This window comes from Kineosporia mesophila, assembly GCF_021129235.1.
Classification (GTDB): Bacteria; Actinomycetota; Actinomycetes; order Actinomycetales; family Kineosporiaceae; genus Kineosporia; species Kineosporia mesophila.
The window spans coordinates 229,802-345,144 of sequence record NZ_JAJOMA010000003.1; the positions used below are offsets into that span (position 1 = coordinate 229,802).

Annotated in this window: 107 protein-coding genes, 1 pseudogene and 1 riboswitch (2 of these 109 running past the window's edge); of the genes and pseudogenes, 45 read left to right on the forward strand and 63 right to left on the reverse strand. The window is 70.7% G+C overall.

Going from position 1 to position 115,343, the window contains the following annotated elements; genetic code table 11:
* Window positions 1-468 carry the beginning of a glycogen synthase gene (gene glgA / locus LR393_RS05950; protein WP_231482170.1) on the reverse strand. 723 nt of this gene lie to the left of the window's left edge, so 468 of the gene's 1,191 nt are visible here — the first part of the coding sequence; the start codon lies at window positions 466-468; its stop codon lies off the left edge, out of view.
* A 47-nt stretch (window positions 469-515) separates the two neighbouring features.
* Here glgA and glgC point away from each other — a divergent pair, with 47 nt between their 5' ends.
* The 3 genes from glgC to LR393_RS05965 all read left to right on the forward strand — a co-directional run bounded on the left by glgC (window position 516) and on the right by LR393_RS05965 (window position 2,886).
* Window positions 516-1,757, forward strand: coding sequence for a glucose-1-phosphate adenylyltransferase (gene glgC / locus LR393_RS05955; RefSeq protein ID WP_231482171.1), 1,242 nt, complete (start codon window positions 516-518; stop codon window positions 1,755-1,757).
* 42 nt (window positions 1,758-1,799) lie between these two features.
* Window positions 1,800-2,570 carry an LLM class F420-dependent oxidoreductase gene (locus LR393_RS05960; RefSeq protein WP_231482172.1) on the forward strand — a complete coding sequence of 257 codons (771 nt, stop codon included), beginning with the start codon at window positions 1,800-1,802 and terminating at the stop codon, window positions 2,568-2,570.
* 151 nt (window positions 2,571-2,721) lie between these two features.
* Window positions 2,722-2,886 carry a hypothetical protein gene (locus LR393_RS05965; protein WP_231482173.1) on the forward strand — a complete coding sequence of 55 codons (165 nt, stop codon included), beginning with the start codon at window positions 2,722-2,724 and terminating at the stop codon, window positions 2,884-2,886.
* A gap of 369 nt (window positions 2,887-3,255) precedes the next feature.
* On the opposite strand, the gene LR393_RS05970 is transcribed toward LR393_RS05965, so the two are convergent.
* On the reverse strand, window positions 3,256-3,885 hold the full coding sequence (locus LR393_RS05970; protein WP_231482174.1) for a class I SAM-dependent methyltransferase: 630 nt from the start codon (window positions 3,883-3,885) through the stop codon (window positions 3,256-3,258).
* Window positions 3,882-4,832 (reverse strand): NAD(P)/FAD-dependent oxidoreductase, encoded by a 951-nt coding sequence (locus tag LR393_RS05975; protein WP_231482175.1) that lies wholly within the window; start codon window positions 4,830-4,832, stop codon window positions 3,882-3,884. Before LR393_RS05975 ends, LR393_RS05970 begins: the two co-directional genes overlap by 4 nt.
* A 123-nt stretch (window positions 4,833-4,955) precedes the next feature.
* Here LR393_RS05975 and LR393_RS05980 point away from each other — a divergent pair, with 123 nt between their 5' ends.
* From LR393_RS05980 to LR393_RS05990, 3 genes are all read left to right on the forward strand, one after another.
* Window positions 4,956-5,567, forward strand: coding sequence for a helix-turn-helix domain-containing protein (locus tag LR393_RS05980; protein WP_231482176.1), 612 nt, complete (start codon window positions 4,956-4,958; stop codon window positions 5,565-5,567).
* A 96-nt stretch (window positions 5,568-5,663) separates the two neighbouring features.
* Entirely contained in the window at window positions 5,664-6,947 is a 1,284-nt protein-coding gene (serB, locus tag LR393_RS05985) for a phosphoserine phosphatase SerB (protein WP_231482177.1), read from the forward strand.
* The gene (locus LR393_RS05990) at window positions 6,944-7,504 is read left to right on the forward strand and encodes a SixA phosphatase family protein (RefSeq protein WP_231482178.1); all 561 of its coding nucleotides are present in this window, start codon (window positions 6,944-6,946) and stop codon (window positions 7,502-7,504) included. Before serB ends, LR393_RS05990 begins: the two co-directional genes overlap by 4 nt.
* A gap of 68 nt (window positions 7,505-7,572) precedes the next feature.
* On the opposite strand, the gene fabI is transcribed toward LR393_RS05990, so the two are convergent.
* Window positions 7,573-8,346, reverse strand: a complete 774-nt coding sequence (gene fabI / locus LR393_RS05995; protein ID WP_231482179.1) for an enoyl-ACP reductase FabI — start codon at window positions 8,344-8,346, stop codon at window positions 7,573-7,575.
* A 72-nt stretch (window positions 8,347-8,418) separates the two neighbouring features.
* Window positions 8,419-9,123, reverse strand: a complete 705-nt coding sequence (gene fabG / locus LR393_RS06000; protein WP_231482180.1) for a 3-oxoacyl-[acyl-carrier-protein] reductase — start codon at window positions 9,121-9,123, stop codon at window positions 8,419-8,421.
* 259 nt (window positions 9,124-9,382) lie between these two features.
* Here fabG and LR393_RS06005 point away from each other — a divergent pair, with 259 nt between their 5' ends.
* From LR393_RS06005 to LR393_RS06015, 3 genes are read left to right on the forward strand one after another with little or no spacing between them, the layout of a single operon-like run.
* Window positions 9,383-10,393 (forward strand): quinone oxidoreductase family protein, encoded by a 1,011-nt coding sequence (locus LR393_RS06005; RefSeq protein ID WP_231482181.1) that lies wholly within the window; start codon window positions 9,383-9,385, stop codon window positions 10,391-10,393.
* Entirely contained in the window at window positions 10,394-11,905 is a 1,512-nt protein-coding gene (locus tag LR393_RS06010; RefSeq protein ID WP_231482182.1) for a TldD/PmbA family protein, read from the forward strand.
* Window positions 11,902-13,296: a metallopeptidase TldD-related protein gene (locus tag LR393_RS06015; RefSeq protein ID WP_231482183.1), complete on the forward strand. Its 1,395-nt coding sequence runs from the start codon at window positions 11,902-11,904 to the stop codon at window positions 13,294-13,296. Before LR393_RS06010 ends, LR393_RS06015 begins: the two co-directional genes overlap by 4 nt.
* A 2-nt stretch (window positions 13,297-13,298) precedes the next feature.
* On the opposite strand, the gene LR393_RS06020 is transcribed toward LR393_RS06015, so the two are convergent.
* A complete protein-coding gene (locus LR393_RS06020) occupies window positions 13,299-14,063 on the reverse strand; it encodes an SDR family NAD(P)-dependent oxidoreductase (protein WP_231482184.1) in 765 nt (254 codons plus the stop codon).
* Between the two features lie 156 nt (window positions 14,064-14,219).
* On the opposite strand from LR393_RS06020, the gene LR393_RS06025 reads away from it, so the two are divergent.
* The gene (locus LR393_RS06025; protein ID WP_231482185.1) at window positions 14,220-15,077 is read left to right on the forward strand and encodes a prephenate dehydratase; all 858 of its coding nucleotides are present in this window, start codon (window positions 14,220-14,222) and stop codon (window positions 15,075-15,077) included.
* A 10-nt stretch (window positions 15,078-15,087) separates the two neighbouring features.
* Here LR393_RS06025 and LR393_RS06030 read toward each other — a convergent pair whose 3' ends face one another.
* The 5 genes from LR393_RS06030 to abc-f form a co-directional block, all read right to left on the reverse strand.
* Window positions 15,088-16,020: an SURF1 family cytochrome oxidase biogenesis protein gene (locus LR393_RS06030; protein WP_231482186.1), complete on the reverse strand. Its 933-nt coding sequence runs from the start codon at window positions 16,018-16,020 to the stop codon at window positions 15,088-15,090.
* Window positions 16,017-16,202: a hypothetical protein gene (locus LR393_RS06035; protein ID WP_345718715.1), complete on the reverse strand. Its 186-nt coding sequence runs from the start codon at window positions 16,200-16,202 to the stop codon at window positions 16,017-16,019. Before LR393_RS06035 ends, LR393_RS06030 begins: the two co-directional genes overlap by 4 nt.
* Window positions 16,203-16,384: 182 nt before the next feature.
* Window positions 16,385-16,831: a DUF3099 domain-containing protein gene (locus tag LR393_RS06040; protein ID WP_231482188.1), complete on the reverse strand. Its 447-nt coding sequence runs from the start codon at window positions 16,829-16,831 to the stop codon at window positions 16,385-16,387.
* A gap of 206 nt (window positions 16,832-17,037) precedes the next feature.
* A complete protein-coding gene (locus tag LR393_RS06045; RefSeq protein WP_231482189.1) occupies window positions 17,038-17,256 on the reverse strand; it encodes a helix-turn-helix domain-containing protein in 219 nt (72 codons plus the stop codon).
* 230 nt (window positions 17,257-17,486) lie between these two features.
* Window positions 17,487-19,085, reverse strand: coding sequence for a ribosomal protection-like ABC-F family protein (abc-f, locus tag LR393_RS06050; RefSeq protein WP_231482190.1), 1,599 nt, complete (start codon window positions 19,083-19,085; stop codon window positions 17,487-17,489).
* A 150-nt stretch (window positions 19,086-19,235) separates the two neighbouring features.
* Between abc-f and ypfJ the strand changes: the two genes are divergently transcribed.
* On the forward strand, window positions 19,236-20,147 hold the full coding sequence (gene ypfJ, locus LR393_RS06055) for a KPN_02809 family neutral zinc metallopeptidase (RefSeq protein WP_425560014.1): 912 nt from the start codon (window positions 19,236-19,238) through the stop codon (window positions 20,145-20,147).
* Here ypfJ and LR393_RS36225 read toward each other — a convergent pair.
* The 10 genes from LR393_RS36225 to LR393_RS06105 form a co-directional block, all read right to left on the reverse strand.
* On the reverse strand, window positions 20,128-21,372 hold the full coding sequence (locus LR393_RS36225) for a GGDEF domain-containing protein (RefSeq protein ID WP_231482192.1): 1,245 nt from the start codon (window positions 21,370-21,372) through the stop codon (window positions 20,128-20,130). The genes ypfJ and LR393_RS36225 overlap by 20 nt on opposite strands.
* A 3-nt stretch (window positions 21,373-21,375) precedes the next feature.
* Window positions 21,376-22,617 (reverse strand): GGDEF domain-containing protein, encoded by a 1,242-nt coding sequence (locus tag LR393_RS36230; RefSeq protein WP_231482193.1) that lies wholly within the window; start codon window positions 22,615-22,617, stop codon window positions 21,376-21,378.
* A 71-nt stretch (window positions 22,618-22,688) separates the two neighbouring features.
* The gene (locus LR393_RS06070; RefSeq protein ID WP_231482194.1) at window positions 22,689-23,045 is read right to left on the reverse strand and encodes a metal-sulfur cluster assembly factor; all 357 of its coding nucleotides are present in this window, start codon (window positions 23,043-23,045) and stop codon (window positions 22,689-22,691) included.
* Window positions 23,042-23,527 carry a Fe-S cluster assembly sulfur transfer protein SufU gene (sufU, locus tag LR393_RS06075; protein ID WP_231482195.1) on the reverse strand — a complete coding sequence of 162 codons (486 nt, stop codon included), beginning with the start codon at window positions 23,525-23,527 and terminating at the stop codon, window positions 23,042-23,044. The genes LR393_RS06070 and sufU overlap by 4 nt, the downstream gene beginning before the upstream one ends.
* Before the next feature lie 3 nt (window positions 23,528-23,530).
* On the reverse strand, window positions 23,531-24,811 hold the full coding sequence (locus tag LR393_RS06080) for a SufS family cysteine desulfurase (protein ID WP_231482196.1): 1,281 nt from the start codon (window positions 24,809-24,811) through the stop codon (window positions 23,531-23,533).
* A gap of 85 nt (window positions 24,812-24,896) precedes the next feature.
* Window positions 24,897-25,658, reverse strand: a complete 762-nt coding sequence (gene sufC / locus LR393_RS06085) for a Fe-S cluster assembly ATPase SufC (protein ID WP_231482197.1) — start codon at window positions 25,656-25,658, stop codon at window positions 24,897-24,899.
* A 6-nt stretch (window positions 25,659-25,664) separates the two neighbouring features.
* Window positions 25,665-26,030: a non-heme iron oxygenase ferredoxin subunit gene (locus tag LR393_RS06090; protein WP_231482198.1), complete on the reverse strand. Its 366-nt coding sequence runs from the start codon at window positions 26,028-26,030 to the stop codon at window positions 25,665-25,667.
* Window positions 26,027-27,196, reverse strand: a complete 1,170-nt coding sequence (gene sufD, locus LR393_RS06095; protein ID WP_231482199.1) for a Fe-S cluster assembly protein SufD — start codon at window positions 27,194-27,196, stop codon at window positions 26,027-26,029. Before sufD ends, LR393_RS06090 begins: the two co-directional genes overlap by 4 nt.
* Before the next feature lie 49 nt (window positions 27,197-27,245).
* Entirely contained in the window at window positions 27,246-28,658 is a 1,413-nt protein-coding gene (gene sufB / locus LR393_RS06100) for a Fe-S cluster assembly protein SufB (protein WP_231482200.1), read from the reverse strand.
* A complete protein-coding gene (locus tag LR393_RS06105; RefSeq protein ID WP_269326781.1) occupies window positions 28,636-29,424 on the reverse strand; it encodes a helix-turn-helix transcriptional regulator in 789 nt (262 codons plus the stop codon). Before LR393_RS06105 ends, sufB begins: the two co-directional genes overlap by 23 nt.
* Before the next feature lie 258 nt (window positions 29,425-29,682).
* Here LR393_RS06105 and LR393_RS06110 point away from each other — a divergent pair, with 258 nt between their 5' ends.
* The 16 genes from LR393_RS06110 (at window position 29,683) to LR393_RS06185 (ending at window position 45,177) form a co-directional block, all read left to right on the forward strand.
* Window positions 29,683-30,660, forward strand: a complete 978-nt coding sequence (locus tag LR393_RS06110) for an ABC transporter ATP-binding protein (RefSeq protein ID WP_231482202.1) — start codon at window positions 29,683-29,685, stop codon at window positions 30,658-30,660.
* The gene (locus LR393_RS06115) at window positions 30,657-31,457 is read left to right on the forward strand and encodes an ABC transporter permease (protein WP_231482203.1); all 801 of its coding nucleotides are present in this window, start codon (window positions 30,657-30,659) and stop codon (window positions 31,455-31,457) included. The genes LR393_RS06110 and LR393_RS06115 overlap by 4 nt, the downstream gene beginning before the upstream one ends.
* 157 nt (window positions 31,458-31,614) lie before the next feature.
* Window positions 31,615-32,157: a flavoprotein gene (locus LR393_RS06120; protein WP_231482204.1), complete on the forward strand. Its 543-nt coding sequence runs from the start codon at window positions 31,615-31,617 to the stop codon at window positions 32,155-32,157.
* Window positions 32,158-32,310: 153 nt separating this feature from the next.
* Window positions 32,311-32,832, forward strand: coding sequence for a DoxX family protein (locus LR393_RS06125; protein ID WP_231482205.1), 522 nt, complete (start codon window positions 32,311-32,313; stop codon window positions 32,830-32,832).
* A 385-nt stretch (window positions 32,833-33,217) separates the two neighbouring features.
* Window positions 33,218-34,882, forward strand: a complete 1,665-nt coding sequence (locus LR393_RS06130) for an ABC transporter substrate-binding protein (protein WP_231482206.1) — start codon at window positions 33,218-33,220, stop codon at window positions 34,880-34,882.
* The gene (locus LR393_RS06135; protein WP_231482207.1) at window positions 34,875-35,711 is read left to right on the forward strand and encodes an ABC transporter permease; all 837 of its coding nucleotides are present in this window, start codon (window positions 34,875-34,877) and stop codon (window positions 35,709-35,711) included. Before LR393_RS06130 ends, LR393_RS06135 begins: the two co-directional genes overlap by 8 nt.
* A complete protein-coding gene (locus LR393_RS06140; RefSeq protein ID WP_231482208.1) occupies window positions 35,708-36,787 on the forward strand; it encodes an ABC transporter permease in 1,080 nt (359 codons plus the stop codon). Before LR393_RS06135 ends, LR393_RS06140 begins: the two co-directional genes overlap by 4 nt.
* A 1-nt stretch (window position 36,788) precedes the next feature.
* Window positions 36,789-37,469: an alpha/beta fold hydrolase gene (locus LR393_RS06145; protein WP_231482209.1), complete on the forward strand. Its 681-nt coding sequence runs from the start codon at window positions 36,789-36,791 to the stop codon at window positions 37,467-37,469.
* Window positions 37,466-38,473: an ABC transporter ATP-binding protein gene (locus LR393_RS06150; RefSeq protein ID WP_231482210.1), complete on the forward strand. Its 1,008-nt coding sequence runs from the start codon at window positions 37,466-37,468 to the stop codon at window positions 38,471-38,473. Before LR393_RS06145 ends, LR393_RS06150 begins: the two co-directional genes overlap by 4 nt.
* Window positions 38,470-39,471, forward strand: coding sequence for an ABC transporter ATP-binding protein (locus LR393_RS06155; protein WP_231482211.1), 1,002 nt, complete (start codon window positions 38,470-38,472; stop codon window positions 39,469-39,471). The genes LR393_RS06150 and LR393_RS06155 overlap by 4 nt, the downstream gene beginning before the upstream one ends.
* Window positions 39,461-40,219 carry an amidohydrolase family protein gene (locus LR393_RS06160; RefSeq protein WP_231482212.1) on the forward strand — a complete coding sequence of 253 codons (759 nt, stop codon included), beginning with the start codon at window positions 39,461-39,463 and terminating at the stop codon, window positions 40,217-40,219. Before LR393_RS06155 ends, LR393_RS06160 begins: the two co-directional genes overlap by 11 nt.
* Window positions 40,216-40,641, forward strand: coding sequence for a cytidine/deoxycytidylate deaminase family protein (locus LR393_RS06165; protein ID WP_231482213.1), 426 nt, complete (start codon window positions 40,216-40,218; stop codon window positions 40,639-40,641). The genes LR393_RS06160 and LR393_RS06165 overlap by 4 nt, the downstream gene beginning before the upstream one ends.
* A 17-nt stretch (window positions 40,642-40,658) precedes the next feature.
* Window positions 40,659-41,417, forward strand: coding sequence for a creatininase family protein (locus tag LR393_RS06170; RefSeq protein ID WP_231482214.1), 759 nt, complete (start codon window positions 40,659-40,661; stop codon window positions 41,415-41,417).
* 13 nt (window positions 41,418-41,430) lie between these two features.
* Window positions 41,431-42,063 (forward strand): cyclase family protein, encoded by a 633-nt coding sequence (locus LR393_RS06175; protein WP_231482215.1) that lies wholly within the window; start codon window positions 41,431-41,433, stop codon window positions 42,061-42,063.
* An 8-nt stretch (window positions 42,064-42,071) separates the two neighbouring features.
* A complete protein-coding gene (locus tag LR393_RS06180) occupies window positions 42,072-43,586 on the forward strand; it encodes a gamma-glutamyltransferase (RefSeq protein ID WP_231482216.1) in 1,515 nt (504 codons plus the stop codon).
* Window positions 43,579-45,177 carry an amidohydrolase gene (locus LR393_RS06185; protein ID WP_231482217.1) on the forward strand — a complete coding sequence of 533 codons (1,599 nt, stop codon included), beginning with the start codon at window positions 43,579-43,581 and terminating at the stop codon, window positions 45,175-45,177. Before LR393_RS06180 ends, LR393_RS06185 begins: the two co-directional genes overlap by 8 nt.
* 27 nt (window positions 45,178-45,204) lie before the next feature.
* Here LR393_RS06185 and LR393_RS06190 read toward each other — a convergent pair whose 3' ends face one another.
* The 6 genes from LR393_RS06190 to LR393_RS06215 all read right to left on the reverse strand — a co-directional run bounded on the left by LR393_RS06190 (window position 45,205) and on the right by LR393_RS06215 (window position 50,906).
* Window positions 45,205-45,945 carry a PilZ domain-containing protein gene (locus LR393_RS06190; protein WP_231482218.1) on the reverse strand — a complete coding sequence of 247 codons (741 nt, stop codon included), beginning with the start codon at window positions 45,943-45,945 and terminating at the stop codon, window positions 45,205-45,207.
* 125 nt (window positions 45,946-46,070) lie between these two features.
* The gene (locus LR393_RS06195) at window positions 46,071-46,706 is read right to left on the reverse strand and encodes a fasciclin domain-containing protein (protein WP_231482219.1); all 636 of its coding nucleotides are present in this window, start codon (window positions 46,704-46,706) and stop codon (window positions 46,071-46,073) included.
* 124 nt (window positions 46,707-46,830) lie between these two features.
* On the reverse strand, window positions 46,831-47,547 hold the full coding sequence (locus LR393_RS06200; protein ID WP_231482220.1) for an anti-sigma factor: 717 nt from the start codon (window positions 47,545-47,547) through the stop codon (window positions 46,831-46,833).
* Complete coding sequence (sigK, locus tag LR393_RS06205; RefSeq protein ID WP_231482221.1) at window positions 47,540-48,142, reverse strand: ECF RNA polymerase sigma factor SigK; 603 nt, start codon at window positions 48,140-48,142, stop codon at window positions 47,540-47,542. Before sigK ends, LR393_RS06200 begins: the two co-directional genes overlap by 8 nt.
* Before the next feature lie 67 nt (window positions 48,143-48,209).
* Entirely contained in the window at window positions 48,210-49,265 is a 1,056-nt protein-coding gene (locus tag LR393_RS06210; protein ID WP_231482222.1) for a magnesium and cobalt transport protein CorA, read from the reverse strand.
* A gap of 153 nt (window positions 49,266-49,418) precedes the next feature.
* Window positions 49,419-50,906: a glutamate--cysteine ligase gene (locus tag LR393_RS06215; RefSeq protein ID WP_345718714.1), complete on the reverse strand. Its 1,488-nt coding sequence runs from the start codon at window positions 50,904-50,906 to the stop codon at window positions 49,419-49,421.
* Between the two features lie 161 nt (window positions 50,907-51,067).
* Here LR393_RS06215 and LR393_RS06220 point away from each other — a divergent pair, with 161 nt between their 5' ends.
* The 3 genes from LR393_RS06220 to LR393_RS06230 all read left to right on the forward strand — a co-directional run bounded on the left by LR393_RS06220 (window position 51,068) and on the right by LR393_RS06230 (window position 56,250).
* Entirely contained in the window at window positions 51,068-52,333 is a 1,266-nt protein-coding gene (locus LR393_RS06220; protein ID WP_407937293.1) for an exonuclease SbcCD subunit D, read from the forward strand.
* Window positions 52,333-55,671 (forward strand): AAA family ATPase, encoded by a 3,339-nt coding sequence (locus LR393_RS06225; protein ID WP_231482225.1) that lies wholly within the window; start codon window positions 52,333-52,335, stop codon window positions 55,669-55,671. Before LR393_RS06220 ends, LR393_RS06225 begins: the two co-directional genes overlap by 1 nt.
* A 162-nt stretch (window positions 55,672-55,833) precedes the next feature.
* Window positions 55,834-56,250: a TIGR03668 family PPOX class F420-dependent oxidoreductase gene (locus tag LR393_RS06230; protein WP_231482226.1), complete on the forward strand. Its 417-nt coding sequence runs from the start codon at window positions 55,834-55,836 to the stop codon at window positions 56,248-56,250.
* Here LR393_RS06230 and LR393_RS06235 read toward each other — a convergent pair.
* Together LR393_RS06235 and gcvP are read right to left on the reverse strand one after the other, a co-directional pair.
* Window positions 56,210-56,590: a nuclear transport factor 2 family protein gene (locus LR393_RS06235; RefSeq protein WP_231482227.1), complete on the reverse strand. Its 381-nt coding sequence runs from the start codon at window positions 56,588-56,590 to the stop codon at window positions 56,210-56,212. The genes LR393_RS06230 and LR393_RS06235 overlap by 41 nt on opposite strands.
* A gap of 13 nt (window positions 56,591-56,603) precedes the next feature.
* Window positions 56,604-59,546 carry an aminomethyl-transferring glycine dehydrogenase gene (gene gcvP, locus LR393_RS06240; protein WP_231482228.1) on the reverse strand — a complete coding sequence of 981 codons (2,943 nt, stop codon included), beginning with the start codon at window positions 59,544-59,546 and terminating at the stop codon, window positions 56,604-56,606.
* A 91-nt stretch (window positions 59,547-59,637) separates the two neighbouring features.
* A riboswitch (glycine riboswitch) is annotated at window positions 59,638-59,727 on the reverse strand.
* A gap of 259 nt (window positions 59,728-59,986) precedes the next feature.
* Between gcvP and LR393_RS06245 the strand changes: the two genes are divergently transcribed.
* Complete coding sequence (locus tag LR393_RS06245; protein ID WP_331282911.1) at window positions 59,987-60,823, forward strand: ParA family protein; 837 nt, start codon at window positions 59,987-59,989, stop codon at window positions 60,821-60,823.
* A gap of 99 nt (window positions 60,824-60,922) precedes the next feature.
* Here LR393_RS06245 and LR393_RS06250 read toward each other — a convergent pair whose 3' ends face one another.
* The 9 genes from LR393_RS06250 to LR393_RS06290 all read right to left on the reverse strand — a co-directional run bounded on the left by LR393_RS06250 (window position 60,923) and on the right by LR393_RS06290 (window position 67,485).
* Window positions 60,923-61,447, reverse strand: a complete 525-nt coding sequence (locus LR393_RS06250; RefSeq protein ID WP_231482308.1) for a MerR family transcriptional regulator — start codon at window positions 61,445-61,447, stop codon at window positions 60,923-60,925.
* Window positions 61,448-61,786: 339 nt separating this feature from the next.
* Complete coding sequence (locus tag LR393_RS06255; protein ID WP_331282912.1) at window positions 61,787-62,275, reverse strand: bifunctional nuclease family protein; 489 nt, start codon at window positions 62,273-62,275, stop codon at window positions 61,787-61,789.
* 75 nt (window positions 62,276-62,350) lie between these two features.
* Entirely contained in the window at window positions 62,351-63,049 is a 699-nt protein-coding gene (ftsR, locus tag LR393_RS06260) for a transcriptional regulator FtsR (protein WP_231482230.1), read from the reverse strand.
* A 94-nt stretch (window positions 63,050-63,143) separates the two neighbouring features.
* Entirely contained in the window at window positions 63,144-63,632 is a 489-nt protein-coding gene (locus LR393_RS06265; RefSeq protein WP_231482231.1) for an FHA domain-containing protein, read from the reverse strand.
* Window positions 63,633-63,806: 174 nt separating this feature from the next.
* Window positions 63,807-64,193 carry a glycine cleavage system protein GcvH gene (gene gcvH / locus LR393_RS06270; protein WP_231482232.1) on the reverse strand — a complete coding sequence of 129 codons (387 nt, stop codon included), beginning with the start codon at window positions 64,191-64,193 and terminating at the stop codon, window positions 63,807-63,809.
* A gap of 20 nt (window positions 64,194-64,213) precedes the next feature.
* The gene (locus tag LR393_RS36235) at window positions 64,214-65,110 is read right to left on the reverse strand and encodes a DUF881 domain-containing protein (RefSeq protein WP_231482233.1); all 897 of its coding nucleotides are present in this window, start codon (window positions 65,108-65,110) and stop codon (window positions 64,214-64,216) included.
* A gap of 559 nt (window positions 65,111-65,669) precedes the next feature.
* Window positions 65,670-66,002 carry a small basic family protein gene (locus LR393_RS06280; protein ID WP_231482234.1) on the reverse strand — a complete coding sequence of 111 codons (333 nt, stop codon included), beginning with the start codon at window positions 66,000-66,002 and terminating at the stop codon, window positions 65,670-65,672.
* Entirely contained in the window at window positions 65,999-66,877 is an 879-nt protein-coding gene (locus tag LR393_RS06285; RefSeq protein WP_231482235.1) for a DUF881 domain-containing protein, read from the reverse strand. The genes LR393_RS06280 and LR393_RS06285 overlap by 4 nt, the downstream gene beginning before the upstream one ends.
* Entirely contained in the window at window positions 66,874-67,485 is a 612-nt protein-coding gene (locus LR393_RS06290) for a CDP-alcohol phosphatidyltransferase family protein (protein WP_231482236.1), read from the reverse strand. The genes LR393_RS06285 and LR393_RS06290 overlap by 4 nt, the downstream gene beginning before the upstream one ends.
* A gap of 338 nt (window positions 67,486-67,823) precedes the next feature.
* Between LR393_RS06290 and LR393_RS06295 the strand changes: the two genes are divergently transcribed.
* Window positions 67,824-70,748 (forward strand): putative bifunctional diguanylate cyclase/phosphodiesterase, encoded by a 2,925-nt coding sequence (locus LR393_RS06295; RefSeq protein ID WP_231482237.1) that lies wholly within the window; start codon window positions 67,824-67,826, stop codon window positions 70,746-70,748.
* Here LR393_RS06295 and LR393_RS06300 read toward each other — a convergent pair.
* Window positions 70,735-71,916, reverse strand: a complete 1,182-nt coding sequence (locus LR393_RS06300) for an RtcB family protein (RefSeq protein WP_345718713.1) — start codon at window positions 71,914-71,916, stop codon at window positions 70,735-70,737. The genes LR393_RS06295 and LR393_RS06300 overlap by 14 nt on opposite strands.
* A 223-nt stretch (window positions 71,917-72,139) precedes the next feature.
* Between LR393_RS06300 and LR393_RS06305 the strand changes: the two genes are divergently transcribed.
* Window positions 72,140-73,741, forward strand: coding sequence for an amino acid permease (locus LR393_RS06305; RefSeq protein WP_231482239.1), 1,602 nt, complete (start codon window positions 72,140-72,142; stop codon window positions 73,739-73,741).
* Window positions 73,742-73,759: 18 nt separating this feature from the next.
* Here the strand turns inward: LR393_RS06305 and LR393_RS06310 are convergent, their stop codons facing one another.
* Window positions 73,760-74,992: an MFS transporter gene (locus LR393_RS06310; protein WP_231482240.1), complete on the reverse strand. Its 1,233-nt coding sequence runs from the start codon at window positions 74,990-74,992 to the stop codon at window positions 73,760-73,762.
* A gap of 10 nt (window positions 74,993-75,002) precedes the next feature.
* Here LR393_RS06310 and LR393_RS06315 point away from each other — a divergent pair, with 10 nt between their 5' ends.
* Window positions 75,003-75,806, forward strand: coding sequence for a cyclase family protein (locus LR393_RS06315; protein WP_231482241.1), 804 nt, complete (start codon window positions 75,003-75,005; stop codon window positions 75,804-75,806).
* Between the two features lie 367 nt (window positions 75,807-76,173).
* On the opposite strand, the gene LR393_RS06320 is transcribed toward LR393_RS06315, so the two are convergent.
* Entirely contained in the window at window positions 76,174-78,468 is a 2,295-nt protein-coding gene (locus tag LR393_RS06320) for a putative bifunctional diguanylate cyclase/phosphodiesterase (RefSeq protein WP_231482242.1), read from the reverse strand.
* A 98-nt stretch (window positions 78,469-78,566) separates the two neighbouring features.
* Between LR393_RS06320 and LR393_RS06325 the strand changes: the two genes are divergently transcribed.
* Window positions 78,567-79,664 (forward strand): ABC transporter substrate-binding protein, encoded by a 1,098-nt coding sequence (locus LR393_RS06325; protein WP_231482243.1) that lies wholly within the window; start codon window positions 78,567-78,569, stop codon window positions 79,662-79,664.
* A 4-nt stretch (window positions 79,665-79,668) separates the two neighbouring features.
* Here the strand turns inward: LR393_RS06325 and LR393_RS06330 are convergent, their stop codons facing one another.
* The 9 genes and pseudogenes from LR393_RS06330 to LR393_RS36240 form a co-directional block, all read right to left on the reverse strand.
* Window positions 79,669-80,955: a vWA domain-containing protein gene (locus tag LR393_RS06330; RefSeq protein WP_231482244.1), complete on the reverse strand. Its 1,287-nt coding sequence runs from the start codon at window positions 80,953-80,955 to the stop codon at window positions 79,669-79,671.
* A pseudogene (locus tag LR393_RS06335) lies at window positions 80,955-82,160 on the reverse strand (AAA family ATPase). The gene LR393_RS06330 and the pseudogene LR393_RS06335 overlap by 1 nt, the downstream one beginning before the upstream one ends.
* The gene (locus LR393_RS06345) at window positions 82,154-83,482 is read right to left on the reverse strand and encodes a hypothetical protein (RefSeq protein ID WP_231482247.1); all 1,329 of its coding nucleotides are present in this window, start codon (window positions 83,480-83,482) and stop codon (window positions 82,154-82,156) included. The pseudogene LR393_RS06335 and the gene LR393_RS06345 overlap by 7 nt, the downstream one beginning before the upstream one ends.
* A gap of 160 nt (window positions 83,483-83,642) precedes the next feature.
* Entirely contained in the window at window positions 83,643-84,326 is a 684-nt protein-coding gene (locus LR393_RS06350; protein ID WP_231482248.1) for a hypothetical protein, read from the reverse strand.
* Complete coding sequence (locus tag LR393_RS06355) at window positions 84,319-84,855, reverse strand: RNA polymerase sigma factor (protein WP_231482249.1); 537 nt, start codon at window positions 84,853-84,855, stop codon at window positions 84,319-84,321. Before LR393_RS06355 ends, LR393_RS06350 begins: the two co-directional genes overlap by 8 nt.
* A gap of 129 nt (window positions 84,856-84,984) precedes the next feature.
* The gene (argG, locus tag LR393_RS06360; RefSeq protein ID WP_231482250.1) at window positions 84,985-86,397 is read right to left on the reverse strand and encodes an argininosuccinate synthase; all 1,413 of its coding nucleotides are present in this window, start codon (window positions 86,395-86,397) and stop codon (window positions 84,985-84,987) included.
* Between the two features lie 82 nt (window positions 86,398-86,479).
* Window positions 86,480-87,766 (reverse strand): matrixin family metalloprotease, encoded by a 1,287-nt coding sequence (locus LR393_RS06365; protein WP_231482251.1) that lies wholly within the window; start codon window positions 87,764-87,766, stop codon window positions 86,480-86,482.
* Between the two features lie 158 nt (window positions 87,767-87,924).
* The gene (locus LR393_RS06370) at window positions 87,925-88,782 is read right to left on the reverse strand and encodes an NAD-dependent protein deacetylase (RefSeq protein ID WP_231482252.1); all 858 of its coding nucleotides are present in this window, start codon (window positions 88,780-88,782) and stop codon (window positions 87,925-87,927) included.
* A 27-nt stretch (window positions 88,783-88,809) separates the two neighbouring features.
* Window positions 88,810-89,988, reverse strand: a complete 1,179-nt coding sequence (locus LR393_RS36240; RefSeq protein WP_231482253.1) for a matrixin family metalloprotease — start codon at window positions 89,986-89,988, stop codon at window positions 88,810-88,812.
* Between the two features lie 113 nt (window positions 89,989-90,101).
* On the opposite strand from LR393_RS36240, the gene LR393_RS06380 reads away from it, so the two are divergent.
* Both LR393_RS06380 and LR393_RS06385 read left to right on the forward strand, forming a co-directional pair.
* On the forward strand, window positions 90,102-90,944 hold the full coding sequence (locus tag LR393_RS06380) for a PHP domain-containing protein (protein ID WP_231482309.1): 843 nt from the start codon (window positions 90,102-90,104) through the stop codon (window positions 90,942-90,944).
* On the forward strand, window positions 90,941-91,672 hold the full coding sequence (locus LR393_RS06385) for a carbon-nitrogen hydrolase family protein (protein WP_231482254.1): 732 nt from the start codon (window positions 90,941-90,943) through the stop codon (window positions 91,670-91,672). The genes LR393_RS06380 and LR393_RS06385 overlap by 4 nt, the downstream gene beginning before the upstream one ends.
* 36 nt (window positions 91,673-91,708) lie before the next feature.
* Here LR393_RS06385 and LR393_RS06390 read toward each other — a convergent pair whose 3' ends face one another.
* From LR393_RS06390 to LR393_RS06405, 4 genes are all read right to left on the reverse strand, one after another.
* Window positions 91,709-92,773 (reverse strand): class I SAM-dependent methyltransferase, encoded by a 1,065-nt coding sequence (locus LR393_RS06390; protein WP_231482255.1) that lies wholly within the window; start codon window positions 92,771-92,773, stop codon window positions 91,709-91,711.
* Window positions 92,774-92,855: 82 nt separating this feature from the next.
* On the reverse strand, window positions 92,856-93,377 hold the full coding sequence (locus LR393_RS06395; RefSeq protein WP_231482256.1) for a phosphoribosyltransferase: 522 nt from the start codon (window positions 93,375-93,377) through the stop codon (window positions 92,856-92,858).
* Window positions 93,378-93,427: 50 nt separating this feature from the next.
* Entirely contained in the window at window positions 93,428-93,883 is a 456-nt protein-coding gene (locus LR393_RS06400; RefSeq protein ID WP_231482257.1) for a VOC family protein, read from the reverse strand.
* A gap of 63 nt (window positions 93,884-93,946) precedes the next feature.
* Window positions 93,947-95,422 (reverse strand): DNA polymerase IV, encoded by a 1,476-nt coding sequence (locus LR393_RS06405; RefSeq protein ID WP_231482258.1) that lies wholly within the window; start codon window positions 95,420-95,422, stop codon window positions 93,947-93,949.
* A 62-nt stretch (window positions 95,423-95,484) separates the two neighbouring features.
* Here LR393_RS06405 and LR393_RS06410 point away from each other — a divergent pair, with 62 nt between their 5' ends.
* A complete protein-coding gene (locus LR393_RS06410; protein ID WP_231482259.1) occupies window positions 95,485-95,955 on the forward strand; it encodes a universal stress protein in 471 nt (156 codons plus the stop codon).
* Between the two features lie 206 nt (window positions 95,956-96,161).
* Here the strand turns inward: LR393_RS06410 and mftD (LR393_RS06415) are convergent, their stop codons facing one another.
* Window positions 96,162-97,337, reverse strand: coding sequence for a pre-mycofactocin synthase MftD (mftD, locus tag LR393_RS06415; RefSeq protein ID WP_231482260.1), 1,176 nt, complete (start codon window positions 97,335-97,337; stop codon window positions 96,162-96,164).
* Between the two features lie 164 nt (window positions 97,338-97,501).
* Between mftD (LR393_RS06415) and mftD (LR393_RS06420) the strand changes: the two genes are divergently transcribed.
* From mftD (LR393_RS06420) to LR393_RS06440, 5 genes are all read left to right on the forward strand, one after another.
* Entirely contained in the window at window positions 97,502-98,707 is a 1,206-nt protein-coding gene (mftD, locus tag LR393_RS06420; RefSeq protein ID WP_231482261.1) for a pre-mycofactocin synthase MftD, read from the forward strand.
* 161 nt (window positions 98,708-98,868) lie between these two features.
* A complete protein-coding gene (locus LR393_RS06425; protein ID WP_231482262.1) occupies window positions 98,869-100,797 on the forward strand; it encodes an HSP90 family protein in 1,929 nt (642 codons plus the stop codon).
* 3 nt (window positions 100,798-100,800) lie between these two features.
* Window positions 100,801-101,943, forward strand: a complete 1,143-nt coding sequence (locus LR393_RS06430; RefSeq protein WP_231482263.1) for a tetratricopeptide repeat protein — start codon at window positions 100,801-100,803, stop codon at window positions 101,941-101,943.
* Between the two features lie 72 nt (window positions 101,944-102,015).
* Window positions 102,016-104,331, forward strand: coding sequence for a hypothetical protein (locus LR393_RS06435; protein ID WP_231482264.1), 2,316 nt, complete (start codon window positions 102,016-102,018; stop codon window positions 104,329-104,331).
* Window positions 104,332-104,369: 38 nt separating this feature from the next.
* Window positions 104,370-106,922, forward strand: coding sequence for a tetratricopeptide repeat protein (locus tag LR393_RS06440; RefSeq protein ID WP_231482265.1), 2,553 nt, complete (start codon window positions 104,370-104,372; stop codon window positions 106,920-106,922).
* Window positions 106,923-107,046: 124 nt separating this feature from the next.
* Here LR393_RS06440 and mftF read toward each other — a convergent pair whose 3' ends face one another.
* The 8 genes from mftF to mftA all read right to left on the reverse strand — a co-directional run bounded on the left by mftF (window position 107,047) and on the right by mftA (window position 114,245).
* Entirely contained in the window at window positions 107,047-108,528 is a 1,482-nt protein-coding gene (gene mftF, locus LR393_RS06445; protein WP_231482266.1) for a mycofactocin biosynthesis glycosyltransferase MftF, read from the reverse strand.
* 10 nt (window positions 108,529-108,538) lie between these two features.
* Window positions 108,539-109,246: a mycofactocin biosynthesis peptidyl-dipeptidase MftE gene (gene mftE, locus LR393_RS06450; RefSeq protein ID WP_231482267.1), complete on the reverse strand. Its 708-nt coding sequence runs from the start codon at window positions 109,244-109,246 to the stop codon at window positions 108,539-108,541.
* Window positions 109,247-109,295: 49 nt separating this feature from the next.
* Window positions 109,296-110,180, reverse strand: coding sequence for a vWA domain-containing protein (locus LR393_RS06455; RefSeq protein WP_231482268.1), 885 nt, complete (start codon window positions 110,178-110,180; stop codon window positions 109,296-109,298).
* Window positions 110,181-110,285: 105 nt separating this feature from the next.
* Window positions 110,286-111,236, reverse strand: coding sequence for an AAA family ATPase (locus tag LR393_RS06460; protein WP_269326727.1), 951 nt, complete (start codon window positions 111,234-111,236; stop codon window positions 110,286-110,288).
* 115 nt (window positions 111,237-111,351) lie between these two features.
* Entirely contained in the window at window positions 111,352-112,161 is an 810-nt protein-coding gene (locus LR393_RS06465) for a mycofactocin-coupled SDR family oxidoreductase (protein WP_231482270.1), read from the reverse strand.
* Between the two features lie 302 nt (window positions 112,162-112,463).
* Window positions 112,464-113,780, reverse strand: coding sequence for a mycofactocin radical SAM maturase (gene mftC, locus LR393_RS06470; protein ID WP_231482271.1), 1,317 nt, complete (start codon window positions 113,778-113,780; stop codon window positions 112,464-112,466).
* Window positions 113,777-114,100, reverse strand: coding sequence for a mycofactocin biosynthesis chaperone MftB (gene mftB, locus LR393_RS06475; RefSeq protein ID WP_269326799.1), 324 nt, complete (start codon window positions 114,098-114,100; stop codon window positions 113,777-113,779). Before mftB ends, mftC begins: the two co-directional genes overlap by 4 nt.
* A gap of 34 nt (window positions 114,101-114,134) precedes the next feature.
* The gene (mftA, locus tag LR393_RS06480; protein WP_231482273.1) at window positions 114,135-114,245 is read right to left on the reverse strand and encodes a mycofactocin precursor MftA; all 111 of its coding nucleotides are present in this window, start codon (window positions 114,243-114,245) and stop codon (window positions 114,135-114,137) included.
* A 139-nt stretch (window positions 114,246-114,384) separates the two neighbouring features.
* Between mftA and mftR the strand changes: the two genes are divergently transcribed.
* The gene (gene mftR / locus LR393_RS06485; protein ID WP_231482274.1) at window positions 114,385-114,999 is read left to right on the forward strand and encodes a mycofactocin system transcriptional regulator; all 615 of its coding nucleotides are present in this window, start codon (window positions 114,385-114,387) and stop codon (window positions 114,997-114,999) included.
* A 295-nt stretch (window positions 115,000-115,294) separates the two neighbouring features.
* Window positions 115,295-115,343, forward strand: the 5' portion of a protein-coding gene (locus LR393_RS06490; protein ID WP_231482275.1) for a hypothetical protein. 296 nt of this gene lie beyond the right edge of the window; the window shows 49 of its 345 coding nt (coding positions 1-49); the start codon lies at window positions 115,295-115,297; the stop codon falls past the right edge of the window.

The window sequence follows — 115,343 nt, forward strand, 5'->3', positions numbered from 1 at the left end:
GATGTCGTCACGCATGCCCGCGCTGACCGCGATCACCGCGGCCGCCGCCTCGTAGGCGGTCTTCTCGGCCCACGAGCTCAGCGCGTACCCGCCGCCGAGCTGCTCGGCCTTCCACGGCCGCAGCGGCTCCAGGCTGTGCGCGGTGAGCACGTGGGGCACGCCGTGCAGCAGGGAGGCCAGGTGCCCGGCGAGGTTGGCGTACCAGGTGTGGGAGTGCACCAGGTCGGCCCCGGCGCAGTCGGCGGCGATGGCCAGATCGACCCCGAAGGTGCGCAGGGCGGGGTTGGCCGCGGCCAGCGTGGCCGGCTCCGGATAGGCCGTCACCGACCGTTCGTCGCGTGGTTCGCCGAAGGTGCGGACCTCCACCTCGATCTGGCGGCGGAGCACCTCCACGAGATTCTGCACGTGAACACCCGCCCCTCCATAGACATCCGGCGGGTATTCACGGGAGAGAACGTCGACGCGCATGCTGCCCACCGTAGTGCGACAACGAGCCGACGCCATACAGTCAGCACATGGCGAATCCGAAGGTTCTGGCGATCGTTCTGGCCGGCGGGGAGGGCAAGCGGTTGATGCCACTGACGTTAGACCGCGCCAAACCCGCTGTTCCCTTCGGAGGCGTCTACCGTCTCGTCGATTTCGCGCTGAGCAATCTGGTCAATTCCGGGTACCTGCGAATCGTGGTGCTCACCCAGTACAAGAGCCACAGCCTCGACCGGCACATCGCGCAGGCCTGGCGGATGTCGACGCAGCTGGGCAACTACATCGCGCCGGTCCCGGCGCAGCAGCGGGTGGGCAAGCGCTGGTACCTGGGCAGCGCGGACGCGATCTTCCAGAGCCTCAACCTGGTGAACGACGAGAAGCCCGACATCGTCGTGGTGGTCGGCGCCGACCACGTGTACCGCATGGACTTCGCCGCGATGGTGCAGCAGCACATCGAGTCGGGCGCGGGCTGCACGGTCGCGGGGATCCGCACCCCCATCGAGGAGGCCAACCAGTTCGGTGTGATCAAGACCCACGACGAGGACCCGCGGCGCATCGAGGCGTTCCTGGAGAAGCCGGAGAATCCGGTCGGCCTGCCCGACTCCCCGAACGAGGTGCTCGCCTCGATGGGCAACTACGTGTTCGATGCCAAGGCCCTGATCGAGGCCGTGACCAGCGACTCCGACGACCCGGGCTCGCGGCACGACATGGGCGGCGACATCGTGCCCTACTTCGTCGGCCGGGGTGAGGCCGCGGTGTACGACTTCAAGGACAACGATGTGCGCGGCTCCACCGACCGCGACCGCCACTACTGGCGGGACGTCGGCACCATCGAGGCCTACTTCGAGGCCCAGATGGACCTGGTCTCCGTGCACCCGGTGTTCAACCTCTACAACTACGACTGGCCGCTGTACACCCACCAGGGCCCGTGGCCCCCGGCCAAGTTCGTGCACGGCTGGCAGGGCCGTATCGGGCACGCGGTGAACTCGATCGTCTCCCCCGGCACCGTGGTCTCGGGGGCGTTCGTGGAGAGCTCGGTGCTCTCGCCCAACGTGAACGTGCGCTCGTGGTCCACGGTCAGCGAGAGCGTGCTGATGGACGGCGTCGACATCGGCCGTCACGCCGTGGTGCGCCGCGCGATCCTCGACAAGAACGTGGTGGTGCCCGAGGGCGCCCGCATCGGCATGGACCCGGTGGCCGACCGCGAACGCGGTTTCGTGGTCACCGAGTCCGGCATCACGGTGGTCGGCAAGGGTCAGCGCGTCACCGTGTAATTACCCGTGCGAACGCGAATGGTCACGCCTAGAGTGCGATGCGTGACCATTCGCATCGGGGTACAGATTCAGCCGCAGCACGCGGACTACGCCGACATCCGCCGGGCGGTGGCGGAGGCCGAGGAGATCGGCGTCGACATCGCCTTCAACTGGGACCACTTCTTCCCGCTCTACGGTGAGGCCGACGGCAAGCACTTCGAGTGCTGGACCATGCTCGGCGCCTGGGCGGAGGCGACGTCGCGCATCGAGATCGGTGCGCTCGTCACCTGCAACAGCTACCGCAACGCCGACCTGCTGGCCGACATGGCCCGCACCGTGGACCACATCTCGAACGGCCGCCTGATCCTCGGGATCGGCGCGGGCTGGTTCGAGCGCGACTACGACGAGTACGGCTACGACTTCGGCACCGCGGGCACCCGTCTCGCCGACCTGGAGCAGGCCCTGGCGCGCATCGAGGCCCGCTGGCAGAAGGTGAACCCGGCGCCCACGCGCGACATCCCGATCCTGATCGGCGGGGGCGGCGAGAAGAAGACGCTGCGCTACACCGCGCGCCATGCCGACATCTGGCACACCTTCGGCGATGTCGAGGTGCTGAAGCGCAAGAGCGCGATCCTCGACGAGTGGTGCGACACCGAGGGCCGGCCCAGCTCCGCCGTCGAGCGCTCGATCGGCGTGGACAAGGCCCCCGACGAGGTCGGCGAGGAACTCGTCGCCGCGGGCGCCAACCTCTTCACCGTCGGGCTGAACGGGCCCGGCTACGACATGGGGCTGGTGCGCGAGTGGGTGGCCTTCCGCGATTCCCAGAAAGCTTGAGAACGCGGACGGGCCCCCTGGGCGGGTAGGTGTGGGGAGGGCCCTGGTGCGGGCCAGGGCCTTCCCCACGGCTGAGGTGAGTTCCCTCGTCCTCTCTTTCCGAACGGTCAGCACCGCCGTCCGGACCGGCCCGGCGTTGTCGACCTGACCGGTGAAGGTCACCGCGGTGTCCCGGGAGGGCCGGCTGGTGGCGGCGTTCATCGTCAGCGGGGTGGCACCGGCCGGGACGATGTACGGCCCCTGTGGATCGGCCGTGAACGCCGAGCTGGTCTGCACACTGACGTATACATGCCGCCCGAGGGGGCCGGGGCGCTGAAGGTGTATCCGAGGGTGGTCGGCCTACCACCCTTCACCGTGGACGCCCCCAGGGTGAACCCGGTGACCACGGGTGCGGGGGCCGACGGCGTGAGCTTGATGCTGTAGTGCCCGGCGTCACCCTGGATGGTGCGGGTACACCTCCTGGTCGAGGGTGATGACGAGGATCCGGCAGCGGCCCACGGTGAGCGGGGTGGTGATGCTGCGCCCGCTCGTGGAGGGACGCAGGAGTGCACGTCCACGGCCTCGGCCGTATCGGCCCGCCCCCCGGTGGCGGTGAACTCGAACCCGTCCTGGTCCCGCACGAAGGCCTTGCCGGGCAGGATGTCCCGGCTCCGGCAGATGGCCCTAGGACCTTCTGTCCGGCTTCCTAGGAGCGGCGCGCGCGGAACACCGTGTCGTGGATCGTGATGTCGCGGCCCTCGGGATCCTTCGCCGGACGCGGCCGGGCCTGGGACGTGATCACCTCCCAGCCGGTGAGGTCCAGGGCGGCGGCGATCTGCTCGGCCGTCCAGAAGGCGTCGGGCAGGTCGGGGCGGCCCATCGTCGTGGCCAGGTCGAGCGGGCTGTGCAGTACGACCAGCAACTGGCCGCCGGGGGCCACGGCCGAGGCCAGGCGGCGGAACGGGCCCGCCTCGGTGGGGTGCACGAAATGGCTCGTCACCAGGTCGTACTGGCCTCGCGGCGGCTGCCACGAGCGCAGGTCGGCGTGCACCCACTCGGTGCGGGTGGCGATGTCCTGCCCCAGCTCCGCGGCCCGGGCCTCGTTCTTCTCCAGCACCACCCGGGAGAAGTCGGCCCCCGTGACCCGCCAGCCCCGCGCCGCCAGCCAGAACACGTCGCCGCCCTCGCCGCAGCCGGCGTCCAGCGCCGAGCCCGGTTCCAGACCCTCGACCTCGGTCACCAGCTGCGGGTTGACGTTGCCGCTGAAGACCCGGTCGCTGCCGCGGTAGCGTTCCTCCCAGGCCGGGGCCTCGAACCAGACGTGGTGGTCGGTCATTTCGCTGCCTCCACGGCCCGGCCCGCGTCCTCGAGGATCAGGTCGTAGTTGATCTGCGAACCGGCCATCAGCCCGGCCCCGGCGGAGATGACGACCTGCGCGGCCATCGAGGCGACGTTGCCGGCCGCCCACACGCCGGGCACATTCGTCTTCCCGGTGGCGGGATCGGCCTGCACCGAGGTCCCCAGCACGGCGCCCTCCACCACCATCTCGGTGATCTCCAGGCCGAGGCCCTCAAGCCCGGCGACCCGGGCGCCGAAGCGCGGCGCGACGACCACGACCTCCCGCTCCACCACCTCGCCCGACGCCAGCCGCACCCCGGTGACCCCCTCGTCCTTCATCTCCACCGCGGCGACCTCTCCCTCGACCACCCGCACGCCGAGCGCGGCCAGCCGGCCGAGAGCATCGGCCCCGAGGTCGGGCACCGTGTGGGTGAACACCACCACGTCGTCCGAGAGCTGCCGGAACATCAGCGCCTGGTGCATCACCAGGGGAGTCGAGGCGAGCACCCCGATCGCCCGCCCCCGGTGCTCGTAACCGTGGCAGTAGGGACAGTGGATGACGTCCTTGCCCCAGCGCGCGGCCAGGCCCTCGACGGCGGGCAGCTCGTCGCGCAGACCGGTGGCCAGCAGGAGGCGGCGGGCCTGCACGCTCTCACCGCTCTCCAGGGTGACGACGAACCCGTCGCCGGCGGGCCGGGCATCGGTCACGACCCCGGGCACCACCTCTCCCCCATAGCCCTCGAGCTCCTGGCGCCCGTCGGCCACCAGGTCGAGCGGCGAGGTGCCCTCGCGGCCCAGGTAGTTGTGCATCGCCTCGGCCGGGGCGTTGCGCGGGTCGCCCGCGTCCACCACCAGCACCGATCGCAGCGACCGGGCCAGGGTGACGGCGCCGCTGAGACCCGCCGCCCCTCCACCGATGACCACGACGTCGTAGCTGTTCCTCATCGTTCCTCCTCGTCGGCCTGCTTCCTCCGAGAGTGCCTCCGGGATTCCGGTCTTGACAAACCTTGTTGCTGGAACGGCAAATGGACGCATGAAGAGAGTTCTAGAACGCCGGGGAGATTTTGCATGATCACGGACGAAGGGGAGGACGCGGGGTTCGAGGGGGTTCTTCATGCTGTCGGCCCGCGGTTGCGGCAGTTGAGGCAGGAGCGCGGGTCCACACTGGCCGAGCTCGCCGAGGAGACCGGGATCTCGGTGAGCACGCTGTCGCGGCTCGAGGCGGGTCAGCGGCGTCCCACCCTGGAACTTCTGCTGCCCCTGGCCCGGGCCCACCAGGTGGCGCTGGACGAGCTGGTCGACGCCCCGGCGACCGGCGACCCGCGCATCCGGCCGCGGCGTATCGAACGGCACGGCGCGGTCTACCTGCCGCTGAGCCGCCGGCCCGGCGGGCTCCAGGCCTACAAGATCATCTACCCGCCGCACTTCCCGGGCACCGCGCCCGGGCCCGACGACCAGCGCACTCACGAGGGCTACGACTGGATCTACGTGCTCAGCGGCCGGCTGCGGCTGGTGCTCGGCGAGCACGACTTCGTGCTGGAGGCCGGTGAGGTGGCCGAGTTCGACACCCGCACCCCGCACTGGATGGGAAATCCGGATCCCACGCCGACCGAGGTGCTGGGGCTGTTCGGCCCACAGGGTGAGCGTCTGCACGTGCGGGCCCGGCCCCGGCCGGCGTGAACAGGCGTGAGCACGGCGCCGTCCGAGGGCTATTGGGATGAATCCCTCAGCCCGGGAATGGTCTCGTTCCGGCAACGCTCGACTAGCCTCAGGGCCGTGACCACGCAGCCGGATGCTCCGGCCCCGACGACCTCCCTGCCCTCCGACGGCTCCCCCACCGTGCTGTTCACCCTCACCGGCCCCGACCGGCCGGGCGTGACGACCGCCGTATTCCAGGCCCTGACCCGTTCCGGGGTCGAGGTTCTCGACGTGGAGCAGGTGGTGGTGCGCGGCCATCTGTCCCTCGCCGTCCTGGTGACGGCCGGCGACGACGAGGCCGGCACGATCTCCGCCGTGCGGGTGGTCGGTGGTGAGCTCGGGCTGACGGTGACGGGTCTGCCGGGCACCGGTGACAACTCCAAGCGGCGCCGCAACCGGCTGGCCGTGACCATGCTCGGCGCGCCGCTGCTGCCCTCGGCCGTGGCCGGGGTCGCGGGCCGGATCGCCGAGCACGGGGCGAACATCGACCGCATCCGGCGCATCTCCCGCTTCCCGGTCACCTCGATCGAGATGGACGTGTCCGGTGGTGACGGTGAGGTGCTGCGCCGCGAGCTGACCGCCGAGGCGATGGCCCACGGGGCCGACCTCGCCGTCTGCCCGGCCGGCCTGGCCCGGCGCGGCCGTCGCCTGGTGGTGATGGACGTCGACTCCACGCTGATCCAGGACGAGGTGATCGAGCTGCTCGCGGGCCACGCCGGCCCGGAGGTGGAGAAGCAGGTCGCCCACGTCACCGAGCGGGCCATGCGCGGTGAGCTGGACTTCGCGCAGAGCCTGCACGAGCGCGTCGCCTGCCTGGCCGGACTGCCCGAGAGCGTGCTGGACGACGTCTACCGGTCGGTGCGCCTGACCCGCGGCGCCCGCACGCTCACCCGCACCCTGCACCGTCTGGGCTTCACGCTCGGCGTGGTCTCGGGCGGGTTCATCGAGGTGGTGGCGCCCCTGGCCCGCGACCTCGGCATCCATCACGTGGCCGCCAACCGGCTGGAGGTCGTCGACGGGCACCTCACCGGCCGGGTCGTGGGAGCGGTGGTCGACCGTGCCGCCAAGGCCGCCTCGCTGCGCCGGTTCGCCGAGCTGGAGGGCCTGGAGCTGTCGCGCACGGTCGCGATCGGCGACGGCGCGAACGACCTGGACATGCTGGCCACCGCCGGTCTGGGGATCGCGTTCTGCGCCAAGCCGGTGGTCCGCGAGCAGGCCGACACCTCGGTGAGCGTGCCCTACCTCGACGCCGTGCTGTACCTGCTCGGGATTCCTCGATCCGAGATCGAGGACGCCGACGAAGATCTTGCCCCGGCGCTCCCGGGCGAGGCCGAAGCACCGACCGGAGGGAACCGATCATGAGCACCGGACCGACCCGCAGGCTGATCCTGATCCGGCACGCGAAGGCGGAGCAGGCGACGCCCGGCCAGGAGGACGTGGACCGTCCGCTGGCCCCGCGCGGCCTGCTCGACGCCGTGGTGGGTGGTCAGGAGCTGGCGGTCGTCGCGGTACCCGACCTGGTGCTCTGCTCCCCCGCCCGGCGCACCCGGCAGACCTGGCGCACCGTGCTCGAGGGCCTCTCGGGAGAACTCGCGGAACCGGCGCACCCCGAGGTGAAGTACCCGCACGGCCTGTACGAGGCCGGGGTGTTCGACCTGGTCGAGACCGTGCGCAAGGCCGGGGGCCAGGCATCGGTCGTGGTGGTGGTCGGGCACGAGCCGACCATGTCCGAGGCCACGCTGTCCCTGGCCGGCGCCGGGTCCGACCCCGACGCCGTGCAGCACGTCAAGGCCGGCTTCCCGACCGCGGGCATCGCGGTGCTGGCGGTCGAGCGGGAGTGGGCCGACCTGGCGCCCGGTGACGGGCGGCTGGAGAAGTTCGTGGTGCCCCGGGCCGAGGGTGGCGGCTCGATCGGCTGAGAAGCCTTCAGAGACAAAAATTGAGGACGATGTGGGCGCCGCCCACATCGTCCTCCCTTCGGATGCGATCAGACGTTGCCGGCCATCGCCTGGAAACCGCCGTCCACGTAAACGATCGTGCCCGTGGTCGCCGGGAACCAGTCGGACAGCAGCGCCACGCACGCCTTGGCGGTGGGCTCCGCGTTACGCACGTCCCAGCCCAGCGGGGCGCGGGTCTGGAACAGCTCGTCGAAGGCCTCGAAGCTCGGGATCGCCTTCGCGGCCGTGGTGCGCAGCGGGCCGGCCGCCACGATGTTGCTACGGATGCCCTGGGGGCCCAGGTCCCGGGCCACGTAGCGCGACGTCGACTCCAGCGCGGCCTTGGCCACACCCATCCAGTCGTAGGTCGGCCAGGCGATGCGCGCGTCGAGGGTCAGGCCGACGACCGCACCACCCTTCTTCAGCAGCGGCAGCGCGGCCACGGCCAGCGACTTGTAGCTGAAGGCCGAGATCTGCAGCGCCGTGGCGACGTCTTCCCACTCGGTGTTGAGGAAATTGCCCCCCATCGCGCTCTGCGGCGCGAAACCGATGGAGTGCAGCACGCCGTCCAGGCTGTCGACGTGCTCACGCACCCGGTCGGGCAGCGCGGCCAGGTCTTCGGTGCTGGTGACGTCGAGCTCGATCACCGGCGGGGTCTCCGGCAGGCGCTTGGCGATGGCCTGCGTGAGCTTCATCTGCCGGCCGAAGGAGCTCAGCACGACCTGCGCGCCCTCCTCCTGGGCAACCCTCGCCGCGTGGAAAGCGATGGACGTGTCCATCAGCACACCCGTCACGAGCAGCTTCTTGCCCTCGAGCAGTCCCATTCGTGCAGTCCCTTTCACTTCGCGGAAAACGCCCGCGGCCCTCGCGGCCGCGGGCGAGAAATCATCTGAGGGTCAGTGACCCATGCCGATGCCACCGTCGACGGGGATGACCGCGCCGGTGATGTAGGCGGCCGAGTCGGAGGCGAGGAAGCGCACGGTGGCGGCGATCTCGTCGACGTTGCCGAACCGGCCGGCCGGGATCCGGCTCAGGTACTCGTTCCGCACCTTCTCCGGCAGCGACGCGGTCATGTCGGTGTCGATGAACCCCGGCGCCACCACGTTGGTGGTGATGCCCCGCCCACCGATCTCCCGGGTGATCGCGCGGGCCATGCCGACCAGGCCGGACTTGGTGGCCGCGTAGTTCACCTGACCCGGTGACCCCATCAGGCCGACGACGCTGCCGACCAGGATGATCCGGCCCCGGCGGGCCTTGATCATCGACTTGCTGACGGCCCGCACGCACCGGAACGTCCCACCCAGATTGGTGTCGACGACCGAGTCCCAGTCGTCGTCGCTCATCCGCATGAGCAGGGTGTCGCGGGTGACACCCGCGTTCGCCACGAGCACCTCGATCGGGCCCTGGTCGGCCTCGACCTGGGCCACCGCGTTCTTCACCGACTCGGCGTCGGTGATCTCGCAGATCACGCCCTTCAGGCCGGCCGGCGGCTCGCCGCTGCGGTGGGTCACGGTGACGGCGTCGCCGTCCTCCGCCATCGCCCGGGCGATCGCCAGTCCGATCCCTCGGTTACCACCAGTCACCAGCACACTGCGAGCCACGATCACCCTTCCGTTGTTGACAAAAGCTGTCGTTCCGTTTCGGTTCGTACCGATCCACAGTGATCCGGTCACGGTCCGCGCTTGCGGCGCGCCGACCGGCCGGCGACGAACGGAATCCGGTGAGTGACGTTATCCGACTCCGGAACAGCCCCGCACCAGCGCACCCAGGGCAAAGATCGACCCGGAAATCTGTCGGAACCGTACAAGTGCCCGGTGCCAGGGGTCTGTCCCGGCCGGGGAAAAGGAGTAGGTTCACGCCGTGCGAGCTGTGCAGATTACCGAGTTCGGCGGTCCCGAGGTACTCAGGGTGACCGACCTCGACGAACCCACGCCCGGTACGGGCGAACTGCTGGTCGAGGTCGACTCGGCCGGGGTGAACTACGCCGACACCCACCAGGCCGAAGACTCCTACCTGGTCCGGCAGACCCTGCCGTTCGTGCCGGGCAGCGAGGTGGTGGGCCGCGTCGTCGCCGGTGAGGGCCTCCCGATCGGCAGCCGCGTGCTGGGGCTGACCTCCGGCGGAGGCGGCTACGCCGAGCGCGTCGTGGTGGCCTCGTCGCTGGCCTTCCCGCTGAAAGACGATCTGACCGACGCCCAGGCCCTGGCCCTGCTGGTGCACGGCACCACGGCCTGGCACCTGCTGCGGCGCAGCGCCGAGCTGCGCGGGGGCGAGACCGTCGTGATCCACGCCGCGGCCGGCGGCGTCGGCACCATGGCCGTGCAGCTGGCCCGGGCCTGGGGGGCGGGGCGCATCGTCGCCACCGCCTCGGGCCCGGCCAAGTGCGAGCTGGCGCGCTCGCTCGGCGCCCACGTGGCCCTGGACATCTCGACCACGACCACGCCCGACGAGGTGCGCGACGCGCTGCTGGCCGCGAACGACGGCCAGGGCGCCGACGTGGTGCTGGAGATGACCGGTGGGCACGTCTTCGACGGTTCCCTGGCCGCCCTGCGCCCGCTGGGGCGGATCGCGGTGTTCGGGCTCGCCTCCAAGGTCGACCCGGCGCCGGTGCGCGTGCAGAAGCTGATGCGCAGGTCGCTCACGCTGACCGGTTTCTGGCTGCCCCACGCCGTGGCCCAGCCCGGCCTGCTGGCCGGGGCGCTGGAGGAGATGCGCTCGATGGTGCGGGCCGGCGTGCTCAGCCCGGTGCTGGGTGGCAGTTATCCCCTTGCCGAGGCCGCCCGAGCGCACGAGGATCTTCGCAGCCGCCGCAGCACCGGAAAGCTGGTGCTCGACGTGTCCGGAAAAGGGATCACTGACAAGGAGTCCTGAATGACGGCGCAGATCGACGCCGACTTCCTCGCCCTCCCCCTGGACTCCCTGGCCGACGCGGCGCTGCAGCACGCCCGCAGCGCCGGGGCCGGCCTGCTGCAGCATGCCGACCTGCGGGTCCAGCGCATGCGCAGCGGGTCGATGCAGGTGCGCGACGCCCGGCTGTCGTCCAGCTCCGACGCGGTGGTCGCCGGCCTGGCCGTGCGGGTGCTGCTCGACGGGGTCTGGGGTTTCGCCGCCACCGACGAGCTCACCCCGGCCGCCGCCGTGGCGACCGCGGAGCGGGCGCTGGAGGTGGCCCGGATCTCGCGACCCCTGGTCGCCGAGCGGGTCGAGCTGGCCCCCGAGCCGGTGCACGCCGGCGCCACCTGGGTCTCCCCCTACACGACCGACCCGTTCGCGGTGCCCGTGGCCGAACGGGCCCGGCACCTGGCCGGCTGGTCGGGCACGCTGCTGGGCGCCGACGGCGTCGACCACTGCGACGTCACGCTGAACCTGGCCAAGGAACAGAAGTTCTACGCCGACCTGGCCGGGACGGTCACCCGGCAGCAGCGGGTGCTGATCGAGCCGGAGATCACCGTGGTGGCGATCTCCGGGTCCGGTCCGGAGTCGATGCGGTCGCTCGCCCCGCCGGTGGCCCGCGGCTGGGAGTACCTGCTCGGTGAGGGCTGGGACTTCGCGGCCGAGATCGACCGGCTGCCGGAGTATCTCGCCGAGCGGACGAAGGCGCCCACGGTGACGGCGGGCGACTACGACCTGGTGATCGACCCCACCAACCTGTGGCTCACCATCCACGAGTCGGTCGGTCACGCGACCGAGCTCGACCGTTCCCTCGGCTACGAGGCGGCCTACGCCGGAACCAGTTTCGCCCGCCTGGAGGGAGTCGGCTCGTTCCGCTACGGCAGCGACCTGATGAACGTCACGGCCGACCGCACCACGCCGCACGGCGGGGCCACCATCGGTTTCGACGACGAGGGCGTGGCCACCCGCTCGTGGGACCTGGTCTCCGGCGGCGTGCTGGCCGGTTTCCAGCTCGACCGGGCGATGGCCGCCCGCTGTGGTTTCGAGGTGTCCAACGGCTGTGCCTACGCCGACTCGGCGCTCAGCGTGCCGGTGCAGCGGATGGCGAACGTCAGCCTGGCGAGCGGTGCCCCGGACACCTCGACCGCCGACCTGATCTCCGGTGTCGACGACGGCCTCTACGTGGTCGGCGACAAGTCCTGGTCGATCGACATGCAGCGCTACAACTTCCAGTTCACCGCCCAGCGGTTCTACCGGATCCGGGGCGGGAAGCTGGCCGGGCAGGTGAAAGACGCGGCCTACCAGGGCTCCACCCCGAGCTTCTGGGGTTCCCTGAAGGGCCTGGGCGGACCGTCCACCCACTACCTGGGTGGGGCCTCGAACTGCGGCAAGGCCCAGCCCGGGCAGTCCGCCTGGGTCAGTCACGGCGCCCCGGCCACACTTTTCGAGCAGGTCAAGGTACTCAACACGCGCAGCGAGGGGGGCCGATGAGCACGTCGTCGGAGTTCGTCGAGATCGCCCTCGGTGAAATTACCCGGGCCGGTGCCGATCTGGGTGCCGCCGTGCTGGTGTCGCAGGCCAGTACGGCCAACCTGCGCTGGGCGCTGAGCGGTCTGACCACCAACGGCCTGACCTCCGCCCGCACCGTCACCGTCATCGTCGGCGCACCCGTCGCCGGGGGCACCGGCGCGGGCGTGCTGAGCCGTCAGGGCCTGGACGCCGACGGCGTGCGGGCGCTCGTCGCCGACACCGTGGCCCTGGCCCGCGACGCCGAACCGGCCGAAGACGCCGCACCTTTCGTGACCGGCGCGGAACTGCCCGGGTTCGCCGACCCGGGGGCCGAGACCGGCGCGTCCACCCTGGCCGGGGTCGCCGAGGCGCTCGGTGAGGTGTTCGGCCGCTCTCGCGCGCAGGAGCGCGAGTCGTTCGGCTTCGCCCTGCACGAGGTGGTCACCACCTGGCTGGGCACGACCGGGGGCCTGCGCTACCGGCACGAGCAGCCGCGCGGCACCATCGAGCTGACCGGGAAGGCCGGGGCCAGAAGCCGTTCCGCCTACATGGCGGGCGCCACCCGCGATTTCAGCGACGTCGACGTACTGGCGATGGACGACGAGATCGCCACCCGTCTGCGCTGGCAGGAACGCCCGATCACGCTGAAGCCGGGCCGGTACACCACGGTGCTGCCGCCGACCTCGGTCGCCGACCTGATGATCTACTTCTTGTGGTCGGCCGACGCCCGTACCGCGCACGAGGGCCGCAGCGTTTTCTCGCGCACCGGCGGCGGCACGCGGGTCGGCGAGAAGATCACCAGCAGCCCGGTGAGCCTGCTCAGCGACCCGTTCCACGCCGGACTGGGCTGCGCCGACCGGGTTCTGACCACCTCGTCGTCCCCGATGGCCTCGGTGTTCGACAACGGCCTGGCCTCCCCCTCCGCCACCTGGCTGGACTCCGGCACGATCAGCAACCTGCCCACCACCCGGCACACCGCCGGCCTGACCGGGCTGCCCCTGGCCCCCGCGGCCGACAACCTGGTGCTGACGGGCGCGGACGGTACCGGCAGCACGATGGACCTGCTGGCCGGGGTGGACCACGGCCTGCTGCTGAGCTCGATGTGGTACATCCGCGAGGTCGACCCGCAGACCCTGCTGCTGACCGGCCTCACCCGGGACGGGGTCTACGTGGTGGAGAACGGCGAGGTGGTCGGCGCCACCAGCAATTTCCGCTACAACGAGAGCCCGGTGGACCTGCTGTCGCGGATCGACGCCTACGGCGCGACCGAGGTGTGCCTGAGTCGGGAGTGGGGCGAGTGGTTCACCCGCACCGCCATGCCGGCGCTGCGGATCCAGGACTTCAACATGAGCACGGTGGCCGAGGGCGCCTGACCTCAGAGCGCGTGGGAGAGGCCGCCGTCCACCGCCAGCATCGTTCCCGTCACGAAACTCGCTGCGGGGGAAAGCAGGAAAACCGCCGGGCGGGCGAATTCCAGCGACTCACCGTACCTCCCGAGCGGGACCCGCGACTCCTGCTGCCGGCGCGTCTCCTCCGGGCGGCCGCCGGCGGCGTCGGGCGTGCGCGAGCGGTCGGCGTCGACCCGCCCGGGCATGATGCCGTTGACCCGCACGTTTCGCTCCCCCAGCTCGTTCGCCAGGGTCTTGGCCGCCATCGCCAGGCCGGGTCGCATGCCGTCGGAGAGCGCTTGCCCGGCAACGGTTTCCCTCACCGTCGTGGACAGCACGAGCACCACCGATCCGCCCTCGCGCGACGAGAGCTTGCCGACCGTGCGGGCCAGGCGCAGCGGCCCCAGGAAGGTCTCCTCGAACGCCATCCGCCAGGCGCCGTCGTCGAGGTCCATCACCGTGCCCGACTGCGACTCACCGACGCTGATCAGCCCGCCGTCGAGCCGCCCGTACCGGGCCACCGCCGCCGCGACCAGGCAGGTCTCGATGCCCGGCTCCCCGATGTCGCCGGGCACAGCGATCGCCCGCTCGGAACCGCCGAGCGACGCCGCGGTCGCCTTCAGCTCCTCCTCGTCGCGGTCGCACAGCACCAGACGCGCGCCCTCCGCCGCGAGCAGTTCCGCGCAGGCCCGGCCGAGGCCCCTCGACGCTCCCGTCACGACGTACACCCGGTCTGACAGACCCAGATCCATCGAGTTATCCCGTTCCTCGCACCCCGCTGCCCACCAATGACTCATGGTGACTAGTCACACACTCTAGAGAGATATGCCGGGTGAAACCCGCACCGGGGCTCCTCCGATCGGACCGAACGTGGAAGCCGGGCCCGGATGCGGCATGATCTGTGCATCATGAATACCCGTACCCGCCGGATCGCGTTCCAGGGTGAACTGGGCGCCAATTCGCACATCGCCTGCCGTGACGTCTACCCCGACTACGACCCGGTGCCGTTCCGCACCTTCGAGGAGTGCTTCACCGCGCTCGGGAACGGCACGGCCGACCTGGCGATGATCCCGGTCGAGAACTCCACGGCCGGGCGGGTGGCCGACATCCACTACCTGCTGCCCGACTCCACGGTGCACATCGTCGGCGAGTACTTCCTGCCGGTCCGGCACCAGCTGCTCGGCCTGCCGGGCACCACCCTGGAGCAGATCAAGAGCGCCCGCAGTCACCCGCAGGCGCTCGACCAGTGCCGAAACGCCCTGCGCGACCTCGGTATCACCCCGGTGACCGCCACCGACACGGCCGGCAGCGCCCGGGAGATCATCGAGGCGGGCGACCCGTCGGTGGCCTCGATCGCCTCCACCCTGGCCGCCGAGGTCTACGGCCTGGACGTGCTGCGCGCCGATATCGAGGACGAGGCGCACAACACCACGCGTTTCATCATTCTCTCCCCCGAGAACCTGCGCGCCGCGGCCGGAGTCGGGCCGATCGTGACCACCTTCGTGTTCGGCGTGCGCAACATCCCGGCCGCCCTCTACAAGGGGCTGGGCGGTTTCGCCACGAACGGGGTGAACATGACCAAGCTGGAGAGCTACATGGTGGGCGGGAACTTCACCGCCACCCGGTTCCTGGCCGACATCGACGGCCACCCCGACGAGCCGCACGTGGCGCGGGCGTTCGAGGAGCTGAGCTTCTTCGCCGACGTCCGCATGCTCGGCGTGTACCGGGCCAGCCCGTTCCGCGCCCAGCAGCGGCCGGGGATCTAGTCAGCTCTCATCAGCGGTAGGTGGCACCGGTGAGGGCGGGAGGACCGTCCTCCTCCTCGTCCTCCGTCTCCTCCTCGTCGCGCCGGCGCACCTCACGCACGGCGGCCACGCCGAAGAGGATGTACGCCACCAGCGCGAAGCCGTCCCACTGCACCGAGTAGGACAGGTTGATGCCGATGCTCTCCTGTGGCCGCTCGGCGGCCTCGGGGGTGTCGGCGGCGGACGGGTCCTCGCTGACCAGGGCGCCGAAGGCCCCGGCGACCCGGGTCGTGTCGACGCCGGTCTGCCGCACCAGGGCCGGGATGTTGATCCTGGCGGCCTGCCCCTGGGGGGCCGAGCGGTTCGAGGCCTCCTCACTGGGCCGCAGCCGCGCCACCACGGTGACCTCGCCGGTCGGTGCGGCCGGCACGCTGTCCGGCCGCGAGGCGTTGGCCGCGCCCGCCGGGATCCAGCCGCGGTCGACGAACAGCACGGCGCCGTCGGTGGTGCGCAGGGGCACCACCACCTCGTACCCGTTCTGGGAGTTGCTGCCCCCGGCGCTGAGCGAGCCGGCCTGGCCGATCTGGTCGTGCGGGCGGTTGCGGATGAGCACCGTGCGGTCGGCCTGGTACTCACCCGTCACCGTGACCGGCCGGTACTGCAGGTCGTGGGGCAGCGCGGCGGAGGCCTTCAGGGCCGCGGCGGGGATCAGCTGCTCCAGCGGCACCGGGGTGGCGTCGTAGTTCGCCTTGATCAGGTGGTTGCGGGCCGAGCGGACCTCGTGACGGTGGAACTGCCAGCGCCCGAGGAACACGAACACGATCGACAGCACGACGATGCCGACGAGCGAGAGGATCCAGCCGCGCTCGCGCAACAGGCCCAGGGCGGCCTTGGTGGTGTCCCAGGCGCCCCGCCGCCGGGCCGGGGCGGAGTCTTCTGTCTCCTGCGGCGCCTCGACGCTCACGCCGGCTCCCCGGTTCTCACCGTGTCCCTGAGAAAGCCCCGCAGACTCAGGAACTCCTCGAGGTGCTCACGGTGGTCGTCGCAGGCCACCCAGATCTTGCGCCGCTCGGGGGTGTGGAGCTTCGGGTTGTTCCACCGCAACGCCCACACCGCGGCCTGCCGGCAGCCGCGAGCGCTGCACATCGGATCCTGCCGTTCTGTCACGCGGGACAGTCTGCCAAAAGGCGGACGCCGGGCGGCCACGGGGGATGCCGCCCGGCGTCCATTCGCGCACCCCGACGGGGGATGCAGGGCGCGCCCGCCAAGTATGACACGGATCGGTGTCAGTCTGACCCATGAATCAGGACGGCCATTCGGGTGACTCTTCACGTCGGCCTATCGGACGGCACGGTCGAATCCCTCACGAATTCCCGCTCGTTGGCTCGCGAATCGTCGAAACTATCCTCAAAAGGCTTCGAATCGGACGATTCTTCGCGATATGGGCGCTGCGGCGGATGAATCGTCACCTCGATGTCCTCGTCCACCGCCGCGGCGGGAGCCGCCGAGGACAGCGCGGTGCGCGCCGCCGGGGTGACGGGCGCCGGGCCGGGCCCGCCGCGCCGGTCGGTGGCGTTGGCCATCACGACGGCGACGTAGGGCAGGAAGACCGCACCGATCGCGAAGATCCACCACGACCAGTGGCCCCAGCGGGTATGGACGACGATGGCGAGGATGACGCAGGCCACGCGGATGCTCATCGAGATCAGGTAGCGGCGGATCCGGGCGTCCAGGTCGTCGGAATGGGGTGACACCGCGCCGGTGATGCTGTGCACGGGCTGCACGGGCCGGGTGTGCCCCCGTGTTCCGGGCTCTTCGCCTCTGTCCACCCTGTCACCGTACGCCTAGGCAGGGGGATGACCAGTTCGGGGGGACGGCACAAAACAGCGCTGACGGCCCGGGAGCGCAGATGCTGCATTGCGCCCCCGGCCGTCAGCAGTGCTGGACGAACTCACTGTCGAAGTCAGTACGACCGCGAGATCTAGTGCTGCTTGGCCTTACCTCGGGTGGCTCCACCCCGGCCGCGTAGCTGGACCTCGTTCTCGGTGAGGATGCGGTGGACGAAACCGTAGGAACGCCCCGTCTCCTCCGCCAGAGCGCGAATACTCGCGCCCGACGTGTATTTCTTCTTCAGCTCACCGGCCAGCTTCGAACGATCGGTGCCCGTGATCCGGGCTCCCTTCTTAACACTCTCGGCCACGAATCCTCCTCGAACGTGTGTCGTTCTCGGTCCATGGTGATCTCGAGTCGAAGATCCGGCCAGTCGACGCGCCACGCAAAGTGACTCGACGGACATTCCTTTCACACCGGCCTACTCCGTACGGGCCCGCCGCAGGTACGCGAATCCGCTCTCATCAGCCCGGTATTCACAGGTGAGAAAGGTGTTCGCGGGCGTTACGGCGGGATTCATCCGTAACGCCCGCCGAGCACTCAGGCCAGGGTCACGAGGTCGAGGTAGTCCCGGCTCCACAGGTCTTCCTCGCCGTCGGGCAGGAGAACCACCCGTTCGGGGTTGAGCGCCTCCACGGCGCCCTCGTCGTGGGTGACCAGGATGATGGCGCCCTCGTAGCGGCGCAGGGCGTCCAGCACCTCTTCCCGGCTGGCCGGGTCGAGGTTGTTGGTCGGCTCGTCGAGCAGCAGCACGTTGGCGCCGGAGACGACCAGGGTGGCGAGCGCCAGGCGGGTCTTCTCACCGCCGGAGAGCACGCCGGCGGGCTTGGAGGCGTCGTCGCCGCCGAAGAGGAACGAACCGAGCACGGTGCGGATCTGGGTGTCGTTCAGATCGGGGGACGCGGTGCGCATGTTCTCGAGGACGGTGCGGTCGGTGTCGAGGGTCTCGTGCTCCTGCGCGTAGTAGCCCAGCCGCAGGCCGTGGCCGGAGAGCACTTCTCCGGTGTCGGGCTTCTCGATGCCGCCCAGCATGCGCAGCAGCGTGGTCTTGCCGGCACCGTTCAGACCGAGCACGACGACCCGGGAACCGCGGTCGATGGCCAGCGAGACGTCGGTGAAGATCTCCAGGCTGCCGTAGCTCTTGCTGAGCCCCTCGGCGGTCAGCGGGGTGCGGCCGCAGGGGGCCGGCTGCGGGAAGCGGAGCTTGGCCACCTTGTCCTGCTGGCGGACCTCGTCCAGGCCGGACAGCAGCTTCTCGGCGCGCTTGGCCATGTTCTGCGCGGCGGTGGCCTTGGTGGCCTTGGCGCGCATCTTGTCGGCCTGCTGCAGGAGGATCGACGCCTTCTTCTCGGCGTTCTGGCGCTCGCGGCGGCGGCGCTTCTCGTCCGTCTCGCGCGCCTCCAGGTACTTCTTCCAGCCGACGTTGTAGATGTCCAGGGCCGAGCGGTTGGCGTCCAGGTGGTAGACCTGGTTGACCACGACCTCCAGCAGCTCCACGTCGTGGCTGATCACGATCAGGCCGCCGTTCCAGACCTTCAGGAAGTCGCGCAGCCAGGCGATCGAGTCGGCGTCGAGGTGGTTGGTCGGCTCGTCGAGCAGCAGGGTGTCGGAGCCCGAGAACAGGATCCGGGCCAGCTCGACGCGGCGGCGCTGACCGCCCGAGAGGGTGCCCAGCGGCTGCTCCAGCACGCGGTCGGGCAGGCTCAGGCTGGCGCAGATGGTGGCGGCCTCGCTCTCGGCCGCGTACCCGCCGCCGGCCGTGAACTCGGCCTCCAGGCGGGAGTAGCGGTCCATCGCGGCGTCGCGGGTCGCGTCGACCACGCTGGCCATCTCCCCCTCGGCCACGCGCATGTTCCGGATCACCTCGTCCAGCCCCCGGGCGCTGAGCACCCGGTCGCGGGCCAGGATCGTGAGGTCGGCGGTGCGCGGGTCCTGCGGCAGATATCCGACCTCGCCGCTGCGGGAGACGGTGCCCGCGGCGGGCTGTCCCTCCCCCGCCAGGACCTTGGTCAGGGTGGTCTTCCCGGCGCCGTTACGGCCGACCAGTCCGACGCGCTGACCTGGGCCGACACGGAAGTTGGCGTTCTCGACGAGAAGTCGGGAGCCGGCGCGCAGCTCTACACCGGAGGCAGTGATCATGGGTGGGTACGGCTCCTGCGAAAGGTCTGGGACTGAGGTGCCCGGTGTGCAGCAGCAGTCGAACCGGACCAAAGGTGGTGGCAGCATTCTACGCGGGCGCAGGGACCGGCCCGCTCATTGCTTGTCAGGACAGGAGTAACGCGGGTGGGTATCGAGTTCGACGACGATCGGGTGGACGTCGGTGGCGTGGACGACCGCCGCGGCATGGGAGTGGCCGGCGGTGGCCTCGCCATCGGTGGTGGTGCCGGTGTGGTGGGTCTGGTGATCTACCTGCTGGTGGCCGTGCTGGGCGGTGGGTCCGGCGGCGGCGGTGGCAGCGGCCTGCCGCAGCTGGGCGCGGGCAGCGCCAACAGCACCGGCAAGCAGGAGTCGAGCCAGGAGCTGTCCGACCGCTGCAACACCAAGGGCGCCCTGGACGAGTACACCGACTGCCGGCTGATCAAGGTCTACGACATCGCGGACAACACCTGGGAGGAGGAGTTCGCCCGGCGGGGTCTCGACTACCACGCGCCCCAGCTGGCGTTCTTCGACGACGCCGTGAGCACCGGCTGCGGCCAGGCGTCCTCGCAGGTCGGGCCGTTCTACTGCCCGTCCGGCGAGGAGATCTTCCTGGACCTGAACTTCCTCGACCAGCTGCAGAAGGAGTACGGCGCCGAGGGCGAGTTCGCGCAGGCCTACATCCTGGCCCACGAGTACGGCCACCACCTGCAGACGCTGCTGGGCACGGAGGGGCAGGTGCGCCAGGCCCAGCAGAAGAACCCGAAGCAGGAGAACGAGTACTCGGTGGCGATGGAGCTCCAGGCCGACTGCTACGCCGGGGTCTGGTCGACGCTGGCCGACCAGCAGAAGAGCGGTATCGACCTGACCCAGGCCAACATCGCCGAGGCGCAGAAGGCCGCGCAGGCCGTCGGCGACGACCGCATCCAGAAGAAGGCGACCGGCCAGGTCGACCAGGACTCCTGGACCCACGGCTCGGCGGCCCAGCGCAAGCAGTGGTTCACCACCGGCTACTCCAGCGGTGACATCGACCAGTGCGACACGTTCAAGGCGATGGGTCTGTAGCGCCGGCGACATCGATGGGATCGAGCATGGCGGGCCGGAACTGGGCGACCTGGTTCCGGCCGCCCTGCTTGGCCCGGTAGAGGGCGACGTCGGCGAACTCGACGAGCTGCTCACCGGTCGAGAAGCCGTCGTCGACCGCCACGCCGAGGCTCGACGACACCTGAACCGGGCGTCCGTCCAGCAGGAACGGTTCCTCCAGCACCCGGCGCACCCGCTCGGCCACCCCGACGCCCCCGGTGGGGTCGCTGCGGTCTCCGGTGAGCACGACGAACTCGTCACCGCCCAGGCGCGCCAGCACGTCACCGCTGCGCAGCACGGCGCTGATCCGGGCCCCGGCCTGGCACAGCAGGTCGTCACCGGCGCCGTGGCCCAGGCTGTCGTTGACGACCTTGAACCGGTCCAGGTCGAAGTAGATGACACCCAGCCGGCGCCCCACCTGCCGGCTGCGCACCAGGGCGCTGGCCAGGTGGTCGAAGAACAGGGCGCGGTTCGGCAGGCCGGTCAGCGGGTCCCGGGTGGCCTTGTGCGCGAGCTCGGCGTTGGCCTCGGACAGCCGCAGGTTGATCTGCTCCACGGCCTCGCGCTCGGTGCGCACCTCGTCGGCCAGCAGAGCGTTCTGCCGGGCCAGTAACCGGGCACCGGCCACCTGCCGGTAACCGTACCGGGCGAGGGTCGGGGCCCCCAGCGCGCCGAAGACGATGAAGGCCACCAGCGACCAGAACCCCTGGGAGGCCAGGCCCACCGTACTCATCGTCGCGGCGCTCACGTGATAACCCCGGTAGGCGACGGGGGTGGCGTTGCAGAACAGCAGGTTCGCGGCATTGGCCAGCATCACCACCGCCACCGGCACGGCGATCAGCTCGGGCCGGTCCTCCCCCGGCCGCACCAGGACGCAGACGCTGCCCCAGATCAGGCCGGAGAAGACCTCGATCACGGTGAACCGGCGGCCGAGCGTCGCCGGCGAACCCGTCGGCCGGCGAATGATCAGGCGGGGCACGGCATGGTGGAAGAACACCGTCCAGGCCGTCACCAGGGCGCACCACACCAGCACGCCGGCCCCGGGCGCGTGGGCGGCCACCAGCACCGCGAGAGTGGTGACGACCAGGCCGGCACCGAGCAGGTTGCTGACCCGCGCCGCCTCCGCGGACTGACTCAGCAACTCCCGGCGCACGACGTCGTCGATGTCCGGGTCCGGGGCCCGGAGCATCCGCCAGATGTCCTGCACCTCTCAGGACTCGACAGCCGGAAGGCTCCAATTGAGGTCCGGCCCGTACTCGCAGACCCGGTCGCGGCCCAGCTGCTTGGCCCGGTAGAGCGCCATGTCGGCCCGTTCCACCAGATCCTCGGCGCTCAGCCCGGGCTCGTCGAGCGCCACCCCGAGGCTGCCGGAGACGGTCACCAGGTTGCCGCCCAGGTCGAACGGCACCGCCAGCACCGCCCGCACCCGTTCGGCCACCTGGGTGGCGGCCTGTGGCCCGTCACCGGCGTCGTAGTCGTGGGTGAGCACGACGAACTCGTCACCCCCGAGCCGGGCCAGCAGGTCGGGGCTGCGCAGCACCGCGCCGGTGCGGTCGGCCACCTGCACCAGCAGGTCGTCGCCGGCGCCGTGGCCGAGCGTGTCGTTGACGGCCTTGAACTTGTCCAGGTCGAAGTAGATCACCGCCACCGGGGTGTGGTGACGGCGACCGTGGCGCAGCGAGCGCTCCAGGTGGTCGAAGAACAGCGTGCGGTTCGGCAGCCGGGTCAGCGGGTCGCGCGTGGCCTGGTGCCGCAGCTCGGTGTTGGCCTCGGACAGCTGCAGGTTGACGCGCTCCACCGCCTCGCGCTCGGCGCGCAGGTCCTGCGCCAGCAGCCCGTTGTGCCGGGCCACCAGCCGGGCCCGGGCCACCTGCTGATAGGTGTACCGGGCCAGCGGAAAGGCCGCCAGCAAGGTCAGCCCGTTCAGGGCCGCCACCCCGTACTCACCGTGCCGCACCAGCCCGGCCGAGCCGACCAGCAGGGTCATCACGTGGAAAGCGGCCCACGGACGCGGGGTGGGCGAGCTGAAGATGGCGTTGGCCGCGGCGGTCAGAGTGATCACGCTGGCCGACACCGACACGGTCGTGGTGTGACCCGGCACCGGCGTGACGATGACCGGCAGCATCCCCCAGGCCCCACCGGCCAGGACCTGGAACAGGACGAAGATGCGCAGCCGTTCCGCGTACGGCCGGCGGTCCTGGGAGCCGACCACGAACCGGCCGACTCCGGCCAGGTACAGAACCATGACCAGGAGCACCAGCGCCACCCAGGGCAGGATCTCCCCCCGGGCGGCACCGTCGGCGGCCAGCACGGCCAGCACCACGAACGACAGCGGTAGCGCGGCCAGGCTGCTCAGCCGGGAGGCCTGCGCGGACTGCACCAGCAGCCCGTCGCGGACGACGTCGTCGAGCACCGGGTTCGGTGCCACCACGAGCCGCCAGATGTCGAGCACGTCTGATACTCGTCCGCCCGGGCGCCCGGATTGAGGGAGTGCGCCCGGACGGACGAGGTACTACCGGGGTGCTACAGGTTGAAGCCCAGGGCCCGCAGCTGCTCACGACCGTCGTCGGTGATCTTGTCCGGGCCCCACGGCGGCATCCACACCCAGTTGATGGCGTGGCCCTTGACGATCGGGTCCAGCGCGGCGGCCGCCTGGTCCTCGATCACGTCGGTCAGCGGGCAGGCCGCCGACGTCAGCGTCATGTCGATCGTCGCGTGGTTGTTCTGGTCGATCTGGATGCCGTAGATCAGGCCCAGGTCGACGACGTTGATGCCCAGCTCGGGGTCGACGACGTCGCGCAGGGCCTCCTCGACGTCCGCCACGTCGGCGGGCACGTCGGCCGGGCTGGTGTCCACTGCCACATCGATCGCGTCGCTCATGATTCGTCCTTTGCTGTCGGTCGTGCGGCCTCGATACGCAGCAACGCGTCCTCGAACGCCGTCCATCCCAGAATGGCGCACTTCACGCGGTTCGCGTGCCGGCTGACCCCGGCGAAGGCCACGGCGTCACCGAGCACCTCTTCGTCGGGCTCGCCCTCGCCGCGACTACGCAGCATGGTGCGGTAGTCGGCGAGGATGCCGCGGGCCTCGTCGACGGGCCTGCCGACGATCAGGTCGTGCATCACCGAGGTGGCGGCCTGGCTGATGGAGCAGCCGTCGCCGGTCCAGGCCACGGTCTCGACGTCCGTGCCGCCGAGGGTGATCTGAACGGTCACCTCGTCCCCGCAGAGCGGGTTGTACTGGTGGCTGCGCGCCGTGCTCAGCGGGTCGAGCACGTCGCCCTCGCCGAGGTCGGCGCGGCCGTGCTTCTCCTTGGAGTGATCCAGGATCACCTGCTGGTACAGGGATTCGAGAGAGGACAAGGTTCAGCTCCTGCCGAAGAATCCGCGGACCGAGCCGAGTGCCTGGACGAAGCGCTCGACGTCGGCGTCGGTGGTGTAGAGGTAGGCGCTGGCGCGGCTGGACGCGTTCACGCCGAACCGGCGGTGCACCGGCTGCGCGCAGTGATGGCCGACACGGACAGCCACACCGGCCGCGTCGAGCACCTGGCCGACGTCGTGCGGGTGCACCCCTTCGACCTCGAAAGCAACGGTGGCCGTGCGGTTCTCGGCATCGTTCGGGCCGATCACGCGAACTCCGGCGACGCTGTCGACACCGTCGAGCAGCAACTGGGCCAGTTGGTGCTCGCGGGCCGCGATGCGGTCCATGCCGACCCGGTCGAGGTAGTCCACCGCGGCCCGGAGCGCGACCGCCTGGGCCACCGGCGGGGGGCCGGCCTCGAACCGCTGCGGGGCCTCGCGGAAGGTCGCGGTCTCCATCGTGACCCGCTCGACCATCGACCCGCCGGTCAGCACCGGGGGCAGGGCGTCGAGCAGGCCCGGGCGCGCCGCGAGCACGCCGATACCGGTCGGGCCGAGCATCTTGTGACCGGAGAAGACCGCGGCGTCGACACCGAGCGCGCCCAGGTCGACCGGCAGGTGCGGCACCGACTGGCAGGCATCGAGAATCGTCAGGGCGCCGACGGCCTTCGCCTTCGCGACCAGCTCCGCGACCGGGTTGATCGTGCCGAGCACGTTCGAGGCGTGCGCGAACGCGACCACCTTCGTGCGCTCGTTGATCAGCCCGTCGACGGTCGCCAGGTCGAGCCGGCCGGCGTCGGTCAGCGGGATCCACCGCAGGGTGGCGCCGCTGCGGGCGGCCGCGCGCTGCCAGGGCACCAGGTTGGCGTGGTGCTCCATCTCGGTGACGAGCACCTCGTCACCGGGCTTCAGGGTGTACTGCCCGGCTTCGGGATCGGTCAGCGCCGCCGCCAGGACGTTGAGGCCCTCGGTGGCGTTGCGGGTCCAGACCACGCCGTCGGTGGGAACCCCGACGAACCGGGCCACGGTCTCGCGGGCCGCCTCGAACGCGTCCGTCGCCTCGCTCGCCAGCGTGTGCGCACCGCGGTGCACCGCGCTGTAGGAGGTGGTGGCGAAGTCGTACTCGGCCTGCAGCACCTGCCGCGGGCGCTGTGAGGTGGCGCCGGAGTCCAGGTAGACGAGCTGGGCGCCGTCCCCGACCGTGCGGTGCAGGATCGGGAAGTCCGCGCGGATCGCCTCGACCTCGTCGTGATCCAGCGGCGTCGCCTGCGTGGACGTGAGGGTCACTCTCGCTCAGATCCTTCGGTGTCAGATCGAAAATTGAGGACGCCTGTGGGCGCCGCCCACGGGCGTCCTCAATTCGGGGTTGTTCTCAGACGCTCGCGGAGGTGGTGAAACGGTCGTAGCCGTTGGCCTCGAGCTCGTCGGCCAGCTCCGGGCCGCCCTCGGCCGCGACCTTGCCGTCGACGAAGACGTGCACGAAGTCGGGCTTGATGTAGCGCAGGATGCGCGTGTAGTGGGTGATCAGCAGAACGCCGACCTCACTGTTCTCCCGCACCCGGTTGACGCCCTCGGAGACGATCTTCAGCGCGTCCACGTCGAGGCCCGAGTCGGTCTCGTCGAGCACCGCGAAACGGGGCTTCAGCAGCTCCATCTGGAGGATCTCGTGGCGCTTCTTCTCACCGCCGGAGAAGCCGGCGTTGACGTCGCGCTCGGCGAACGCCGGGTCCATCTTCAGCGCGTCCATGGCGCCGCGGACGTCTTTGACCCAGTGGCGCAGGGCCGGGGCCTTGCCGTCGATCGCGGTCTTGGCCGTGCGCAGGAAGTTCGACACGGTGACACCGGCGACCTCGACCGGGTACTGCATGGCGAGGAAGAGACCGGCGCGGGCGCGCTCGTCCACGCTCATCTCGAGCAGGTTCTCGCCGTCGAGCGTGACCGTGCCGGAGGTGATCGTGTACTTCGGGTGCCCGGCGATGGAGTACGCCAGGGTGGACTTGCCCGAGCCGTTCGGGCCCATGATCGCGTGCGTCTCGCCGGAGGCGATGGTCAGGTCGACGCCGCGCAGGATCTCCTTGGGACCCTGCTCGGTCTCGACGCTGACGTGCAGGTCGCGGATTTCCAGAGTGGCCATGGCGGTTCAGTTCTCCTTGGATGCAGCTGAGGATGCAGCTGACGAGCTGGCGTTCACGATGATGTCGGTGTCCACGTAGACGTCGTCACCTTCGACAGTGACGGCGTACACGTCCACCGGGGTGATGGCGGGCGGCGCGGTGGGGGCGCCGGTGCGCAGGTCGAAGGCCGAGCCGTGGAGCCAGCACTCGATCGTGCAGCCCTCCACGTCGCCCTCCGACAGCGACACCGCGGCGTGCGTGCAGAGGTCGGCGACCGCATGCACCTCGCCCGAGGCCTCCCGGGCCAGAGCGATGTTCCGGCCACCGCTCTTCACCTGGATCGCCTCGCCGGCCTTCAGGTCGGCGAGACCGGCGACGCGCTCGCGGCTCACGCGTTCTCCTCGGTGACGGCGCTGATCGCTGCTTCGGGCTCGCCGCCCAGCTCGGCCTCGATCGCGGCCAGCAGACGGTCCTGCAGGTCGGGGATGCCGATCTTGTGGATCAGCTCGGCGAAGAAGCCGCGCACGACCAGGCGGCGCGCCTCTTCCTCGCTGATACCCCGGGCCTGCAGGTAGAACAGCTGCTCGTCGTCGAACCGGCCGGTGGTGCTGGCGTGACCGGCGCCGACGATCTCGCCGGTCTCGATCTCCAGGTTCGGCACCGAGTCGGCCCGGGTGCCGTCGGTCAGCACCAGGTTCCGGTTCATCTCGTAGGTGTCGGTGCCCTCGGCCGTGGCGCGGATCAGCACGTCGCCGACCCACACGGTGTGCGCGCCCTCGCCCTGCAGCGCGCCCTTGTAGGTCACGTTGCTGCGGCACTTCGGCGCACTGTGGTCGACGAACAGGCGGTGTTCCTGGTGCTGCCCGGCGTCGGCGATGTAGAGACCGGCCATCTCGGCGTCGCCGCCCGGGCCGGTGTACTCCACGGTCTCGACGAACCGGACCAGGTCGCCGCCGAGGGTGATCTGGGTGGACGCGATCGAGGCGTCCTTGCCCAGGCGCACGCCGGTGTGCTGGACGTGGACGGCGTCGCTGTCCCAGCCCTGCACGCTGACCAGCTTGAGCTTCGCGCCGTCGCCGACCAGCACCGACAGCTCACCGGCGTACCGGGCGCTGCCGCTGTGCTCGATCACGACGGACACCTGGGCGTTGGCGCCGATGTCGAGGATGACGTGACCCCAGACCACGTCGCCGCCGTTCCCCGCCAGGCGGATCACGGCCGGAGCGGACGGCTCGGCGTTCGCCGGGACGCGCAGCACCACGGCACCGTCGGTCGCGTTGGCCAGGGTCAGCACACCGACCCGGTCGACCGGCTTGGGCACCGAGCGCAGGTAGGGGTCACCGGCGCCGACCGTGGTCAGCTCCACACCCTCGGGCAGGTCGGTAGTCCAGCTCAGCCGGCCGTCCGACGGGCCCCCGTCGAGCAGGCCCCGCAGGCGGTCCAGCGGGGTGAACCGCCAGTCCTCCTCGCGGCCGGTCGGCAGCGGGAAGTCCGCGACGTCGAAGCTCGAGCGGTGCAGCTCGACCGGTCCGCCTTCGATCGTGTATGTCTCAGTCATGGCTCTCTGTCTACGTTTTCGGTGGGTTTGAAGGACGAGGTGGGGCGGACTAGCCGACCGCGCCTTCCATCTGGAGCTCGATCAGGCGGTTCAGCTCGAGCGCGTACTCCATCGGCAGCTCCCGGGCGATCGGCTCGACGAAGCCACGCACGATCATCGCCATGGCCTCCTCCTCCGTCATGCCCCGCGACATCAGGTAGAACAGCTGGTCCTCGCTGACCTTCGAGACCGTGGCCTCGTGACCCATCGCCACGTCGTCCTCGCGGACGTCGACGTAGGGATAGGTGTCGGACCGGCTGATCGTGTCGACCAGCAGCGCGTCGCAGCGCACGGTGCTCGCCGAGTGGTGCGAGCCCTCCAGCACCTGGATCAGGCCACGGTAGGAGGTACGGCCACCGCCCCGGGCGACCGACTTGCTCACGATGCTGGAGGAGGTGTGCGGTGCGGCGTGCACCATCTTGGCGCCGGCGTCCTGGTGCTGGCCCTCACCGGCGAACGCGATGGACAGCGTCTCGCCCTTGGCGTGCTCACCGAGCAGGTAGATGGCCGGGTACTTCATCGTGACCTTGGAGCCGATGTTGCCGTCGACCCACTCCATGGTCGCGCCCTCGGCCGCGGTGGCCCGCTTGGTGACCAGGTTGTAGACGTTGTTCGACCAGTTCTGGATGGTCGTGTACCGCACCCGGGCGTTCTTCTTCACGACGATCTCGACCACGGCCGAGTGCAGCGAGTCGGAGCTGTAGATCGGCGCCGTGCAGCCCTCGACGTAGTGCACGTACGAGCCCTCGTCGGCGATGATCAGCGTGCGCTCGAACTGGCCCATGTTCTCGGTGTTGATCCGGAAGTAGGCCTGCAGCGGGATCTCGACGTGGACACCCTTGGGCACGTAGATGAACGAGCCGCCCGACCACACCGAGGTGTTCAGCGAGGCGAACTTGTTGTCGCCCACCGGGATCACCGAGCCGAAGTACTCCTGGAACAGCTCCGGGTACTCGCGCAGGCCCGTGTCGGTGTCGACGAAGATGACGCCCTGCTTCTCGAGCTCCTCGTTGATCTGGTGGTAGACCACCTCGGACTCGTACTGCGCGGCGACACCGGCGACCAGGCGCTGCTTCTCCGCCTCGGGGATGCCGAGCTTGTCGTAGGTGTTCTTGATGTCGTCCGGCAGGTCGTCCCAGGAGGTGGCCTGCTTCTCGGTGGAGCGGACGAAGTACTTGATGTTGTCGAAGTCGATGCCCGACAGGTCGGAACCCCAGGTCGGCATGGGCTTCTTGGCGAAGAGCTTCAGGCCCTTGAGACGCTGGTTCAGCATCCATTCCGGCTCGTTCTTCTTGGCCGAGATGTCCCGGACCACGGCCTCGGACAGACCGCGCTGCGCGGTCGCCCCGGCGTCGTCGGAGTCGGCCCAGCCGAACTCGTAGCGCCCGATGCCCTCGAGTTCAGGATGCGAAACGGTGCTCATCGGCGGCTTTCTCCTCAGGTGACGTGACTTCCGGCCCGGGTGCTGACGCGGGCCGGCCGGCTGGACTGCGACCGTCGAGCGAGGCCGAGACCGCGCTCAACGGGATGTGCGTGGTGCAGACGTGCTCGCCGTGGGCCAGGGTGGCCAGGCGCTGGACGTGAACCCCCAGGAGACTGGAGAACGCGTGCGTCTCGGCCTCGCAGAGCTGGGGGAACTGCGCGGCTACCTGCTGCACCGGGCAGTGACCCTGGCACAGCTGTTTTCCGGTCTGGGGAGCGGCTTGGTCTTCTTTGGCGCGACCTCGTTCGTCCAGTGAACGCACACTGGCCGCGTACCCATCCGTGCTGAGTGCCTGCGCCAGCGCACCGGCGCGGCGATGGGTGTCTTCCCCGACCGCCTCGACGGCGGGCCGGTACCTCTGGGCGAGCCGTTCGGCCCGCACCACGGCGAACTCACGCACGGCATCGGGACCGGCCGTCTGCGCCAGGAACTCCAGCAGCTGGACGGCCAGGTCGTCATAGGCGGTCGACATCACCGAGTGACCGGCGTCCGTCAGCACGAAGAGTCGTGCCGGACGGCCGCGGCGCCGGGGAGCGCCCTCGGGCGGGTCCCAGGTGCACACGAGGCCCTGGTCTGTCAGGGTGTCCAGGTGCCGGCGCACCGCTGCGGGGGTGAGCCCCAGGGTGGCCGCCAGGTCACTCGCGGTGACAGGACCGTGGTGCAGGATCTCGCGGGACACCCGGTTCCGGGTACCCCGATCCTCCATGCGATCGGCCTCAGTCAATTCCACCACATCAGTGTGACGTTATTCGACGCCCGGCTCAAGCCGAGAACCCACGACGAACCCTCACGGGTTCTGTCTGGTGCGTCACGGAAGGTAAGCCTAAGTTCCGTGTCCACCGCCCCCGTGAACACCGTTTGCCGCCGGTTCCCGCGCCGCGCCGGACCGGACGACCCTGTCGCCGGGCCGGGTGGACGGCGGGGTCGTGCCGAAGTACCCGCCGCACTTCCCTATGGTGGACATGTGCCAGGAACATCCGCGCCACCCGCAGGTCCCGCCGCCGTCGAGGTGACCGGGCTGGTGAAGCGTTACGGCTCGAAGGTCGCCGTCGACGGGGCGACGTTCAGCGCGGCCGCGGGTGCGGTGACCGCCGTGCTCGGCCTCAACGGCGCCGGCAAGACGAGCACCGTCGAGTGCTGCGAGGGGCTGCGCCGCCCCGACGGCGGCACGGTGCGGGTGCTCGGCCACGACCCGGTCACGGACGGTGCCTGGCTGCGGCCCCGCGTCGGCGTCATGCTCCAGGACGGCGGCCTGCCCCAGGCCGCGCGGGCCGGCGACGTGCTCTCCCTGGCCGCCGCGATGTACGCCCGGCCCCTCGACGTGCCTGAGCTCGTGGCCACCCTCGACCTGGGGTCACGCCTGCGCACCCCCGTGCGGCGCCTGTCCGGCGGCGAGCGCCAGCGCCTGGCCCTGGCCGTGGCCCTGGTCGGCCGCCCCGACGTGGCGTTCCTCGACGAGCCGACCGCCGGTCTCGACCCGCAGGCCCGGCTCGCGGTCTGGGACCTGATCGGCGGGCTGCGCCGCTCGGGCGTCGCCGTCGTGCTCACCACACACCTGCTGGACGAGGCCGAGCGCCTCGCCGACCACGTCGTCCTGATGGCCGCCGGCCGGGTCGTCGCCGCGGGCACCCCGCGCGAGCTGACCGGTGGCAGCGACCACACCCTGGCCTTCGGCGGCCCGCCCGGCCTGGACCTGACCGAGCTGGCGCCCCTGCTGTCCGCCGGGATCGCCGTCACGCAGGTGCGTCCCGGGCATTACGTCGTCGCCAACCGCACACCCGAGGCGCATCTGCTGCCCGCCGACGTCGCCGCCACCACCGCGTGGTGCGCCCGGCTCGGGATCATGCCCGAGGGTCTGGTGCTCGGCCGGAGGAGCCTGGAAGACGTGTTCCTGGAGATTGCGGCCCGGCAGACCGGGGCCGCTGAGGTGATCGGGGCGTGAGCGCGATCGAGGTGACCGTGCCCGGATCCCCGGCCTCGGTGCGGGACACCGGTGCCGACCGAGCCGCCCCGGTGCTGCGCCGGGTGCTGGCCCAGACGAAGTTCGACGCGAGCGCCATGCTCCGTAACGGTGAGCAGCTGCTGCTGACCGTGATCCTGCCGCTGTTCGTGCTGGCCGGTCTGGCCCGGAGCGGCGTCGTCGACCTGGGCGCGGGCCGCCGCATCGACCTGGCCACGCCCGGGGTACTGGCCCTGGCCCTGATCTCCACCTCGTTCACCGGTCAGGCCATCAGTACCGGCTTCGACCGTCGCGCCGGTCTGCTGCGCCTGCTCGGCACCACTCCCCTGGGCCGCTCCGGCCTGATCGCCGGGCGGCTGGGCGCCGTGGCCGTGGTCTCCGCGATCCAGGTGCTGCTGCTCGGCGCCGTGGGTCTGCTGCTGGGCTGGCACCCCTCCCTCGCCGGGCTGCTGCCGGCCCTGGTCGTCGGGCTGCTGGGCTCGGCCGCGTTCGTCAGCATCGGCCTGCTGCTGGCCGGAACGCTGCGCGCGGAGGCCGTTCTCGCGGCCGCCAACCTGATCTGGGTGCTCCTGCTGGCCGGCGGTGGCGTGGTGCTGGCCCCCGACCAGCTCGGCCCCCTCGGCGACGTGGTGCGCTGGCTGCCCTCCGGCGCCCTCGGCGACGGGCTGCGCACCACCCTCGCCCACGGCGACTGGCCCTGGCGCGACCTCCTGGTCCTGGCCGCCTGGACCGTGGCCGGCACCGCGGCCACCGTCCGCTGGTTCCGCTGGGACAGCTGAAGCGCCTCCCGGCCTCCGGCCGGGACAGGTTTGCCTGATCACGAACAGAAGCATGCAAACCTTCCCCCCGTGATCATGCGAATTCTCCCCGCCACCGACCGACCTGACCTCGCCCCCGGAAGCTCGTGGTCGTCCGCAATCACCGTTGGGGGGCACCGTGGCTGAGGGACGGGTTCTGAGCCTGGTGGCCTGTGCCGCCGGCGGGATCGCCGGACTGCGGCCGCATCTCGTGACGCCGCTCGTCGAAGCCGGCTGGCGGGTCGCGATCACGCTGACCCCCACCGCGGGCACCTGGCTGACGGACGACGGCGAGGCGTCCCGCCTGGAGACCCTCACCGGGCTGCCGGTGCGCTGGGAGACCCGCCTGCCCGGGCGTCCCCGGCCGCACCCCGAACCGGACGCCTGCGCGGTCGTGCCGGCCACGGCGAACGCGGTGGCCAAACTCGCCCTGGCGATCAGCGACAACCAGGCGATGACCGTGGCCAACGAGATGATCGGCCGCGAGGAGGTACCGGTGCTGGTGTTCCCCTGCATCAACCTGGCCCACACCCGGCACCCGGCCTGGGACGGGCACGTCGCGACCCTGCGATCGGCCGGGGTACGGATGATGACGGGTGAGGACGTCTGGCCGCTGCGCTCGCCGCGCCGGGAGCGGGGACTGCCCTGGGACCGGATCATCCAGGAGATCCGGTCTCTTTGAGAGTTATCCCGCACCGACGTACGGGACATTTCCCCAGGTAGTGCTCTCGACTCGCTCCGCCCGCCGGGAAACAATCCAGTGTTGAACTACATCGGGTTTCCCGCGCGGCAGCGCCGACGCCCGGGGATCCGGGCGAGAGCAAGGAGTACCACCATGACGCGAAGCACCCTCGACCTCGGACTGCTCGGCCTGCGGGTCGGCGTCGGCGCCACCCTCTTCGTGCACGGCGCGCAGAAACTGTTCGGCTGGTTCGGTGGTGGCGGCCTGGCCGGCACCGCCAAGGGTTTCGAGAGCATGGGCTTCACCCCGGGCCACCCCAGCGCCCTGGCGGCCGGGCTCGGTGAGGCCGGGGGCGCCCTGCTCGTCGTCGGTGCGGCCACCCCGCTCGCCGCCTCCGCCTCGGTCGGCGCGATGATCGGCGCGGCCTCGGTGCACACACCCAACGGCTTCTTCAACACCGAGGGCGGCCTGGAGTACCCGGCCGTCCTCGGCCTGGCCGCCGGTGCGATCGCCCTCACCGGGCCGGGCCGGTACTCGGTCGACCACCTGCTCGGCAACCGCCTCAACCGCGGCTGGCAGGCCTCCCTGGCCCTGTCCGCCGCGGCCGCCGGCGGTGCGTTCGTGGTGGCCCGGCGCAACAAGACCCTGGCCGCCGCGAGCGCTCCCGCGGCCTGAGATCGGCCGACCGGGGAACATCCGCGCGGCCTGCGCGCGCGGATGTTCCCCGGTCGGGACGGTCCGCTCTCCCACCAGGCGCTGCACGGCCTGTTATCGCACCCATTGCGAGGGGCCGCTCCCCGCGACTCCCGGGGGAATGGGGCCGAAGGCTGGGGGATTGAATGATCACGGACGAGGTGGGGGCGGCCGCCTTTCCATCCGGCAGGCGAAACACCCCGCGCCAGGTGCCTTTACCCAGGCGAAACAACTCCGTGCATCCGTTGGGTCACCCTAGACGCGCTCGCCCATTCAGGATACGTTCCACTTCTAGATGGATCCAATCTGCGTCGATTGCTATCCAGCGCCCCACCCTGCCGACCTGCCCGTCTCGTAGGAGCCCCCCATGCCGCGTCCCACCTCCGCCGCACCCCAGTCCTCGCCGGACACCCCCGATGTCTCCCGTCGCACCATGCTCCGCGGTGCCGGACTGCTGGGTATGGGAATGACTTTCGGCCTCAGCGGCCTGCTCTCGGCGTGCGGCGTGGCCGCCGACGACGACCAGGACTCGGGGGGCGCCCAGAAGGGCGGCACCCTGACCATGGCCATCGACGGCACCAGCGCAGTCAACGACCCCGCCTTCTACACCACCCTGGGTGACTGGATGGCGGTCGACTGCATCTGCCGCGGCCTGACCTTCATCTCCTTCGAGGACAACACCCCGCAGCCCGACCTGGCGGAATCCTGGGAGATCTCGGACGACCAGCTCACCTACACGTTCAAGCTGCGCAGTGGTGTCACCTTCCACGACGGCACCACCTTCACCTCGGCCGACGTGCTGGCCAGCCTGGGCCGGCAGTTCGACGAGAAGGACAAGACCCTCCCCGACGGCGCCTCCCGCCCGCTGAACAGCCTGGGCGCGAACGTGAAGTCGCTCAAGGCCAAGGACGACCTGACCGTCGTCATGGTGCTGCTCAAGCCCGACCGCACCGTGCTCTCGCGGCTGTCCGACATCGGCGGCCGGATCATCTCCAGCGCGGCGCTGAAGGAGAAGGGCGCGGACATCGGCAAGGGCCTGGTCGGCACCGGCCCGTTCAAGTTCGTGTCGTCCACCTCGGGCCAATCCGTGGTGCTGGAGGCGTTCGACGGCTTCCGCCTGGGCCGCCCCCCGATCGACCGGCTCGTCCTGCAGCAGGTGACCGACCCGTCCACCATTGTGAGTTCGCTGATCTCGGGCGACATCTCGGCCACCCAGTTCACGCCCTACTCGTCGCTGGCCTCGCTGGCCAAGAACGACGCGGTGACGGTCTACGACACCTCGCTGGGCTTCGACGCGATCATGATGGTCGACGCGCGCCGCATCCCCGAGCTCGAGGTGCGCCAGGCCATCAACCTCGCGGTCGACCGCAACGCCATTGTCTCGCAGGCGTTCTTCGGTAAGGGCCAGACGCCCGACGGCTACACCATCCCGCCGTCGCAGAACGGCTACGACGCCTCGCTGAAGGATCTCAGCACGCAGGACATGGCCAAGGCCAAGGAATTGCTGAAGGCGGCCGGGGCCGCGGGTCGCACCGTGAAACTGATGGCCGCGAGCGACAGCTGGCACCCCAAGGCCGCGCAGATCGTCGAGCAGAACCTGACCGACCTGGGCCTCAAGGTCGAGGTCGACTCGGTCGACCCGGCCACGTACTTCGGCCGCGTCATCGACCCGGACGACGACTACCACGACCTGATGATCTGGGAGCGCAACTCGTACGTGCCCGACCCGGACAACATGATCGGCGCGATGGCCAAACCGTCCGGCGTGTACGGCGACTTCGCCACCGGTTTCGCGAGCCTGAAGGGCGCGGACGCGTTCGAGAACGACCTGTACGAGGCCAAGAACCTGCCCGACGGGGCCGAGCGCACCGCCAGGTACACCGAGATCCAGCGCCGCTGGGCCGAGAAGTACATGGTGCTCGTGATGCTGGGCTACTCCACCAACCCGGTGGTGAGCGGCTCCGGAGTGAAGGGCTTCAACTCGAACGCCCTCGGCAACCACCGGTGCTTCATGGAGAAGGCGAGTGTCTGATCTTCTGAGAAACCGCACCATCGCCACGAACTGGCTGTCCGCCGTGTCGTGGCTGGTGCTGGCGTTCTTCGTGCTGGTCGCGCTGATCGGGCCGTTCCTGATCAGCGCCGACCCGCTACGTCAGAGCAACAGCCCGCTGCTGCCGGTCGGCAGCGGCGGGCACCTGCTGGGCACCGACGACCTGGGCCGGGACGAACTGGCCCGGCTCGTGCACGGTGCCCGGCCGCTGCTCACCGTGGCCGTGCTGGCGACCGTGCTGGCGACCTTCATCGGCACGCTGATCGGTCTGGCGGCGGGCTATTTCGGTGGCCTGGTCGACGCGACCGTGATGCGCCTGGTCGACCTGGCCCTGGCGTTCCCGTCGATCCTGCTCATCATCCTGCTGGTCGCGGGGGCCGGGGCGGGCACGACCACGCTGGTGATCGGCATCGGCATCTCGCTGGCGCCCGGTCTGGCCCGGCTGGCCCGGGCCCTGAGCGCCCGCGAGGCGGCCCGGGACTACGTGCTGGCCTCGAAGCTCGGGGGTGCCCGGGGGCCGCGCATCATGCTCCAGGAGATCCTGCCCAACATTGCCGGCACGATGCTCGCCCAGGTGGTCATGACCCTCTCCATCGCAGCCGGTTTCGCGGCGGGTCTGTCGTACCTCGGCCTGGGTATCCCGGCCTCGACGCCGGACTGGGGAAACATGGTGCAGGCCGGGCAGGAGTTCGTGCTCACCACACCGTCGCTGACCCTGCTGCCGGCCCTGGCCACCCTGATCTTCGTCGTCGCCTGCAACTTCGCCGGTGACGACCTGCGCGACGCACTCGACCCGCGGGGGCTCTCATGACGACCACCACCGTGGCCGCCCGTCAACCGCCCCGGCGCAGCCTGGGTGGCCTGCCGCGCATGATCGCCCTGCGCCTGCTCACCATCCCCCTGGTGCTGTGGGCCCTGGCGACCCTCGTCTTCGTCGCCCTGCGGCTGCTGCCCGGCTCCCCCGCCACCAGCCTGGCCGGTGGCGGCTCGACCGACCAGAGCGCGGCCCAGCTCACCGCCAACGCCGCCGAGATCAGTGCCAACCTCGGCCTGGACAAGTCGCTTCCGCAGCAGTACCTGATCTACCTGCGCGACCTGGTGACCGGCGACTTCGGCTCGTCCTACTTCGGTGGCAACGACGTCCTCGGGCTGATCGGCAACGCGCTTCCCGCCACCATCGAGCTGACCGTGGCGGCCATGCTGATCGCGGTCGTCCTGGGTGGCGTCACCGGCCTGTGGGCGGCGCTGCGCAAGGACACCTGGGTCGACACCACCACCCGGGCCGCCGCGACCGTCACCTTCAGCCTTCCCTGGTTCGCCCTGGGCGTGCTCGGCATCGTGGTGTTCGGGGTCTGGCTGGGCTGGCTCCCGGTGATCGGCCGGGTGCCGAACCAGCTAAGCTACCAGCCCCTGACCAACTTCGTGCTGGTGGACGCGATGCTCCAGGACCGGCCCGAGCTGATCTGGCCCTGGATCCAGCACCTGATCCTGCCCGCGTCCACCCTGGCGCTGTCCACGGCCGGTTTCATCACCCGGATCGTGCGCGCCAGTGTGCTGGAGGTGCTGGGCGACGACTTCGTCCGCACCGCCCAGATGAAGGGCCTGGACGAGAACCAGGTGGTGCGCCGGCACGTGCTGCGCAATGCCTCGCTGCCCATCATCACCGTGCTCGGGCTCCAGTTCGGCACGCTGCTGGGCGGTTCCACCGTCACCGAGACGGTCTTCTCCTACCCGGGTGTCGGTGTGCTGCTCGTGGACGCGGTGCTGCAGCGCGACTACCCGGTCGTGCAGGGCGCCGCACTGGCGATCGCCCTGCTGTTCACACTGGTCAACGCGGCCGTCGACATCCTGTACCTGGTGCTGGACCCACGGCTGGGAGAGAGCTGACATGGAAATCGTTCTGGTGCACGGCGCCGGCGGAACCCCCCGGACCTGGGCCCGGGTCCTCCCGCTGCTGGAGGAAAGCGGTTACGCCGTCAGCGCGGTGACGAACCCGATGACGTCGCTCCTGGACGACGTCGCCACCACCACCGCCTGGATCGACGAGCACACCACCGGCGACGTGCTGCTGGTGGGTCACTCCTACGGCGGCGCGGTGATCGGCGGCGCCGGGGTGCACCCCCGGGTGCGCGGCCTGGTCTACGTGGCCGCCTGGGGCCCCGACGCCGGTGAGTCGATCCAGGACATCCTGGTGCGCTACCCCCCGGCCGAGGTCTCCCAGCACATGCTGCGCGGGCCCAACGGCGAGTGGACGTCGGCGGACACGCCGGAGTACTGGGCGGAGATCAACCCCGACGTCTCCCCCGAGATGCGCGTGCTCTGGAAGAGCGACACCCGGCCCAGCGCCAATGCCGTCTTCGAGCAGAAGGCCCCGGCCGCCGCCTGGCGTGACCGGCCGCGCTGGTACCTGGTCGCGGCGCAGGACAAGACGCTGCGCACGGACACCCAGCGGGACATGGCCGCGCGGATGGAGGCCGTCACGTACGACGTGCCCGGCAGCCACTCCGTACCCCAGGTCAGCCCCGGCCGGGTGGTGGAACTCATCGACGAGGCCGTGAAAGCCCTATGAGCGAGACCGTGCTGAGCATCCGGGACCTCAAGGTCGAGTTCGACGTGCCCTCGGGCCGGCTGCCGGCCGTGAACGGGGTCAGCCTGGACCTGCGCGCCGGTGAGCTGCTGGCCCTGGTCGGCGAGTCCGGCTCGGGCAAGTCGGCCCTCACCATGGGCCTGACCGGGCTGAACCGTGGCCCTCGCACGCACATCTCGGGCACGGCCGACTACCGGGGCACCGATCTGGTGGCGGCGAGCCGGAAGCAGCTGCAGACCATCCGCGGCGCCGACATCGCGGTGGTGTTCCAGGACGCGCTGGCCGCGCTGAACCCGGTGCAGCGGGTCGGCAAGCAGGTCGCCGAGATGATCCGCCAGCACCAGAAGATCTCCAGGGCCGACGCCCTGACGAAGGCCCAGACCCTGCTCGGCGACGTCGGCATCCCCAACCCGCAGCAGAGTGCCCGGGCCTACCCGCACCAGCTCTCCGGCGGTATGCGCCAGCGCGTGATGATCGCGATCGCCCTGGCCAACGACCCGGGCGTGCTGATCGCCGACGAGCCCACCACCGCGCTCGACGTGACCATCCAGGCCCAGGTGCTGGCCCTGCTCAAGCGCATGCAGGCCGAGCACGGCAGCGCGATCGTGCTCATCACCCACGACCTGGGCGTCGTCGCGGAGGTCGCCGACCGGATCGCCGTGATGTACGCCGGGCGCATCGTGGAGGTGGGCACCCGCGACGAGGTGCTCAACTCCCCGCAGCACCCGTACACGATCGGCCTGCTCAACTCGATGCCCCGGATCGACGGTCCCCGGCCGCGCCGGCTGGCCGCGATCAAGGGCAGCCCGTTGTCCGGGGTGAAGCGCCCCGACGGCTGTGCCTTCGCCGCGCGCTGCGAGTTCGTCCACGACGCCTGCGCGGAACGGCCCGAGCTGGCGCAGCGCACCGCCGAACCGGACCATCTCGACGCCTGCTTCCTGCCCGCCGAGGCCAAGTCGGCCGCCCTGAGAGCCGGTGCCGCATGAAACCCACCCCCCTGCTCGAGCTCACCGGCCTGCGGGTCGAGTACACCCGCCCCGGCGGGCGCCGCGTGCGGGCCGTGCGCGACGTCGACCTGACCATCTCCGAGGGCGAGACGCTCGGCCTGGTCGGTGAGAGCGGCTGCGGCAAGTCCAGTCTCGGCCGCGCCGTGCTGCGGGCGATCGAGCCGCAGGCCGGGCGCATCGACTTCCTCGGGCTGGACATCACCCACCTGAAGGGCGCGCAGCTACGGGCGGTCTGGGCCGACCTTCAGATGATCTTCCAGGACCCGTTCGGCTCGCTGAACCCGCGCCGCAAGGTGGTCGACATCATCGCCGAGCCGATGATGCGGGCCCGCGGCGCCACCCGGGCGCAGGCCGAGGAACGCGCCGGCGACCTGCTCGACCTGGTGGGTCTGGGCCGCGACGCCGGCCACCGCCGGCCCCGGGAGTTCTCCGGCGGCCAGCGTCAGCGCATCGCGATCGCCCGGGCCCTGGCCCCGCAGCCGAAGTTCATCGTCGCCGACGAGCCGGTCTCGGCGCTCGACGTCTCGATCCAGGCCCAGGTGGTGAACCTGCTCGCCGACCTGACCGAGGAGAGCAAGCTGACATGCCTGTTCATCTCGCACGACCTGGGTGTGGTGCGGCAGCTGGCCGACCGGGTCGCGGTGATGTACCTCGGGCAGATCATCGAGATCGCCGAGCGCGACCGGTTCTTCGCCGGCCCCGCGCACCCGTACAGCAACGCGCTGCTGGCCTCGGTGCCGCGGGTGACCGCCACCGCCGAACCCCGCCAGGCCCAGTTGCCGGGCGATCCGCCCGACCCGGCCGATCCCCCCTCGGGCTGTCTCTTCTCGAGCCGCTGCCCGAAGGTCACCGACCTGTGCCGTACCGAGCAGCCGACCTTGCGGGAACTCGAGCCGGGCCGCAGCGTCCGGTGCCACTTTCCGCTGAACACCACCGGTATTGAAACAACCAAGGAGCACGCCGACATTGATCATTGATGCCTACAACACCACCCAGGACGTCCGCGGCCGCTCCGACTACCTGACCGGCGCCAAGCCCGGTGAGAAGCCGCCGGCCCACGTGCCGTTCGACCCGCAGCGCATCCTCACCCGGATGGACGCCGCCGGCGTGGACATGGCCATGGTCTGCTCGCTGGCCCAGCGCATCGAGAACGACTTCCTCATCGACATGGTGAGCAAGCACCCCACCCGGTTCATCGGTTTCGGCCAGGTGATGCCGCAGGCCGACAACGCGATCGACGAGATCGAGCGCTTCGCCGCGGCCGGGCTGAAGGGCCTGAAGCTGCACCCGAGCATGCACGGCTACCACGTGGCCGACCACGGCCTGCTCGACCCGGTCTTCGAGAAGTGCGCTTCGCTGGGACTTCCGGTCCTGATCAACGCTCTGGACGACGCGTTCTGCGCACCGCTGGCCATCGAGGAGATCGCCAAGGACCACCCGAACGTGCCGACGATCATCGCGCACATGGGTGCGGTCTGGAACGTGCCCGAGGCGATCATCGTGGCCGAGCGCCAGCCGCACGTGTACCTGGAGACCTCGGCCACCCTGATGTCCGACGTGCGGCGGGCCTACGCCCGCCTGGGCGCCTCGAAGATCCTGCTGGGCAGCGAATGGCCGGGCTCCGACTTCGATCTCGAGCGCTTCAAGATTGCCAAGGCGATCCCCGACGAGGCCGACCGCGCGCTGGTCGAGGGCGGGAACTTCGCGAAGATCCTCGGCCTGTGATCCGGGTTTCCGCGGCGGGCCTGTCCCCGGACGACGTTGAGCTCCTGGACACGGCCCAGGACCTGCTGGGACGAGTCTGGGTGCACGGCCGCCACGAGGTGGCCACCGCCCTGCGCACCCGGGACGGGAAGATCCACACCGGCGTCCACGTCGAGGGGTCCTGCCGCCGCAGCTCGATCTGCGCCGAGGGCATCGCCATCGGCACGGTGCTGAGCAACGGCAGCGCGCTCGACATCGAGGCCGTGGTCTCGGTGCAGATCAAACCGGCCGACCGCTTCCGGGTGATCGCGCCCTGCGGTGTTTGCCGCGAGCTGATCAGTGACTACAGCCCGGACGCGCGGGTCTGGGTGACCGCCGGCGAGACCCTGGAGACCTACCAGGCTCTCGACCTGCTGCCCGAGAAGTCGCGCCGGGTCTGGTAAACAAAAATGGAGGACGCATGAACAGCCCGGTTTTCTGGGAACGCCAGACCTCGCCGGAGGCCGGCGAGATGGTGAAGCGCACCGACGCCGTGATCATCCCGGTCGGCGCGATCGAACAGCACGGCCCGCACCTGCCACTGGCGGTCGACACGCTGATCTGCCAGGCCGTGGCCGAGGCCGTCTCGGCGCAGACCGGTGTGCCGGTGCTGCCGCCGGTCACCTACGGCGTGTCCGGTTCGCACGGTGACTTCCCGGGCACCGTCGCGCTGCGGCCCGAGACCATGATCGCCGTGATGGAAGACCTGATCGACTCGCTGCACGCCAGTGGCGTGCGGCAGTTCGTGCTGCTGAACGGGCACATCTGGAACAACGGCGCGCTCGACGTCACCGCCGAGAAACTGCGCGTGCGGCACCCGGACTCGCGGGTGCGGGCCCTGGGCTACGTGACCATGTACCCCGGCCCGGAGGTCAACGGCCGGGTGCAGTTCGGGCGCGGCCTGATGCACGCCAACTTCTTCGAGACCTCGGTGATGCTGCACCTGCACCCCGATCTGGTACGGATGGAGCGGGCCACCTCGCACGTCGACGTGGACTCGTTCTGGGACTACCGGATGGACCAGGTCAGTGACACCGGTGTCTGGGGCCGCGAGGTCCAGGAGGCCAGCGCCGGGCACGGCCGGGAGGAGTTCGACCGCTGTGTGCAGACCACCGCGAAGGCCGTCGCCTCCGCCGTCGCCGAGCCCTGGCCGGACCCCACCCACCGGCCCACCGTCTGAAAGGCATTCCCGCATGAAGATCTACGACATCACCCTGCCGATCCACCCGAAGATGCTGCACTGGGGCCGCAAGCCCGAGGTCGAGGTGGTCGAGTCGCTGGAGAACGGCGACGCGAGCAACGTGACCCGCTGGCGCCTGGGCGCGCACACCGGCACCCACGTCGACGCCCCCGCGCACTTCGTCGACGGCGCCACGCCGATCGACAAGGTCTCGCTGTACTCGATGGTCGGCCCGGCCATCGTCGCCGACTGCACCCAGGTCGAGGGTGAGGTGCTGCCCGAGCACCTGGAGGCCGCGGGTGTCGCCGGGCACCAGCGGGTGCTGCTGAAGACCACGAACTCGGCCGGCCCGCTGAAGGAGACCGAGCGGGCACAGACCTGGGTGGGCGTCGGCCCGGCCGCCTCGCAGTGGCTGGTGGACCACGGCGTCGAGCTGATCGGTACCGACTACATGACCCTCGAGCACCACACCCGCACCGACACCTGGGACTCCCACCACGTCCTCCTGAACGCCGGCGTCCTCATCCTGGAGAACGCCGACCTGGACGAGGTGCCCCCGGGCGAGTACGAATTGGTGTGTCTGCCGACGAAACTGGTCGACGCCGACGGCGCCTTCACCCGCGCCATCCTGATCGAGAGGGACTGAGACCCGTCATGCCTGAGGTAGCGATCGCGGCACCCCACCCCGACGCGGTGGCGGCCGCCCGCACGGTGGTCGCCGGCGGCGGTGGGGCGGTGGACGCCGCGATCGCGGCCGCGGCCGCCCTGACCGTGGCCTACCCGCACCAGTGTTCGGTGGGCGGTGACCTGATCGCCCTGATCCGCAAGCCCTCCGGTGAGGTGCGGGCGGTGATCTCCGCCGGTGCGGCGGCTTCCGCTTTCGACCCGGCGTCCGTCGCCGGTCTCGACCGGATGCCGCCCGGTGGTCCCCTGGCCATCACGGTGCCGGGGGTCGTGGCCGGCTGGGCCGAACTGGCCTCGCTCGGCGCCCGGTTGCCGCTGTCCGACCTCCTGCAGCCGGCCGTCGGGCTGGCGGCGGACGGGGTCGAGGTGAGCCCCGGCCTGGTGCGGGGCACCGTCGACCGGCTCCCGGTGGTCCGCGCCGATCCGGGTCTGTCGGCGTTGCTGCTCGATGACGACGGTGAGCCCCGGGCGGCCGGGTCACCTCTCGTGCAGCCCGCCCTGGCGGGCACCCTGACCCAGATCGCCCACGACTGGCGCTCGTTCTACACCGGCCCGCTCGCCGAGCGGGTCGCGGCCGCGCTGGAGCGGTTCGGCAGCCCGCTGCGGGCCCCGGACCTGGCGGCCCACCGGGCCGAGGTCTGCGAACCGCTCCGCCGCACTGAAAACGACGTGGTCTGGTCGGTCGCTCCCCCGCCCAGCCAGGGAGCGGCTCTGCTGGCCGTGCTCGCCGCCCCGCCGGCCGGACGGCTCGCCGCCGCCCGCCAGGCCGAGCTGCGCCGTGACGCCCTGCTCGGCGACCCCGCGAAGGGCCCGATCGACGTGGAGGCACTGCTCGGCGCGTCCGCCGCGTCCGTCTCCCAGCTGCCGACCGGCCCCAAACCGGCCGGCGACACCGTGGCCGTGACCGCCGTGGGCTCCGACGGCACCGCGGTCACGCTGATCCAGAGCGTGTTCCAGACCTTCGGTTCCGGCCTGCTCGACCCGGGGACCGGCATCGTGTTCCACAACCGGGGCTCCGCGTTCAGCATCGACGAGGCCCACCCGGGCCGCGTGCAGCCGGGCGCCCGCCCCCCGCACACCCTCTGCCCGGTGATCGCGGTCAGTGGCGACACCGTGATGGCCCTGGGCTGTCAGGGCGGCCGCGCCCAGGCCTGGATCCTCTCCCAGGTCGCGGAAGACGCCCTGGTGACGGACGACCTGAGCGCGGTCCTGGACCGCCCGCGCTGGGTGATCGGCTCCCGCGACCTCGGCATGCCCTCCCCCACCCTGCTGCTGGAGCCCGGCGTCCCCGGTACGGAAGCTCTTTCGTCCGCCGCGACCGACCTGGGCCTGACCGTGGTGACCTCCGGCACCAAGCGCGACGACGCGGGCCACGTCCAGGTCAGCCGCCTGACCAGGACCGGCCTGGCCGCGGCCGCCGACCCCCGGGCCGACGGGGTGGGAACCGTCCTGACCAGCCCCCGGAGTGCCCGGCACCATGCCTGACCTCCTCATCACCGGCGACATCCACACCCTGGCGCCGGAGCACGAGATGCCGGCCCGGGTCGAGGCGATCGGCGTGCGCGACGGGGCCGTCGTGTCCTGGGGGTCACGGGGGTGGGTGCGGGCCGAGCTCGGCGGGCGGGTGCGCGAGATCGACCTGCCCGGAACGGTCCTGCCGGGCTTCACCGACAGCCACGTGCACGTGCTGTGGGCCGGCCGGCGTCAGGACCGGTGCGACCTCAGCGATGTGCGCAGCGTCGAGGAGATCGGGCGGCGGCTGGCCGAATTCGCGGCGGGCCACCCGGGCTGGATCGAGGCCGACGCCGAGTTCGAGGCGATCGACCTGGCCGAGGGCCACCTGCCCGACCGCTTCGACCTCGACCGGGCCTGCCCGGGCCGGCGCGTGGTGCTCGACCGCAAGGGCCACGACGCGATCGTCAGCTCACCGGTGCTGCTCGACGCCGGGATCACCGCCACCACCCCGGACCCGGCCGGCGGCCGGATCCACCGCGACCGCACCGGCCGCCCGACCGGGCTGCTGATCGAGCACCCCGCCGTGGCCCTGGTCCGGACCGTGCAGCCCGCACCGGATCTCGAGACCCGCATCCGCTGGATCCGGCTCGGCCAGGCCGAGCTGCTGCGCCAGGGCATCACCACCGCGATGGACCCGGCCGTCACCCTGGCCGAGCTCCCGGCCTGGATCAGCGCCGCCCAGGAGGGCTGGCTGGGTCAGCGCTCGGTGGTCATGCCGCTGGGCTCGGACGACGTGAGCCCTCTCGAGATTGCCTCTTTCCTGGACGCTTCCGGGATCGACGACGTCGACCCCGGCCGGCTCCGGACCGGGCCCACGAAACTCTTCCTGGACGGCGGCGGTTCGCTGGGCACGGCGTGGCGTTCCAGTCCCTGGCCGGGTCCCGGGAAGCCGGACCACGGCAACCAGAGCATCACCCTCGACACCCTGCGCGCGCACTGCTCGGCCGGTCTGCGCGGACGGGGCGTCGGGGTGCACGCGGTCGGCGACGCCGCGATCGACGCCCTGCTCGACGTGCTCGAGGTGCTGAACTGGGCCGGCGACCAGCCCTACCGGGGCAGCGGGTTCCACATCATCCACGGCTACCTCTCCCCCAGCGGTTCGGCGTTGTCGCGGGCCGCCCGCCTCGGCGTACCCGTCTCCGCCCATCCAGCCCTGCAGTGGGCCTTCGGCACCGCCCTGATCGACCGGCTCAGCGAGGCCGAGGCCGCCCAGGCCAACCCCCTGCGTTCCTGGCTCGACGCCGGGGTACTGGTCGGTGGCGGCAGCGACGGCCCGGGCCCGCCCCTGTCCCCGCTCTTCGGCATGTGGCAGGCCCGCACTCGCATGGTGCGAGGCCGCGCCACCCCGCTCGGAACGTCCCAGGCCATCACCCCCGCCGAGGCCCTGACGCTGTTCACCACCGGCGCCGCCGCGATCACCGGAACCCGCGGCCACCTGTCCCCGGGCGGCCCCGCCGACCTGGTCGCCCTCGACGTCAACCCCCTGACCTGCGACGACGAGGAGCTACGGCAGGGCCGGGTGCTGACCACCCTGGTGGACGCCCGGCCGGCCCTGACCTGAGGGGTCAGCGGTGTCCGGGCGGGTCGATCACCTCGGGCTTGTCCTGCGGCCGGAGAGAGTTCCCCGTTCGCGGTTGAACACCAGGCGCACCAGGCGTTCGCGGTCGATGGGTGAGATGTCGGTGAACTCGGCGCGGAAGCCCTTGCGGGTCTCCTCCAGCACGATCATCAGCACCGGCACCAGGTCGCCGCCGGGCAGGGTGACCTCGCCGTAGATCTGGACGCCGGGGGCGATCGGGGCGCTCCCCTCCAGGTCGGCGCACAGTCCACCGGCCGAGATGGACGTGGTGACGCCGATCAGGGTGGCCATCGCCTCGGGGCCCGGGCCCATCGCGGCCAGCGAACCCGGCTGCAGGGGGCGGCGGGTCGGTGAACCCCGGTGGGCACCCGTCTGTGCCGGGCGCCCCATCAGTGTCCCGCGGAACTCCAGGTTCACCGGCCCCCGGACGTTCTCCCGGCGCTGGTCGGTGAGGGAGGCCGGGCGGATCGCCTTCGACGGCTGGGGCTTCGGCGAGCGCAGCATGAGATCGCCCGCGGTGGCGACGATCTCGACGTCCATCTGCATCGGGCCGGAGTCGGTGGAGAGGTCGACGGTGAGCGGGCCGGACGCGGGGCCCGGGAGCCCGGCGTCCTGAAGGCTGCGCAGGTCGGCCAGCACCGGGATCGCCCAGCCGGGCCCGGTCAGGTCCACGGTGCGCAGCGAGCGCATCGACACCTCGACGTCACCGGCCCGCACGACCAGCTTGCTGCCCCCGGCGATCGACGCCATCTGAACCCCATCCTCGTTCCGGCCCACCTCTGCCGGATCCAGTGTGGGGCCGTCACAGCCTGTTGTCCGGTGATGGACGAACTGATCACCCGAACGCAGCAGGCCGTGACGTCCGGTCACGAATTTCAGGGCTGGAGCACCTTGTCGATGAGGTAGACGGTCGCGTTGGCGGTCTTCACGCCGCCGCAGATCACGTTCGCACCGTTGACCTTGATGGTGTTGCCCTTGCCGGTCACGTCGAGGTCCTGGCCCTGCACGCTGACCTGCCGGCCGACCACCTCGGAGGGATCCAGCTCCTCGGCCACCACGTGGTAGGTGAGTACCTTGAGCAGGGCCTGCGGGTTCTTCCTCAGGTTGTCCATCGTCTTCGTGTCGAGCTGGGCGAAGGCGGTGTCGACCGGCGCGAAGACGGTGTAGTCCTTGCCGTTGAGGGTGTCCCTGAGGTTCACCTTGGCGTTGAGCTTGCCGGTGAGGGCCTGCGTGAGCGTCTTCAGCATCGGGTTGTGGCTCGCGGCGGTGACGACCGGGTCATTCGCCATGCCCTCCACCGAGCCCTTCCCGGTGGGCACCTGGGTGACGTAGGCGCTGCAGCCGGGGCCGACCAGGTTGGCCTGCTCCACGGAGAGGTTCGCCGGGGCGGTGGTGGAGGCCGCTGTCGGGGTGGCGCTCGACGTGCTGTCGCTGCCGCCGCACGCCGCCAGCCCGACGGTCGCCGTGAGCATGGCACCGAGAGCAATCGTCCGGCGGATCTGCGTGTTCATGGAACGAGCCTTCTTCCCCTGGCGGACATCGATTTCCGGCTCCACCCTCCCCCGGGGGGCAGCCACGCCGGCCAGAGCGACACACCTGGTCGGGAAATCGTCCGATCGTTGGAGAGAGCAGGATTCAGGACGCGCCGAGCTCCACCACCGGGGTGGTCGTCGGTCGTTCCGATCCCCCCGCCGGCTCGACCGACACCGCCAGGCGGACGTCGGTGCTCAGGCCCGTCATGAAGGCGGAACCGTCACCGTCCTGGACGCTGAGGATCCCCCCGGACTGAACCGTCCCGTCCCGCATCACCCACATCTGGTACTCGTGGCCGCTGGGGGCGTCGGGCACCCCGCGGGTGGACAGCACGGCTCCGCCGTCGGCCATCACCATCGTGGCCCGGCCACCGCCGGACACCTCCCGGGTCGTCTCGATCCGGTCGGGGTCGGTGAGGACGCGGGTGATCCCGGCGGCCGTGGTGCGGGCCTCCTGGGCCAGGCGGTGCTCGCGCCAGGCCGTCCCGCCGAGCCCCGCCACCCCGGCGATCACGAGCAGGACCGCGGCGGCCCCGGCGAGAAGGCGACCCTGACCGAAACGGCGAGCGGGACGTCCACTGCTGGAAGACAATTGCCGGGTACGGCCGATCTCGGACATCACCGCGCTGTGCAGGCGGGCCGGGGCCGGCTCGGCGACCCGGGCGGCCAGGGAGGCCGTGGCCTCGGAGAACTCCCGCACCTCGAGGGAGCAGGACTCGCAGTCGTGCAAATGCCGCTCGAAGGCACGGCGTTCCAGATCGTCCAGCGCGTCCAGCGCGTAGGCGGCCGACAACGTGTGCAGATCGTGCAGGTCAGGCATCTGAGCCCACCCCCAGGCAGTCGCGCAGACGGATCAGGCCGTCGCGCATCCTCGTCTTCACCGTGCCCAGCGGGAGCTTGAGCAGGCCGGCCACGTCGGCGTACGAGCGACCGCCGTAATAGGCCAGGGTGACCGTGTCCCGCTGCCGCGGGGTCAGGCCGTCCAGGCAGTGACGCACGCGCTCGGCGTCGAGCGTGCGTTCCACCTTCTCGACCACCTCGTCGTACTCGCGCTCGTTGCTGCGCGAGGCCACCGCCTGGTCCCGGTTGCGCGAAGCCTGGGAGCTGCGCACCCGGTCGACGGCCCGGCGGTGGGTGAGGGTGGCGATCCAGGCGCGGGCGCTGCCCTTGGCCGCGTCGAAGCGGGCGGCGCTGCGCCAGACCTCGAGCAGCACCTCCTGGGCGACCTCCTCGGCCTGGTGCGGGTCGCGCAGGACCGACCGGGCCAGGCCGAACACCACGTCGGCCACCCGGGCGTACACCTGCTCGAAGGCGGCCTCGTCACCGCGCCCCACCCGCTCCAGGAGCGCCTCGGTCGTCTCGCCCGGTTCGGGAACCGAGCTCAGACCGGGCGCGACCTCTTGCCGTCCCACCATTCGTGCCTCCCAGTTCCGCACTCTGGCGTCAGTTCGGAGCGCCCCCGCCCGCGGATTGGTGACTCTCTCAGAGCCACTTGTTGTGCTTGAACAGGCCCCACAGCCCGGCGCTGATGCCGAAGATCGCGGTGAGGGCGAAGTAGTACCCGTAGTGCCAGGTCAGCTCGGGCATGTACTGGAAGTTCATCCCGTAGATCCCGGCGATCGCGGTGGGCACCAGGCCGATCGCGGCCCAGGCCGAGATCTTGCGCATGTCCTCGTTCTGCCGCACCGAGACCTCGTTCTGCGTCACCGACAGCCGGGCCACGTTGGCCTGGAGCACGTCGGACAGCAGGCTGTCCTGGCGCTCGATCTCGTCGGTGACCCGCATGATGTGGTCGTGCACGTCGCGGAAGTACTGCCGGGCCCTGTCGTCCATGCCGGGCAGTGAGCCGGTCATCAGCTTGAACATCGGCTCGCCGAGCGGCAGCACGGCGCGGCGGAACTCCAGCACCTCGCGCTTGAGCTTGTAGATGCGCTCGGTGTGGTCGGCCTCCCGCTCGCCGAACACCTGCTGCTCGATCTCCGCGATGTCGTCGTCGATCGACTGCGCCACCTCGGCGTACTCGTCCACGATCAGGTCGGCCACCCGGTGCAGCACCGCGATCGGGCCGCGCTCGCTCGACTCCAGCTTCCCGGCGTCCAGTTCCTTACGCACCCGGGTGAGCACGTCGGTCCGGCCGTGCCGCACCGACACCAGGAAGTGCGGGCCGATGAAGAGCGCGATCTCCTCGACGTCGACGATCTCGTCCTTGTCCACGTACCGCACCGGGCGCAGCACCATGAACCACAGGTCTTCGTACACCTCGAGCTTGGCCCGCTGGTGGGCGCTGATCGCGTCCTCCACGGCCAGGTCGGGCAGCCGGAACTCCTCGGCCACGTGCAGCACGTCGTCGGCGGACGGGTTCTGCAGGCCGATCCAGACGAAACCGTCGGTGCGGCGGGCGGTTTGGGCGGCCTGCTGCATGGGCAGCCGGGTGCTGCGCCGCAGGCCCGGCTCGTAGACCGCGCAGTCGCCGATCACGTCCTCGACGTTGCGGTGCCGCTGACGACGCGGGATGTCGTCCGTCTGCTCATCCTCCACGGGCCGCCTGTCCCTCGTACTCATCCACACCGGCCGCGCCGCGCGCAGGCGCTCCACCGCGAGATCCCGGTTCTGCAACCCACGCGCGAACCAGCGCTGAGGCGTCCTCAATTGAACTCCAGCCCACATACCCGAACACCGAACCCCGTGAGGCTACGGCAATGACCAGGTGTGTACCGGCTCATTCGCGTGCATACCCTCGCAGTAACGCTCGGTCATACGGCGCAGCGCCTCGGCGCGATCCATCCCGGACGAGCCCCCGGTTCCCTGTTCCAGCCGCTCCACGGCCGCCACCTGCCAGGCCGCGCCGTTCAGGCCGGACTTCACCCGGTCCTCGATGATGCCCAGGTACCGGTCCACGTCACTGCCCGGGACCCCGGCCGAGGCCAGGCCCTCGGCGGCCATCGGCAGCATCCGCCGCAGCACCAGCTCGTCCACCCCGGACTGCCCCAGGCCGGGTGTGTACACCGTGGCCTCCAGACCATCCTTCGCACAGGCCAGGAAATTGTCCTCGGCCGCCGCGAACGACATCTTCGACCAGACGGGCCGGGACTCCTCCATCAGCGTGCGCAGCACCCCGTGGAAGAACGCCGCGTTGGCCACCGTGTCCACCACCGTCGGGCCGGCCGGCAGCACCCGGTTCTCCACGCGCACGTGCGGCTCACCGTCGACCACCGCGTAGATCGGCCGGTTCCAGCGGTAGACGGTGCCGTTGTGCAGCCTCAGCTCCTGGAGCGTGGGGGCGTTGCCGGCGTCGAGCATCGCCACCGGGTCCTCCTCGCTGAGTTCGGGCAGCAGCGAGGGGAAGTACCAGCCGTTCTCGGCGAACAGGTCGAAGATCGAGGAGATCCACTTCTCCCCGAACCAGACCCGCGGACGCACGCCCTGGTTCTGCAGTTCCTGGGGACGCGTGTCGGTCGCCTGCTTGAAGAGCTCGATCCGGGTCTCGGCCCAGAGCCGGCGCCCGAAGAAGAACGGCGAGTTCGCGCCCACCGCCAGCTGCGGGCCGGCCAGCACCTGCGCGGCGTTCCAGGCGCGGGCGAAGTCGTCCGGGTGCACCTGCACGTGCAATTGCACGCTGGTACAGGCGGACTCGGGCGCCAGCGAGTTCGCGAAGGTGGAGAGCCGTTCGGCGCCGGTGATGTCCAGATGCAGGTTCTCGCCGCGCGCGGCCAGGATCGAGTCGTTGAGGGCCTTGTACCGCGGCGAGGCGGTCATCCACTCCGGATCGCTCAGGTGCTCGGGCATCGTCGTGGGCAGGATGCCCACCATCACGATGTGCGCGCCGTGCTCGTTCGCGGCGCTCTCGGCCTGGTTCAGCACCTCCCGCAGGCGGCCCTCCATGCGGGCCAGCTCACCCAGCGGCGAGGGCTCGACGTTCAGCTCGATGTTGTAGGCGCCCAGCTCGGTCTGGAAGTTCGGGTCACCGATCCCCTCCAGCACCGCGGCGTTCCGCAGCGTCGGCCGGTAGTCGCCGCCGACCAGGTTCAGTTCCATCTCCAGACCGGTCATCGGCCGGTCGTCGTCGAAGTTCCAGGTCGCCAGGACCCGCTCGAACACATCGAGACAGAGATCCACCTTCTCGCGGTAGCGCTGCCTCTCCTCGGCCGTGTAACGACTCGCGGAGATCTCGTCACCCATACTCTCGACCAAACCACACTCCAGCCGTGCTGGCGAGAGCAGGTGATCAATGGTGATGCGGCGTCACACCACGCCATGCATGTCCGAGACGCTCCGTTTTTGTCCGCATTTCCGGAGTGGCGATGACAGAACTGTCGGTGGGCGAGCCTACGGTGTTCGTCGTGCGCATCCTCCACAGCTCCGACTGGCACCTGGGCCGGTCGTTCCACCGGGTGGATCTGCTGGCCGCGCAGGCGGCCCAGTTCGATCACCTGGTCGAGGTGGTGCGGGCCGAGAAGATCGACGTGGTGCTGGTCGCGGGCGACATCTACGACCGGGCGCTGCCGGGGGTCGATGCGGTGGCCCTGCTCGACGAGGGCCTGCACCGGCTGATCTCGGCCGGGGCGCAGGTGGTGCTCTCCAGCGGCAACCACGATTCCTCGCGCCGGCTGGGGTTCAACGCCCGGCTGCTGTCCGCGGCCGGGCTGCACATCCGCACCGACCCGGCCGCCGTGGGCACGCCCGTGCTGCTGCCCGACGAGCACGGTGAGGTGGCGTTCTACCCGATCCCCTACCTGGAGCCCGCGCTGGCCGCCGGGGCGCTGGGGTCCGAGCGCAGTCATCCGGGGGTGCTCGGGGCGGCCCTCGACCTGGTCCGGCACGACCTGGCGGCCCGGCCCGGCGTGCGCTCGGTGATCTCCGCGCACGCCTTCGTGATGGGCGGCGCGGCCTCCGACAGCGAGCGGGAGCTGTCCGTCGGGGGTCTGGGCCAGGTGCCGCTGGGGTTGTTCGACGACATCGACTACGTGGCGCTGGGGCATCTGCACGGGCGCCAGCAGCTGGCCCGTCCGGTGCGGTACAGCGGCTCCCCGCTGGCGTTCTCGTTCTCCGAGGCGGCGCACGTCAAGGGCAGCTGGATGGTACATCTGGACGCGGACGGCCTGCGGTCGGTCGAGGAGGTCCCGGCGCCGGTGCCACGGCGGCTGGCCCGGTTGCGCGGTCGCCTCTCCGAGGTGCTGGGTTCAGAACGCTTTAATGACGACGAGAGCAGCTGGGCCCAGATCACCCTCACCGATCCGCAGCGCCCGGCCGAGCCGATGGAGCAGTTGCGGCGGCGTTTTCCGCATCTGCTGGAGCTCCGGCTGGAACCGGACCGTTCGGCCGGCGCCGGGCCCGCGTCGTACACCGAGAAGATCGCCGGGCGGCCCGATCTGGACGTCTGCTGCGGCTTTCTCGAGCACGTCCGCGACCGGCCGGCCACCCCCGCCGAGACGGTGCTGATGCAGCAGGCGCTGGAGGCCGCGCTGATCGAGAGCATGGAGGGCGTCGCTCCCGGCCCGGCCTACCGTGACCTGGCGGCGATGGCCGCGGAGACGGTGTCCGACGCGGAGCTGCACGCCCTGCTCTCGCCCCGGGGCAAGGGGCGCCGCCCGGGCCGGTCCGCCTGATGCGTCTGCACCGGCTGGAGATCACCGCGTTCGGGCCCTTCTCCGAGCGTCAGAGCATCGACTTCGACGAGCTCAGCGACGCCGGGCTGTTCCTGCTGCACGGCCCCACCGGCGCGGGCAAGACCAGTGTGCTCGACGCCATCTGCTTCGCCCTCTACGGCCGGGTGCCGGGCAGTCGCGGCGCCGGGGCCCGCTACCGCAGCGACCACGCCGACCCGGCCGCGAAGTCCGAGGTGGTGTGCGAGTTCACGGTCTCCGGGCGGCGTCTGGAGATCACCCGCTCCCCCGAGTGGCAGCGCCCGAAGAAGCGCGGCACCGGCTTCACCCGCGAGCAGGCGCGGGTGGTGGTGCGCGAGCGGGCCGGTGACGACTGGGTCGGTCTCACCCATCGCATGGACGAGGCCGGCGACCTGATCGGGCAGCTCATCGGGCTGGGGCCCGACCAGTTCACCAAGCTGGTGCTGCTGCCCCAGGGCGAGTTCGCGGCGTTCCTGCGGGCCACCGCCGAAGAGCGCCGTCCTCTGCTCCAGAAGCTCTTCGGCACCGACCGTTTCGCCGCCGTCGAGGGCTGGCTGGGCGAACGGCGGCGCGAGGCGGCGGGTTCGGTGAACGCGGCCCGTGAGGAGACCGTCCGGCTCTTCGCCCGGGCGTCGCAGGCCAGGGTCGGGCCGTCCGTCCCCGCGGATCCCGCACCCGATCCCGGCGACACCGAAGCCGTCGCCGGACTGGTGCGGGCCTGGGCCCGGCAGGCGCACGGTGAACTACGCAGTGCCCACACGGCTGTGGGCCGGGCCGAGACCGCCCACGAGAAGGCCCGTCTCGCCAGTGACGCGATCACCGAGCGGGTGCGCCGGCGCGACCGCCGGCGCGAGCTGGGCACCGAACGTGATCTACTGACCGCGCACGCCCAGGAACAGCACGAGCGCAGGGCCCGCTTACAGGCCGCCGGGCACGCCCCGGTGCTGCTGCCGTTGCTGGCCGAGCTCGACGCGGCGTCGGCGGAGGTCGAGACCGCCGAATTCCGCGTCGAATCGGCCGCGACCGGGGTCCGCAAGACCGGTGAGGCCGCGGTGCTGGAGGCCGTTCCGGCCACCCGGCTGGCTCAGCTGCGGGCCGAGCTGGGCGCCCTCTCCACGCTGCTCTCCGCCGAGTTCGAGCTCAAGCGTCTCGACCACGAGTTCACCACGCGGCACGACCAGGTGACCCGCGCCGAGCAGGAGCGGGCCGTCGCCGAGCGGGCCGGGCTCACGCTGGCCGGGCAGGTCGAGCAGTTGCTGGCGGCGCGTAACGACAGTGAGGTGCTGGCCTCGTCCGCCGGTGACCGGCAGCGTGACCTGGAGCGCGCCAAGCGGGTGGCCGAGGCCGTGCTGACCGCGCAGCACCTCGCGCAGGAGCAGAACGCGCTGGAAGACACGCTGCGCGCGGTGATCGATGTGCACCAGGCGGCGGTCTCGGCGCAGCAGGAGCTCCAGGCGCGGCGCCTGGCCGGGATGGCTGCCGAGCTGGCGGCGGGTCTGGGCCGGCACAACGCGTGCCCGGTGTGCGGGTCGCCAGACCATCCCCGCCCGGCCCGGCACCACGGCGGCCTGGTGACCGACCAGGAGCAGGAGCGCGCCGCCGAGCGCGAGGCGCAGACCGCGGCCCGCCGGGAGAAGGCGCGCCAGCGGGTGGAGTCGGGGCGCCAGGAGATGGCCGCGCTGACCGCCATGACCGACGGGGCCGATGCCGAGTCCGCGATGGACGACCTGTCCGCCGCCCAGGCCCGGCTCACCGAGGCGAACCGGGCGCAGGCGCGGGTGACGCAGCTGAACGACGAACTGGCCGGGTTGCAGGCGGCGCTGGAGGCCGCCCGCTCCCGCATCGAGGCCGCCACCGACGCCGCCTCCTCCGGCCGGGAAGACCTGGCCGCGCTCGACAGCCGCCGCGACGACCTGCGGGCCCGCCTCGACCAGGCCCGGGGTGAAGACGCCGGTCTCCAGGCCCGGCACAACCGCCTGGTCGACGCGGTCGAGACCCTGACCGAGTACGAAGACGCCTCCCGGGCCCTGATCGCGGCGCTCTCCCGCCTCCAGCGGGCCCGGGCCGCGGCCGACGATGCCTCTGCCGCAGCCGGTTTCCCCCACCGCGAGGCCGCTGCGGCGGCAGCCCTGACCGAGCCCGAGCGCGAGGAACTGGCCGCGCTGATCACCGACCACGACACCCGGCTGGCCCGGGTCACCGCGCTGCTCGACGAGCTGACGCGGGCGGAACAGGCCGCCGCCGGGCCCGCCCCGAAACCGCGGCCGGTGAGGAAGCCGCGCCGCAAGAGGCTCACGCAGGACCAGCCCATGCTGGGCCTCTGGGAAGAGACCGGGCCCGGGCTGGACATTCCGGATGCGGCGCGGCCGGAGATCGGGTCATCGCAAGACGGTGAGATTCGCAACGGCGAGCTCGAGGACGTCCGGGTCGGGCGGGGCCGGGAAGGCGGGGCCGGGAAGGCCGGTGGGAACGGACGGATCGGCCGGACCGGGAAGGCCGTCGCGGCTGGGGACGATGCTCCGGACGGGGTGGGGACCGCCCCGGGAACCGGGCGGGCGGGCGTCCCCCATTGGGTCGAGGCCGCCGATCTCGACACCCTGGCCGACGAGCTGACCGAGGCCTTCGCGGCCGCGCGGGCGGCCCACCAGGCGGCGCAGGAGCGGCACACGCTGGCCACCCGGGCGGCCCGGGCCCTCAGCGGACTGGCCGACGAGCTGGAGCTGCACGCCACCGAGACAGCCCCGTTGCGCAGCTCTTTCGCCACGCTGGACGCCGTTTCGCGTTGTGTCGAGGGCACCGGTGGGGACAACCAGATGCGGATGCGGCTGAGCGCGTACGTCCTGGCCGCGCGGCTGGAACAGGTGGCGCAGGCGGCCAGTTCACGGCTGGCGGCGATGTCCGGCGGGCGGTACGAACTCGTGCACACCGACGGCCCCTCGAAGGGCGGCGCCCGCTCCGGCCTGGGGCTGGCCGTGGTCGACGGCTGGACCGGGCAGCAGCGCGATCCGGGCACCCTGTCCGGCGGCGAGACGTTCTGTACCTCCTTGGCCCTGGCCCTCGGTCTGGCCGACGTGGTGCAGGCCGAAGCGGGCGGTGCCACTATCGAGACCCTGCTGGTGGACGAGGGTTTCGGCAGTCTCGACCAGGACACCCTGGACGAGGTGATGGACGTGCTCGACGGCCTGCGCAGCGGCGGGCGGGCCGTCGGCCTGGTCAGCCACGTGGCCGACCTGCGCGACCGGATCCCGGCCCAGCTCGAGGTGGTCAAGACCCGTGCGGGTTCGCATCTACGAGTCGGCGTGGCGGCTGCTGCAATATGATGTAGCGACCTAAAATCCTTGCCATATATAATCTTTCATTGATCCAACCTCACACGCCACTCAAGTTTCGCCGGTCTTGCCTGCACGTTTCTGGCGTAGGCCAGAACGCCTGCCCGAACCACGAGTGCGGGGCCCCGGCTCGCCACCCACCATCGGAGAATCATGCCCGTTCTCACCCCCGCCGAGTCCCGCGAGCGCTTCCTGGCCGAGCGCGTCGCCCGTCTGGCCACGGTCTCGGGCGACGGGGTGCCGCATCTGGTGCCGTTGGTCTTCGCGGCCGCGGGGCCGGATGTGCTGGTGAGCGCGGTCGATCACAAACCCAAGCGGACTTCGTCCTTACGCCGTCTGGCCAACATCGGCGAGAACCCGGAGGTGAGCCTGCTGACCGACCGGTACGACGAGGACTGGTCGCAGTTGTGGTGGGCGCGGGCCGATGGTGTGGCCACGGTGCTGCCGGCCGACGAGAGCACCCCGGAGCTGGATGCTCTCGTCGCGCGCTACGGGCAGTACCGGGATCGCCGGCCGCAGGGGCCGGTGATCATCGTTCGGGTGCGGCGGTGGTCGGGCTGGAGTGCGTGACGACGTCGTCCGGGCTCCAGAAGGCCCGCATGCTGGTAATTTTCGCCTCGGTGTCGAAAGTCATCACCTCGACCACGTCGATCTCGTGGGCTCCGGCCGAGAGGGTGAAACCGAACACTGCGGAAGGGCCACCGACCCGCAGCCAGTGCAGGTCGGTGGCGCGCCGCCGGCCTTCGAGACTGCCGTAGAGCTTCTCCAGCTCGGCCGGTCCGGTCAGGACGGGCCCACCGGCCGGGTCTTCCACCGTGGCGCCGGGGGCGAAGCAGTCGATGATCTCGGCTGTCGTCCCGGTCGCCAGGAGGGCCAGGTAGCGGCGTACGGTCTGCTCGAAGGCGTCCACAGTTGTGCTGCTCCTACTCTTCGAAGGCTTCCGGCGACGGGCAGGAGCAGACCAGGTTGCGGTCGCCCCAGGCCCCGTCGATGCGGCGCACCGGCGGCCAGTACTTGAAGCGCGGCGTGACACCCTCGGGATACACGGCCTCTTCGCGGGTGTAGGGGTGCTCCCACGAACCGGTCAGGCACTGGGCCGTGTGCGGGGCGTTGACCAGCGGGTTGTCACCGGCCGGCCAGTGTCCCCCGGCCACCTTGCCGATCTCGCCGCGGATGGCGATCATCGCGTCGCAGAACCGGTCCAGCTCGGCCAGGTCCTCGCTCTCGGTGGGCTCGACCATGAGCGTGCCGGCGACCGGGAACGACATGGTCGGGGCGTGGAAGCCGTAGTCGACGAGGCGCTTGGCCACGTCGTCGACGGTGACGCCCGTGGCCTTGGTCAGGGGGCGCAGGTCGAGGATGCACTCGTGCGCGACCAGGGCGTCGCGGCCGGAGTAGAGCACCGGGTAGTGCTGGCGCAGCCGGGCGGCGACGTAGTTGGCCGTGAGGATGGCGGTGCGGGTGGCGCGGGTCAGGCCCTCCAGGCCCATCATGCGCACGTAGGCCCAGGAGATCGGCAGAATGCCGGCCGAGCCGTACGGAGCACCCGAGACCGGGCCGATACCGGTGGACGGGCCCGCCAGCTCGTCGAGCGGGTGGTTGGGCAGGAACGGCGCGAGGTGCGAGCGCACCGCGACCGGGCCGACGCCCGGGCCGCCGCCACCGTGCGGGATGCAGAACGTCTTGTGCAGGTTCAGGTGCGAGACGTCGGCACCGAACGCGCCCGGTCGCGAAAGACCCACCAGGGCATTGAGGTTGGCGCCGTCGACGTAGACCTGACCGCCGGCCTCGTGCACCGACTCGCAGATCCGGCCGATGCCCTCCTCGAACACCCCGTGGGTGCTCGGGTAGGTGACCATGATCGCGGCGAGGGCCTCGCGGTGCTGGGCGATCTTCGCCTCGAGGTCGGCCAGGTCGACGTTGCCGTTGTCGTCGCAGGCCACCACGACGACCTTCATGCCGGCCATCACGGCGCTGGCGGCGTTCGTGCCGTGCGCCGAGCTCGGGATCAGGCAGACGTTGCGGTCGAGGTGGCCGTTCGAGCGGTGGTAGGCCCGGATCGCGAGCAGCCCGGCCAGCTCACCCTGCGAGCCGGCGTTCGGCTGCAGCGAGACCGCCGCGTAGCCGGTGAGTTCCGCCAGCCAGCTGGCCAGGTCCTTCACCAGGGCGCGGATGCCCTCGGTGTCACCGGCGGGCGCGAACGGGTGCAGCCCACCGAATTCCGGCCACGTGATGGCTTCCATCTCGGTGGTGGCGTTGAGCTTCATCGTGCACGAGCCGAGCGGGATCATGCCGCGGTCCAGTGCGTAGTCCTCGTCGGCCAGCCGCCGCAGGAACCGCAGCATCGAGGTCTCGCTGTGGTGCGTGGTGAAGACCGGGTTGGTCAGGTACTCGGACGTCCGGACGAGGTCCGCGGGGATCGCGGGCAGGGCCGGCCCGGGTGCGCGGTCCTCGACCGAGACCCCGAAAGCCCGCAGCACCAGCGCCACCTGGGTCTGCGTGGTGGTCTCGTCGCAGGCGATCCCGACCCGGTCGGCACCGTCCTGCCGCAGCAGGATGCCCAGGTCGTGGGCGGCGGCGACGACCTCTGCGGCCCGGCCCGGCACCTGCGCGAGCACGGTGTCGAAGAAGTTCTCGTGCACGAGGGTCACGTCGATCGAGCGCAGGCCCGTGGCCAGCGTCGCGGCGTGACCAGCGGTGCGCTCGGCAATCCGGCGCAGCCCCTGCGGGCCGTGGTAGACCGCGTACATCCCAGCCATCACGGCCAGCAGCACCTGCGCGGTGCAGATGTTGCTGGTCGCCTTCTCGCGGCGGATGTGCTGCTCACGGGTCTGCAGGGCGAGGCGGTAGGCGGGGTTGCCGTCGGCGTCCTTGGAGACACCCACGAGGCGCCCGGGCAGCGACCGCTCCAGGCCCTTGCGCACGCTCATGTACCCGGCGTGCGGGCCGCCGAAACCGAGCGGCACCCCGAAGCGCTGCGTGTTGCCGACGGCCACGTCCGCGCCGTCCTCACCGGGCGCGCGCAGCAGCGTCAGCGCGAGCAGGTCGGCGGCGACGGTCACGAGTGCCTTGCGCCCGTGGGCGGCCTCGATCAGGGGACGCAGGTCGGTCACCTGTCCGGAGGTGCCCGGGTATTGCGCCAGGACGCCGAACACGCCTTCGGTGACAGCGTCGAGTGCCGCCGCGGGGTCGGTGGTGAGGTCGGCCACGACCACCGGGATGCCCAGCGGTTCGGCCCGGGTCCGGATCACCGCGAGGGTCTGCGGGAGCACGTCGGTGTCGACGGCGAACGCGGCCCCGGTGGGAAGTCTGGACGCGCGGCGCATCAGGGTCATCGCCTCGGCCGCGGCGGTGGACTCGTCGAGCAGGGAGGCGCTGGCGGTCTCCAGCCCGGTCAGGTCGGAGACCATGGTCTGGAACGCGAGCAGGGCCTCCAGACGGCCCTGCGAGATCTCCGGCTGGTACGGCGTGTAGGCCGTGTACCAGGCCGGGTTCTCCAGCACGTTGCGCAGGATCACGCCCGGCGTGTGGGTGCCGTGGTAGCCCAGGCCGATCATCGGCACGCGCACGGTGTTGCGGTTGGCCAGGGCCCGCAGCTCGGCCAGGGCCTCGGCCTCGCTGACCGGCTCGGGCAGGGCGGGCGTGCCGCCGTCGCGGATGACCGGCGGGATCACGGCGTTCTCGAGGGCGTCGAGACTGTCCAGCCCGACCACGCGCAGCATCGTGGCGATCTGCGGGTCGTCGGCGCCGATGTGGCGGTCGGCGAACGCGTCCAGCCGGTGCCCGGTACCTGGCGCCGGCCGGCCCTCGGGCCCGGGCAGGTCGTCCTGCAGATCGTGCTGACCGGCATCGATGAAGGTCGTCATCGGAGGCTCCCACGCAAAGGGCGTAGCGACCACGGATCGGGTCGCTCGGATACCTCCCCATCCGTCGGGCCACGTCGCCCTTCGGAGCTGCCTCGCCCATGCGGTCCTTGGCGCCTGAGAGGTTCCGGGGAGAGTTGCCCCTTCGGCGCCCCTGTGACGGGGTCTCTCCCGCGGGGGTCTTCAGCTGCCGGTCCTTGACGGTGACCGGCGCCGATGACGTTACCAGCGCTCGATGTCTCTCTCATCCCGTGCCCCCGATGCGCCCCGGCCGGCGTACGGCAGGCGAACGGAGGGTTGCGAGCGAGCACGGCGACAAGATGCAATTGGGTCGGCCAGAAGGAGAGCCCGTCGCCTGTGACCCCGCGTGGAATATCGATCACGCGGTTCCCACCGGCCGGGTTCGTCCGCGGGGACTTGATAACGAGGTAGCGTCGAACACCGTGATCGTCGTCAGCGTGTGCAGTTTGAAGGGTGGCGTCGGGAAGACGTCAGTGGTCCTGGGACTGGCCTCGGCCGCGCTCGCCCGGGGCGTTCCCACCCTCGTCGTCGACATCGACCCACAGGCCGATGCGACGCTCGGGCTGGACATCACCGCCGAGATCACGACCAATGTCGCCACCGTGATGGGTGCTTCGCGCCGCAACGCGCAGAAGGTGAACGTCGTGCCCAGCGGCTGGGCCTCCAGCGGCGGCACGCTCGACGTGCTGCCCGGCTCCCACGACATGGCCGCGCTCGACCGCCCCACGGGTAGCGAGCGCACCCTGGCCCGGCTCTCGCACGCGATCCATCAGCTCGAGGGCTACCAGCTCGTCCTCATCGACTGCCCGCCGTCGCTGGGCACGATCACCCGCTCCGGCCTGGCCGCGAGCCAGCGCGCCCTGGTGGTGTCGGAACCCGCGCTGTTCTCCGTGACCGCCGCCGACCGGGCCCTGCACGCGATCGACGAGGTGCGCCGCAACATCGCTCCCACCCTGCAGCCGCTGGGCGTGGTGGTGAACCGTTACCGCGAGCGCTCCCCCGAGCACCGCTACCGCCTGCAGGAGCTCTCGGACATGTTCGGCCCGCTGGTGCTGGGCCCGTCCATCCGTGAGCGCAGCGCCCTCCAGCAGGCGCAGGGGGCGAGTCAGCCGATCCACCGCTGGCCCGGCGCCCCGGCCCAGGAACTGGCCCATGCCTTCGACGCCCACCTGGCCCGCGTCCTGCGCGCCAACACCCGGGGCCGGCGCCCCGCACCGGCCGAGGGCGGGCCCGTCCGGGCCGAAGCCAGTCCCGCCTGAGCCGACACCGCCCGAGCCGACCCCGCCCGAGCGACGGGAGCAAAGCAGAAGAGCCCCGGGGTACCGGACCCGGGGCTCTTCTGCTGATCTGCCGGACGGCTAGCTGATGGCCCGCTGGCGGCGTCGGGCCGAGAGTTCGTCGTCGCCGGTTCCGGTGGTCATGTCGTCGTCCACGCGCTCGGCGGGCAGCTCGGCGAGGGTGCCCTCGACCTCCCGCCAGACCCGGCCGACGGCGATGCCGAAGACGCCCTGACCGCCCTGGACGAGATCTATGACCTCGTCTGCCGACGTGCACTCATAGACGCTGGCGCCGTCACTCATCAGGGTGATCTGGGCCAGGTCTTCCACCCCGTGGTCACGCAGGTGGTTCACCGCGATGCGGATCTGCTGCAGCGAGACACCGGTGTCCAGAAGGCGCTTGACCACCTTGAGCACGAGCACGTCACGGAAGCTGTAGAGCCGTTGCGTGCCCGAGCCGGTCGCGTTGCGGACGGTCGGCTGCACCAGCCCGGTGCGCGCCCAGTAGTCGAGCTGGCGGTAGGTGATTCCGGCCGCACGGCAGGCGATCGGACCGCGGTAACCGGCCTCCTCGTCGAGCTCGGGCAGGTCGTCGGTGAAGAGCATGCCCTGCGCCTGCGCGACGACGTGACCGGGCACAGCATCTCGCTCGCTACGCTCGCTCACGGCGGCTCCATTTCAACGTTCCTGGTCCGGCACGCTGGTCCGAGGGAGACGGATCGCAGCGGGAGAACTACACCGGGGTCGTTTCATTTGAACCGTAGGCCGCCCACCGGGCGTCGTCAACGAGGCGGCATCCGAGGGGAGCGGCGTGTCGGCAGATCACCCCTCTTTCGGACCAATCGGAACACCCCGATACCCGCCGGTGTCCCGGCCGAGACCTCTTCGGTACCGCCTCGGCAGGGGTGGCGCGTTGACACCGACCCGACGGTGATGCCCGGCCGTTCAGGAGTTCTCGGAGCCCTGTCCGCCCTCGCCGAAGTCTTCCGGCGAGATGTTGTCGAGAAACTCGCGGAACTTCTCGACCTCGTCCTCGTCCTCGTCCGGCACCGAGACGCCACCGGCCTCCAGCACCTCTTCCGCCCCCACGATCGGGCAGCCGACGCGCAGCGCCAGGGCGATCGCGTCGGACGACCGGGAACTCACGGTCAGCCCGCCGTCGAAGACCAGCTCGGCGTGGAAGACGTTCTCCTTCAGGGCGACGATGCGCACCTCGGAGAGCCGCCGGCCGAGGGCCTCGATCACGTCTTTCATCAGGTCGTGCGTCAGTGGTCGCGGTGGCACCAGCCCCTGCTGGGCGTTCGCGATCGCATTCGCCTCAGGCGCCCCGACCCAGATCGGGAGATAGCGATCCCCGTCCCGCTCCTTGAGCAGCACGATCGGGTTGTTCGAGGGAACCTCGACCCTGACACCAACCACATCAAGCTCCCGCACCCCGCAAACGTACCCCGGCGCCGCGTGGCGCGGCGACCGAGAGACGTTTTCGGTGAAATTAGAGCTGGGGCGGGCTCAGGACCGGCCGCGCTCCAGCGCCGCCTTCAGCAGCACCGCGTGCAGCTGCACGGTCAGGTTCGACAGCTCCTGCGCCACGTCGTCGGCCCTGGCCCCGGAACCGTCACCCCGGGCCCGGATCGGATTCGTCACCTGCTCGATCAGCCCGGCCTCACGGTCGGCGGCCGTGCGGAAGGCCCGCAGGTGACGTGGCTCGACTCCGAAGATTGCCAGTTCACCCGCCGTCCGGGCCACCGTGATCGCGTCCGCGTCGAACTGCCCGGACGGCCGGGGCGTCACCAGGCCGTGCGCCTGGAGTGCCGTCAGCACGTCGTCGTCGATCTCGGCCGCCATCAGCACCTGGGCCCGGCTGAACCGGCGCTGCGGTTGCGGCCGGGGTTCCTCGGGCACCACCTCGACCAGCCGCGGCGCGAACTGGCCCTGGGCCACGCCCGCACCGAACCGGCCGACCGGTGGCTCCAGACCCGCGTCCACGGCGTCGAGATGCTCCCGGATCACCCGCAGCGGCATGTAGTGATCACGTTGAACCCCGAGCACGTACCGCAGGCGGTCGACGTGCCCGGGGGTGAACTTCCGGTACCCCGCAGCCGTGCGCTGGGGTTCGACCAGCCCCTGGTCCTCCAGATAACGGATCTTCGAGATCGAGATGTCGGGGAAGTCCTGCCGCAGCAGTTCCAGCACCGCTCCGATACTCATCGCCCGAGGGGCCGCCGCCCGGTCGGCCCGGCCTGCCGGACTGCCGGCCGGACCACTCGCGCGGCCCCTCGCTGCCGCGCTCACCACGGCGGCTTCAGGGCGTACGGCGGCTGGGGTGGAAGACCAGCCGGTACTTGCCGATCTGGACCTCGTCGCCGTCCTTCAGCAGCGCCTCGTCGATCCGGTCGCCACCTACGTAGGTGCCGTTGAGGCTGCCGGCGTCGCGGACGTAGAAGCCGCCGTCTCGCCGCACGAACTCGGCGTGCTTGCGGGACACGGTGACGTCGTCCAGGAAGATGTCGCTGGCCGGCCGGCGACCGGCGCTGGTGCGCTCGGCGTTCAGCAGGAAGCGGGCCCCCGCGTTCGGACCCCGCTGCACCACCAGCAACGCCGAGGCCTCGGGCAGCGCATCGACCGCGGCCTGCTCCGCACCGGAGAGCCCCGTGGGCCGGTCTTCGTCATTACCGGTCAGCCCGGGCAGACCGGCAATGGAGATCGTCGTCTCGACCAGAGGGGTGGTGTCGTACTGCCCACTGCTGGCGCCCTCCGGCCCCTGACCGCTCAGGAACCTCGGTTCCGACATCTCGATCTCCTGTCTCGTGACATCTTGATTAGCGTAACCCTCACCTGATGGTCGAGGCATGTGCGTCGTCCCCTGTCCCCCGTCGGCCTGCTCGGTGGTCTCCGGGGAGACTTCCTGAACGACCGCGGGGCTCGCCTTGTGCCGGCGAACGCGAAACCCGAACGTGGCTAGTCCTCAGTCGAGCTGGGACTGGTACTCGGCCGCGCTGAGCAGACCCGTGAGGGCTGTCGCGTCCGGCACGGTGACCTCGAACATCCAGCCCTCGCCGTACGGGTCGGAATTGACCAGCTCAGGCGTGGTGTCGAGCGCTTCGTTCCGCTTCGTCACCGCACCGGTCACCGGGGCGTACACGTCGCTCACGCTCTTGGTGGACTCCACCTCGCCGCACGTCGTGCCGGACTCCACCTGCGCGTCCTGGTCGGGCAGGGTGACATAGACGATGTCACCGAGCGCCTCCTGGGCGAACGCGGTGATGCCGACCCGGACGACATTGCCGTCGACCTTCATCCACTCATGGTCGGTGGTGTACTTCAGGTCGTCGGGGTACTCGAAATCGCTCACTGCGTCCTCATGGTCCTTTCTCAGTTCTCGGTACGGGGCACGGCGTAGGTCGGGCTGGTGACCTCTCGCACCGCGGACACGGTGAGATCTTGCCTGCGCGCAACCGTACCGCTAGCACCCACCTGGTGCAGCGTCTCCAGCACGCCGCCCGGGATGTTCAGGGCAGACTCCATGGTTGCCGGATCACCGATGGCGAGAATCCGGTAGGGCGGTGACTGCTCGACGCCGTCCGTGATGATGGCGCCGCCGGTGTCCGGGTCGGTGAAGGAGGTACTCGCCACCACTCTCACCTGCCCGAACTGGATCGCCTCGGCCCCCGCGTCCCGCAGTTCCTGCACAGTGTCGAGCAGCGCGGCCGAATCGACCAGAGCCTGCGGGTCCTCGATCTTGATCGTGATCCCCGGCCCCTGAGCCGGCTCGGTGCCCGCCAGGATCCCCAGCACGCTCAGGCGCTCGCGGGTCGCCTTCTCCGCCGCGGCCGCCCGGTCGGTGCCGGACCGCAGGTCGTTCTGGGTCTGCTCCAGGTCACGGGCCTCGGCGTCGAGCCGTTCACCGTGCCTGCTCACGTCGTCGAGGATGCGCACCAGCTCGCTCTGACTCAGCGACGACAGGTCACCCGACTTCGTCTGGTTCGCCTGCACCACCAGCCCGAACCCGAGCGCCGCCAGCAGCAGGGCCGCCAGCAGCTGCCCCCTCGTCAGCCGGGTCAGGCGGGTCAGCGGAGCCAGCCGGGCCCGGGTACTGACCGGTTCGGCCTGCGCCGCCGATGCAGCGTCGGCGCCCGAAGAGCCGGCCGGAACAATGGACGAGGCATCCCCCCGCCCAGGCCCCTCACCTCGCGGAGGTGCGGGCTGAGTGGTGTCGGGGCCGGTGGGCCCGGTCGCCTGGGTGGTCTTGATGATGGACGAAGTGCGCACCTCCCCGGGGCCCCCCGACAGCGGACCCCCGGGCAGTTCGCCCGCGGACCCTGGTCCTGCTGACCTCGGGTTCCCGGATGCCGCGTTCCCCGGCTCCGAGTTCCCCGGCTCCGAGTTCTCAGGGCCGCCGCTACCGGACCGCGGACCCTCGCCAGCCACGTTCCTGACCCCCGGCTTCACCGGCCCGGCGCCACCGGACCGCGGGTCCTCGGCCGCCGGGTCTCCCGGCGCCAGGCTCCCCGATCCTGAGTTCCCGGACGAGTGCGACTGCGCGGGACGACGCCCGCCCGCAGGCCGGATCACCCGCGTCCGGCCGGCCGAGGGACGGGCGAACAAGTTGCCCGGGTTGCCCGAGTTGCCGGGCGCCGCCGATTCTCCGGACGGGGCCGGCCGATCCGGGTCGTCTTCGTTCACGCCGCCTTCCGGATCCCTTAGGGTGGGGTCCGGTCCACCACCCGCGGGGGTCGCAGGGGTTGCGGGGGTCACGGGGATCGGGCGGGTGTCCTCGTGGTCCTGAGGGTCCCGCGGATCCTGGATGTTCGCGTCGTCGGTCGGCATCTCAGGCCTTGAAGATGTGCCGGCGGATCGCGGCCGCGTTGGAGAAGATCCGGATGCCCAGCACCACCACGACGCCGGTGGACAGCTGCGCGCCGACGCCCAGGTGGTCGCCCAGGAACACGATCAGCGCGGCCACGACCACGTTGGACAGGAACGACACGATGAAGACCCGGTCGTCGAAGATGCCGTCGAGCAGGGCGCGCACACCGCCGAACACCGCGTCCAGCGCCGCCACCACGGCGATCGGGAGGTAGGGCTGCAACCAGAGCGGGACCTCGGGCTGCAGCACCAGGCCCGCCACCACCCCGATCAGCAGACCGATCGCCGCGATCACGTACGTCCTCCAGTGTCTGATTCTTCCGGTGCGGGGCTCTCTTCTACCGGTTCTGCCTTCCGCAGCACGAACTGACCCGCTCCGGGCAGGGTCAGACGGTCTGCCCGGGCGATGTCGACCTTGATGCCGTTGTTGTCACGCAGCGACTGCACGTACGGCCCGGCCGGGCCCTCGGCGAAGCCGGTCTGCAGCTTCGCCTGGTCACCGATCACCGACACGACGTACGGCGGAACCAGCGGACGGAAGTCGACGAGGATGGCCTCTCCGGCCGAGCGGATCGCCGACACAGCCGTCAGCCGCTCCCCGTTGATCGAGATCGCCTCGGCCCCGGCCGCCCACAGCCCGTTGACCACCACCTGCACGTCGGCGTCGAGCACCACGCCCTCGTAGTACTCGGTGTCGGACCGCGGGTCGCCGCCGACCTCCTCGCGGCCCGGCGCATCGTCGAGCGTGACCGTCAGGCCCTTGCCGCCGACCGCGATCTCGCCGGTCAGGGCCCCGAGGTCACGCACCTGCTGACCGAGGGCCGCGCCCCGGGTACCGAGCAGCGCCTGCTGCGACGCCGTGATCGAGGCCGCCAGGTCGGCGTTGCGCTGCTCCTGCCGGTCCACCGCCTCGCCGCGGTGCTCGATCTCCTGCCGCAGCTCCTGGCTGACCTTCTCCGACTCACGCTGCGGCACCCGGATCGAGCCCACCGCCACGATGAAACCGGCACCCGCGACGATCGAGAGCACCAGGGTCAGGGCGGTGCGCACCCGGGTGCGCGGGCGCGGGTGGGACGCGGCCGCCGCGTAGCCGGGGTCGAGAGGCCTCTCCATCACCTCACGCAGCAGCGTCATCGAGGCGTCGAGCGGCCGGGAGGAGGGCGACGTCATCCGGCGGCCTTTCCGGACGGACGCGTCCGCAGCCGTTCGCGGCGGGCCAGCACGGCGGACGCCTGACGCAGGTAGAGCAGGGCCGACCACCAGTACAGCGACGTGCCCCACCAGGCGAAGGCCCAGCCGACGGGCTGCGCGACATCGGCGACCCCACCGTCGAAGTCGCCGAGCAGCAGCAGGGGGAAGGCGTAGAGCAGGCAGGCGGTGGCCGCCTTGCCCAGGAAGCTGACCTCGAGGGGACGGCGCTCGTCGGGCGTCATCAGCAGCAGCGAGCAGACCAGCACCGCGTCGCGGGCGATCAGCAGCAGCACCAGCCACCACGGGATCACCTCCCGGTAGGCCAGGCCCAGCAGGGTGGTGAGGATGTAGAGACGGTCGGCGATCGGGTCGAGCATCTGCCCGAGCCGGGTCGTCTGCCCCCAGCGCCGGGCCAGATTGCCGTCGAGGTAGTCGGTGAAGCCGCTGATCATGAGCACGGCGATCGCCCAGCCGTTCTGCCCCACGACGATCAGCACGGCGAACACCGGCACCAGCATCAGACGGCCGAAACTGAGCAGGTTGGGGATGTTGAGCACCCGTGCGCCGCCCACCGGGTTCTCTCCCACCTGTAGTTCCTCCTCCGACGATCTCCCCCGGTCACGCACCCGCAAGGCCGACATCACCTCGAAGATCTGCGCGGCACAGCCTACGGGCAGGCACCGACAGCCTTGGGCAAGGGAGGGGCGGACCGGCCCGGCCGATCGCGAACCGTTGCCGACTGCGGTCAGGCCAATACCACATCGCACTCATCCGTGTCCCGCCGAAACCCCGCGTGGAAACCACCCGGGTGACCCGCGTCCGGTATAAATCTCTTTCGGGTTTATCGGGCATCGGGCATCATTCACTCCTTATGCTGTGTTCGAAGCTGCACTCGGTGTAACCGGCCAGGGCGAGGGAGGGCAGCGTGAGCTCGATACCTGGCGGTGCCGTTCCCGTACCCGGGGTGGATCTGCCCGGAGTGGATCTGCCCGGTGCCATCAGTTCCGGTGTGACCAGCTCCGGTGTGACCAGGGTCCCCGGCATCGTCCAGATCGTCGGGATCGCCCTCGCGGGCCTCACCGTCATCTCCCTCACCGGCCTGCTCGACGACTTCGCCGACCACACGCTCGACGACGTGAACCGGCTGCTCGCCGGCGGCCTGGCCACGGGCTGCATGCTGTACGCCCGGCCCCCGGCGGCCCGGGTCCGGGGCGGCGACCGTAGCTGGCGCCTCCTGCTGGCCGGCGGCACGGGCATCTGGACCACGACCCAGCTGATCGGTCACCACCTCGGGTCCCCGGCCCTCACCGTCACCGGCCGGCTGGCCCTGCCCGCACTCGCTCTGCCCGCGCTGATCCTGCCCGCGCTCCGGCCCGCGCCGCCCCGTCCGCCGCATCGGCACCGACCCGCCGAGCCGACCGACCGGCCGTTCCACGAGGTCGTGGGCGCGCTCGACACCGTCGTCGTGATCAGCTCCCTGTTCCTGCTCTTCTGGGTGACCACGTTGCGCGCCACCCTCCGGACCGGCGCGCTCGACCTCATCGCCGCCCTGGCCGACCTCGTCCTCGTCGCGCTGGTGCTCCTGACCGCCCGCTTCCGTTCCCTCGACCGCGCCCAGACACCTTCCCTGCTCGGTCTCGGCCTGGTGACGCTCGCGGTGGCCGACAGCCACGTGGGCCGCCCGGCCGCCCCCGCGGTCCCGAACCTTCTTGACCTGGTCCTGCTCACCGGGCTGGGTCTCATCGCCGCCGGGGCTCTCACCGACGCAAGCCCGCGGCGCCCGGGCGTCACACTCCCGGACCGCTTCTTCCACCGGCTGCCCTACCTGTCCCTGATACTCGCCTCCGTCCTGGTGGCCGGGCAGTTGCTGTCCCGGTCGGCCCTCGATCCGGTCGAGACCGTCCTGGCCACCGCTCTGGTGGTGGCCGTCGTGCTGCGGCAGCTGTTCACCGGTCTCGACAACGTGCGCCTGGTGGCGCAGCTACGTGAGAGCCAGGACCGGCTGCGCGCCCAGGCCTTCCACGACTCCCTCACCGGCCTGCCCAACCGCGCGCTGTTCGACCAGCGGCTGCGCCACGCCATCCGGGGCGGGCGGCCGCTGGGTCTGCTCTTCTGCGACCTCGACGACTTCAAGGCGGTGAACGATCGCCTCGGTCACACCGTCGGCGACGATCTGCTGCGCGCGGTGGGCGACCGGCTGCGTGACTGTGTGGGCCCCGGCGACACCGTCGCGCGGCTGGGTGGCGACGAGTTCGCCGTCCTGATGGAAGACGCCACCGAGGGGCCTGATGTGATCGGCCGCCGTATCCTCGCATCGGTCGGAAAACCTTTTCAGCTCACGCATCACGGCCAGGAGGCACGGGTGCGGGTCGGAGCCAGCGTGGGAGTGGCCGTGCTGGACCGGGTGGCCCCCGACGCATCCCCCGAAAGTCTGCTCGCGGGCGTCGATCAAGCGATGTACGCGGCCAAGAGACGAGGCAAGAACCAGTTGGTCACCTTCCGCACCGGTTCCGGCGATCGCACCGGCCAGGACCGTTACCTGCCCCTGCTCGACCCGGCGGCACCCCCGGAACAGCCTGTCCCGGAACAACAACGAGCAGAGGACGCCGCCCCAACGCCAGTGGTCGGCTCACCGACACCTCCTCCCGGGCTGCCCCGCCTGATGGACCCGCCGACCGGGCCGATCCCCCGCCCCGGGTCCCGTCCGGTGACCGGTGGGCTGACCACCCCGGCCGCCGTCTACCGCGCGTCCGGCCAGGCCCGGCCGGAACCGCCGAGGCCGGTGCCCTCACCGGAAGACGCGAAGGAGGCGGAGAAGGAGAAACTCGTCGCCGCCACGCAGCGCGACACCGAGCGCTGGATGGCCGACTACGAGGAGTCCGAGCGCCGCGAGTCCGAGCGGAACGCCGCCGAGATGCGCGCTTTCGAGGCACTGCAGATCGAGGCCGAGGTGCGGGCCGGCACCCGGCCGGAGGCCGAGATCATCCCGTTCGGCCGGGCCGCCGAACTGAAACAGAAGGCGCGCGAGAGCGCCGGGGCGACCACCTCGTCCTCTGTTGATGCTGTTGACGAGACCCTGGAGCGCGCGGACCAGCTGGCCACGCTCTCGCTCGACCACATCGACGTGCTGTACCGCCCGGTGCTCGACCTGAAGACCGGCAAACTGCAAGCCCTCTCGTCGACGGTGCGCTGGCGCCACCCGGTGCACGGAATGATGGCCCCCGACTCCCTGATGGCCGCCGCGGAGCACGCCGGTCTCCGAAGGGCACTGGAAGAGCGGCTCTTCGACGCGATCTGCCACGACATCGCCCTGCTGCGCAAGGCCCCGGCCTGGGACACCCTGACCGCCCACGTGCCGCTGAACGCGTCCTACATCACGCAGGAGCGCCTGGTGATCGTGGTCGAGCGCACTCTGCGGCGACACGAACTGCCCGGCAGCGCCCTGGTGCTGCACCTCACCGAGACCCGCCCGGTGAACAACCTGACCTCTGCCGCGAGCGTTCTCGACCGCATCACCGCTCTCGGCGTGGGCGTCGGCCTGGACGCGTTCGGCGCGGGCGCGAGCGGTCTGGGCCTACTGACCCATCTGCCCATCGGCTCGATCGTGCTGGACGAGTCGCTGACCACGGCCGATCCGGACAGCCGGGCCGCCCGGGTCCTGGCCGGCACGATCGCCATGACCCCGGGCCTCGACCTGCTCCTGATCGCCGACGGCGTCGATCATCAGGAGCAGGCCGACCGGCTGAGCGCCCTGGGCGTGCACCAGGCCCAGGGACCGCTCTACGGACAGCCGGTGCCGCTGCCGGAGCTCGACCTCCGGCGACTGCTGACGGCCCCTAGTCGCCCTTGACGTTCAGGATCTGGTGCAGCGTGTGCTGCACCTCGACCAGGTCGGCGGCGTCGGCCATCACCTGGTCGATGTCCTTGTACGCCGCCGGGATCTCGTCGATGAACGCGTCGGTGTCCCGGTACTCGATGCCCTTCATCGCCACCCGCAGGTCGTCGATGCTGAACTTCTTCCGGGCCGCGGTCCGGGAGAAGTTCCGGCCCGCACCGTGCGGCGAGGAGTTGAGCGAGAGCTTGTTGCCCTTGCCCGTCACCACGTAGCTGGCCGTGCCCATCGACCCCGGGATCAGGCCCGGCCGGCCCTCGTCGGCCTGGATCGCACCCTTCCGGCTGATCCAGAGGTTCTTGCCGTAGTGGTTCTCCTGCTGGGTGAAATTGTGATGGCAGTTGATCAGTTCGAGGTCCTGCACCGGCTCATCCATGAAGTCGGCGACGCACAGCATCAGCCGGTGCATCATCTCCTCCCGGTTGGCCAGCGCGAAGTCCTGGGCCCAGCGCATCTGGTTGATGTACGCCCAGAACTCGTCCGTGTCCTGCACCAGGTAGGCCAGGTCGAGGTCGGGCAGGTTGATGTGCCACTTCTCCATCTGGGCCCGGGCGACCTTGATGTGCCTCTGCGCGATCAGGTTTCCCACCCCCCGCGAACCCGAGTGCAGGAACAGCCAGACGGTTCCCGTCTCGTCCGCCGTCACCTCGATGAAGTGGTTACCCGAACCGAGGCTGCCCAGCTGCCGCTTCCACTTCCCGGTGTAGGACGCCGGGTCGAAGCCCACCTTGTCGGCCTTGGCGGCCAGCTCGTCCACCCGCTGCGCGACCACCGGCTCGAGCACCCGCTGATCCGTGTTGTAACCACCCGCCGACAGCGGAATCTCGCGTTCGATCGCAACCCGCAGCACGCTCAGGTCACCCTGGGCGCGGATCTGCTCCTCGGTCCACTGCGTGCGCACCGCGATCATGCCGCAGCCGATGTCCACCCCGACCGCGGCCGGGATGATCGCCCGGTCGGTCGGGATGACCGAGCCGACGGTCGCCCCCTTGCCCAGGTGGGCGTCGGGCATCAGTGCGAGATGCGGGAAGATGAAGGGCATCTGGGAAGCACGGACGGCTTGGTCCCGCGTCTTCTCCTCCAGGATGCTCGCCCAGTTGAAGATCTTCTCTCCCAGACGCTGCACAGTCACCTTGCCACCTCCCAGTCATGTCTCACCCCAGCGGTAAGTTCGGACCGAGCATGACGGGCGATTCAGGTAACAGTCCAGTTAATTAGCGCCGGGCCCCGGCCTGCCGTTCGGCGCTTCATCCGGTTGTGACCGTTAGGTGCTGGTGCCGGAAATGAGGCAGGGCGAAGGTGGCGCCCTGCCTGAAAGCCCTGCACGCTTCTCACGCTCGAGGAGTCCGATGTCTGACAGCACACCCGGCGACGACGAATCCGTCCTCGCCGGCCTCGGCTACAAACAGGAGCTGCACCGTTCCTGGTCCGGTTTCTCGAACTTCGCCATCTCGTTCAGCATCATCTCGATCCTGGCCGGGTGCTTCACCACCTTCGGCCAGGCCTGGAACAACGGTGGCCCGATCGCCATCTCGATCGGCTGGCCGGTGATCTCGGCCTTCATCCTGATCATCGGGTTCTGCATGGCCGAGCTGGTGTCGGCCTACCCGACGTCCGGCGGGATCTACTGGTGGGCGGCCAAACTCGGCGGGGCCAAGGCCGGTTACTACACCGGCTGGCTGAACCTCGTCGGCCTGGTCGCGATCCTGGCATCGGTGGCGTACGGCGCGGCGATCTACCTGAACACGTTCATCGACCTGTTCTCCGACGGGTACGCCACCGGCTTCCTCGGGGGCAACTACCTCTACCAGCAGTTCTTCTGGTTCGCCGCGCTGATGGTGCTGATCACGGCGGTGAACATCTTCAGCTCGCACCTGCTGGCCGTCATCAACAACGTGTCGGTCTGGTGGCACGTGTTCGGCGCGCTGATCGTGGTGCTCGTGCTGATCTTCGGGCCGGACTCGCACCAGAGCCTGTCGTTCGTGTTCACCGAGCGCATCAACAACGCCGGCATCGGCAAGGACGGCGACGTCACCTTCTGGTTCTACGTGCTGCCGCTGGGCTTCCTGCTCACGCAGTACACGATCACCGGGTACGACGCCTCGGCCCACCTGTCCGAGGAGACTCAGGGGGCGGCGAACGCCGCGGCCAAGGGCATCTGGCAGTCGATCCTCTACTCCGCGATCGGCGGCTGGATCCTGCTGCTGGCCTTCCTCTTCGCGGCGACCGAGACCGACGTCATCAATTCGTTCGATCCGGAGGTGAACCCGTACGGCGGCGGCAGCGTGCTGTCGGTGCTGGCCACCTCGCTCTCCCCGGCGCTGTTCAAGCTGGTCGTCTTCATCAGCATGAGCGGCCAGATCTACTGCTCCACGGCCTGCATGACCTCGACCTCGCGGATGCTGTTCGCCTTCAGCCGCGACCGGGCCGTCCCGGGCTCGGGTCTGTGGTCGAAGGTCGACGCCAAGGGGGTGCCGCGCAACGCCGTTCTGGCCGGCGCCGGTGCGGCCGTGGTGCTGACCCTGCCCGCGCTGTACGAGAGCCCGTCCGGGGCCCCGACCGCCTTCTACGCGGTGGTCTCGATCGGCGTGATCGGCCTGTACCTGGCCTTCGCCATCCCGATCTACCTGCGCTGGAAGGCCGGCGACGGATGGCAGCCGGGTCCGTGGACCCTGGGTTCGAAGTACCGCTGGATGAGCCTGCTCGCGGTCGCCGAGATCGCCGTGACCTCGGTGTACTTCGTACTGCCGTTCTCACCGGACGGCTGGCCCGGGGACACCTTCACCTGGACCGCCGTCAACTACGCGCCCATCGTGCTCGTCGCGCTGCTGCTCGCCCTGTTCATCGGCTGGCACGTCTCGGTCAAGCACTGGTTCACCGGGCCGCGCAGCAACGTCGACCTCCCGGACCGGCAGATCGAGGCCCCGGCCGTGACCGAGACCGACGTCTGACCGGTGACGGCTGCCGCGTCAGCGTGATCGACGCGGCAGCCGTCCGGCCAGCAGGGGAACACAGGCGAAGACGGCCAGCCCCATGACCGTGAAGTAGAGACCGGCGGTCGGCAGCATCACCCCGCCCAGGGACGGCCCGGCGAAGAAACCGAGGTAACGGATCTCGGCCACGCCGAAATAGGTTCCCTTGCGGTCGTCGTCGGCCAGTTCGTGCACGGCGATGTCGGGCAGCGGCAGCAGAACGCCCTCACCGAGCGTCCAGAGCACGATGCCGAGGTAGAGCAGGGGAAGGCCCAGCGAGGCACTGGCCCAGAAACATCCGAACGCCAGGGCGAAACCGACGCATCCGGCCAGGATCAGGCGGGCCCGGGGCACCCGGTCGGACAGCCAGGCGATCGGCATCTGGAACACCAGGGCCAGCACGGCATTGGCGATGAACAGCCCGGCGAACAGGTGCGCCGCCCGATCGCCCCATTCCCGCGCCATGAACAGCGGGATCATCGAGTCCAGCTGGGAGAACACGAAGAAGATGACGATGCCGGCGCCACTGGCCGCCAGCAGCCGCCGGTCCCGCAGGGCCTCCCGTAGCGGGAAGCGGCCCGCGCTGGTGGCCCGGGCGGTCTCCAGCGCCGTGAGCCGGGCCCGGAACAGCACGACGAACACCAGGTACGCGGTGTAGAACACCGCCGGAACCGCGAAGAACGCGGTGATGCTGGTCGTGTAGAGCACCCCGCCGATGGCCGGCCCGACGATCGCACCGGCGCAGAGCACCATGTACCGCACCCGGAAGATCCGCCCGTCCGGATCCGCCGCCAGCGACATCAGTTTCTTGCCGCCGGGTTCCACGAGCAGCCGCGCCGCCCCCAGCCCGAGCAGGAGGGGCACGATCGCAGCGGTGGTGGACGCCTGAGCGAGGCCCGCGTAGATCAGGACATACCCGACGAGCCCCAGCAGCATCAGCGGGACGGCGCCGAACCGGTCGATCAGCAGACCCCCGAGCATCCCGCCGACCGAGGCGATCAGGGCGATCCCACCGACCACCCCACCGATGACCACCGCGGACAGGTCGGTGACGGCGTCCAGGTAGAGCGAGGCGAAGGGCAGCGCCGAGAAGAAGGCGATGGCGTTCAGCAGGGAGCCGGCGGTCAGCAGCCACTGGATGCCGTCGAGCTTCCACAAGGGTGCGGGCGCCGGGATGAGCTCGCCCAAGACGTGTTCCTTCCACCGCTGCGCCGACACTTCCTGGGCCATGCTAATCACCGTGATACCCCGAAGCCTGCGCCGCCCCTCCGCCATCCCCCGCGGCTATGACCAGGTCGATCCCCGCACGGCCACCCGCGTACCGCTCGGGCACGAGCTGTCCGGCACCAACCCGGTGTTCGACGGCGATCCGCCCTTCGCGGCCCGGGTGTTCGCCACGGTGCCCGAGGCCGGCTATCTGGTCGAGCAGATCACCAGCCTGGGAACCCATCTGGGCACCCACATCGACGTCCCCGCCCACTTCGTGCCGGGCGGCGCACGGCTCAGCGACCTGGACGAGTCGTGGACCCTCATGCCGCTGGCGGTGTTCGATGCCCCCGAGCCCGGTCGTTCGATAACTATGGACGACGTACACGCCTGGGAGCGCCGCTGGAGCCCGATTCCTTCCGGGGCCTGCGTGGTGCTCCGGACCGGCCACGCCCAGCTCTTCGGAACCCCCGAATACAGCATTCAAGCGGCCGGTTTCAGCGCCGACGGGGTCTCCTGGCTGTTCGGGACGCGGCGGGTGCGGGCACTGGGCAGCGACACCTTCGGCCCCGACACCGACTCGTCGTTCGCGGCCACCCGGACCGCACTGGAAGCCGGCGGGGTGGTCCTGGCCAACCTCGGCCCCGGCCTGAACCGGATGAGAACACACGGCGACTGGATATCGGTCAACGCCCCCCGTCCCGCCTTCTCCGGATTCCCGGTCGGGGTGACGGGTTTCACCGTCCCGGCGGCCGCTCACCGGCCTCCCCGAGCAGACCCCGCGACCGCCTCACCTCGTCCACCAACCGAGGCACCGCCTCAGGGGCCATCGCAATGAAAGCCGCATTCTCGTCCCACTGCCCATCCACAACATCCATGTATCGCGGATGCTGGACCAACGTGGCCGCGACCATCTCGCCGTTCTCGTGATCCGGCCACCTCTCCCCCTTGCCCGTGTTTGTGCCCGGAACCGTACTGATCGCCACCAGATTCATCGCGGAGGCGTCGTCCAGGAACCGGACGAACCACGGACCAGGAGTGGCCACCGAAGCCAGCCCTTCGATCTCTTCGAGCCCAGCCTCGTCCAGAGGATCCGTCATACCCGGCCTCGCCCCGACTGAAGCTGGATAGTGGCCCTCAGCAGGAGACCTTGATTCCGGTTCCTCCCTCCGCCCGGGCAGCCGTCGGCAACTACCCCATTGAGGTTACGGTACCGGGTCATTCAGAGAGGAAGCGGGCGACAGCTGCGGATCGGCCGCGGACGGGTGGGCTCCCATCGTCGCCTGCGGCCGGGAGAACAGATAACCCTGGGCCGAGTCGCAGCCCACGCGTTGCAGGGCGGGGACCTGGTCCTGGCGCTCGACGCCCTCGGCGATGACGTTGAGGCCGAAGGCGTGGGCGGCGCGGACGACGAGCTCGACCAGTTCGACGGCGCCCGGGCGGCTGGAGGCCACCAGGCTCTTGTCGATCTTCAGGGTGTCCGCGTTCAGGTACTGCAGCTGACCGATCGAGGTGTAGCCGGTGCCGAAGTCGTCGATGCTGATCCTCACCCCCAGCTCCCGTAGTGCCCGCAGGTGCGGGGCGGCCGCCGGCTCGTCGAGCAGAACGGTCTCGGTGATCTCCAGGACGAGCCGTTCCGGGCGCAGGTTGGCTGCCAGCAGGGCATTTTTCACGTCCGCGACGATGCTCGCACTGGCCAGGTGGCGACCCGAGATGTTCACCGCGACCGTGAGGTCGTCCTCTGCTCCGATCTCTCCTTCTTCGAGCCAGTGGGCGAACTCGCGGGTCGCCTCGTCCAGGACCCAGCGACCCAGGTGGCAGATCAGGGTGGACTGCTCGGCCGTGGGGATGAACGCGTCCGGCATCACCAGCCCCCGGCCGGGGCGTTCCCAGCGCAGGAGGGCTTCGTAACCCTGCAGCGCGGCGGTGGTCATGTCCACGACGGGCTGGTAATACAGCACGAACTCGCCCGCGGGCAGGCCGTCACGGATCGCCTGCTCCAGTTGCGCCCGGTCGTGCAGCTGACGGCGCAGTGACTCGTCGAAGACCTCGACCCGACCCCGGCCGCCGGCCTTGGCCCGGTAGGCGGCGGCGTCGGCCTCGTGCAGGAGCCCCGCTGCGTCGGTCCCGCCGTCCCGGTTGATGGCCACCCCGATACTCGCGCCGACCACCACATTCTGGCCGGCCGCGTCCATCGGTGCCGAAATGCTGGCCACCAGACGCTCCGCCAGGTCGATCAGGTCGCGCTCGGAGGCCAGCGACTCGATGAGCACGACGAACTCGTCACCACCCAGACGACCGACGGTGTCCCCGGTGCGGATGAGCCGCTTCATCCGGGCCGCGGTCTCGCGCAGGACGTCGTCGCCCGCGCGATGGCCATGGGTGTCGTTGACCGCCTTGAAGTGGTCCAGGTCGATGAAGAGCAGGCCCACCAAACCGCCGGAGCGCTGACCCCGGTGCAGCCCGGCCTCGATCAGCTCCAGAGCCCGCGCCCGGTTGGCCAGTTCGGTCAGGGAGTCGTGGGCCGCCTGGTGGGCGAGGTCGTCCTGCAGACGCTCTCGTTGCGCGGTGGAGACGACGACCTGCTGAAGGGCCGCGTTCATGCGCACCACCACCAGGCTGAACAGCACGATGGACGCCAGGGCCACCGCCCACACGCTGGGAGCGATTCCCGAGAGCAACTGGACGATCAGCGTCACCGGCGCCAGCAGGACCGCGACGGTGAGCAGAGCCAGGCGCAGGCGCGTGAACGGCACCGCGTTCTGCTCGCCCGGCTCGGACAGCTTGCGCATCGAGGGGTGCAGCGCGGCAGCTCCCCATAAGACGTAAGAGCCCAGCCAGAGCAGATCCAGCGCGCTGCTCCGGTAACCGGTGCTGGCGATGAGCACCGCGTACACGGCGTCCGCCACCAGTAGCAGGGAAGCGGCGCCGGCCAGCATCCGGAAGGCGGGTGTGCGGGCCCCGGGCACGATGACCAGGCGCATCAGCACGGCCAGGAGCAGGATGTCGGCCGCCGGATAGGCCACCCCCACCGCCCTTTCGAACAGCGGCAGGTCGGTCGCGCGGGTGATCGGGGCAGCCAGCACCACCCACGACACCAGAGCCAGGCTCGCGGTGAGAACACCGCTGTCGATCGCCCCAGCAAGATCGCGTCGGCGCTGCCGGGCCCGCAACAGGATCACGAAGCCCAGGGACATCACCGGATAGGCCAGCAGGTACGGGACATCGGCCGGGGAGGGGAAAGCATCCGTGTGGGCAACGTCCTCGTACCAGCTGAACAGTGTGTCGGCGGAGACCCAGAGCAGTTGGCCGCACGCCATCGCCCACCAGGCCCGGGCCCGGAGCGGGCGGTTCAGACGGATGCCGACGACGATGGCCGCCACGCTCGACAGGCCCACCACCCCGTACACCAGGTCGCGCGGAACCCCTTCCGGGAGGCACAAATACACCGCAACGACGAGGAGGCCGCTGCCGAGGTAGGCCTTCCAGTACCGCTCCATCCCCAGCTCGGTCGGCAGAAACGGCCCGGCCCTGAGCCGGCCACGCCACATCACCCGATCGGCTCGTCCCGGGCGGCGGGTGAACTACCCTTCCATGCATGAATCGCCCATATCGCGCCCTGGCCTTGGTCGCCGTGGGTGCCCTGGTCGGGACGCTCACCGCCTGCACGTCTGATGCGAAGCCGGTGAACGGGCACGCCGGGCCGGCGGCGGTGACGGTGGCTCCCGCAGCGCGGTTCCCGGCCACGGTCGAGACCTTCTACGGCGACATCACGATCAGGAAACAGCCCGAGCGGGTGGTGGCGCTGGGCTACGGCGACGCGGACGCCCTCCTGGCGCTGGGGACCACCCCGGTCGCGATGAAGGGCTGGCCACAGTTCGGCAACCGGGGCAGCGGGCCCTGGATGAACGAGCACCTGGACTCCACCCCGCAACTCATTCCGAGCCAGCAGATGAACGCGGACGACGACGAGAGCCGGCTGGTCGCCCAGCTGAACCCTGACCTCATCATCGACACGGACCTCGACCGCGACCCCGAGCGCTACAAGAGCCTGGCGAAGATCGCTCCGGTGATCGGCGCGCCGAAAGGACTGGGAGAGTTCGGCTCCCCCGACCTGGAAGAACAGACCATGCTGGTTGCCCGGGCGATGGGGGTTCCCCGGCAGGGTCAGGAACTGCTGGACGACCTGAAGACCAGAACGGTCTCGGTGGCCCGGGAGCATCCCGAGTTCGACGGACGGACGATCTCCCTCGCCCAGAAGATCGAGACCAGCTGGTTCGCCTACGTCTCCACCGTCGAACGGATGCAGTTCTTCATCGATCTGGGGTTCCGGGTGAACCCGGCGCTGGCCGGTGAGGCGAACAAGACCAAGCTGGAAGATGTCTCGGACGTGCGCCTGACACCGAAGAACTTCACGGCTCTGGACGCCGACCTCGTCGTCGTCGACGCGACCTACTCCGACAGTCCCGAGGCGGTCCCCCGGAACGGCGACGGAACGGTGACCAGGAGCGGCGTCGGGGCGGTCACGGGGAGCAAACGCTTCGCCGCCCTTCCCGCCACCCGCGACGGCCGTTCCCTGGTCCTCCCCGCCGATCCCGAACTCCCGTACTGGCCGGCCCTCGACCGCCCCAGCGTGCTCTCGGCGAACTGGCTGCTCGACACCGTGGTTCCGGAGATCTCCCGGCGGATCGGCTGAGACCTCAACCGATCCGGATCGTCCGGGCCCACGCCGGTGGCCTTTTCGGATGCCACTCGCCGTCGTCGTCCAGCTCCGGTTCCGGCCCGAACACCCCGATGACGACCGGCACCTGCGGTGCGCTCTCCGGCCAGCCGGTGTGCCCGTCGGTGAGGATCACCATGACGTCGGGGACGGGGCGGGACGCCAGGGCCCGGCGGATGCCCTGGCGCAGGTCGGTGCCGCCGCCCCCGGCCAGGGTGATCTGCCGGGCCGAGGCCACCTGCTGCGCCGTCTGCACGGCGGAGTCGCAGCTGTAGACGGTGACCCGGCGCCCACCGGCCGCACTGATGATGCCGGCGGTCTCAGCCAGGGCGCAGCCGAGCTCGTCGTCGCTGACCGAGCCGGAGGTGTCGATGACCACGGCCACCTCCGGGGCGGGCCGGGTCAGGGCGGGCAGCACGACCCGCCCACCCAGGGCCGCCGACCGGCGCCCGGGCCGGTTGAAGGTGTGGTCACCCGATCCGCCCCCACTACCCAGTCTCGCCCGCACCGCCGCCCCGAGGATCCGGTGCCAGTCCTGCTTCGGCCGGCCGACCTCGTCCGCCCACCGGCTCCAGCGACCGGGGGTACGGCCCCGGCCGCGCTTGATCTGCTCGGCCGTGCGGATCCGGATCACCTCGGCCTCGGCCGCACCGAGCGGATGACCGTCGTCCGGACCGAGGTCCCAGGGCGCGTCCCCTCCGTGCGCCCCGGAACCGCAGTCGAGCCAGGCCAGGTAGCCGTTCACCACGGTGGCAGGCAGCTCGCGCAGATAGGACTCGAACGGGCGGCCCTCCGGCAACCCGAACTGTATGGGAACGAGACTGCCCGCCGGTAGCCGGATTCCGCCGGGACCCGGCGTCTTCTGCTCGTCGTCGTTGATCTCGCAGTCCATCGCGATGTTCATCCGCAGGCGTTCCCGGCCGGGTTGGTCCGCATCGAGCCACGATCCTCCCGCCAGGCTCCTGGCGTAGGCCACAGAGGGATCGCACGAGCCGTGCCCCGCCCGCGAACGTTCCCACAGGTCGTCTCCCCGGGCATGGTGCTCGCGCAGCAGATGACCCACCTCGTGGATCCAGGCCCCGGCGAGTTCGCCCACGTCGCAGGCCTCCACGAACGAGGGCGAGACGTAGCAGCGCCAGTAGCGGTCCACCGCCATGGTGAAGAGCCGACGATCAGGGACGATGGTCAGGGCGAAGAGGGCACCGGCCAGATACGGATGGGCCTGGGCGGCCAGGAGTCTTCCCGCCAGAAGTTTCTGATGGTCCATCAGGAGGCACCCGCCTCGGCCAGCGACCGCGACAGCTTCACCAGACCGGGCAGATCCGCCAGACCCCGCATCGTGGTCAGATCCACCGGGGCGGGCCAGTTCGGGGCCCGCATGGCGGAGAGCTGCAACGCGCTGGCGGCCACCAGGTCGAGCGAACGCACCTGCGCCACCCGGTCCAGCACCCGCCAGGCCGCGGTCCACCGTTCCTGGCTGCTGCGCCGCGACACAGCGTCCACCACCGACTGCAGAACGGCCTGCACCCGGTCGCCACGCTCCGGTACCTCGAACGAATACGGCAGCAGAAGAACGTCTTCCGGGTCAGGAAGGTCTTGCCGATCCAGGTGGGCCAGCAGCTCCAGAGCAGCGCCGTCACCCACCGTGCCCCGCAGCGCCACCGAGATCGTCTCCCGGTCAGCCCCGCTCGCATACCCGAAAGCCAGCAGCCTCAGGGCCATCTCCCAGGTCCGTGGTGAGGGCCAGGCGCCACCCCGGCCGACGTCGTCCTTCGGCAGGCGATGGGTGTAGTCGGGGCGCACGGTGAGGAATCCGGTCACGGCCGCCCGGGCCCTGGCCACGGACGCCTCCAGCCGGTCGGGATCCAGCTGCGGCGGGCTGACGTGCGGCCAGCAGCCCCCGAGCCCCCGGACCACCACGGCCGGGTCGTGACGCCAGGGCAGGTGCACGAAACGGTTGGCCAGCGGCGGAGTCAGCGACCAGCCGTTGGCCGCGCACTCGGGCGGGTTCGCGGCGGCGACGACACGGACCTCGCGGGGAAGAGCGAGGCTGCCCACCTTCCGTTCCAGCACGACTCTCAGCAAGGCCGCCTGCACGGCCGGGGTGGCCGAGGACAGCTCGTCGAGGAAGAGCAGGCCCCCGGCCGGGTTCCGGTGCAGACGCACGGCCCAGTCCGGCGGCGCCATCGGCACACCGTCGCGGGCGGGGTCCGCCCCGGGCACGGGCAGACCGTTGAAGTCCGTGGGGTCGTGGACGCTCGCGACGACGGTCTCCAGCGGCAGACCGAGGTCGTCGGCCAGACGTTCCAGGGTCGCGGTCTAACCGATTCCCGGTGCGCCCCAGAGCAGTACGGGCAGATCGGCCTGAACGGCCAGAGACATGGCACTGAGGTAGGGATCGGTTCCGGGTTCGCTGGAGGCTTCCCGGGTGAGGCGGATCAACGTGTCGGCAGTCTTCATCTGCATCACCATCCTTGGTATGAGGGTTTGAGAGGCGCTCCTTTCCGGCGTTGCGGAAGGGAGCGCCCCTTCAGGGGCTTGGTGTTACGGCGGCTGCGGCGCATCAACCAGGAATTGATCTCCTGCCCGGAAAGGGCGGCCCGGAAGGTGCCGGGCCCCTCGAAGGACACGCCGTCGGGCTCCGGCCAGGTCATGACCCCGTCGAGCGCCGCTCGGTAGCGGGGAACGATGGCGAAGCGTTCCTTCTCGGCGACCTGGGCGTGCTCGAGTTCGGCGATGACCTGATGGCATCCGACGGCCTCGGCCCCCAGACCGATCAGGAACCGCTCGGCCTCGTCCTGACGATCGTCGTGGTCCAGGGCCGTCCACCGGCCGTTCTCGCGGCGCACCCGATGGGCACGACCCCGGCAGCCGATCTGCACGGAATCCGCCGCCGCGACCGGATCACCACGAAAGGCCTGACGCACCAGTGGATGGAGCTGCATGGGCGAGGCCAGGCCGAGCCGGATCAGATCGTGGTCGAGTGGCCGGCACCAGGCCGGACAAGGCAGGACCGGCAACCGGGCCGCCGCCATCGCCGACGTGACGTACGCGTCGACTCCCGAGGCGTACGGTCCTTTTCGGCGTGGCTGCAGAACGATGGCCAGCCCACCACCCGGCCGTAGGGCCACCGTCTCCCGAAGGTCCAGCAGCGGTGGAAGATTCACCCGCAGATGACGCATCATCCGCGATCCCTCGCCCGGATGCAGGTCGATACCGGCCAGCCACCAGGCCGCGGCGAAGTCGCCCGCATCCTGAGCCTGGACCACCGCGTCGGGACCTACTGCAATCGCAGCATATTCACCCGACCGGTCGGCATCCCACAAATATCGATGATGGACGATGCGCCACCGGTCAGCGCGTCGGCCCGCCGGCGAGGGCTCCGCCAGTTCGAGCACCAGCCGCTCCCCCGCCGCCCAGTGCACGGCCGGCGTCCGCACGACCAGCGCTGCGGCGCCGGGATATTCGGCCAGGGTCAGCACCAGGTTCTTCTGCGGTCCGCCACCCGGAAGACTGCGCGGCAGATGCCACCGCAACAGGTCGGGCGCGAAACATCGCAGATCAGCGAGAATCTGACGGCAAACGTCGGGACCGTGCCGTTCCCGGACATCCGTCAGGTCCAGCCGCACGTCTACAGCAGCCGCCTCGCAAGCACGGCGCCAGTCACCGGCGAGCCGATGTCCGGTAGCAGCATCCACCATGGTGGAAGGCACGCCGGTCCGGCGGGCTTCGAGATGGGCCGTGGCCCAGATCGGGTCGAGGATCGCGGAACCAGCCGCGTCCGGGTTGCTCATCGAGCGGGGGAAATCTCGGCAATCACGAGAGGAAGGATCACGGGAGAATCATGAACCCTGACCGCCGTCGAGCGCAAGCCCGAACCGCCGAAGGGGACGCGCGTGGGCCCGGTGCCCCCGCGCGTCCCCCATCGATACGAGACCGGAGGCGTGAAACCCTCTAGCGGGCGCTCCTTCTCCCGGCATCCGTCAGGTGCACCCCGGCGGCGAACGTCGCGATGGTCGCGTCGTCCCAGCCCTGAACGGTCGGGAACTGGAAGAGCAGCGTGTCCTTACCCGTGGGCAGGAGGAGGCCAGGGGTGGAGGCCGGGCCCACCTTCGGCGTGTCGGTGGTGTTGACGACCAGGTCGGGGTCGGGGAACGTGAAGCGGGTCGCGGTGACGTCATCGACCTTCAGCGCGTGCTTCTCGGCCCGGTCGACCGCCAGTTCGTTCCGGTCGGCCACGTGGATCTCGACCTTGCCCTCGGTCTCCTGGATGTCCTGATTGGCCGCGCCCACCGGGGCGACCAGGATGTAGACCTCGTTCACCTCCTGGATCTCCCAGCCGTCCGGCACCTCGTCGACCGTGAAGCCGGCGGGCTGTTCACCGGTGTAGGCGATCAGGGAGATGCCCGAGGTTGCGTCACCGGAGCCGCCACCAGGACCGCCGAGCACCGAGACGGCGACGACGCCGGCCGCCGCGGCCGCGAGACCGACGGGGATCAGAACCCGACGGCCGAACCTGCGGGTGTGCTGCCGGGCCAGGGCTTGACGGCCGAGGGCCAGATCGGTGCGGACGACGGACTCCTCGGGGTCCGTGATGTCGCTGACCGCCTCGTACATGATGTTGCGCAGATCAGCCACGGAGGGCTCCCTTCGGGTCGGTGGGGGTGAGGTGGGCGGACATCCGCCGGCGGAGCTTCTCCAGCCCGCGGGCGGCCTGGCTCTTGACGGTGCCCTGGGCGCAGTCCAGCGCCTCGGCGGTGTCCTCCACGCTCAGATCGTGGAAGTACCTCAGTACCAGCACGGCTCGTGTCCGGCGGGGCAGCTCCCGCAGCGCGGCGTACAGCGCCTCGGTCCGGGCGTCGGCCGATGCGTCGTCGAACGACATCACCTCGCTCCCCGACAGCTCCTCGGGGATGACGTCGGTGGTGCGCTCGCGTCGCCAGGGCCGGCGCTTCTCGTCGATCAGCGCGTTCACCAGGCACCGGTGCACGTAGGCAGCCGGGTTACGGGCCTGCTGGTACACCGGCCACTTCACGTACAGCGCGGTCATGGTGGTCTGCGTCAGGTCTTCGGCCAGGTGCCGGTCCCCGGCGGTCAGCAGCACCGCCGTGCGCAGCAGGTCCGCCCGGTTCCGGCGGGCGAAGTCCAGAAACGCTTCGTCCCTCATACGAGTCCTCGTGTGCTCATACCCCAACGACGGAACGAGACCCCACCGAGGTTCCACGCCCCACAAAACCGCGCGGCGGTGGGCCCGTCCAGGGCCCACCGCCGCGCGGTATCCGAAGATCGTTGAAAATTAGTCGTTTCCGGCTTCCATCGCCGCCTGGTCGAGCAGCACCACGTCGGCGTCCGCGTCGCGGTTGCGGCTGATCCGCTCGGCGCCGCCGGGCTCCAGCTCACCGACGATGGTGGCCTGGCCCTCGAGCTGGCCGAGACCGGCGAAGAGCTCGAGCTTCTGGCGGGAGTCGGCGATGTCGAGGTTGCGCATCGTCAGCTGGCCGATCCGGTCGACCGGGCCGAAGGCGGCGTCTTCGGTGCGCTCCATCGAGAGCCGGTCGGGGTGATAGCTCAGGTTCGGGCCGGCCGTGTTGACGATGGTCCAGTCGTCGCCGCGACGCAGGCGCACGGTGACCTCACCGGTGACGGCGCGGGCGACCCACTGGGTGAGGCTGCTCTGGAGCATCAGCGACTGCGGGTCGAGCCAGCGGCCTTCGTACAGCAGACGGCCGAGGCGACGGCCCATCGTGTGGTACGAGTCGACCGTGTCCTCGTTGTGGATGGCGTTGACGAGCCGTTCGTAGGTGATGAACAGCAGCGCCATGCCGGGCGCCTCGTAGATGCCGCGGCTCTTGGCCTCGATGATCCGGTTCTCGATCTGGTCGGACATGCCCAGACCGTGACGACCGCCGATCTCGTTGGCCTTCATCACCAGATCGACCTGGGAGCTGAACTTCTCACCGTTGATCGCGACCGGGCGGCCGTTCTCGAACTGGACGGTGATGTCCTCGGTCTCGATGACGACCGAGGGGTCCCAGTGCTTGACGCCCATGATCGGCTCGACGATCTCGAGCGACTCGTCGAGGTGCTCGAGGGTCTTGGCCTCGTGCGTGGCTCCCCAGATGTTGGCGTCGGTGGAGTACGCCTTCTCCTTGCTGGCGCGGTAGGGCAGGTCGTGCTCGGTGAGCCACTGCGACATCTCGGCGCGACCGCCGAGCTCGTTGACGAAGTCGGCGTCGAGCCACGGCTTGTAGATCCGCAGCGCCGGGTTGGCCAGCAGGCCGTACCGGTAGAAGCGCTCGATGTCGTTGCCCTTGTAGGTGGAACCGTCGCCCCAGATCGAGACGCCGTCCTCCTGCATGGCCTGCACGAGCAGCGTGCCGGTGACGACACGGCCCAGCGGCGTGGTGTTGAAGTAGGCCTTACCGCCGGAGCGGATGTGGAACGCTCCGCACATCAGGGCGACCAGACCGGCCTCGACGAGCGCCTCGCGGCAGTCGACCAGACGGCCGATCTCCGCGCCGTACTGCTTGGCGCGACCGGGCAGCGAGGCCATGTCGTCCTCGTCGTACTGACCGAGATCGGCGCTGTAGGCACAGGGGACGGCGCCGTGATGGCGCATCCACGCGACGGCGACGGAGGTGTCGAGACCACCGGAGAAGGCGATTCCGACTCGGTCACCGACGGGGAGAGCTGTCAATACCTTGGACACGGAACCTAAAGATAGGGCATGTCCCGGGGCGGTTTACGCCCCGGCGACACGCCCTGAAATCCTTCGGTCAAAGGCCCTCTGATCAGCAGGACTTCGCGTTGTACAGCGTGTTGAGGCCCGCGATCTCGTACCGGGTCAGCGTGGTCGGCGACCCGACGCCCGCGATCGGGTACATCAGGGCGGCCTGGTCGGTGACGTGGCCCAGACCCAGCGAGTGCGTGACCTCGTGCACGATCAGGGCGCCGCGGCCGGGCACGCCGTCGTAGCGACCGTAGCCCGGGTCGCCCACCCAGCGCGAGGCGGTGTTGAACCACACGGAGCCCTTGGTGGCGACGGTGCCGTTGCCGGTGGAGCCGCCCAGGCCGTCGGCGTCGGTCTCACCGTCCGGGAAGTGCTTCTTGCCCGCCCAGGTCAGGCCGATCGTGCCGCCTTGGGAGACCCGCTTGAACTGGATGCCCGTGGCCGCGGTGATCTGCCGGAAGCCCTCCTTGATGTCCACGACCATGTTCTTCGCCCGGGCCGGCTCGTTCGTGGCGTTGTAGGTCCAGGTCAGCGTCTTGCAGCGGGCGAACGGCCAGTTCATCGGCGCCCAGCCGTCGGTGACGCCGGTGGCCAGCTTCACGGTCGTGCCGCCGGCCTTCACCGCGACGGTGTAGCTGCCCGGCGTGGCCCGAGCCGGCGCCCAGGTGAAGGTGGCCTTCTTCGACTTCTTCGTGGGCAGGGTCTTGACCGGCCGGGAACCCTTCAGCACCCGCGCGCTGATGCCGGCCTTCGCTGCGGTGACCGAGACGCTGAGCGTGCGGTCGGCCTTCTTCTCCGAGGTCGGGGCGATCCAGCGGGTCACCTTGTTCACGTGCACCGGCTGGCTGATCGTCTTGTAACCGATGCCGTAGACCGGATAGCTGTTGGTCGTGGAGCAGCCGACGGCGTAGACCTTCACCCGGGTCTGGCCGGCCTTCAGATCTTTCAGCGTGACCGGGATCGTGTACGGCTTCTTCATGTCCTGCCGCGGCACGGACTGCTCGATGATGCCGCAGACCTTCGCCGAGCCCGTCACCTTGACCTGGTAGGTGGCGCTCTTCGTCATCGTCGCCGGGCCGCTGATGCGAACCTTCGCCGCGGCCGCCTGATAGTCCGGGTGGTCCGCTGCCCCCGGACCCGAGGCCGGCTGGAACACACCGCCGGGCGTGATCCGGCCGATCGCATCAGGGTCACGGGCCACGGCCGGGGCCGCCTGCTGCTCACTGGCTCCGGCGGGCGCGATCGAACCGGCCGCGACCGGGAGAACCAGCAGGCCACCGATACTCAGGAGCCGGAGGCTCCTGGTGACTAGGCGTGAACGTCGGGCATCAGGGACGGTGCTCGGCAACTGCGTCTCTCGCTCTCTTCAGCGGCGGCGACGGAAGGCTTTCAGTGACTGCGAGACCGTCGATCAGCGACTACGAATCGTGAGGTTGTGCACCGACCGTCAACCGGTCGGCGGAGGTCAACCTACCCGCTCGGCCGAACGCGAAGTGACCGATCGGGCTAGTTGATCACGGACTTTGCTGCCATCGCGCGCTCCAGGGAGGGGACCAGAACACCCAAAGGGGCATCAATACGAATGTCGCAGTGCGTATCGCCCCGGGTTTCCCCCTGGTTGACGATCGCCACCGGGATACCCAGCTTGCGCGCGTGCAGCACGAACCTGAACCCCGACATCACTTTGAGTGATGATCCGAGAATGAGTAACGAGCCCGCCCGGTCGACCATGCCGAAGCAGGCCTCGACCCGGGGGCGCGGCACGGTCTCGCCGAAGAACACCACGTCGGGCTTCAGCGGCCCCTCCCCGCAGTGCTCGCAGGCGACCATGACGAACCCGTCCAGGGCCTCCTCCGGAAGGTCCACGTCGCCGTCCGGGTTCACCGCCTCGGCGTGCGCGGTGAAGTCCGGGTTGGCCGCCCGCAGCGTCACGTCGAGGTCGGCCCGGGACACGGCCTCCCCGCAGTTCAGGCACAGCGCCCGGTCGAGGCCGCCGTGCAGCTCGATCACCCCGGTCGCGCCGGCGGCCTGGTGCAGACCGTCGACGTTCTGGGTGATGACGCCCTCGAGCAGTCCCTGGGCCTGGAGCCCGGCCACCGCCCGGTGCGCGGCGTTGGGCCGGGCCCGCTTCATCTGCCGCCACCCCAGGTAGCTGCGCGCCCAGTACCGATGGCGGGCCGACGCGTCCTTCATGAAGGTCTGGTAGGTCATCGGGGTGTGGCGGCGCAGGGCCCCCGACGGGCCCCGGTAATCCGGGATACCCGAGTCGGTGGAGATCCCCGCACCGCTCAGCACCACCGCCCCACCGTCGGAGACCAGATCGACGAGGGACTCGAAGGCGGGGCTCAGGAGGGTGTCGTCCACCCCGTCATTCTGCGCCCGGCCCGCAAATCAGCAGGCCGGGTAGAGCGCCTTCAGCCCGGCCCGCTCGTACGCCGTCAGCGTGGACGGGGAACCATTGCTGGACACCGGGTACATCAGCGCCTTCTTGCTGGTCACGTGCCCCAGGCCGAGCACGTGCCCGAGCTCGTGCAGGATCAGCCCGCCCCGGGCCGGGAAGGCGTTCGCGTCGTGCCCGAAGCCCGCCGCACCCACCCAGGTGGAGGCCGTGTTCAGGGTCAGGCCGCCGGAGACGGCCCGGCCCCCGCTCACCGTGGAGCCGCCCACACCGGCCGCGTCGTTGCCGCCGTCGGGGAAGCGGGCGGCCCCGCCCCAGTCGACCGTGATCGTGCCGCCGGTCCTGACCTGCTTGAACGTCAGGCCGGTGACCTTCGACACCCGGGTGAAGGCACCGCGCAGGTCCTTCTCGATGCCGGCGGCGCGGGCCGGTTCCCCGCTCGCGTCGTAGCGCCAGGTCAGGGTTTTGCAGCGCGGGAACGGCGCCTGCATCGGCGCCCAGCCGTTCGTGATGGTCGTACGCATCTTCACCGTGCTGCCGCCCGAGGTGACCGCGAGCGTGTAGTCGCCCTGGGCCACACCGGCCGGCTTCCAGCGGTAGGTCGCGGCCTTCGTCGACCGGCTTCCCAGCGACCTGACGGTCTTCGACCCCCGCATCAGCTTCACGGTGACACCGGCCTGGGCGGTGGAGACCTTCAGGGCCAGCTTGCGGTCCGCGGCGGTGGACGAGGCCGGGGCGATCCAGCGGCTGTAGCTCTCGACGTGCACCGGCACCGTCACGGTCTTGGTGGCGCTGCCGTAGACCGGGAAACTGTTGGTGTCGGAGCAGCCGATCGCGGCGATCGAGAGCTTGTGCGGGCCCGCGGAGAGGTTCTTCGGCGAGAACGTCAGGCGGTAGGGCTTCGTCCTGTCGATCTGGTTGGTGGTGCCCTCCATCACGCCACACACCCGGTCGTCCCCGCTGACCGTGATCTTGTACGCCTGCGTGGCGATCACGGTGGCCGGACCGGACACGGTGATCTTCAGGCCCGCGGCCGAGAGCGGGGTCGAGGCGCCCGCCGGGGAGAGCGAGTTCACCGCCACCGGCACGACGACCAGGGCGCCGAGCGCAGCGGCGAGCGCCACGCGGACCCGCCCGGACCGGAGGTTGATGCTGGGCAAGGTCGTTCTCACTCTCGTACAGGACCGCACCATCAGGGAGGGCGAATCTAGGGGCCGGGAGTTCAAGCCACCGGGAAGGGACGGTCAAGCTCATGTCATGGAAGAGCGATGAGACAATCGTGGCGATGCTTCCCCCCGACAATCATGTGCACTCCCAGTTCAGCTGGGACACCCGCAGCAACGGCTCGATGGAACTGGCGTGTGCCCGGGCCGTCGAGCTCGGCCTGCCCGCCATCGCGTTCACCGAGCACGTCGACTTCACCGCGTGGGGTCACGACGACCTGCCCCCCGTCAGTACCGTCAGCGGGTCCGGGCACGTCTCGATCGCGCACCGCGAGCGGGTCCAGCCGCTGGACATCGAGGCCTACCAGGCCTCGATCGCCCGGTGCCGCGACAAGTTCCCGCAGTTGCGCATCCTCACCGGCATCGAGACCGGCGAGCCGCACCTCTTCGCCGGCAGCGTGGCTCAGGTGCTGGGCTCGGGCGCGTTCGAGCGGGTGCTCGGCTCCCTGCACTCGGTCGTGCACGAGGGCCGCATCCTCTCCCCCGAGCGGGTCTTCGCCCTCGGGGTCGCTCCCGAGGATGCGATGCGCCGCTACTTCGAGGGCCTGCTCGACCTGATCAAGGGCTCCGACGTGTTCCAGGTGCTGGCGCATTGCGACTTCCCGCGCCGCTACTGGCCCACCGGTGCCCGGCCGTACGACGAGGCGCTCTTCGAGGAGGAGTACCGCACGGTGTTCCGGGCGCTCGCCACCAGTGGCCGGGCCCTGGAGATCAACACCCGCAGCCCGCTCTGGTCGGTCGAGCTGATGCGCTGGTGGTACGAGGAGGGCGGTGAGGCCGTGTCGTTCGGCAGTGACGCCCACGTGCCGTACCGGGTCGGGGCTCAGTTCGAGCTCGCGGTGGACGTGGTCGAGGCCGCCGGTTTCCGGCCCGGTCGCGACCAGTTCGACTTCTGGCGCCGATGAGCGGCCCGCTGGGGGTGGCCACGGTGCTGAGGGTGGCCACGGTGCAGTCCGTGCCGGTGAACGGTGATGTCGAGGCGAACCTGCGCCGCACCGAGAGCATCGTGGAGCAGGCGGTGGCGGCCGGGGCGCGGCTGATCGTGTTCCCGGAGCTGTCCCTGACCGGCTACGACCTGGCCCTGGGCGACGACCCCCGGATGTGGTTCGCGCCCGGCGACGACCGGCTGGCCGGGGTCCGGCGGGCCGCGGCGGGATCGACCGTGGTGGTCGGTGCGCTGCTGCGCTCCGGGTCCCGCCGCCACATCGCGTCGCTGGTGCTGAACGACGCGGCGCCCGACGTGGTGGCCCCGAAAACATATCTGCACGGAGCGGAGTCAGACCTGGTCGAGCCGGGTGAGGGCCCTACGGTCGTGTCGGTCGACGGCTGGAACGTCGGGCTCGCGATCTGTTACGACACCGCCTTTCCCGAGCACGCCCGGGCCGCCCGCGCGGCGGGCGCCCAGGTGTACGCCGCCTCGGCGCTGTTCACGGCGGGCGAGGAGAGCAAGATCAGCGGGCGCATGGTCTCCGCCGCGGTCGATCACGGATTGTGGACGATCATGGCCAACCTGGGCGGTCACCAGCTGGGTGAACGCTCCGCGGGTGGCTCCGGCGCCTGGGCCCCCGACGGTTCGGTGGCCGCGAAGGCGGCCGGGTGTGACGAGGAGATTGTGACCGCCCAACTGCATTGAGGACGCGGGGGCTCACCCGCGTCCTCCATGCGGTGGTCATCGGTGCTGGTTCTGGCGTTCCAGCTCGGTGAGGTCGGCCGTGCGGGCTTCCGGGATCGTGATCGATTCGGGCTTCTTGCCTTTCGTCGTGTCTTTCGTGGCCACCGGAGCGGCCCGCAGGAAGGCACTGGTGGCCACGACCCCGGCGACCTCGAACCGGGTGCCACCGGCCAGGTGGGCCCGGGTGGCCTCCTCGACGCCCGGCCAGTTCTTGTCACCGAAGTCGTCGAGCACCACGATTCCGCCCGGTGCCACGATCTTCTCGGCGAAACGCAGGTCGTTGGCGACGCCCTCGGCCGAGTGATCACCGTCGATGACGATGACGCCGTACTGACGGTCGCTGACCTTGGCCTGGATCTTCGGGTCTTCGGAGAAGCCCTTCACCAGCCGCACCCGCTTGCTGTCGACGCCGGCCAGGGACAGGTTCTCGCGCACCACGGTCTCGGTGACCGGGGAGCCGGAGGTGTCGGCCTTCAGCTCCGTGACCTGGAGCTGCACGTCGGCGAGCGGGTCGATGATGGTGAGCTGGTAGCTCAGGCCGATGCGGCTGATCTGCCGGGCCATTCCACCCGAAAACAAACCGAAAAGCGTCCCGATCTCCAGGATCTCGCCGTTCGGCGGGTTCAGCAGCGGTGTCGTGGCGAGCTTGCCGAGGATGTTGGGCGCTCCACCGGCGAGACGTCCCACGCCCCGCAGCTCCAGTTCGAAGAGTGTGCGGTAGGCCTGCACCACGCGCCCGTAGGCGTCGGGGGCGTTCGTCGCCTCGGCGATCTGCGAGGCCAGCTGCCGCAGACGTTCCTCACTGATGAGCCGTGTGCTGCGGCGGCCCTGCGACCCGAGCAGCAGGTCGACCGCGTAACCGGGGATGCGCACCTGGGCGCGCATCTTCTCCAGTTCGGTGCGGAGCTGCAGCATCTCGGTGCGCAGATCGAGGACCTCGGTGCTCTCGCTGAGAACCTGCCGGGCCCGTCTGCGGGCCAGGCGCTCGATCCGCCGGTCGAGCACCGTGAGCACGGGCCTGAGGGCCCGGGCGGTCGTGTCTTGTGCCCATCTCTGCGCCATGGCCCTATGAGATCAGAGGATCACGCACCGTCTCTCGCGACACGGTGGACACTCCACCGAAGATCCGACCCGGGCCACCCCTTCAGGGGACGGCCGGAGCCGTCTCGCCGTCACCGGACGTCGCCCCGGACACCACGGGCGGCTTGCTCGACCAGGGGAAGTTGATCCACCGGTCGGTCTCGCGCCAGGAGAAGTCGGGCTGAACGATCGTGCGGGGCTTGGTGTAGAGCACGGCCGAGCGCACCTGTGCGGGCTGATGGCGCCGCAACAGCTCCAGCACCAGGTCGAGCGTGCGGCCGGAGTCCGCCACATCGTCTACCACCAGCAGGTTCTTGCCCACGATGGCGTCGGTGTCGAGCAGCGGCTCCAGCACCACCGGATCGGGCAGGGTCTCCTCGATGTCGCTGTAGAACTCGACGTTGAGGGTGCCCGCGGCCTTCACACCCAGGGCGTACGAGATCGCCCCGGCCGGCAGCAGCCCGCCCCGGGCCACGGCGATCACCATGTCGGGCCGGAACCCGCTCCCGGCGATGTCCCGGGCAAGCTCCCGGCTCGCCTCGCCGAACAGGTCCCAGGTGAGGATCTCGCGTTCCGTGCTGCTCATCCGGTCAATCTACTGGGCTTCCCGCCCGGCCCGGACAGCAGCTCCGCAGATCAGGCCGACGTCGAGGCGGCGTATTCCTCGGGGCCCTTCTGGGCCGCCACCGGGTCCATCCACATGACCTGCCAGCCGTGGCCGTCGAGGTCGAAGAAGCTGCGCGAGCACATGAAACCGTAGTCTTCCAGGCCGTCCGCCTCGACCGCCCCCGCGGCCAGCGCGGCATCGGCGACCGTGTTGACCTCCTCGCGGGACGACACGCTGAAGCAGTAGAGCGCCAGCGCGTGCGTGCGGGCGTCGCCCATCGGCAGCTGGGAGAACTGGGCGAACTTCTCGTGACTCAGCAGCATGACGCTGGCCTGCTCGCCGATCAGCATGCGGCTGGCGGTGTCGTCGCTGAAGTTCGGGTCGAAGCTGAACCCGAGCCGGGCGAAGAACGCCTTGCTGCGCTCGAGGTCCGCCACCGGAATGTTCAGGAACAGCGTGCGGCCGGGGTGTTCGGGGGTGGTCACAGGAGGTCTCCAGGTGGGGAGGGCGGCGTGTACATCCTGGTAGACCGGGCCGCCCGGCAGAACTCATCGGTGAATCCGGAGCGCTTCCTCCGGCCGTTGCCAGACCGGCGGCTCCCCCGGGCTCAGGTCCGGATCGTTCACCCGAAAGGTCTTGATCGGCCCCGGACCGGTGTGAGGCCCCTCGAAACGCACCGTCACCCGGCCCAGACCCGCCCCCTGCACCCAGCCCGGCCCCCGCTCGGCATGGACGATGTCCTGCCCCGGACGCCAGTCCGGCACCTCAGAGGTGTCGGGCGGGGAGTCGTCCAGCTCGGCGGTCCAGCCGAAACCCTTGGAAGCGTGCACTTCCTGGGCCTCGACGGGATCACGCTCCACCGCTGTGGCCAGGATCGGCCCCCGGTCGGAAACCACCACCGCCTCCGGGTCCACGGGCTCGCCGGCCTCGCCCTCCGCCTCGTCCCGCTCACCGAACAGATCTGCCAGCAGGTCGGTCTGGGCGAAGTCGGTGAGGCCGGCCACGCCGACGCCGAGCAGGCGCACGCCGTCGCTGACGTCGACGGCGTCGAGGAGCTGACGGATGCTGGCCATGATCTTGCTCAGCGAGTCGGTGGGCTGATCGAGGGTGAACGACCGGGTGATGGTGCTGAAGTCGTAGCTGCGCACCTTGATCGTGATGGTGCGGGCGCAGAGGCCGTCCTGGGTGATGCGGCCGACCACCCGGCCGGCCATCCGGCGGGCGTGAGCCATGAGCTCGCGGCGGTCGGTGAGGTCGGTGGAGAACGTCTCCTCGGCGGAGACCGACTTGGCGTCGCGCTCGGGCTCCAGCTCACGGTTGTCGATGCCCTGGGCGTGCTGGTGCACGGCGCTGCCGTGGGCCTTGCCGAGGATGCCGATGATCTCTTTGCCGGGCACGGCGGCCACCTCGCCGATCGTGTGCATGCCGTACTTGTGCAGGCGGTCCTGGGTGGCGGGGCCGATACCGGGCAGCTTGCGCACGGGCATCGGGGCGAGCAGTTCCCGCTCGGCGCCGGGCGCGACCACGGTCAGACCGTCGGGCTTGTTCAGGTCGGACCCGATCTTGGCGATGAGCTTGCTCGTGCCGGCACCGATCGACGCGGTGAGCCCGGTGCTCTCGTGGATGCGGCGGCGGATCTCCTCGGCCAGCTCGGTGACGCCGGCCACGTCGATGCCGGGCGCGGTGGGCGTCAGATCGACGTAGGCCTCGTCGACCGACACCTGCTCGACGATCGGCGACACCTCGGCCAGATGCGCCATGACCACCCTCGACGCCGCCCGGTAGGCCTGGAACCGCGGTGTGAGATAGGCGGCATTGGGACAGCGGCGGCGAGCTTCGAAAATCGACATCGCCGAGCCGACCCCGAACGTTCGGGCCTCGTACGACGCCGTCGAGACCACCCCCCGGCGACCGGTTCCGCCCACGATGACCGGCTTTCCCCGCAGCGAGGGCTTGTGCAGCTGCTCGACGGCGGAGAAGAAGGCGTCGAGATCCAGGTGCAGGATCACCGGCCGGGTTCTCATACCTACTGTTCTACCCGCCGGGTACGACATTCCTGCCCCGCCCACCCGGATAGAGTTGGGACATGTCTGGCTCGGACATTCCGGGCGCCCCCGGCGAGGCGTCCCCCAAGCGGCTCACCATGCTGGTCGGCGTCGACGGCTCGGAGAGTTCCCTGCGCGCCCGCGCCTACGCCGTCGGCCTGGCCCGGCGCTCCCATGCGTATCTGATCATGGTCTACGTGCGGCAGCTCAGCACGATGACGGCGTTCGCCCCCGGCCCGGGCACCGCCGCGATCGAGGAGGCGGAGGACGAGGTGGCCGCCGAGCTGCGCAAGGAGATGACCATGCTCGCCGAAGACCCCGGCCCCCCGCTCGACGCCGAGCTGATCGAGTGCACGGGCAGCCCGTTCCAGGCCCTCCACCAGATCGCCGCCGACCGCCGGGCCGACGCCATCATCGTGGGCGCCTCGAAACAGGCCGGCCACCGGTTCGTCGGATCCCTCGCCGTACACCTGGTGCGCAACGCGACCTGCCCGGTGACCGTCGTCCCCTGAAACGCCCGGACGTACCTCGCCCGCGATTCCCACCCCGGGCCACTTCCGCGCGATCACGAGCAGGGGACGCGACGGTTGCCATCCGGTCCGGGCCACCCATCGCGATGTGTACACATCGCGATCTTCTCGGTCCGCGCCAGGCTTCACACCCGGGAGGTACCGCATGATCACGAACGAGGGGACACCGGCGCGGGCGAACCGCTGCCTCAGGGGCTGAAACCGGGCGGTATCACCAGGTCGTCCGGGGTGAGCTCCTGCACCGACGACCGGCCCAGGCCGAGCACCGCTGAGTCGATACCGCCGCGCAGGACGTCCAGCACGTTCTCCACGCCGGCCTGCCCGTTCGCCGCGAGGCCCCACAGGTACGCGCGGCCGATCATCACCGCCCTCGCCCCCAGGGCCAGGGCCTTCACCACGTCCGACCCGCGCCGGACACCCCCGTCCAGCAGCACCTCCACCTGGTCGCCGACCGCCGCGACGACGGCGGGCAGGCTGCGCACGGAGGCCGGTTCGGTGTCGAGGTTGTTCCCGCCGTGGTTGGACACCGAGATCGCCGTGGCGCCGGCGTCGACGGCCCGCAGCGCGTCGTCCACCCGCGTGACCCCCTTGACCATGAACTCCCCCTCCCACTGCGAGCGCAACCAGGCCACGTCGTCCCACGTCGGTGGCGGGGTCTGCTTCCAGGTGCCGTAGGCCTCGAAGAACGTGGGGACCGGGGCACCGGGTTCGGCCAGGTTCGGCACGGTCAGGTCGGGCAGTTCACCGGCGCGCACCCAGTCGAGCAGCCAGCGCGGGCGGCGCAGGACGGCGGGCGCGAGGCGGATCGCGGTGGGCAGGTCGACGCGCAGGGGGATGTGGGGTGAACCGGCGTCCCGCCCTTCGGAGAACGACCAGTTCAGAGTGAGGACGAGCCCGGCGGCGCCGGCCTGGGCGGCCCGTTCCACCCCGGCCGCCAGGTGGTCGCGGGAGCCGGTCCAGCTGATCTGGAAGAACGTGGCGGGGTTGGCCGCGATCACGTCCTCCAGCGGCTTGCTCGCGAACGACGAGAGCCCCATCGCGACCCCGCGGGCGGCGGCGGCCCGGGCGACCGCGATCTCACCCTGTGGGTGCACGGCCTGCACGCCGGTCGGGGAGATCAGCACCGGTATCGACAGCGGCTGCCCCATCACGGTGACGCCGAGCGAGCGGGTCGGCGCCAGGTCTGCGACGTGCGGGGCGAGTCCCAGTTCGGCGAAGGCCCGCTGGTTGTCCTGGAGGGTGAGCCCGCGCTCGGACCCGGCCAGAAGTGCCTGGTACACGGGGGCGGGCAGGCGCCGGGCAGCTCGGCGCTGAGCCTCGGCGACGCTCTCGAACCAGGGGTTGCGGGCCCAGGGGTTCAGCACGCCTGAACCCTAACGGGTGAATCCGCGGGCGACCGGTGACGGATCCCGCCCGCTATATTGTCACTTCGTGCCAATATAACTTTCAGGGTCCGGCGGGCAGTTCCAGCGGTCGATCACCAGATCAGCGCTTTTCCGTTCCGCCTCTCGAAGAGGAGAGAACACAGATGGCCAACCCGTGGTTCGAGACGGTCGCCGAGGCGCACCGGCGCGCCAGGAAGCGGCTGCCCAGGTCCGTGTACATGGCACTGGTCGGCGGTTCCGAGCGCGGTCTGACCGTCGACGACAACATGAACGCCTTCGGCGAGCTCGGTTTCGCGCCGCACGTCGCCGGGCTGTCGCAGACCCGCGAGCTGGGCACGTCGGTCATGGGCCAGGACCTGGCCCTGCCGGTGATGATCTCCCCGACCGGCGTGCAGGCCGTGCACCCCGAGGGTGAGGTCGCGGTCGCCCGCGCCGCCGCCGCGCGGGGCATCACGATGGGGCTGAGCTCGTTCGCGAGCCGGTCGATCGAGGAGGTCGCCGCGGTCAACGACAAGACGTTCTTCCAGATGTACTGGGTCGGTACCCGGGAGGTCCTGGTGCAGCGCATGGAGCGCGCCCGGGCGGCCGGGGCCAAGGGCCTGATCCTGACCACCGACTGGTCGTTCTCGATGGGCCGCGACTGGGGCTCCCCGGAGATCCCCTCGAAGATCGACCTGAAGACGGCGATCAAGTTCGCCCCCGAGGTGCTGATCCGGCCGAAGTGGCTGTACCAGTTCGGTCGCACCCGGACGATCCCCGACCTGACCACGCCGAACCTGGCCCCGCCGGACGGCGGCCCGGCGCCGACCTTCTTCGGCGCCTACGGCGAGTGGTACGGCACCCCGCTGCCCACCTGGGACGACATCGCCTGGCTGCGCGAGCGGTGGGGTGGCCCGTTCATGCTCAAGGGCGTCATGCGGGTGGACGACGCGAAGCGCGCCGTCGACGCCGGGGTCACGGCGATCTCGGTCTCCAACCACGGCGGTAACAACCTGGACGCCACCCCGGCCTCGATCCGGGCGCTGCCCGCGATCGCGCAGGCCGTCGGCCACGACATCGAGGTGGTCCTCGACGGCGGCATCCGCCGCGGCTCCGACGTGGTCAAGGCCCTCGCCCTGGGTGCCCGGGCCGTGATGATCGGCCGCGCGTACCTGTGGGGCCTCGCGGCCAACGGCCAGGCCGGCGTGGAGAACGTCATCGACATCCTGCGCGGCGGTATCGACTCCGCTGTGCTGGGTCTCGGTCACTCCTCGGTCCACGACCTGACCCGCGACGACCTGATCGTCCCGGACGGTTTCACCCGCTCCCTCGGGGTGACCCCGGCGTCCAAGGCGGTCGGGCCCGCCTGATCCGCCGCTCGAACTGCCCCCGGGAGCACCGGTTTCCGGGGGCAGTTCGCCGCCCGGACGCGTTGCGTGAACGCTGGTGACGGATGGGTGAGGAAAAACCCGCGGATTTCACACCCCCGGCGGTTTCGGACAAACCCCTGCGACCCCCTAGGCTTTCGCAGGTGCCTGCCATCCCCGAGCCACCCCCGGCCGAGGCGACGCCGCCCGCCTCCCGGCCGTTCCAGGTCGACCTGCGGGGAATCGTCGACCTGCTGAGCCGCAGCATCTACTCCGGACCGCAGGTCTACCTGCGCGAACTGCTGCAGAACGGTGTCGATGCGATCACGGCGCGTGAGGGGATGCCGGGGGCCCCTCCCGGGGCCATCCGGATCACGCCGGCCCACACCCCGGGCGGCGAACTGGTCTTCACCGACAACGGAATCGGCCTCACCGCGGCGGAGGTCGGCGAGCTGCTGGCCACGGTCGGGCGCAGCTCCAAGCGCGATGTGCTCGACCTGCCCCGCACCGACCGGCTCGGCCAGTTCGGCATCGGCCTGCTCAGCTGCTTCATGGTGAGCGACGACATCCGGGTGCTGTCCCGCAGCGCCGGCGGCGAGCCACCCGTCGAGTGGGTCGGCAGCGCCGACGGAACGTTCACGGTCAGAGAGCTTTTGGAGTCCGAGGTCGAAGCCGCGGGCGGCCTGGCGGTGGGCACCCAGGTCCGTCTGCGCCCCCGGGCCGGTGACGGCGAGCTGACCTCGCCCACCGGCGTCCTCGATCTGGCCTCCCGCTACGGCGCCTACCTGCCGGTGCCGGTGCGGGTCTACCTGCCCGGCGGCGGTGAGCAGATCGTCAGCGGCGAACCACTCTTCGCGCAGCCCTTCACCCACGCCTCGCCCGGGCTGATGGCGCTGGGGCGGGAGCTGATCGGCGCCGACCCCCTCGACGCCATCCCCCTGCACGTGCCCGCCACCGGCACCCGGGGCACCGCGTTCGTCCTCCCGTTCGCCCCCTCCCCCGGCGCCCGCCAGGCCACCCGGGTCTACCTGCGCGGCATGCTGCTGTCGGAACGCACCGACGACCTGCTGCCCGAATGGGCGTTCTTCGCCCGCTGCGTGGTCGACACCTCCGGGCTGCGCCCCACGGCCAGCCGGGAGTCGCTGATCCAGGACGACGCGCTCGAGGAGACCCGGGCCGAGCTGGGCGCCGCGCTGCGCCGCTGGGTGGCCACCCTGGCCAACCGCGACCCGGTCCGCCTGAGCACCTTCCTGAGCGTGCACCACCTGGCGCTGCGCTCGCTGGTGCTGCACGACGACGAGCTGGCCGGCTTCATCGTGCCCTGGCTGCCGATCGAGACCAGCAACGGCCAGACCACCTACCGCGAGCTGCTGCGCCGCGGTGCCCCCCTGCGCTTCGCCGAGACGGTGGACGAGTTCCGCCAGATCGCGGCCATCGCCCGGCCGGACGCGCCGGTGATCAACGGCGGCTACGTCTACGACTCCGACATCCTGCGGCGGCTGCCCGAGCTGATCCCCGGCACGGTGGTCGAGACCGTCACGATCACCGACGAGCTGGCCTCGCTCGACGTGCCGCCGCTGGCCGAGCGCCCCTGGGCCCAGCGCCTGCAGGCCCGGGCCGAGGCCGCGCTGAAAGATCTCGACTGCACGGTCCTCGTGCGGTCGTTCGCTCCCGACACCCTCCCCGCACTGCACATCGCCGACGCCGGGGTTCTTCGCCGGCTGCAGCGTCAGCGGGCCAAGGAGGCCGGGAGCGGCATGTGGGCGTCGATCCTGCAGCGCATCGACGACGCTCAAGATTCACAAAAATCGCAGAACCAGCTAGATAGTGAGGGTGAGAACGTCGGAGCTGCCGGCCAGCTCTGCCTGAACTGGCGCAACCGGCTGGTTCGGGCTCTGGCCGAGAGTGACGACGAACTGCTGCTCGCCCGTACCGTACGGGTGGTACACGTGCAGGCCCTGCTGGCTGCACACCGCCCCCTCCGCGCGGTCGAGCGGGCCTCGCTCACCGACGCTCTGACCGACATCGTGCACCTGAGTGCCGGGCTGGGCGCAGATCTCGGCGACATGCCGGATGCCCCCGGGGAGAACTGATCAATGAACACGACGCAGAGCCAGAGCCGGACCGACGGGCAGCCCGCCGGTAAGTCCGCCCGGTCCATCGACACCGACGTCCTTCTCGACCGTGTGGAGTGTCTCCTCGTCCTCGAGGAGTTCGGTCTGGCCGGGCAGCTGCTCGACCTGATCGCCACGCGGCGCATGTTGCTGAAGGCCACCTTCACCGACGAGCAGAACGAGCGCCTCACGGCCGCCCGGGCCCGCCGCGAGAGCCCTCCGGAGCTCGACGAGGCGCTCACCCCGGTGGTCTCGGTGCCCGACGACATGGAACCGCTGAAGGTGGTCCAGGTCGTCGACGACGCGCTGGCCGCCGAGGGCCTGAACCGGGGCCAGGTGGCGGCGCTGCTGCGAGCCCGGGCCTGGATCCTGGCCGGCGCCGGGCGGCTGGAAGACATGCTGAACACCGCCGAGGACGCCCTGCGCATCGGCCTGGACCTGGGCGCCCACGGGTTCTGCGTGCAGCTGTCGCGCACCGCCGCGCAGGCCACCCTGGAGCTGCACCGCTACCAGGAGGCCGCCGACCTGTACCGGCTGGCGCTGACCGAGGCCGCCGCCGGCGAGCCGATCGTCATCGTCGAGCCGCCCCGTCAGCCGCACGGTGACCTGCTCGGCCTGATCGACTCGCTGAACCGGGTGGGCCGGGCCCGGGGCCGGGCCGGTGATGTCGAGGGCGCCGAGGAGATCCTCAAGGAGGCGCTCCAGCTGTCCTCCACCCCGCCGGCTTCCGAGCACGTCGCCGTCAGCGCCGCCCGCGCCGAGGTGCTGCACGGTCTGGCCGTGCTGATCAGCGGCGCCTGGCCGGAGCGGCTGGACGAGGCGGTGGAGGCCGCGCAGAACTCCGCCGACACGTACTCCAACATCGGTGGCAAGGTCGACGCCGGCCGCTCGCTCACCCTGGGCGCGCGGCTGCTGACCTCCGCCGACCGGCCGGCCGAGGCCGTGCCCCTCCTGGAACGGGCCACCGCAGTGCTCTCCGCCGAGCCCGAGCACCTGGTGGGCTGTCTCGACATCCTGGCCGCGACCTACGCGCAGCTGGGCCGCACCGAAGACGCTAAGGCGGCCGAGGAATTGTCCGAGCAGATGCGCGGGTTCAAGGAAGCGGAGAAGCCGAAGAGCGAATAACCCGCACCCCGCCGGACAGGCCAGGCCCTCTTCTTCGACGACGACGACGAATCCACCGGGAGCGGCACGGGCATGGACAGGGGTTTGCCGGAGCAGATCGCGGATCTGCTCTCAGAGATCGACTCCGCCCCGTCCGGCCCCGCCGAGCGGGTCCTGATCGACGCGGCGATCGCGCTGGCCGACGAGTACGAGCTGGACGAACTGGGTTACGCGGCCCGGCTGCGCCTGCTGGCGTCGGCCAACCGCACCGGCGACACCGACGCTCAGCTGTCGGCGTTCGCCTGGTGCGTGGGCCGGCACCAGGCCGACCCGCAGCGGTTCCCGCTGCGGGTCGGTGAGTTCGACCTGCTCTGGTTCCACAAGCACGTGGTCGGGGCGCTGATGGGCAGCCCGCTGTTCTCCCGCGCCGACGTGAACTTCGCGATCGAGGCGATGGAGTCCGCCTACCGCCTGGCCGGGGTGGGGCTCTCCGCGCTCTGGCAGGCCCGGTTCCAGGCCGCGACCGGGCAGGGCCGCCTGGAGCGGGCCGGTGAGCTGCTGGCCGACCTGCGGCGCACCCCGCGCGACGCCTACAGCCACTGCGCGGCCTGTTCCCGGGCCGAGGAGGCCGAGTTCCACTACGCGTGCGGTCACGACGAGGCCGGGCTGCGGCTGGCCGACGAGATCCTCACCCGCGACCTGGTCTGTGCCTCCGAACCGGCCGGCACACTGGCCGGCGCCCTGCTGCCGATGCTGCGCTCGGGGCGCCTGAACGACGCCCGCCGGGCCCACCTGCGCGGCTACCGGGAAGCCCGCTCCAACCCCGACAACCTCCGGATGATCGCCCAGCACCTGCGGTTCTGCGCCGTCACCGGCAACGAGGCCCGCGGCCTGGAGATCCTCGAGCAACACCTACGCTGGCTGACCCACGACGGCCTGAACGCGCGGGGCCACCTGGACGTGCTCTCGGCGTCCGGCGTCCTGCTGGCCGCCGCCGTGCGGGCCGGCGCGGGCGACCAGATCGTGCGCACCGCGTCCGCCATCGGTCTCGTGCGCCTTCTCGGCGAACGCGAAACCGGCTGGACCGTCCGTGATCTCACCGTCACCGTGCGGGACCGGGCGGCGCGGCTGGCCGCGCAGTTCGACGCCCGCAACGGCAACGACTTCCAGACCCGGCTGCTCGCGCGCGACCTGGACCTGCTGAACACCTACTACGACGTGCCCCTGGCCACCCGGTCCGCCCCCCGGGTCAGCGCGGGGGCCCCGGTCGGCGGCGAGACCGAATTGAGGACGCGCGCGGCTCACCTGAAGTCGGAGGCCGAGCGCCTGGCCTCGGACGAGCCGGTGCTGGCCCTGGCCTGCGCCGGCGAGGCCCTGGAGATCAGCCTCGCCCTCGGTGACCGCGACCAGTCCGTCACCACGGCGCGCCTGGCGGCGCTCACGGCCACCACCCTGGGCGAGAACGACGCGGCGGTCGAGTACTGCCGCGCCGCCGTGCGTGAGGCCGCCGCCGGGGAACTGCCGGGCGAGAGCGCCTTCCGGCTCGAACTGGGGGCCGCGCTGTGCCGCGCCGGCGAGGCTGACGAGGGCACCGTGGAGATCGAGGAGGCCCTGGCCCTGCTGCGCGCCGCCGGGGCCCCGGCCGGTGAGCTGGCCGAGGCCTACTTCCTGCTCGGGCAGGCTCTGGGCGCCCAGTCCGACGGTGACGGGGCCCGCGACAGCTACCGCGACGCGGTCGCCCTGGCCTCCACCGCCGGCGACTGGGCCGCGACCACCCGCTACGGCCTGGCCCTGGGCGAGCTGCTCTTCGCCCGGCGCGACCAGGACTCGCTGAACGTGCTGGCCGGCGTGGTGGAATCGGCCCGGCAGACCCGCGGCAACCCCCTCACCCTGGTGCGGGCCGAACACCTGCTGGGCCAGGCCCTGGCCCAGATCGCCGGGGTCGAGCAGGCCGAGATGGTGCTGCGCGAGGCCCTGCGCGAGGCCTCCGACCCGTTCGCCACCCTCGACCCGGCCGTGGTCCACGAGCACGCCGAGATCCTCGACTCCCTGGCCCGCACCGTCGGCGACGCCGGACCGGAACGGGTGGACGAGGCGGTCGGGCTGGCCCGCGAGGCGGCCTCGGCCTTCATCGCCGTGCAGGCCGCCGGGCAGGCCGGGCGCTCGCTGCTGCTGGCCGCCCACCTCCTCGACGGCGCCGCCCGCGCCGCCCAGGCCCTGCCCCTGCTGCTGGAGGCCGAGCCGCTCCTCGACGACCGGCCCCAGCTCCTGCTGGAGTGCCTGATCAGCCTGGTCTCGGTGTACGAGAGGCTCGAACGCCCGGCTGCGGCCCGGGCGGCTGCGGCCCGGGTCGGGCGGGTAAGGCAGGATCACTTCGGCGACCTGCAATTCATCGACGACCTCGGCTGATCCGGCCGGTTACTCGCAGTCAAGGAGCATCAAGGGAAATGGACAGCGTCGAGGACCGCATCGAGACCCTCTTCGAGGAGATCGACGTCACGCCCTTCGGGCCGGCCGAGCGCGCCCTGATCGACGAGGCGATCGCGCTGGCCGACGAACACGGGCTGGACGAGCAGGGCTACACGGCCCGGCTGCGGCTGCTGCCCTCGGCGAGCATGCTCGGCGACACCGACGCGCAGCTGTCGGCGTTCGCCTGGTGCGTGGGCCGCAACGCTGCCGACCCGGAGAAGTTTCCCTTGCAGGTCGGCGGTTTCGACCTGCTCTGGTACCACAAGCACGTGGTCAGCTCGCTGATGGGCAGCCCGCTGTTCTCGAACGCCGACGTCGACGCGGCGATCGAGGCGATGCAGCAGCAGTACCTGAAGGAGGGCGTCGGGCTCTCCGGCGTGCTCCAGGCCCGCTTCCAGGCCGCCGTCGGTCAGGGCCGTCTCGACGAGGCCGGCAAGTGGCTCGGCGAGCTGAAGCGCACCCCCCGCGACAACTACAGCCACTGCGAGACCTGCGTGCGGGCCGAGGAGGCGGAGTACCACTACGCCATCGGCAAGGACGCGGACGGGCTGGCGCTCGCCGACGAGATCCTCGAACAGGGCATGACCTGCGGCGACGAGCCGGAGAACACGATCGCCCAGGCCCTGCTGCCGGCGCTGCGCGCGGGCCGGCTGGACGAGGCCCGGCAGATGCACCTGCGCGGCTACCGGATGGCCCGCACCAACGCCGACCACCTCACGATGATCGCCCAGCACCTGCGGTTCTGCGCCGTCACCGGCAACGAGGCCCGCGGCCTGGAGATCCTCGAGCGGCACCTGAACTGGCTGGTGCACGACGGGCTCAACGCCCAGGCCCACTTCGACGCGCTGTCCGCGGCCTCCGTCCTGCTCGGTGCGGCGCAGCGCGCCGGGGCCGGCGCCCAGACCGTCGCGGCGGCCTCCGACGCCAAACTGGTCCCGATCTTCGGGGAGCGGGCCGGGCCCTGGACCGTGACCGACCTGAAGGCCGCGACCCGCACGGCCGCCGCCGCCCTCGGCGCACAGTTCGACGAACGCAACGGCAACAACTGGTACGAGTCCCGCCTGGCCGCCGACGACGAGCTCGCCGGGATGTCGTGCGACCTGCCGATCGGCGCCACCCGGGTCAGCACCGACGCCACGCCCGCCGCGCTGCCCGACGACCTCGACGGGCGTCTGCTCCTGGTCTCCGACCTGCTGTCGATGGACGAGCGCAGCCAGGCCCGGCAGGTGCTGACCGCCGTCGAGTCGCTCGGCGACGCCCCCGGCGGGGAGCCCCTGACGGCCGCCCAGATCGCCGAGATCGCCGGTCTGAAGGCACGTCTGGAGGCCGCGGGAGAGAGCGACGAGATCCTCGCGAGCATCTTCGAAGTGGCCGGCACCGAGGGCCTGGACGCCGCCCTGGCCCTGACCGAGACCGCCCTCACCGACCCCGACCTGGGGCAGGGCCGCGGTCGCGGGCGGCGCGCGGCGCTGCTGCGCACCAAGGCCCAGCTGCTGGGGGCCGACGACCAGTTCGACGCCGGTCTGGCCGCCGCCGACGCCAGCCTGGCCATCGGCCTGCGCCTGGGCGCCCGGGAGTGGGCCTCGACCACCGCGGTGCTCGGCGCCCACCTGGCCCAGGACGCGTCCAAGGCCGACCTGGCCATCGAGCGCTGGCGGATCGCGATCCGCGAGGCCGCGCTGGCCGAGCTGCCGCAGGAACTCAGCGCCCGCCTGGAACTCGGCTCGCTGCTGCAGGCCCTGGGCCGCGCCGAGGAGGGCGTGGAAGAGGCCCGCGAGGTGCTGCGCCGCCAGATCGCCACCGGCGCCCCTGACTCCGAGCGGGCCGAGACGCTGCGCCGCATCGGCCAGGGTTGCGTGGCGATGCAGGAGTACCAGGACGCGCTGGAGGCCTACCGCGACGCGGTCGCCCTGGCCTCCCAGGGTGAGGACTGGCTCCTGGCCACCCGGGCGGCGCTGGCGCTGGGCGAGCTGATGACCGACGCCGGTGACGAGGACGGCATCGCGGTGATGGCCGGTGCGGTCGAGTCGGCCCGTCACCTCGAGGAGGAAGACCCGATGTGGCTCGTGCGGGCCATGCACATGCACGGCCGCTCACTGAGCCTCGCCGACGAGGACGACCAGGCCGCCGACGTGCTGCGCGAGGCCGCCGAACGCGCCGCCCAGGCCGCCGCCGACGACCACCCGGCCGCCGCGTTCGAGCACGCCGACCTGCTCGACTCCCTGGCCCGCGCGATCGCCGGGGAACACCCCGACGAGGCCGTGCGGGTCGCGAAACAGGCCGCGCAGGAGTTCATCGCCATCGAGGAGGAGGTCCCGGGCGGGCGCGCGCTGATGCTGGCCGCCGGGGTCCTGTTCAACCACGACCGCCCCGCCGAGTCCCTGCCCCTGATGGAACAGGCGATCGAGGTCCTGGCCGATCACCCCGACGTGCTCGGCCAGGTGCTCAACGCCGCCGGTGACGTCTACGAGAAGCTCGGCCGCCACCACGAGGCCAAGCAGGTCCGCGACCGCGCCGAAGAACTCAGCTGACCCGGCTCCGATTCTGGGGGCGCGATCAGCAAACCAAGATCTTTGCCGTGATCATGCAAAACCTCCCCGGAGTTCTAGAACTGTCGACTTCAGAGTTCTAGAACGCTGGGGAGGTTTTGCATGATCACGAAGGTTTGGGGGTGACCGAACCCAGCAGGCGCCACTTCCAGCTCGGCCGCACCGCCCGCAGGTGGCGGGCCTGCGCGCTGCCGGCCCACACCCCCGCGCCGTAGGCCGCGTCGTCGAGCAGCACGGCGATGCTCCAGCGCACCGGGTCGATGCCCTCCGGACGTACCCGCAGCCACTCGCGCACCGGGGAGGCCAGCACCAGGGCCAGCGCCGCGAGCGCGCGGCCCCTGCGGTGGCAGCCGGGGAGAGCGAGCAGCAGGGGCAGGAACGGCAGGGCGAACTGCGAGGTCCAGCGGCCCATCCCGAAGAACGTCTCGCGCACGCCGATGGCCAGGGGCTTGAGCAGGTCGTCGCTGGTGGTGCCGGCCTGGGTCAGGGCCCGGTGGGCGTCGGCGTAGCCGGCGGCGAACGTGGCGGCGGCCAGCAGTGGACGACGCGCCAGCAACGCGGTCACCGTCGAGACCGGCGCGGCCACCATCACCAGCGGCGCCACCTTGCCCGGATGCCGTTCCTCCAGCTTCGCCGCCGAGGTGCCGTAGGCGAAGCGTCTGCGCAGCAGCGACTTCCACCCGGCAGGTTCTTCGTGGCCGATCTCCACGGTGGGGTCGTACCGCACCCGCCAGCCGGCCTCGAGCAGCCGCCAGACCAGGTCCACGTCTTCGCCGTACCGCAGGTCCTCGTCGAAACCCGTTGGCCCGTCGATCTCCTCGAGGGCGGCCCGGCGCAGGATGAGGGCCGCGGTGGGCAGGTAGGAGACCCGGCTGAGCGGTGCCACCCGGGCCGGGAGCCCGCCCAGGTCGAGCACCGGCCGGGCCTGCGAGAAGCGCTCGGCGAGGGTGCCGCCCGAACGCCCGCCCGCGACGATCCGCGGTGCCACCCCGGCCAGCAGAGGATCGTCGAAATGTCCTACCAGGTCGTCGATCCAGCTCGCGGGCGGCAGGCAGTCGGAGTCCAGGAAGGCGACCAGCGGTGTGCTCACCGATTCCAGGGCGAGGTTGCGGGCCGGACCCGGGCCCCCGTTGACGGAGCGGACCAGTAGCCGGGCGCCGTGCTTACGGGCGACCGCGGCGACGGCCTGCGGGTCGTGCGAGGCGTCGTCCACCACGACCACCTCGGCCACCGCCTGCTGCGACGACGCGGACAGACCCCGCAGGCAGCGGTCGAGCTCGGCGGAACGGTCGCGGACGGGAACGATCACCGTGACCACACCGTGCCGCCCCGGGCGCCGGCCGTCGTCCTGCGGAAGTCCCTGGCGCACGGGGTGCACCACGCCGGCGTCGGCGAAGCGACGCGCCAGGGCCGAGGCCGCGGGACTTCCCACGACACCCGATCTCAGCTGCGAGAACGCTTCCTGACCGGCCGGGTTGAGGCGGAACAGGCGGGCCGGGGAACCGCCGAAAATCGTTCCGTCCGGTTTGATCACCACCTCCGGGTCGAGCTCGACCCGGAAACCCACTGGCACTCCCGTCGTCGTCACGGGTTCAACTCTAGGCTCCCAATTTGCCGTAGGGCGGGTCCCAGGCCAGGACCTGTGTGTGCAATCCGTCGACGAGGCGCTGAATCAGCCGTTCACCCTCCTCGCCACTGGCCCCCTCCGGGTCACCGAGGACGCCGTTGGGACTGACCGCCCTCACACCGCCCGCCCGGAGCTGGTCCATCAGCTCCCGCACCGGCGTGGTGTTGCCCCGCTCGGCCAGCCGCCGGTGCACCAGGTGCGGCTGCAGGGCCAGCTGCATCGAGGTCTCGGTGCGCCCGGCGTGCGCGTCCCCGTCCCCGGTGACCATCCACAGCAGCACGTCGCGTGACTCGGCCCGCAGCGTCCGCACGGCCTTCACCGCCGGTACCGCGTTACCGCCGTGCCCGTTGACGAACACCTGACGCCGGTAGGTCTCCCCCGCCGACCGGCCCAGCTCCAGCAGCATGAACTCCAGAGCGTCCTGCCCGATCGAGATCGTGCCCGCGAACCCGGCGTGCTCCCCGCTCGACCCGTAACCGATGGCCGGAGCCAGCGCGACCTGCGGCATCCGCTCGGCCAGGCGCCGGGCGACGGCGTACGCCACGTCCCGGTCGGTGCCCAGCGGCAGATGCGGGCCGTGCTGTTCGGTGGAGCCGATGGGGATGACCACGATGCCGTCCGCAGCCGCGTGCTCGGCAATCTGCGGGCTGGTCATGGTGGCCAGGTCGAAGTACGGCACGAATCCAGACCCTACGCCGCACCACTCCACGCACACCGACGGGGCCCACCTACGACCGGAAGATCGACGACAGCGCCGGTGCCACCTGGCGGTGGTCCCGCACCACGAACATCTTTCCCCGCCCGACCGCGGCCAGCTCCCGTCCCAGTTCCTCGTCCTTCTCCCCCGAGGCGTCGAGCAGCACGTCGAGCCGGGGCAGCAGCGCCGCCGGGCCGCGGGGGTCGGGGCCGGCGTTGTGCACGCAGTCCGACAGCAGCAGCACCCGGGCCTGCGGGTTCGGCCGGCGCGACAGTTCGGCCGCCGCCAGTTGCAGCGGGAACCCGACGTTGGTCAGCCCCCGCGCGGGCAGTTTCAGCAGGTCGTCGAGCAGGGTCTGGGCCAGGAAGGGCTTTCCCATCGGCAGCAGGATCGAGCAGTCCGACCAGAACGCGATCACGCCCACGTCGTCGTCGCCCAGTTCCCCGGCCAGCGCGCCGACCGTGGCCGCGGCCGTGCGGATGCGCTCGCCCCGCATCGAGCCGGACACGTCCACCACCAGCTCCACCGACCGCCGGCGGCGCACCCGTTCCCGCACGACGATGTCCTCGTCCTGAGGGAAAGGCTTCTCCGCCAGCACTTCCAGCGTGCGGTCGAGGTCGATGTCGTCCGCGCCCTCGCGGTAGCGCACGCTGACGAGCTCGCCGGTGCCGCGCCGCCGGCCGGTGCCGGGGGGCGGCCGGTGCAGCGACAGCCGGGCCGCGATCTGCCGGGCCCGCTGCCGGACCTCGTTCTCCACCGGGTCGCCGTCCTGCTCCAGCGGCACCACCTCGCCGGCGTCGTCCGACTCCCCCGGGCCGCCGGAACCCTGGGCGAAGGCCTTCGCCGCCGCCTTCGTCCCCCGTCCCAGGGACTGGAGCACCGGACCGCCACCGCTCTCGGCGATGCTGAACACCATCGGCTCGGCGTTCAGGGCTTTGGGACGCCGGCGCGCAGGACGCTTGGGGCGCGGCTTGCGGGGGTCACCGGGTTTCCCGACCGGGGAGTCCGCCGCGGCTTCTCTTCAACCCGGCTGGGCCGCGGCCGGGGTGAGGATGAACCGGTCTTCCCAGATCTCCCGCACGACGCGCTCGGGCGTGGTGTCGGCCGCCTCGTCGAGGTGGATCCGGCCCGACAGCGCGACCGTCATCGAGTCGAGAATCACCTGCGGGTAAGCACTCTCCGGGTCCAGGCGGGAGGTCGAGTCGGCCGCCGCGCCGACGCCGCGCAGGGCCGCCAGCTGGTTGGCCACCAGCACCACGTCGATGGCCCCGCGCACACTGCTGCCCTGGCGCAGGTGCGGGTGACGGCGCGTGGCCCGGTTCACCCAGACCGCGTCGCGCACCAGCAGGTCGCCGAGCTTGCCACCGGCCTCGGTGCGCAGGTCGACGATGCCGATCTCGGCGTCCTCGTCCTGGTAGCCGACCGCCAGACGGCACAGCCGGTCGGTGATCGACGTGGACAGCCGCGTGGTGCCGACGTTGTCGTACGGGTTCATCGACGCGATCAGCCGGAAGGTCGGCAGGGCCTGCACCCGACCCACCCGGGGCACCGCGATCCGCCGCTCGGCCAGCGCGGCCAGCAGCGTGTTCAGGGTGTCGTCGGGGGCCCGGTTGAACTCCTCCAGATAGAGGAACCCGCCCTGCCGCATCGCCTCGAGCAGCGGACCGGGCACGAAATTGTCTTGCGTGTAGTCCTCTTTCAGCACCCGAGCGGGGTTGTGGTGCCCCACCAGCTTGGCCGGCGTGAGGTCGGCGTTGCCCTCGACGTAGAACAGCGGAATGCCCCACTCGTCGGCGATCGCCCGCAGCAGCGTGGTCTTACCGGTGCCGGGAGGGCCCTCGAGCACGAGGTCCCGGCCGGCGGCCACGGCGGACAGGACCAGCTCGAGCTCGTGCTCGCGGCCGACCAGGTGGGACGCGACCCGGTTCCGGGTCTGCGCCACGTCGGGGGTGTCAGTGCTCACGGTCACCATGGTTTCAGGGCTGATGGAGGACGATGTGGCGGGGTCCCCACGGCTCTCGGGGAAGGCTCGCCCGATCACCGGCAAAACCGGCCGCGATCAGGCAAACCTTCCCCGAGGACGGGACTCAGAGCTGGGTCGCGCCCGCGTCCACGGTCATCGCCAGGGCCGTCACGTAGCGGGACTCGTCGCCGGCCAGGAAGAGCACGGCGTTCGACTGGTCCTCGGGCTGCGTGACCGCGACCGGGAGCATGTTGCCGAGCATCACCCCGGGTCCCGGATTGGCCTCCAGCGCGGGACCGAAAGCCCCGCCCATGGCGCCCATCGGGGTCTCGACGCCGGTCGGGTGCAGGCTGTTCACCCGGATGTGGTGCTGTGCCAGCTCGGCCGCGAAGGTCCGGGCCAGACCGGTGACGGCGTGCTTGCTGGCCACGTACGGGGTGAGGAAGGGAAGACCGACCAGGCCGGCGACCGAGCTGGTCAGGATGATCGAGCCGCCACCGGCCCGGATCAGGTGCGGGGCACCCGCACGCACCGTGTTCCAGGTGCCGGTGATGTTGACGTCGAGCGTGTCCTGCCACTGCTTCTGGGTGACCTTGTCCCAGGGGCCCACGTGGCAGATGCCCGCGTTGCCGACGATGATGTCGAGCCGGCCGAGCTGGGCCACGCCGTCGTCGACGGCCTTCGTCAGTGCCGCGGCATCGCGGATGTCGGTCACCGAGGCGACGATCCGGCGGTCGAGAGCCTCGACCTGCCGGACGGTCTCGGCCAGATCCGCCTGCGTCGCCGCCGGGTAGTCCAGGTCCTCGAACGGTTCGCAGATGTCGACCGCGATGATGTCGGCCCCCTCGGAGGCCAACTTGAGCGCGTGGCTGCGGCCCTGCCCGCGGGCTGCTCCGGTGATGAACGCGACCTTGCCCTCGACACGTCCTGCCATGAGTGCACACCTCTCCAACAACATTGTCAGTGAACGGTTGCTGCATCCCCAGGACTATTAGTAGCCCGGTCAACTACCGACGCGCCTGCCCGAAAGGGACGAACGGGAGGTGACCTTTGTCTCCTCGACAGTCGTCGGTCGTCCTCAATTTTTGATGTATCGCAGGGACTTTCGCCAAAATCAAGGGGGAACGACAACGGGACCCAGGAGCGCTGGGCCTCGAAAAGTGTTCACTCATCTATGAAAACACAGATGCGCGGCACTTCCCGGACAGGAAGGGCCGCGCATCCGCGGTGTTCGTGTCAGCTCGCGCCGGATCCGGTCTCGATCCCGGGATCGAAGCCGGCGAGCGGATTCTCGTCGCATCCCCGGGCCGGCGGGGCGGAGACCACCCCGATGGCCGGGCGTACGCCGAGCGTCAGCGCCACCGGCTTCTTCTTGTTCTTCTGCTGGCTGCGCAGCGGGTTCTTGTGCGAGTGGTCCAGGCTCGGCTTCGGGACGACGCCCTCCACCGCACTCAGTGCGCTCTCCCCGAGACCACGCACGCACTCGGGGTCCGGCCCGTCCAGCGGCAGGCCGGTGAAGAACTTGGCCGCCATGCAGCCACCCCGGCAGGAGTCGAAGAAGTTGCAGGACTTGCACGCACCGCCGTCCTGCGGCTGACGCAGTTCCCGGAAAAGGTCCGACGTCTGCCAGACGCCCTTGAAACCGCCCTCGTCACGGACGTTCCCGGCCTTGAACTCGTCGTGGATCGCGAACGGGCAGGCATACACGTCGCCCACCGGATCGATCAGGCAGACGACCCGGCCCGCACCACAGAGGTTCAGGCCCGGCAGGGCGTCACCGAACGCGGCGAGGTGGAAGAACGAGTCACCGGTGAGCACCTGGTCGCCGTTCGCGACCAGCCAGTCGTAGAGCTGCTTCTGCTGGGGGGCCAGCAGGTGCAGCTCGTCCCAGACGTCCGCGCCGCGGCCCGAGGGGCGCAGCCGGGTCAGCCGCAGCTGGGCCTGGTACTTGTCGGCGATCGCCTTGAACTCGTCGAGCTGGCCGACGTTCTGGCGGGTGACCACGACGGACAGCTTGAAACCGCTGAAGCCGGCCTCGTACATGTTCTGCATGGCCCGCATCGCGGTGTCGTAACTGCCGGTACCGCGCACCTGGTCGTTCACCTCGGCGGTCGCGCCGTCGAGAGAGATCTGCACGTCGACGTAGTCGGAACGGGCCAGCCGCTCGGCCACTTCCCGGTTGATACGCACACCGTTGGTGGAGAACTTCACGCCGACGTGGTGCGCGGTCGCGTAGTCGACCAGGTGCCAGAAATCCGGTCGCACGGTCGGCTCGCCACCACCGATGTTGACGTAGAAGACCTGCATCCGCTCCAGCTCGTCGATGACCGCTTCGGCCTCGGCGGTGGACAGCTCGCGGGGGTCCCGCCGGCCGGAACTCGACAGGCAGTGCACGCAGGCGAGGTTGCAGGCGTAGGTCAGTTCCCAGGTCAGGCAGATCGGCGCGTCCAGCCCGAGGGCGAACTTGTCGACCAGACGACCCGGTGAAGGGGGCGGGCTCGGGGGATTCGGGGTGAAACCGGCCGGGGTAGCCGGTTCGAGCACAGCTGTCATGCGGTGTCCTCCGCGGGCGAGGTCGTTCTCGGGCGGATCAGGTCACCCGCCGCGAGCGAGGCCAGGGCCCGGCCCAGGACCGGGAGCTGGGCCGGGTCGACCCCCGCCGCCAGGCACGCGGACCGCGCGCTCGGGGCGGTGGCCAGAGCGTTGACGACGTCCAGTAGTTGACGGGTCTTCAGGAACGACAGGCGCCGGTTCCCGAAGTGATACATCAGGGCCCCGAAGGGTTCCGGCCGCACGGAGACGCTGGGGTGCAGCTCCCAGGCTCTGTCCAGCAGGTCGAGGCCCGGGTCCGGGGCCGGGGGCGGCACCGACATGCGGTTGGTCTGCGTCGTCACGGCCTCGCGCCGATCAGTAGACGCCGCACATCCCGTCGATGGAGACCTCTTCGACCAGCAGTTCCTCGACGTTCGTGGCGTCCTGGCCCTCGACGACGTCCTGGGGAGCGCTCGTGATGTTCATCGAAACGACCTCTCTTCCACGGTTAACGACTTTGTCCTGGCGAGTTTATGACACTGCGTGTCGTAAACGTCAAGGGTGGTTAGATGGCACCGCATGACTCGCAGGGCGGGTCACGACCACGAAGGAGTGTGCGGCACAGATGTCATCGGGGTCTGCAGCACGATCTGAACCCCGTAGCGGCCGCCCCCGCGCCACGAGCCGCGACGCCCTCGAGCGCATCGCCCTGGAGCTGTTCGCCGAGCACGGTTTCGAGGCCACCACGGTCGAGCAGATCGCCGACCGGGCCGGAGTCAGCCGGCGCACCTTCTTCCGTTATTTCGACACCAAGGCCGACGTGCTCTGGTCGGAGTTCGACGCCGAGGTGCAGACCCTGCACCGGCTGCTCGCCGAGGCCCCGGCCGGCCAGTCCCTCACCGAGGCCGTCAAGCAGGCCGTGCTGACGGCCAACCATTACGGGGTGGACGACGTCGCGAGCCTGCGGGCCCGCATGGAGGTCGTCACCAACGTGCCCGCCCTGAACGCCGCCTCGACGATGCACTACGACAGCTGGGCCGGTGCCCTGGCCGAGTTCGCCGCCCGCCGCCTGGGCCTGCAGCCCGACGACCTGATCCCCCAGGCCATCGGGTTCAGCGCGCTCGGGGTGTGCCGGGCGGCCTTCGACCAGTGGGTCGCCCGCCGCGACGCCGATCTCATCAGCTACCTGGATCAGGCCCTCTCCGCCTGGCAGACCGGGTTCGCCGGCCTCGAGCAGTAGACACCCGAACCGGCGCTGCACCCGGTCCGGGTCCGCGGCGAGACTGCCCACCTCAGGTTTCTTGGGACTTCCTTAACGCTCTGACGGGCGGTTTCATCGTCCTGCATACGGTCCGGGTCCGCATCCATACACCTGGTTACGGCATCGCCGCTGAGGGTGAATTCCGGCTCGCCTTTCGTCAGGCCTGCCGTAATTTGGCACAAAATCCACGTCAAGCGAGGTGTAACGCTCTTCTGACCCGCGGCGATCAATGCGGGCGACGGTCCCCAGTGCAGCCAGTGCGAAGGGTTCATTCATGTCCCTGGCCATGCCTTACCCGGCTCGACGACGCGCCACCACCCAGA

Coding starts and splice junctions, on each gene's coding strand:
- LR393_RS06465 (WP_231482270.1), bottom strand. CDS start 112,161: ATGGCAGGACGTGTCGAGGGCAAGGTCGCGTTCATCACCGGAGCAGCC.
- LR393_RS06015 (WP_231482183.1), top strand. CDS start 11,902: ATGAGCACGTCGTCGGAGTTCGTCGAGATCGCCCTCGGTGAAATTACC.
- LR393_RS06310 (WP_231482240.1), bottom strand. CDS start 74,992: ATGGCCCAGGAAGTGTCGGCGCAGCGGTGGAAGGAACACGTCTTGGGC.
- LR393_RS06025 (WP_231482185.1), top strand. CDS start 14,220: ATGAATACCCGTACCCGCCGGATCGCGTTCCAGGGTGAACTGGGCGCC.
- LR393_RS06200 (WP_231482220.1), bottom strand. CDS start 47,547: ATGCCTGACCTGCACGATCTGCACACGTTGTCGGCCGCCTACGCGCTG.
- LR393_RS06035 (WP_345718715.1), bottom strand. CDS start 16,202: ATGTGCAGCGCTCGCGGCTGCCGGCAGGCCGCGGTGTGGGCGTTGCGG.
- LR393_RS05970 (WP_231482174.1), bottom strand. CDS start 3,885: ATGACCGACCACCACGTCTGGTTCGAGGCCCCGGCCTGGGAGGAACGC.
- LR393_RS06145 (WP_231482209.1), top strand. CDS start 36,789: ATGGAAATCGTTCTGGTGCACGGCGCCGGCGGAACCCCCCGGACCTGG.
- LR393_RS06185 (WP_231482217.1), top strand. CDS start 43,579: ATGCCTGACCTCCTCATCACCGGCGACATCCACACCCTGGCGCCGGAG.
- LR393_RS06460 (WP_269326727.1), bottom strand. CDS start 111,236: ATGGTGACCGTGAGCACTGACACCCCCGACGTGGCGCAGACCCGGAAC.
- LR393_RS06175 (WP_231482215.1), top strand. CDS start 41,431: ATGAAGATCTACGACATCACCCTGCCGATCCACCCGAAGATGCTGCAC.
- LR393_RS06155 (WP_231482211.1), top strand. CDS start 38,470: ATGAAACCCACCCCCCTGCTCGAGCTCACCGGCCTGCGGGTCGAGTAC.
- LR393_RS06320 (WP_231482242.1), bottom strand. CDS start 78,468: ATGGAGCGGTACTGGAAGGCCTACCTCGGCAGCGGCCTCCTCGTCGTT.
- LR393_RS06130 (WP_231482206.1), top strand. CDS start 33,218: ATGCCGCGTCCCACCTCCGCCGCACCCCAGTCCTCGCCGGACACCCCC.
- LR393_RS06215 (WP_345718714.1), bottom strand. CDS start 50,906: ATGGGTGACGAGATCTCCGCGAGTCGTTACACGGCCGAGGAGAGGCAG.
- LR393_RS06265 (WP_231482231.1), bottom strand. CDS start 63,632: ATGTCGGAACCGAGGTTCCTGAGCGGTCAGGGGCCGGAGGGCGCCAGC.
- LR393_RS05975 (WP_231482175.1), bottom strand. CDS start 4,832: ATGAGGAACAGCTACGACGTCGTGGTCATCGGTGGAGGGGCGGCGGGT.
- LR393_RS06305 (WP_231482239.1), top strand. CDS start 72,140: ATGTCTGACAGCACACCCGGCGACGACGAATCCGTCCTCGCCGGCCTC.
- gcvP (WP_231482228.1), bottom strand. CDS start 59,546: ATGACGACCTTCATCGATGCCGGTCAGCACGATCTGCAGGACGACCTG.
- LR393_RS06190 (WP_231482218.1), bottom strand. CDS start 45,945: ATGGCGTCGATCGCCGGGGGCAGCAAGCTGGTCGTGCGGGCCGGTGAC.
- LR393_RS06285 (WP_231482235.1), bottom strand. CDS start 66,877: ATGACGTCGCCCTCCTCCCGGCCGCTCGACGCCTCGATGACGCTGCTG.
- LR393_RS06170 (WP_231482214.1), top strand. CDS start 40,659: ATGAACAGCCCGGTTTTCTGGGAACGCCAGACCTCGCCGGAGGCCGGC.
- LR393_RS06455 (WP_231482268.1), bottom strand. CDS start 110,180: ATGGTGTTCAGCATCGCCGAGAGCGGTGGCGGTCCGGTGCTCCAGTCC.
- LR393_RS06020 (WP_231482184.1), bottom strand. CDS start 14,063: ATGGATCTGGGTCTGTCAGACCGGGTGTACGTCGTGACGGGAGCGTCG.
- LR393_RS06390 (WP_231482255.1), bottom strand. CDS start 92,773: ATGGCGCAGAGATGGGCACAAGACACGACCGCCCGGGCCCTCAGGCCC.
- LR393_RS06225 (WP_231482225.1), top strand. CDS start 52,333: ATGCGTCTGCACCGGCTGGAGATCACCGCGTTCGGGCCCTTCTCCGAG.
- LR393_RS06180 (WP_231482216.1), top strand. CDS start 42,072: ATGCCTGAGGTAGCGATCGCGGCACCCCACCCCGACGCGGTGGCGGCC.
- sufB (WP_231482200.1), bottom strand. CDS start 28,658: ATGAGCACCGTTTCGCATCCTGAACTCGAGGGCATCGGGCGCTACGAG.
- LR393_RS06250 (WP_231482308.1), bottom strand. CDS start 61,447: ATGCTCTTCACCGACGACCTGCCCGAGCTCGACGAGGAGGCCGGTTAC.
- mftC (WP_231482271.1), bottom strand. CDS start 113,780: ATGACAGCTGTGCTCGAACCGGCTACCCCGGCCGGTTTCACCCCGAAT.
- LR393_RS06010 (WP_231482182.1), top strand. CDS start 10,394: ATGACGGCGCAGATCGACGCCGACTTCCTCGCCCTCCCCCTGGACTCC.
- LR393_RS06440 (WP_231482265.1), top strand. CDS start 104,370: ATGGACAGCGTCGAGGACCGCATCGAGACCCTCTTCGAGGAGATCGAC.
- mftD (WP_231482261.1), top strand. CDS start 97,502: ATGGCCAACCCGTGGTTCGAGACGGTCGCCGAGGCGCACCGGCGCGCC.
- LR393_RS06395 (WP_231482256.1), bottom strand. CDS start 93,377: ATGAGCAGCACGGAACGCGAGATCCTCACCTGGGACCTGTTCGGCGAG.
- LR393_RS06430 (WP_231482263.1), top strand. CDS start 100,801: ATGAACACGACGCAGAGCCAGAGCCGGACCGACGGGCAGCCCGCCGGT.
- mftB (WP_269326799.1), bottom strand. CDS start 114,100: ATGTCGGTGCCGCCCCCGGCCCCGGACCCGGGCCTCGACCTGCTGGAC.
- LR393_RS06330 (WP_231482244.1), bottom strand. CDS start 80,955: ATGGACCATCAGAAACTTCTGGCGGGAAGACTCCTGGCCGCCCAGGCC.
- LR393_RS06140 (WP_231482208.1), top strand. CDS start 35,708: ATGACGACCACCACCGTGGCCGCCCGTCAACCGCCCCGGCGCAGCCTG.
- LR393_RS06410 (WP_231482259.1), top strand. CDS start 95,485: ATGTCTGGCTCGGACATTCCGGGCGCCCCCGGCGAGGCGTCCCCCAAG.
- abc-f (WP_231482190.1), bottom strand. CDS start 19,085: ATGATCACTGCCTCCGGTGTAGAGCTGCGCGCCGGCTCCCGACTTCTC.
- LR393_RS06380 (WP_231482309.1), top strand. CDS start 90,102: ATGCTTCCCCCCGACAATCATGTGCACTCCCAGTTCAGCTGGGACACC.
- sufC (WP_231482197.1), bottom strand. CDS start 25,658: ATGGCCACTCTGGAAATCCGCGACCTGCACGTCAGCGTCGAGACCGAG.
- LR393_RS06435 (WP_231482264.1), top strand. CDS start 102,016: ATGGACAGGGGTTTGCCGGAGCAGATCGCGGATCTGCTCTCAGAGATC.
- sigK (WP_231482221.1), bottom strand. CDS start 48,142: ATGGTGGGACGGCAAGAGGTCGCGCCCGGTCTGAGCTCGGTTCCCGAA.
- LR393_RS06385 (WP_231482254.1), top strand. CDS start 90,941: ATGAGCGGCCCGCTGGGGGTGGCCACGGTGCTGAGGGTGGCCACGGTG.
- LR393_RS05980 (WP_231482176.1), top strand. CDS start 4,956: ATGATCACGGACGAAGGGGAGGACGCGGGGTTCGAGGGGGTTCTTCAT.
- sufD (WP_231482199.1), bottom strand. CDS start 27,196: ATGACTGAGACATACACGATCGAAGGCGGACCGGTCGAGCTGCACCGC.
- LR393_RS06150 (WP_231482210.1), top strand. CDS start 37,466: ATGAGCGAGACCGTGCTGAGCATCCGGGACCTCAAGGTCGAGTTCGAC.
- LR393_RS06125 (WP_231482205.1), top strand. CDS start 32,311: ATGACGCGAAGCACCCTCGACCTCGGACTGCTCGGCCTGCGGGTCGGC.
- LR393_RS06230 (WP_231482226.1), top strand. CDS start 55,834: ATGCCCGTTCTCACCCCCGCCGAGTCCCGCGAGCGCTTCCTGGCCGAG.
- glgC (WP_231482171.1), top strand. CDS start 516: ATGGCGAATCCGAAGGTTCTGGCGATCGTTCTGGCCGGCGGGGAGGGC.
- LR393_RS06405 (WP_231482258.1), bottom strand. CDS start 95,422: ATGAGAACCCGGCCGGTGATCCTGCACCTGGATCTCGACGCCTTCTTC.
- LR393_RS06070 (WP_231482194.1), bottom strand. CDS start 23,045: ATGAGCGACGCGATCGATGTGGCAGTGGACACCAGCCCGGCCGACGTG.
- LR393_RS06345 (WP_231482247.1), bottom strand. CDS start 83,482: ATGAGCAACCCGGACGCGGCTGGTTCCGCGATCCTCGACCCGATCTGG.
- LR393_RS06105 (WP_269326781.1), bottom strand. CDS start 29,424: ATGGAGGATCGGGGTACCCGGAACCGGGTGTCCCGCGAGATCCTGCAC.
- mftA (WP_231482273.1), bottom strand. CDS start 114,245: ATGAACATCACGAGCGCTCCCCAGGACGTCGTCGAGGGCCAGGACGCC.
- mftR (WP_231482274.1), top strand. CDS start 114,385: ATGTCATCGGGGTCTGCAGCACGATCTGAACCCCGTAGCGGCCGCCCC.
- LR393_RS06355 (WP_231482249.1), bottom strand. CDS start 84,855: ATGAGGGACGAAGCGTTTCTGGACTTCGCCCGCCGGAACCGGGCGGAC.
- LR393_RS06195 (WP_231482219.1), bottom strand. CDS start 46,706: ATGAACACGCAGATCCGCCGGACGATTGCTCTCGGTGCCATGCTCACG.
- LR393_RS06325 (WP_231482243.1), top strand. CDS start 78,567: ATGAATCGCCCATATCGCGCCCTGGCCTTGGTCGCCGTGGGTGCCCTG.
- fabI (WP_231482179.1), bottom strand. CDS start 8,346: ATGGGACTGCTCGAGGGCAAGAAGCTGCTCGTGACGGGTGTGCTGATG.
- LR393_RS05990 (WP_231482178.1), top strand. CDS start 6,944: ATGAGCACCGGACCGACCCGCAGGCTGATCCTGATCCGGCACGCGAAG.
- ftsR (WP_231482230.1), bottom strand. CDS start 63,049: ATGAGTATCGGAGCGGTGCTGGAACTGCTGCGGCAGGACTTCCCCGAC.